Origin of the sequence: Dyadobacter sp. BE31, from assembly GCF_031457695.1 — a bacterium.
GTDB lineage: Bacteria > Bacteroidota > Bacteroidia > Cytophagales > Spirosomataceae > Dyadobacter.
The window spans coordinates 230687-346029 of the sequence record NZ_JAVDXA010000001.1 but is presented as its reverse complement, the minus strand read 5'-3'; the positions used below and the strand labels follow the sequence as shown (position 1 = coordinate 346029).

Below are 115343 nucleotides of genomic sequence, written 5' to 3'. Positions count from 1 at the left end.
CACGCCGAATTTATTCTCAAACGCTTCGGAGCACTTTATCCTCAAATACATCCGCATTTCGCGCAGGTGATCGATAACTATGCAGCCAATGCTGAAAATCTGATTCTGCAATTTAAGATCAAAGAAAAATATCCGCAGATTGCCATTTCGGTCGATATGCTGGACACCGGCATTGATGTCCCAGAAATAGTGAACCTTGTATTTTTCAAACCGGTATATTCTGCTGCCAAGTTTTGGCAGATGCTGGGTAGAGGCACCCGTCTGAGCGCCGACCTTTACGGACCATTGATGGACAAGGAGGACTTCTATGTATTCGACGTGTGCCGGGTTTTCGAATTTTTCGACCAAAATCCGCAGGGTATTATTCCGTCGAAAGCAAAGTCTCTTAGCGAAATAACGTTTAATGCACGCGCAGAACTAGTTCATATTTTACAAACGCAGGGCAGCGCACTCCCTGAAAGTGAAGATTTTCAGACGAGTAAATCGCTTTGTGAAATACTAAGCAAGCAGGTGGCTGACCTAAATCCGAATGCATTTGAGGTAGGCCTGCATTTGCGCCAGGTGGAACATTATGCTAGCCTGACATCATGGAATAGCATCCGCGATACCCATGTCAGAGAGCTGGCGGAGCATATTGCACCGCTTGTTGCAAACGAAGAAACGGACGAGCAAGTGAAGCGTTTTGACTTAATGATGGTGAAGTTGCAACTGGCCGTCATCAGAAGTGAGCGTTCGCTACCGAATTATGTGGAGAAGCTGCAAGGCGTTGCGAGAGAGCTGTTGAGAAAAGCGGATAACGTCCCAACGATCGCGAAGCGCAAAGAAACGCTAAGGCAGATTCTGCAACCAGAGTTTTGGGCTGCGGCGGGCGTTCTCGCTATCGAAAAACTTCGCCTGGAAATAAGACAGCTTGCGAAGTTATTAGACATTTCATCAGGTAAAGAAATCTTCTACACAAACTTCGAGGACCAACTAATAGCTCCCGTTCAGTTCGAAGACTACACGGGCAGTTTCGGTAACTACAATAATCATTACTCGAAGCTTAGAAAGATCATCCTGGACAATGTCAATCATATGACAATTAACCGGCTTCATAACAATCAGCCTATCACAGCCGCTGAGTTAAACGAACTCGATAGAATGCTTTTCGAACAATCGGGTTGTCAGACCCAGGATGCCTTTAAGAAGGCATTGGGGGATAAACCGATAGGTATTTTTGTAAGGTCAATTCTAGGGTTAGACAAAGTAGCAGTACAAGAGGCATTTTCAGAATTTCTTTCCAACGGGCCTCTCAATTCTACGCAAATAGAGTTCGTAAATGATATTATAAAGCTTTTAACAAAAAATGGTACAATTGACACTAATATGCTCTTTCAGCAGCCATTCACAAAATTTCATGAAAGTGGCGTGGCAGGAGTGTTTGATTTGAACGCTAGGAGAATTATTGAGATTGTTGAAGATACGAATCGGAAGGCGATAGCTGGGTAAGACCCTGCTACAATTATTTAAAATTAACTCATGCCAATACCAGATTATCAAACGATTATGTTACCTGTGCTAAAATTAGCCGGTGATCAAAAAGAACATTCCTTGAAGGATGCCGTTGAGATTTTATCCAACCAATTTCAGCTATCCGATGCAGAAAAGAGCGTGTTACTTCCAAGCGGTCAGGGGCTTTTGTTTTCCAATCGGGTTGGCTGGGCGAGGACATATTTGAAAAAGGCAGGCTTACTTACTTCACCAAAAAGGGGAAGCATTTTGATTACAACCCGCGGACTTGATTTATTGGACAAAAATCCGAGCAAGCTGGATAACAGTGTTTTAAAGCAGTATCCCGAGTTTCTTGAGTTCTATAGTAAGAAGGATGATGGAGGAATTATCAACAATAATATAGTTCAGGAAGTTGAAACTGACACACCGGAAGAAACCATTGAAATAGCATATCAAAAGATCCGTAAATCTCTGGCTCAGGAAATAATAGACACTGTAAGAAGTTTTTCTCCAACATTCTTTGAACGTCTTGTCGTCCAGCTCCTTGTAAAAATGGGATATGGAGGTTCCGAAAAAGATGCTGGTAACGCAGTTGGTAAAACAAATGATGAGGGAATCGATGGTACCATTAAAGAGGATAAGCTTGGCTTAGATATTATCTACATTCAGGCAAAGCGTTGGCAAGCAGGAAATACAGTTGGACGACCTGAGTTACACAAATTTGTCGGAGCACTCGCCGGCCAGGGTGCTAAGAAGGGAATTTTTATAACGACCTCTTCATTTACAAAAGATGCATTAAGCTACATGCCACGAAATGAGACGAAGATTGTGTTAATTGACGGAGAGCAACTTGCCCAATTAATGATTGATTATAATCTGGGTGTATCTCCTCAAAAAATCTACGAGATTAAAAGACTGGATAGTGACTATTTTGACGAGGGATAAAGAGATTTAAATCATCAACTAAACGATAAATTATGAATGCATTTATTTCATATAGCCACAATGATGCCGAGATGCTAACTTTATTGCATACGCATTTAGCACAACTTCAAAGAGATGGACTAATTAGTACTTGGACCGACCGAGAAATACTCGCCGGGGGAAATCTGAATGATTCGATCTCTAGGTCTCTTGATAATTCGAATATATTCATTGCGCTGCTTAGCCCAAGTTATATAGCTTCAACCTATTGCTATGAGAAAGAATTTGTAAGAGCAATACAGATCCAAGAAGAGGGTAAGTTGGTTATTGTTCCGACGATAGTTGAGCCTTGTGACTGGCTGAACACACCTTTCAGCAAATTTAAGGCATTACCCAAAGACGGTAAAGCTATCACCACTTGGGAGAATAAGAATACCGCTTTTGTTGACGTAATCCAGAATTTGAGAAAACTTATAGAAAATGGAGGGCTAACCGACGACATCCCAGGTCAACCTCCGCATTCTGAAATTCCGAAAACGGGTAGAAATTATAGAGTACAGAAAGACTTTGACTCTATTCAAAAAATGGAATTTATCGAACAAAGCTTTAAAGAAATAAAAGAACATATTAAACGATATTTGCAAGAAATTAACGAGCTTGAAAATATAAGATCTCGTATAATTAAAGAAGTCAGTGAGGAAATTGAGATTATTCTTGTCAACAGAAACAAGATTGCTACTGAGGCTAGGTTAAAAATCTCAATTGGAAAGGATCAGGCAAGAGTGCGTATGTTTTCTAACAGTGGAGATGGTCGAATCAACTATTCTGTATCAACGGAAAATAATAATCTGAGTGATCGCGGATACAATCTTCAATATGACGACTATGATTTGTTCTGGGTTAGTGAGGATTACTATTCTGCGAATAGGGCTGTGAGGATGACTGTTAGAGAAATAAGCGAACAGATTTGGCTTGAATGGTTAAAGAGCGTGGGCATCATGAGCTGAAAGCAATTCGTCAATCTATCGTCAGTGAGTCCCGCTGCTCTATTTTGCATCAGCCGCAATGCGCAGCATTTACTAAGTGCAAGTTCGGCGTATCCACCCGACCAATCCATCTATCCTCGCTTTCTGTGATTTTCCTAGCCCCGTATCATGAAAAGAGACAGAGAACAAATGCGGGATACTTACAATTTGATTTCGCATAATTCGCCAATTGAAAAAAATCACATCGGGTAAAAATTTTAGAGGAAAGGTCGAAATGAGCATATTGAGAACAGTTTTGGAGTTGTACCTATCTTGTACCAACAAAAAAGCAGTCACAAACCAAAGTTCATAACTGCTTTAAACCAGCACATGAAGGGAGAATCAAACCTTATGGCCGTTTCGGCTCTCAGGATTTTAAGTCCCACGAGCTGACATCTTATGCCTATTTCGACAATATTTGCCTCAACCTGGCCATATCATCACTGATCTTACGATCAACAATCTTGGCATACTGCTGAGTCGTCTTGATGTTCCGATGCCCTAACATCTTCGAGACACTCTCAATCGGCACACCATTAGTCAGAGTCACTGTAGTAGCGAAAGTATGCCGAGCCAAGTGAAAAGTAATGTTCTTCTGTATCCCGCACAAGTCGGCAATCTCCTTCAGATAGGAATTCATCTTCTGATTGGAAAGCACGGGCAATACCCGGTTCTCATTCTCGCATTGAGGATGATCTTCATACTTCTCCATAATCTCCATCGCCATCGGCAATATAGGTATCCGGGAGGGAGTATCAGTCTTCTGGCGCTTGGTCGTAATCCACTTTCCGCCATCAATCCCCTCAGCAATCTCAGTCCGCTTCAATTTATATATATCGGCATAGGCAAGTCCTGTGTAGCAACAAAACAGAAAGATGTCCTTGACCAGAGCAAGCCGACCGTCGCCCATATCTTTCTCCCATACTTTCTTCAACTCAACTTCGGTTAATGCCTGCCGATCAACCTCTCGCTTCGAAAATTTGAAAGCATAGAACGGATCACGTAGAAGCCATCCTCTCTTAACACACAGAAGGACGATCTTTTTAAAGTTCGCCAAATATTTCATCGTAGTGTTATGGCTGATCTTCTTAACTGCTTTAAGCCAGAACTCATATTGTGATATGAATTCGTAATCAAGCTTCCCAATTTCGAAATCGTCTGCCTGGTATTTCCATTTGATGAAATCGCGGGTGTGTTTAAGGCAAGTCTCGTACCGCTCCAAGGTGCCTGGCGCAAAATCGGCCCCGATTAATGCAGCAATCTGATCGTTGTGTTCTCGAAAAATAGGCAAGATAGTTTTTCCACCCTCAGTTCTTCCTAGAAGAATATTTTTGATGGCTTCTGAGGTGACCTCTTTGTTTGCCTCAATTAGTGATCGTTTTGCCTCGTAAATCTTGGAAGTCAGTGTATCGAGGTAGGCATTCAATGTTTTAGTGTCCTCTTTGTTTCCTGTCGCCCTACCAGCGCCGACACTCCACTTGGATGGATGCCAAATTCTTTTTGTAGAGATGTCCTTGGGGATGCCGTTGACGGTGACTCGGCAATAGACATAGCGCATTCCACCCGCTAATTCTGGTTTGGGCTTTTTCAAAAAGAAAATCAACCCGAAGCTTGTTTCCAACATAGTAAAAAATGTTTAAGATGAACAAAAATCGAATTGTTACAATTGAAAGTAAAGATGTTTAGTGCGTAAACATCTTTTGATCAGCCAGTTAGTAGATATGATATGGAAGTTTTTGTTCAGTTTTGTCACTTCCACGATACCCTACATTTTCATTGGGATTTCTTGCATTTTTTGGTAGGTCCCAAAAACGCAAAAACCCCGTTTAAAGCGTTTAAACGGGGTTTTTGAATGTTTTGACATCATGTCCTGCAGAGAGAGAGGGATTCGAACCCCCGGACCTGTTACAGTCAACGGTTTTCAAGACCGTCGCAATCGACCACTCTGCCATCTCTCTAAATGATTTGCCGAACGCGAATCATGGTGCAAAGGTACAGTTATTATCGATAAGCGCAAGAAATTTTTGAATATTTTATTGTGATAATTGTAAGTGGTTCATTCAGAATGGACAACAGGATGGGGTTGTAAAAAGAAGTCAGAAACTAAGATAGAACTATCTAGGAGATTAATTGAAAGCCCCAGGTATCGGAGTCGCACATCGTGCGTACGCGGAAAGCGTATTCATCTGCTGAAATGGTGGTTGCGGATGTGACACGGATGTCGGTGAAGCCGGGATAAGCACGTTCCGCATGCGCAATGGCGCCGGCTCCGTCGGGGGCAATGGACAGCTCGTAAAACATGGTACACCGGTAGGTTCGGCCATCCGGGCCTTTTCCGGTAAATTGGAATTGCAGGTATTTCATTGGTTCTGAGATCGTATGCCTGAAAATACCGAGTGTTTTGTGAAACGTTGGTTTTATTGATCCTTCGGTAGTAATGGGCTTTGGTACGGTTTTTGCGGGTTCGATGGCAATCCATCTATTAAACCACTTCAAATTCAAAAACCATGAGAAAAATCTCTTTGCTCGTTCTTCTGTCGGTGTTCAGCAGTGCGGCGTTTGCGCAGTCGTTTTCCATCGGCCCGAAAGCGGGGATCAACATCAGCAACTATACCGGAAGTGATATTGAGTCGGATGCCCTGGTCGGGTTCCATTTGGGCGGTATGATGAACTTCGGAATCGGGCAGGTGTTTTCGATTCAGCCGGAAGTGCTGTTTTCGACGCAAGGGGCCAAAATTGACAATGGCGGTAAAAGGGAATTTAAAACGTCGTACGTGACGGTCCCCGTGATGCTGAAATTCCGGGCCAAAGGCGGGTTCTATTTCGAATTCGGTCCGCAGGCGTCATTTAAAACGGGCGAGGATGTACCGGACCAGACGATCGACCATTTCGCCAAAAATCTGGATCTGGCGGGGGCCGTTGGATTGGGCTATCAAGCTAATTTCGGGCTCGGTATCGGCGCGCGCTACATAGCCGGTTTTTCCAAAGTAGGCGATTTTGACAAGAATGCGGCGATGAACCCCGATTTCAAAAACAGCGTAATCCAGTTGAGCTTATTCTTCGCGATTCCAGCTCATAAATAGCGAATTACTTATTTACAACAACGTTTAAAAGCAGGGGAGACCCTGCTTTTTTGCTGGACAAGCTCACGAAGAGAGCCCGATTTGCCTCAAAAACTGCTCGCGGTAATTGCTGCCGATCGGTATTTCGGTGTTTTGGATAAATACCCGGTTGCCCTCAATGTGATCTATTTTGGATTTATTGATGATAAACGACCGGTGAATGCGTAGGAATTTTGATTTGGGAACGAGCTCCTCAAAACCGGAAAAAGTCATCGCCGGAAGTAATGTGTGCTGGGTGGTCCGTACTTTGGTGTAATTACCGTTCGCTTCGGCGTACAGCAGGTCGTCATGCATGACTTTGTAAATTTTGCCATCGGCTTTCAGAAAAATGAAATCGTCATCCTTTGATTCACCGGCTTCAACAAATGCATTAGCGGCTGGTTGTAATTTTTCCATGGCCTTGTCCACAGCCACGATGAAGCGTTCGAGGGAAAAGGGTTTGAGAAGATAGTCACAGGCGGCGAGGTCGAATGCGTCGACGGCGTATTCCTTGTAGGCGGTCGTAAATATGATTTGCGGCGGTATTTTGAGTGTTTTGAGGAAAGAAATGCCGTCCATCACAGGCATATTGATGTCGAGGAAAACAATATCGACCTTTTGCTGCATCAATACTGCCCGGGCTTCGAGCGCGCTCCCGCACACGCTCGCCACGCGCAGGTAGGGAAGGTGCGCACAGTAGGTACGTATAATGTCGCGCGCAATGGGCTCGTCGTCGACGATGAGGCAGTCGATGGGCGTCATATTATCGAAGATTCAGGCGTAAGTTCACAGTGTATTGGGTTTCTTCATTTTCAATAGTGAGGTCGTGCTGGTTCGGATACAGTAATTGCAGCCGCTTCTTCACATTCGCAAGGCCGAAACCGCTGTGTTTTTCAACGGTTTGCCCATGGATATCGGACCGGTTATGCGAGTTCCTAAGGTAAAAAAGAATCGAGTTTCCCCACACTTTAAGCCGTATTTCGATGAATACCGCTGGCTCCGAGGTATTTTTGGAATGTTTGAATGCATTCTCAATGAACACGATGAGCAGCATCGGCGCAATCCGGATATCGTTGTTTGCCAGGCTTTCCATATCGGTTTTTAGTTCCAGCCGGTCGCCGATCCGGAGCTGTTCGAAATCGATGTAGTTGTGGATATAGGCCAATTCGTCTTTAAGCGGGACATAAGTTTCGTTCGCTTCGTACACCGAATACCTCAGCAAATCAGATAGTTTCAATATCAGCGGCGGGATTTTTTCGTGCTGCGTGATCGAGAGGCCATACATGTTGTTCAGGGTATTGAACAGGAAATGCGGGCTCAGCTGCGATTGTAGTAAATGCAGCTCACTCTGGCTTTGCGCGGCCTGTGTTTTGGCAGCTTCGAGTTCCTTTCGGGTGCTCATTCTGAATAATTTAATCAATGCACCGGTACAAAGCCCGATCATCAGAAACGGGATCCAGTACAACAGTAAATTAATGCCGCGAAATGTCTCAAACTGCAAATCGACGTGGACAAAAAGCCAAACGAAGCAGACTGCGATCGCAATGGCCAGCCCATTCAGGACGTTTTTGGGGATTTCGCGCTGTCTTGCCGACCATATCGTGGCCAGATGCCGGCCAATATATATGCACCCGAAAAGCACCAGCGTCGCGGCAGTGGCAACGGCTTCATCGTGGGCAGCACCAATGATGTTCAGATAGGCGTCGATACCGAAAAACGCGGGTGCGCAAGCCGCCGCAGTGAGCACCACATAAATGCCTATTTGAGTCGCCTCCTTATTGTCACTATTGAAAATACTGCTCATGGGATCATCCGGTTCATGCCTTGAAGTCGCTTACAAATATGCCTTTCCGAAGGCTGGAATCCGAAAGTAAGCGGTTATAATGGCCCGATTTCATGACGGAAAGCTGCTATGACAGGTCGAAATGGTTCGTCAGCCTTAAACCGGTTTCCGTCACGGTTCCGGGAAGTTACAACACATTTATTTCATGGGGTTACAAGGCCGGGTAATATTTGCCTCATCACTCGACCATGTAAAACAACAGCCATGAAAACGTTTTTCGCAATCCTAACAGCTATCCTGATCAATTTAAACGCCTTCGCACAAACAGCTAACACCATTTCCGGAACGGTTAAAGACTCGGGGAATGAAGGTTTGCCGGGGGCAACGGTTCGCTTACTCAAATCGTCGGATTCTACGCTGGTAAGCGGCGAGGTAACGGACGTGAACGGAAATTTCCGTTTTATCAATATTGAAAACAACACTTACGTACTGGCAATCAGTGCGATGGGGCAAAAGGAGTTCAAAAGCACTGCATTGACGATCGATGCCGGGCATTCCAGCATTGCGTTACCGGCGATTATCCTGCTTCCCGCCAAAAGTATCGAGCTCAGCGAAGTGGTCGTCAAAGCGCAAAAGCCACTGATCGAGCAGGAAATAGACCGCACTATTGTAAATGTGGGCTCGATGATCGGCAGTGCCACCAGCAATACGTTCGACGTGCTGAGCAAAACGCCGGGCGTGAGTGTGAATGCAAACGGGGAAATCAGTTTGAATGGAAAGGGCGGGGTAATGGTGCTGATCGACGGGCGCAGTACTTATATGTCGGGTGCCGACCTGGCCGCTTACCTGAAATCGCTGCCAGGTGGTGTGCTTGACAAGATTGAGTTGATGGATAATCCGCCGGCCCGATATGATGCAGCCGGTAATGCGGTGATCGACATCCGTTTGAAAAAGACCCGCTTGGGCGGGCTCACAGGGAGCGTCGCGGTAGGCGGGAGCCTGGGCAGGTACGTGCGAAGCAATGATGCCCTCAACCTGAATTACAATCATCGGAAGCTCAACCTGTTTGCCAATCTGGGTTATAGCTATGAAAAAAGTTACAGTGAAGACGATTTCAACCGCAGATATTACGACGGCTCCGGCACATTACAGTCACGCGTCGGACTACAAAATGACCAGATAACTGCCGCAAACGGCTACAATATCAACATGGGAATGGACCTGACCGCTACACCCAAAACGATTATCGGGGCGATTCTTAACCTTAACGGATCTTCGCGGAACGGCAATTTTAACTATCAGAGCACGCAACGGAGCGCACTAAACGGACTGATTAGCTCTGGAAGTGGTAGCACGGTTTCAAAGGATATTCGAAATAATACCAGTTTGAATATGAATATGCTGCATAAGCTGAACGACAAGGGCCGTGAATTGGCTGTCGACGCAAACTACCTGAATTATCATACCAATGGCCGGCAGGATCTTGAAAGCCGTCTGTTCAATGCGGACGGCGCCATGACGAGCCGGGAGCTGTTCCGCTACCGTACCCCTTCGGAAATCAATATCTACACTTTGAAAGCCGATTATGTGCACCCATTGAAAAACAAAGGACGTCTCGAAGCGGGGTTCAAGTCGAGCTACGTGGATAATGACTTTGTTTTCAATCATTACAATACCAATGACGGGAATGCGGTCATCGATAACCGCCGGTCCAACCACTTTCAATACCGCGAGAATATCAATTCTGCCTATACAAGTGGCGAAAAACGGTGGGCACGTTTTGGCATGCAGCTGGGTTTACGTCTGGAAAACACCATTGCGAAAGGCAATCAGCTGGGTAACGACTCTGTTTCGGCAACACGTTTCAACCAAAAATACACGAAGCTTTTTCCCAGTATTTTTCTCAACTATAAGCTGAACAATCAGAATGCATTTGTGCTGATGGCGGTTCGGAGGATCAACCGCCCGAACTATCAGATGCTGAACCCCTCCGTTTTTTACAAAGATCAATACACTTACAGCTCGGGAAACCCTCATTTGATCCCGCAATACCAGGACCGCGTAGAGCTGAAATATCAGCATAAAAATTTTCTGAACATGGGCCTGAGTTACAATCGCTTTACCAACGTTTCTTTTACAACCATCCAGGCGAAGGGTGATACTTTCATCAGCCGCCCCGATAATATCGCCCGAGGTTATATGGTGTTGCTGAACACGAGTGTATCCGGCCAGGTTACAAGCTGGTGGTACAACAGCACCACATTGCGGCTGTCGCGTATTGGCATGAAAGGTCCGTTATACAACGCAGCAATCAACTACGCGACCAATGTGGCGCGTCTTGAACTCAATAATTACTTCAACCTCGGCAATGGCTGGAATGCGGAGCTGGGAGGCTACTACGCCAGCCGCGACATCAATGCCCAGGCACAGATTTCCGGCATGTTCCGTGTCAATGGCGGCATCCAGAAAAAGATATGGAAAGGAAAAGGCACCATCGCCATGAATTTCGAAGACCTGTTCCATTCCTGGGTGTATCATAGCCAGTCATTCGGTATCGCCCGGTCGGATTATGATCAGGTCAACACCACTGATACACAGCGCATCAGCATTGCACTCAATTACAAATTCGGAAAGGAAACCTTCGCCCGTAAACGTCGCCATAACAACAATGCGTCCGACGACGAAAAGGGTAGGGTAGAGTGAGCAGCTTTTGGTCAGGATTTGTCAGGCGCAGTCAGGCAGGCGAGTAATACGAGGATAAATGAAAGAATTGACGCCCAGGTACGGATCGCGTTCAATTTGTTCCAGGGGACTTCAAAACGCAAACGATGCGCCGCCAGCTCCTGAGAGGAAGACCCGGTGAGATTAATTTTATCCAAAGCCTCATTTAAAGGAACATTGCCTGCTACCGTTACACCGAATGTGCCGATCGCATATAGCAATGTAGCAGCCAGCAGTATATAGAAGCGGCTACCCGTCCCGAAATGCAGATAGGTGCTCACCGGCAGGAGCAAAAGTGTTCCCATAAAGCTGAAAAAGAACACCGGATTAAGTATCGCGCGATTAATGGATTGCATTGCAGCAAGGTAATTCGAATCGGAAAGGGAGCCCAGGCCGGGATTCACCGAGCAGGAGTAGCTGTAAAACAAGCCCGCGACAAGGCCGCTGGCAAGAGCCGAGAAAAGCAGGAACAGGTTGATCGTCGTCATATCTTTTTTCTTTCAAAGGTCGGCGGCGCAACGGCAGAAAAATAGAACAAAACCGACAGCCTACAAGTAGCGCTCGCCTATTTCGCGAGCCAATTGCGCGAACTCGTCGAATGTGCTCGGCTTGGTCACAAAGCTCGTAACACCCGACAGGTAGGCGGTCCGGATCAGCGCGGGATTGGAGGAGGTAGAGAGCATCACGATTGGCATTGCGGCGAGGCGGCTGTCTGTACGGATAGCCGCCACCGTTTCCAGCCCATTCATTTTGGGCATATTCATGTCGATAATGATCACCGACGACTCCGGGTCGATGACTTCCTTCATTAATGTAAGGAGATCGAAGCCGTTTTCAACTTCGGTAATCCGAACGTTCATGCCCGAGTCCTGAATCGCCTCGCGGATAAAAAAACGGTCGTCCTGATCGTCGTCAACAAGGTAAATCATCTTGGAGTAGCTCATCAGGAAAATGATTAGTCCGCGCGGGCCCCGGCTATCGGGATTGGGTCGATGGAATAGCTTAGCTGTTGGTAAAGTTAACCGCTAAAACCGACAAGCCAAGGGCTAAATTCCGTTTTGAAGGGAATTTAATTACGTCCGAACCTCATCACCCACATCCAGTTCATAGGCCAATCGGAGTTGATGCCGTCATGGCTTAGCAATATATTATTGACCAATTCATAGCCGATCAGCGATCCTCCCTTTTGGGTAATATCGTGTTTGGCCCGATTGTACAATTGCACCCAAGTTTCATGCGAAATCAGGTCTTGTGAAGCATTTTTGATTCGTGTCCAGCTGGAATTTTCGGCATAGCTGCCATAACGTTCGATCAGGTAATGCTTGAAACTTTCGTCGTTCAGCGTGATTACCGTCTGTTTTTCATTTTCGCCTTCCATAGCTATCAGGTTTAACTTTGCGGATGAGTTGAAAATTGTAACCGACATTACTATTAAAACTATACCAACTTCTTGTGGTTAATTGTAGAAATATCTCACAAATTTGACTACAATTAGCAAGGGGCTAGTTTCATTTATTCTCAGGCAATCAAACCGATCATTTTTGCGCTTTGCAATGCCTCAATCGAATTATCAGCTTGCAATTTTTCTAGTATGCGCTGCCTGTGAGTGTTGACAGTGTGGACGCTGATATCCAACAATGCGGAAATTTCTTTACTCAATTTGCCGGTACCAATCATGCCGAGGATTTCTTTTTCGCGGGATGTTAGCTTTACGGTTGCTGGTAAGTCATTGTTTTCCAGTCTGATAAGTTCGCCGGTGTGGAAGTTGATCACCTGGCTCTTCACATCTGTAAGCGACTGATTGGGCGAAATGTCGATCACCCCCAGTGAAAGCCAGATATTCCCCGACGCATCTTGTTCCAGCACCTGATGCTGCTCCGTGACGCGGATCGTGGCCCGGTCATCCAGCACGATCCGGTATTCGGTAACCATTTTGAACTGCTTGCGCGTTTGCGCAGGCTGCGCCATCATAAACTTCATTGCTTCATAGCCGTTCCGCGCCAGCGCCTGGCGGTCGTCGGGGTGAATTTTCTTGTCGAACATTTCATTCGGAATGCAGGAATCCATGGTACCGAAATCGTAGCCGTACAGCTGGTAAAAATTGTGCGAAACGTAAACGTGCGCCTGCTTTTGCAGGTCATACACGGTCACCCCGCTGCTGCTGAGCTGGGCCATAGCGCGGATGAGCGCCAGCTGCTTATCGAGCCGATCGGGTTCAAAACCGTCGAAATCATAATATCTGTTGAGCAATTGCAGGTAATCGGGCGCTATCCGCACCGATTTTTCCCGTGTGTTTTGTAATGATAAATCAGTATTCTCTCTCATCGGTATCCGGCTTTTCTTTGCAGGTATGTAGCAAGGACAACTTTGGGCGCATTTCACCTAATGGAAGTTGCCATTATTTTGTCAAAATCATCAAAGCCATGAATTTTTCAGTTATCCGCGGGGCCGATACGTCCTGGGGGAAATCCTTCGCCAAAGCGCTGGCAGCCGACAACCGGCACCTGATCCTGATCGGTTCGAAAGAAGCACTATTGGAAGCGCTCGTACGCGAAATTGTCCAAAAACACCGGGTGCTGGTGCGTTACCTCGTCGCGGACGACGCCGATACAGGAAGCATTATAGCGGCCTGCGAAAAGATCAACGACAGGTTTGAGGTCGATCTTTTGATTAACTATGCCGAGACCGGGTTTCACCAGCGGCTGGAAGACTACGACATCCGCACGCTGGACAGAAAACTGAAAACTAATCACGCCAGCGGCATACTTTACCTGCACCAGTTATTGCCTAATCTGCTCTTGCACGCCCACGCGCAGGTGATCGACCTCTGGCATTGCCCGCACCCCGTACCCGTTTGGGAGCAGGCAATGCTGACATTCAATAAGCGTTTTGCCGAACATCTCAATTCTGAGCTGAACGAAGCTGGACTGGTGATCCATAGCATTGCATTGCCGACATATGCAGCCCCAGAATCGGCAGAGAGGGTAGCCGCTATCCTGGAAGATGTGATGCCAGGTACAGCGGAAAAGCGGCTATTGGCGCGGTAGTATCATTTATTTCTGCAAAACCCGACGTGCCTGCCCGTGAAATGGTAGATTTGCGAAATCACCACATCAACATTTTCATGGAAAACATTCTGATCAGGCAGGCACGGCTCGACGAGCTTCCCACACTTCTTCAATTCGAACAAAACCTGATTGCCGCCGAACGCCCGCTTGACGATACCTTCATTGCCGAGGAATTTCACTACTACGATTTGGAAAAAATGATCCGCAGCGACGAAGCGGAGGTACTTGTAGCTACGCTGAACGACCGGCTGATCGCCAGTGGGCATGCACGTATCCTTGAAGGGAAGCCGTATAACAGTTTCAAGCGGTACGCTTTCCTGGGTTTCATGTACACGGAGCCTGATATGCGCGGTCGCGGGATCAACAAGCTGATCATCGATGCGCTGGTGGAATGGGCACGGAAAAAAGGCCTGGACGAAGTTCGCTTGCAGGTTTATGCCGACAACACACCAGCCGTAGTTGCCTATGAAAAAGTAGGTTTCAAAAAAATGCTTACTGAAATGCGGCTGGCTACCCGGTAAGTAGCGACCGCCGGATACCGGCTGGTATGGTCGGCTATGGTCAGGTATGGTCATGTATGGTCAAGTATTGTCAAGCGAATGATTTACAACACCCGATCATACCTAACGCTTCCTGACTACACCTGACAATACCTGACAATTCCTGACTACACCTGACAATTCCTGACCACTCCTGACTACTTTTTGAGTTTGTCATAAAATGATAAGTCGTTGGCGCGTATGGGTAAGCCATGGGCGGAGGGGTTGCAATACCTTTGTTGCATCCAAAAACAACTAACCAATCGACATATGAAAATGCTCAAAAATGTAATGCTCATCAATGCAATCAGTTCAGGTGCAACGGGTTTGGGATTGGCTGTATTCCCGAAGGTAGTTGCCGGGCTGTTCGAAACTACGGCTACCATGCCTTTTATTGAAGTCGGTATTTTCCTCATCGCATTTGCGGCGCTGGTCTTTTCGGTAAGCCGCGGTAACCCGGTAAATGTGCGGGCCGTCAGGCTGGTGATTGTGTTGGATACGCTTTGGGTAGTCGGCAGCGCGGCCATCGTGTTGTTCCAGTTATTTCCGATTTCAATCCTGGGCTATATATTTATCGGCGCGGTGGCGGTTTGGGTTGCGGCTATGGCCTACCTGCAATCTGCGGGCCTCAGACAAATCTCCGTTTCCAGGTAAAAACGAGCTACTATGCTTCCCTGCCGCCATTCCGGACGGCAGGGTTTTCTTTTTTGTATATAAATCCTCATTTTAGGTGACTCAAACTTTGCCTGAAATCCATTATCCAGCCATGAATTTAGCCGACATCGCCGCACTGCGCCTTGCTAATCAACAGATTTTGAATACCCGTTTTACCGACCCTGCCGAATTGGTTGCCTGGATGGGCGCCGTGCAGGCCCAGGACTTTGCCATGGCGAAATGGGCGTTGGGAATGCGGCTCAAAAAAGCTACGGATACCAGTGTAGAGCAGGCAATCGACGCGGGAGGCATTATCCGGACGCATATTATGCGACCTACCTGGCATTTTGTGGCCAGCGAAGATGTGCGATGGATCATGGATCTGACGGCGCCCCACGTTTACAAGCTCGCGGGTACAATGTACCGCCAACTGAAACTGGACGATGCTGTTTTCAAGGTGACCAACGATTTGATCGGTAAATTGCTGGCCGATGGCGCCGAACTGACGCGCGAAGAAGTGATTGCGGAAGTAAATAAGGCAGGCATCGAAACCGACAACCTTCGGGCGACGCACATAATGTTCCAGGCGGAGCTGGACAAGATCATTTGCAATGGAGCTCGGCGCGGGAAGAAATTTACCTACGCATTGTTCGACAAAAAGGTGCCCGCTTCGGCGCCCTTGAAACGGGAGGAGGCGTTGGCTGCGCTGGCCAGGCGGTACTTTACAAGCCACGGCCCGGCCACTGTACAGGACTTCGCGTGGTGGAGCGGTCTGTCGCTGACCGATTCGAAGCTGGGTTACGAGGCCGTTCGCGCGGAATTCGAAATAGCCATTTTCGACGGCCGTGAATACCTTTTTGCGCCTATGGGAGAACTTCCGAAGGTACATGGAAAAGCAATACTTATTCCTGCCTTCGATGAGATCACGATCGGTTATGCCGACCGCAGTGCGGCCCTGGATGATGCGGTTGCGCAAAATCCCGAGTCGGGTGGGGGCATTTTTAAACCGGTGGTAATGGTGAAAGGTAAAGTCGTGGCAGCCTGGCGAAGGACCGAGAAAAAGGATGCTGTGCATATCGAGCTCTCCCGGTTATCTAAAATGCCCGCAACCGCGGAGAACTCCCTTGAAACGGCCGGTGCCGCTTATGCCCGGTTTATCGGGAAAAAGAATGTGGTACTTCAATAGAGGTTTGCGTCAAAGCATCCGCTCGATTTTGTAATACTCGATATGCTCTTTGAAAAAGGATTTGGAGAACTTTTTGAAACCAAAACGTTTATAAAATCCAAGCGCGTCGGCGCGGGCGTCGCACCACATACGTGTGTAGCCTTGTGTTTGCGCGTACGCGATGGCGTGTTGGAGGAGCCTGGAACCCAATCCTTTCCCCTGCAAGGCCGGCAACGTCGCAAATTTGCGGAACCGGATGTCTTGAGCGTCGGCAAACAATGAAATGACGGACACTAATGCTCCCTCAAAATACAAACCGAAATGGATGCCGCTTTCATCCTCAGGTACTTTTACAAATTCGCGCGGCTTGTCCGGCCAGAGTACCAGATGCCGGATTTCCATCAGATCATCAGCACTAACTTTTTGAATTTCAATTGAATCCATTCCTTTTATTTAATACAAAAAATAACTAACTACACGAGCCCTTCCTGCAAAAATACGCTTTATCCCACCCGTAACGACATGACGCAGCCGGCCGCATTGCAAAAAGAAGAACGATTGTTCTGGTCAACAGGCCTCGGATCCGATGTATGGCAAATGTTCTGCGCTGTCCGCGACGGCGACCTGGAAAAAGTTAAAAAGCTGCTTATCAAAGACGCTTCGCTTGTGCGCGGTGCCTACGACTACCGGACGCCGATGTCGTTCGCGGTAGCCAACGACAGGCTAGAAGTGGCAGAATATCTCTTGCAGCACGGCGCAAGCCCGGTTGACTCCGGCACAGGTGATCCGCTCATTCAAATGGCGCGTGATCGTGGTTTTGGAGCAATGGAGGAGTTACTCGAACGGGCATTGCACCGGCACAAAGGCTCCGAAGCTGGAAAGCAGATAGCGGCAGCCATCAGAAGCCGGGATTTTGATGCTTTTACTACATTATTAAACAGTTCGGAAGAGTACATCCACGCCACGGATGACGAGGGGAATCAGCCTATTCATTGGGCTACCATGTCGCGTCAGCCGGAGATGATCGACGCATTGCTGGACAAGGGAGCGGATATCAATGCCAGGCGGCCCGATGGTGCGCGACCGGTGCAGCTCACCATCGGAGATTATTCCTACCGCGGTTGGCGCGATGTTCCCGAAGACTGGCAATGGAAACCCAATGATATTTACTTGCATCTCGTGCGTAAAGGCGCGTATGTCGACATTTGCATGGCTGCGTTGAAAGGGGACGAGGCGAGGGTGAGGGCATTGCTCGACCTGGATCCGTCACTTGCCAATAAGCCTTCCGAGTATGTAACCTATTATGCAGGTTCCGGTACACCATTGAAAAACGCGGCCATGGCCGGCCGCATGGAGATCGTCAAACTGTTGCTCGAAAAAGGCGCGGACCCCAATCTTCCCGAGGAAGGTATAGCGCCAATGGGCCATGCGCTGCATTCGGCGGTGGTATACAACCATATCGACATCGTGAAACTACTTCTCGAACATGGTGCACATCCTAATGTGCCGGTCGAAAGTTCGGCGGATTCGCTCACTGCGGCTTTGGAACGCGGCGATAAAGCGATGATCAGTTTGCTCTGCTCTTACGGCGCGGCGCGGTCGCTCGATTTACTGGCACATTATGGCGATATCCACACGGCCGCAGCAGTATTGAAGGCAAATCCAGCGCTGGCGAACGATGCATCCGCGCTGGAAACGGCCGCCGGGCAGGGAAATGAAGATTTTGTTCGGCTGATGCTGCATTACCAGCCTGATCTGGCAAAACAGATTGCCGTGGGCGTGCGTAGCCAGGGGCCGCAGGATGCCGTCAAAAGTCGTGAACTTACTGAGTATCTTTTCCGGCGTGGCATGGACCCAAATGCCAGAAACTGGCTTGGAATTACGCCTTTGCACCGGTTTGCTGAGCGCGGCGATATTCCCAATGCCGGATTATTTCTCGAACACGGTGCCGATATCGACGCGGTCGACGAGCAGCATTGCACCACGCCACTCGGCTGGGCGGCGAAAGCAGGCAAAGCCGAAATGGTCCAGTTCTTGCTCGGAAAGGGCGCTAATCCCCATTTACCGACCGACAAGTCCTGGGCGCTGCCGCGCGCGTGGGCGGAGAGGCGTGGGCATGTGGCGGTACTTGCATTATTAAACTTATAACAGGCACTCCCATGCAAAACGAAAAGCCCGAGCCTTTCCTGTCCCATGCCGAACCGGTATTGTTGGTGAAGGACGTGGCCGAAACTGTTGCATACTGGCACGAAGTACTGGGTTTTCCGGGGCATTGGACCTGGGGAACGCCGCCCAATCATGGGGGTGTTTCATGGCATGGTGCATTCATTCAATTCTCAGGGGATATAGAGGCCGCCGACCGGATGCGCGGACAATGCGTCTGGATCAGGGTTAAAAATATCCGGGAACTCTACCAGTTGCATCGCGACCGAAATGCTGAGATTATCATGCATTTGGAGAAGCAGCCCTGGGGTTTTGAAGAATATGTGGTCGAGGATCTCAATGGCAACTACATTACCTTCGCTGCACCTGCTGCTTCCGGCGGAGAGAGCAAGTCGCAGCCGTTGCCCGCTCATGTAAGAACGCTGGGCCGTGCGCTCACAACCGGCGAATACCGCAAGCTTGCCGAATCGGTGGGGTGGTCGGGCACACAAACGGACGAGGTACTTCAACAAAAACTCGACGCCACGCTTTTTACGTCAGTTGCAGAAAACACAGAAACCGGCGAAGTAATCGGTTGTGCGTTGGTGTTAGGCGATGGTCTCAGCTTTTTCTATATCAAAGACGTCATGGTACATCGCGACTGGCAACGAAAGCAGGTCGGTTCGGCCATTATGAGGGAGATAAAGCGCTGGCTCGATGCGAATGCACCTCATGGAGCATTGGTAGGACTTTTCACAGGACATGTGCTGGCCCCATTTTACCAGCAAACCGGCTTCGGCGAAGCATTTGGTATGATTCGCATTATCGATCGATCGCAATTGGGGTAGGGCTGCTCATCGAAAACAACCCTACCGTACATATTCAATCCGTTTCAGATGATCACCATCCGAAACCATAATCTTCTCCATGGTTACTAGATCCGCCCCAGAAGCTCCCGTGCTGCCAATCAAAGTAAATGGCGTTGATCGGGCCGCTGGTGCGTGGCTGATAACTGAGTTTATAACCCATGCGGGAGAGCTCTTTGCGTGTCCAGTCGGGCATGGATTGGTTGAGTATCAGTCCGCCCGGGTCTTTTTCATGTTCTCCGAAACTCGCGTACATCTGTAAAGTCTTGAAACTGGGTGCCTCTGTCGCTTCCTGTACCGTCATACCAAATTCTACGACATTCAAAAAGAATTGCAGTAGCAGCTGATCCTGCTCATCGCCGGCCTGCTTGGCGAACGATAGGAATGGTTTGCCATCTTTCATTGCAAGGCTGGGTGTAAGGGTAACCCTCGGCCGTTTGCCAGGTTCCACTACATTAAACGGGTTCTCGCGCGCATCGAGTACGAATGACTGCATGCGTTGGCTCAGGCCTACACCCGTGTTACCCGCAATACATGCAGGCACCCAGCCGCCGCTTGGGGTAATGCTCACCACCCAGCCTTCTTCGTCGGCTGCTTCAACAGACGTCGTACCGGCCGTGAATTCCTCCATGAATTTTTCGTCCAGCCCGTTTGCATTGCGGTTCAGCGATGCCTGAAAATTACCCCAGTTTTTGATCTGTTCCGTGAAGGGATTCTTTTTGCCTTCAAAAGGATAGGGATCACCCGGTAGTGTTTTCGCGTCGTTGCGTTCCCAATTGATCTGCTTCAACCTCTCCTTCGCATATTCCTTTGAAAGCAAGCCCTTCATCGGCTCTTCCGGCGCAAATGCCGGGTCGCCGTAGTAAAAGTCCCGGTCGGCAAACGCCAGGTTCATGACCTGGTACAATGCATGCACGTAGCGGGATGAGTTGTATCCCATGCCTTTCAAATCGAGGTTTTCGAGCATATTCAGTGCTTGCAGCATCACTGGTCCCTGCGTCCATTGCTGCATTTTATAAACCTCGATCCCCTTGTAATTTGTCATCAGCGGCTCTTCGATCTTGACCTTGCAGCTGGCCATGTCCTGTTCGGTGATAAGGCCCCCTTGCTCCTGGCAACCGCGTGCAATTTCCTTGGCGATATCTCCTTTGTAGAACCGGTCATAGGCCGCATAAATTGCCTCCTTACGGTTTTTACCATTTTTGAGTGCCAATTGCTCGGTATCTACCAGCTTTTGCAAAGTTGCCCGTAAGTCCTTCTGGACGAATATCTCCCCGGCGTCCGGCGCTTCCCGTTTCTGGCCCAGGTGGGGAAGGAATACTTTGGTCGAATACGGCCACTTTTTGATCTGATCTTTACCTCTTTCAATCGAGTTGGCCGTTTGTGCCTCTATCGGGTAGCCTTCGGCCATTTGCATCGCGGGAGCCAGGACTTCTTTCAGGCTCATGGTACCGTATTCTGCAAGCATGGTCATCAGCCCCCCGGGTGTGCCGGGCGTTGTAGCAGCCAGCGGGCCATATTCAGGCGGGTATTTCATGCCTTTGTTCCTAAAGAAATCGGCCGTGGCACCCGTCGGGGCGACGCCCATCGCATTGATGGCGATCACCTTTTTAGTCTTGGGGTTATAAATCAATGCCTGTGTTTCACCGCCCCAGCTTAACACGTCCCACATTGTGCAGGTGGCTGCGAGCATCGCGCACGAGGCATCGACGGCGTTACCGCCTTTGCTGAAAATCATGGTCCCGGCCGTTGCCGCCAGCGGCTTGCCGGTAATGCCCATCCAGTGCTTGCCATGCAGCGGCGGTTTTTGGGTGGTGACGGGGAAATTGTTGAAAGACTGTGAAAATGCCGTGAAGCCGCCAAACAGCAGTCCGATCGTTGAGCGTAAAAGGAGTTTTGGTCTCATAAAACGTGGTTAGGAATTTTAGGCTGCCGATCCGCCGGAGACTACTGTCTCCTCCAAAATGCCGCAGCCCGATAGCCGAAGATACAAAATAAGCACGTCAGGCCGGTCTTAAAAGCAGCCCCTCATCATTTTGTTAGTCGCTTATCCCTATACGTTTCAACTCAATCAAAACAAACTACCTTGCACAAACGCTTCGCCGGGTAAGCCGAGCAGCGGCATCCGTGCGATTTCGCGGCATTTGGAACCGCTGACCAGCGATCGTTTCAGCAGGATCATTTCGGTAACGCGGAATGATGAACGGAACTTCTTGTACATCCATTCTTTCGCGGCACTGTTTACCTGCAAAGGAGTCATTTTGCGGGCGACGGTAACGTGGGGATCGGTGCAGAACCTGAATTCGCCGGAAGCCCATTTGGAAAGGTGGTCAACCGTCTCGCTTTTAAGCGTTTTTACCAGCCCATTGACTTGCTGTGATGAGCCTTCTTCGAGGTCTACATAAAAAGTCCCTCCTTCGTATTTGTTGAAACCATTCAACTCAATGCGGAATGGTGCAATGTGCCGCGCCACTTTTTCAAACCCATGGATAACCCGTTCGAGTTTGTATTCGTGGATAACGCAGTTGAAGAGCGTCAGATGAGGACGGAGATTGGCAGCCTGCTCACAGCCGTAGGCCTTTTGGAAATACTGCTTGACGCTCCCGATCGTGGCTTCGGTTACCGGATCACAGGAAAAAACCAGGAGGTACTCATAGAGATGCTCCCGGATGTTCCTGATCGTACTCAAATCGTTGTTGTTGAAGTGAATAGATTTCATGATGATGAAGTGTAATAAAATTTTCACGTTGAAAATTTCATTGGTAAAAATAGTAAAGATATTTTAAATACCAAACTATTGATTTTAAAAATATCAACATTTTTACTACAAATGCCGTTTCTTGAATTCTGACGGGTTTTCACCCACAATTTTTCTGAAAAGTTTATTGAAGTAGGATAGGCTTTCGAACCCGACGGCGAAGCATGTTTCTGAAACTGAGCGGTCTTGGAGTAAAAGGTTCTTGGCCTGATTGACCCGGTATTGGTTCACGAAATCGGTGAAAGTCATGCGTGCATTGGCTTTGAAAAAACGGCAGAATGCAGGAGTGGTCAGGTTGACGACCGACGCGACCTCGTTCACATCGGGTGTGCGATCGAAACGGGCTTCCACATAAGCGTAAACATGCTGCATGCGCAACTGCTCCTTATGGAAAGATTTGCTGCCGATCGGCTTGGGATTCAGTACGATGGCTTCGGTCGACTCCGCCATGGTTTTCAGGATCCCCAAAAGGGCCATTAACTGTTCGAAAGGGGCCAGCGCAGGCATTTGTTTCAGCGTTTGTCCCACCAAGCGTTTGGTTTCGCCTGAGAACGACAGGCCATGATGCGACTGTTCGAACAGTCTCCGAACGCTTTGCAACTCGGGTGCGAGCAGGAACTCTTTCCCCAGAAAATCCTCCCGCATTTGTATGATCACCTGTTCGCATTGGGTCCGCACGCCGTAGTCGAAATTAAGGTGAGGGATATTCGGACCGATGAAAACCAGGTCGCTGCCCTCATATACGGACGTATGCGTGCCCACGTGGCGCGTCCCGCCCGAGCCTTCGACGTACACGATTTCATACTCGGGATGAAGGTGCCAAAGAAAAGTGTCGTTCAAGCCGGGAGTAAGCAGGATCTTGAAAGAACTTCCCTGATCGGGCTGGATGTTTTCACGGATGATTTTCATGTTGATCGGTTCTTAGTTGTTCCTGGTTTGCAGGTGTTTGTATGGAATAGCGTGTATTATGTTAATGTAGAGCAAAAGTAAGTAATTGTAGCGGTAGTCGGAGGTATGGCAATGCATTAGTTTTGTTTTATTCAATCATGAAAAAATATTATTGATATGGAAACGAAAACAATGGCTACCATGGCACCTGCCAACGCGCACACCGATATTCCCGGAAACCCTTCGACCGCAAAGTCGAGTAATGTGAGGCTTAACGACAGGAGCAATGGCAAGCCGCTCCGGTTACTGAGTGAGGACGATTGGGATTTCTGGGTAACCAATGGCTATATCGTGATCAAGGATGCGGTTCCGAAAGAGCAGGTCAAAAGACTGGCGGATTTTCTATGGGAGTTCGAAGAAAAGGATCCGAACGATCCGGAAACCTGGTACGCTCCTCCACGGGCCGAGATGAAGATGAAAGAACTGACCAACACGGGCATGGTGGAAGTGTATAACCATCAATATCTGTGGGATAACCGGCAATTTCCGAAAGTGCATGAGGCATTTACCGACATCTGGGGCACCGAAAAGCTATGGGTGACCATCGACCGCGCCAATCTGAACCTGCCGCTCCGTCCCGGATTTGAATACAAAGGCTTCATCCACTGGGATTACGATCCGGAAACCAAACCGCAAAATGTACAGGGAGTACTCGCGCTTGCCGATCAGGACGATGAGAATATGGGTGGGTTCCAATGTGTGCCTGAGTTGTTCAGGACCTATGATACATGGAAACTAACCCAGCCCGAGGACCGGAACCACTTCCAGCCGGATGTAACGGGTTTTGAAATTGTGAAGGTAAAAATGAATGCCGGCGACCTGCTGATTTTCAATAGCTCGCAGCCGCATGGTATCCGCGCTAACCGCAGTAAGGACAAAGTACGCCTCGCGCAATACATTGCTATGATGCCGGCTCAGGAAGACGACGAGGCATTACGGCAATGGCGGATCCGCTCCTGGCAGGAAAGGGAGGCGCCGCAAGGATATGCGTTTCCCGGTGACCCCAGAAATTGGGAACAAACACGTTACCAAACGGCAGAATTAAGTGAATTGGGGCAAAAACTGCTGGGGCTGAAACGATGGGACCAGGACCCGGAATAATATTGGTAAACCGGGTAATAATCTAAAAAGGGGAGGCGTTTTGAGTTTGTAACCGCTAACAAACTTTCTTAACGTAAATCTGAACCCCTATGAAAGCGATTCTGCTCACGCTTGCATGCTTGTCGTGCGTCATGACGAATGGATTTACTCAAACAATCTACCGTGTTTCCGAAACAGCGGGCGAGTTCCTGATCAAAGCCCCGGACGCCCGGGCGGGTGGGATGGGCCATGTCGGAACGGCTACCAGTGGCGATGCAAATTCGGCATTCTGGAACGTGGGCAAGCTCACCGACGCGCCCGGGAATTTCGGTGCCTCCGCGACCTATTCGCCCTGGCTTCCTAATATTATCAACAACGCCTGGCTCGGTTACGCGACCGCGTACAAGAAGTTGGGGAAGGGGCAGGTAGTGGGGGCTTCCGTCCAGTATTTCAGCGACCCGGCGATTATTTCAGCGCCGACGCTGTCCGCGGGCGGTGATATTGCACTCAGCGCATCGTATGCCAAACAGCTGGGAAGCCATTTATCGGCGGGCATGACGCTCAAATATGTGTCATCGGATATAGGAAGCGCCGTCGTATCAGGGGTGGTGTTGAAACCCGCCCGGGCGGTGGCCGGCGACATTGGGTTTTATTACAAAAGCCATTCGTCGGATGTGGAAGGGCGTGAAAATGTGGTGTGGACGATTGGTGCTACGCTGGCCAATATCGGTCCGAAAATGAATTACGGAGCCGGATATGAGTACTTTCTACCTACCACGCTGCGCCTGGGAGGAGGCTTTTCGTATACTGTCAACGGGCAACACAAGCTGAATGTGACGGCGGAAGCAGGTAAATTGCTGGTACCAACTCCCACACCGGGTCGCAATGTAAACCAGAAGCCATATCTGGAAGGTATTTTAAAGTCCTTTTCCGACGCGCCGGGTGGCTTTAAAGAAGAAATGCAGGAAATAGTGCTGGCAATGGGCGCCGAATATTGGTACAAAAACCGGTTCGCACTCCGGGGCGGTTACTATACCGAAAATAAAGAGAAAGGCAACCGCAAGTTCTTCACGACCGGCGCCGGTGTCCGTTTTTTGAAGCATTACTCACTCGACTTCGCATACCTCATTCCCACCGACTCCGGTAATCCGATGAAGAATATGTACAAAGTGTCGGCTTCGGTTGATTTTTAGCGACGCTTTACACTCCTTTCAGCGCATACTCCCGGATCAACAATTCGGCGGGAATGCGCAGCAACTGGCTAAATTTCCGGATCATCGAGAGTGAAAGGGCCTGTTTGTAATTTAAAACTTTACTGACAGTCCCTTTATCACCATATACCTGGGCCAGGTCGGCTGGTTTATAGCCGAAATCTTCCATTCTTATCTTGATGACCTCAACCGGATCGACTTCAACGTCGATTCGGAAACCTTTCTCATATTCGCTGATCAAGTGAACGAGAAGCATTTTTTCTCTATGCTCCTCAGACCCTTTTGCCGAATATTTCACTTCATCATAGCGGCTCAGCGCCTTCTCGTATTCTTCTTCTGTTTCAATCAAATACCATTGTTTCTTTTCCATGTCAGATTGTTTCTGCGTTAATGTGGTCGTATTCAGCATGTGTACCTATAAAACGTACTTCAACTACTGATTCTTCATAATCAATCTCGATAACTAAGCGGTACTTGTTTCCCACAATTTTGAATCGGGCTCTTTTACCTTTGATCAATTTTGCTGTTGGAAAATCAAACAATACGTCCGAATTCTTTTTCCATTCAGCCGTTTCGACGGCCTGAATCCAGACGTTCACGCTTTTAAGTGAATCAGCATGTTTATGCACGAAGCGAGTCAATAATAATTCTCGGATAATCCTCATAGTGCAAGTTCCTGTACGAAGCTGCACCCTTCGTGTGATTAGTGTTACAAAATAAAATAAAAGTTGGCAAATTGCCAACTTTTTCGACAAGCATTTGCAGTATACCGCCGAATTCCACTTTCAATAGTATTTCTTGAAAGCCGATTCGCCGTAATCCAATGATCCAGCGGCGGCGGCAAACTTTCATCAGTTCAAACATGCATTCTGTCAGTTGAAACATGCTTTCCGGCGTCAGGGGTGGAATGAGTTTCATGGATGCCCTTTGAAATGAGAATTTTGTACCGTTATGAGGTACCTGATGCTCGTTTTAATGGTTCTTTTACTGGGTGTTACGAATACGTTCGCGCAGGCTGAATGGAAGCGCGTGGCCACACGTGACGGGATAAGCGTGTACGCCAGAACAGTACCCGATTCGAAGATCAAAGCTATGAAAGCGGAATGTGTGCTGGACGCGGGCGTCGACGAGGTGGTTGCATTGCTGCTTGACGTCAGTGCTGCGGAGCGATGGGTATGCCACACCAAATCGTGTCGGCTTATCAAAAGGGTTTCCGACACGGAGCTGTTTTACCACACGGAGGTAAGCTTGCCCTGGCCGCTCGATAACCGGGACTTTGTGACGCATTTAAAAGTAGTAAAGAGCGAAAGCAGTCCGATCGTGATCATCGAGGCGCCGGCGGTGCCGGGCGTTACGCCGATGCGCGAGGGCGTGGTGCGGATCAGTACTTCTACAAACCGTTGGGTACTGCACCCATTACCTAATGCCCGGATTCGGGTCGAATACACGCTGCAAGTCGATCCGGGCGGACACATTCCCGCTCATGTGGTCAATATGTTCGCCTGCCGCGCGCCGATCGAGACGTTTCAGAATATGCGGAAAGTGCTGGCGGAGCGGAGGCGGACATTGACGGCCGACCGCTGACCGCCGGTCAAGACGGCGCAAGCCGCCCTACAATGGCATGCATTTTTTGAGATTTTTTATGATTATTTTCTTAAATTGGCAAAAGGGAAATTCAGTGTGCTTTTCTGTACTGAAACTAAGGTTCTGAAATTCAAAACAAAACATACAATCATGGGAAAAGGAAAAGATCTTTTCGGACACTACAATGACCTCGCCAAGGAAAAAGGCCCCGGTAGCGAAGAAAGTAAATATGCCGGCGTTCTTTTCCAGTCGCTTCTGATGCTTGGCGAGCGCCGTACTTTCGAGCTGCTCGAAGAGGCGGATGAGAAAGGCAAGAAGCTGAAATTGGAGTACAATACCAATGCAAAAGCCAGTGCGGCATGCCCGTGCGGCGTTTCGTTGACGTAGATTTGATGAGAAAACATTCGGTACAGACCTGGCGGAACATCATGAGCCCGCCAGGTCTTGTTGTATAGCAGTACCGGCTGTTCATCAATTATTCCTGCTGTTTCGTCCAGCGGGCACCTGTTTCGCGTTTATTCCTGTAAATTGTAGGTTATATCGCCTGTTGCCCGCATGATCGCCCAACCTCATTCTGACCCGGATTTTGCTCCTTCGCCTGCCCGGGCGCATTGGTTTTTCAGGTACAAGCTCTATCATATTCCTTTCTGGATCGTCTACCACTATATATGGTGGGTGGTGGCGCTGGGAAACCCGGTGAAGGTGGTGGAAGCCTTGTTTACGACATCGGTGATCAAGTTCCTCTTTTATGTGGTATGGCAGGCGCTGGCTGTCTATTTCAATCTGTACTTCCTCGTTCCCCGCTATCTCGAAAAGGGCAGGTATGTGCCTTTTCTGGTATTCTTGTTGTTGACCATCCTTGCCACCGCCGCATTGATCGTCCCCGGGTATTACATGGTGGCATGGGCTTCGGGGAAAACGATGGAGGAATTCTTTGGGCCGGGTAATGACGCGTTTTTGCATATAATGCTCGGAGGGCCATTGTCGTCGACGGTGGCGGCGATGACCTTTGCAATGAGTATCAAGCTGGCCAAAAACTGGCTCCAAACCCAGCAGAGGCAACAAATGCTGGAAAAAGAGAAGCTGGAAACGGAGTTGAATTTTTTGAAATACCAATTCAATCCGCATTTCCTTTTTAACAGCATTAACTCCATTTTCTTCCTGATCCATAAAAACCCCGACAGGGCTTCGGCATCACTGGCGAAGTTTTCGGAGCTGTTGCGGCACCAGCTATATGAATGCAACGACCACCAGATCCCGCTAAGCAAGGAAATAGCCTATCTCGAAAATTTCATCGAGCTGGAAAAGCTGCGCCAGAACGACAGCTTGGAAGTGGTTTTTGAAGTGCAGGAACAGTTTGAAGAACAACCGGGCATCGTGCCGTTTATTCTTATGACATTTATGGAAAATGCATTTAAGCATGTTTCAAGGCATCAGGAGGCTCCGAACTGGATCCGTGGCGATTTGCAGTTCGATCGTGCGCGGCTGATATTTAACCTTAGCAACAGCATTTCGGAAGAGGGAAATATGGAGGTAGTCCATTATGGCGGCATTGGTTTGAAAAACGTGCGGCGGCGGCTGGACCTGATTTATCCCGGAAAATACAAGCTGGACACCTGGCGCGATACGGACCGGTTTGTCGTCCATTTTGAGGTCGAGCTCGACACGCTGGTCATGACTGAAATGTCTCAAATGTCTTTAAATCAGGTTGGATAGATGATCAACTGCGTGATAGTCGATGATGAGCCGCTGGCGCGGGAAGGGCTGGCGGACTATGTGAAGGAAGTGGATTTCCTGAAATTGACAGGTGTTTGCGAAAATCCGGTGGAGCTCCTGAGCCTGATGGATCGGGAGCCGGTCGATTTGATTTTCCTGGATATTCAAATGCCCAAAATGAGCGGTATCGACTTCCTGAAAAGTGTACAGAACCCGCCCATGGCCATCATTACGACGGCCTATCCAAGTTATGCGCTCGAAGGTTTTCAACTCAATGTGATGGATTATTTGCTTAAACCGATCACTTTTGAGCGATTTTTCAAATCGGCGGGGAAAGCCAGGGATTATCATAAGCTACTGACCAAATCCGCGGCGTCGAAGGCCGATGAAGATTACTTTTTTATCAAATGCGGGAGCAAGTATGAAAAGATTTTCTTCGACGATATCCTGTACATCGAAGGCCTGCAAAATTACGTCACGATCCACACGGGCAAAGGCAAGTACATTACCCTGCTCAACCTCAAACACCTCGAACAAAACCTCGATAGCCGGCATTTCATCCGCATTCACAAGTCCTATATCGTCTCCATTGGTAAAATTGAAGGGATCGACGGGAATGAAATCTTTATCCAAAACCACCGCATCCCGATCAGCCGTAACTATCGTGAACAGGTAATTGAGCAGGTGGTTAACCGAAGGCTAATGGACAAGAACCGGTAGGTCATACGGAGACGGCAGCACAAAACGTGCCGTTAAAGGGACAAAAAGCGCTTGATCCGCGTTACCTTTGAAGGGCGGAGCTCAATACTCCGGTTCGAGATAAGACAATGGAATTGAGTTCATATAAGGTTAAAAAATCCCAAAGGGTAGTAGCGGTAGTGCTCGCGGCGGCGGCAACCGGCATTTTTTCAGCATTGGTGGCCGATACCCTCAAAGTGATCACGGAGCATTACGAGGAAGCATTCCTGGAAAATTTGCGGCATAATCGTTACCTGATATTCATTATTCCGCTGATTGGCCTCACAACCATTCACTTGCTGCGCTATTTCCTTTTTCATAACAAAGCGAATAAGGGGATCAAGGAGGTGCTGGACACGATCAACAAAAACGCCCACACCTTGCCGGCCTACAAAATTCCCTCGCATTATTTCAATGGCCTGCTGACCGTGATTTTCGGTGGTTCTACGGGCATAGAAGTATCCACAGTGGTATCTACGGCTGCGATTGGCGCATTGTCGAGCCGGAAAGTGAGCTACCTGCGTAAATACCGTACGGATCTCGTATGCGCGGGCCTGGCCGCAGGCGTGACGGCCCTTTTTAATGCACCCGTTGCAGGTTTTCTATTTGCATTTGAGGTTTTTACAAGAAGAAAAAGCAAGCTTCATACCGCAGCCGTGATTACGGCGGTTCTCTCATCTTACCTCATTACCCGATTCTTCTTTTATAAGCAAGTATTCCATTTCAGCGTGACCAACTGGCGTACCGAAGCGTTGCCTTACATGGTCCTGCTGGGCGTGCTGGCCGGGCTCAATTCGGTGTACCTTACCAAATGCGTGCTGTTTTTCAAGAAATTCTTCGGTTCGCTGCAAAACGATTACGTCCGCATTATTGGCGGCTCACTGCTGATTTCCACGATGATTTTCTTTGTGCCCAACCTGTACGGAGAAGGATATGAGGGCATCAAAGACGTTTTCCGGTATGCCGATGCGCCAGCGCTGGCTGTGGTGCTGCCATTGCTCGCCGTGCTGCTATTGAAGCCTGTTGCGACATCGGTAACCCTTGGCGCAGGTGGCGACGGAGGTGTTTTTGCGCCGAGCCTGTTTATCGGGGCTTTTTTGGGACTGATCGTCTGCGTCGTACTCAACCATTTCTTCGGCCTCGGCCTGATCCCCGTCAATTTTGTGCTGATAGGCATGGCAGCGGTGCTCAGCGGCAGTATCCATGCGCCGTTTACCTCGATTTTCCTGGTGTGCGCGCTGGCCGATAACTACATTCTGTTCATCCCTATTGTGGTCGCCAGCCTCGTTTCTAAATGGGTGGCCGCGGCAATTTTCCCGTATTCGGTTTATACTTATCAGGTCAAACACGCGTCGGGCGCCGTTGCGTCGGCCGCGACTACTTTTCCTCGATCACGGCCATAACCAGCGTGGCTGCATTATGTGCGGCGACGCTGTAAAACTGGTCCATATCCGCCTTCGCTTTGCCGTCGGCTTTGTCGCTGAGGCTTCGGATGATCAGGAATGGCGTATTCTGCTGGTAGCAGGTTTGGGCGATGGCAGCTCCTTCCATTTCCGTAGCGGCCGCATTCAGGTCTTTTAGTAACCGCTGCGTAGTTTTTTGGGAGGAAACAAACTGGTCGCCTGTGACGATAATCCCTTTTTTAACAGCGGGAACAAAGCTGCCGTTGTCGCGTTCTACCTTTGCCAGTTTCAGGTTTTTGGAAACCGAAAGCGCTTTGGAAATCAATGCGGAGTCGCAGTGGAATTTCAGCGGGTTTTCTTTTTGAGTAAAGGGATTTTTGGTAGCCCAGTAATGCATTCCGGCGTCGTCGATCTGCCCGAAATCATGGTAGGCGATCTGCGTCCCGATCACCAGATCGCCCGGTGCCAGTACCGGGTCGACGCCTCCTGCAATTCCCGAAAACACGATCTCGCGCGGTTTGAAATGCTGGATCATCATTACTGTCGTAACGGCCGCGTTTACTTTCCCGACGCCTGTCTCCGCGAGTACCACGCGTCTGCCGCGCAATTCCCCGGTGATGAACCGGATCTGGCTGATAACGGTATCTTTTTTCTGCGTCATCTCGCTTTCCAGTAGTACCAGTTCAGGCGGGAATGCGCCGAGAATGCCGGTAATGCTTTGGGATTTTACTGAAAGAACGATGAGTAGGAAGAGGAATGTGAGTAGTGAATTTTTCTTCATGTTGAGTTTAAAAAATCAACGCCAGAATGGCGAAAATATCAATGATAATGAGAGCTAAACTAATGTCGCGGGCTCGTCCTGTGAGCAATTTCAGGGCAGTCCAGCTGAGGAATCCCCAGATGATGCCCTGGGTGATGGAATAGGTAAAGGGGATCAGCACCATGGCCAGGAATGCCGGAAATGCTTCCGAAAGGTCATTCCAGTTAATGCGGATCACGGGTTTCATCATAAAAACACCTACCAGTACCAATGCCGGCGCTGTGGCGATGGAAGGTACCGCGCTCAGCAGTGGTGAAAGAAATAAAAATGGTAGAAATAAAATGGCACCGGTAACCGCGGTAAGGCCCGTTTTGCCCCCTTGCTCGATCCCAACGGCGGATTCGATGTAGGCGGTGCCCGGGCTGCTGCCGGTGAGCCCGGCGATGGTCGTCGAAATGGCATCCACCATCAGCGAGCGACGAATGTTACGCGGCTCACCGTTGTCATCGAGCAGGTTGGAGGCTTCGGCCAGCCCCACGAACGTGGAAAGGCTGTCGAACATATCGGTAAATACGAATGCCAGGATGATCGGCGCCAGGCTCCATTTCAGCGAATTGACGAAATCGAGCTGGAATAGCAGGCTGAAATCGGGTTTCGAAACAATGTGATCGATGGTGATCACCGTTTCCGGCCCGCCCCACCACCGCCCGATGGGCCACGCAAGCAGGCTGGTGACGACAATGCCGATCAGAATGCTGCCCTTAATGTTGCGGATCAGCAGGATGACCGTCACAAGCAGTCCCGCAATGAATGTGAGCGCCGGCGCATTGAGATTCCCCAGACTGATCATCGTCGCAGGGTTAGGCACGATGAACTTGGCATTGGCGAAACCGATGAGCGTGATAAACAGCCCGATCCCCGCCGCGATGCCGAAACGCAACGGTTTTGGAATAGCCCTCACAATGTAGGAGCGGATATTGAATGCGGACAGAATCAAAAAGAATACCCCGGACCAGAATACCGTCCCGAGCGCTACTTGCCAGGAAAGCCCGTTGGTAAGCACGGCGGTGTAGGTAAAAAACGCGTTGAGGCCCATTCCGGGAGCGACGAGAATCGGGTTATTCGCGTAAAGCCCCATCATCAGGCTGCTGAAAAACGATACCAGTATCGTGGCCGTGAGCACCGCCGGGAATGGCATGCCGGTTTGGCTGAGGATCGACGGGTTGACGACGATGATATACGCCGTTGCCAGGAATGAGGAAATCCCGGCCAGGATTTCGGTGGAGATCTGCTCTTTGCGAAGCCCGGAGAATAAGGTCATATCGTTCAGGTTTATTTCAAATATATTGATTTAGTTTCAATGGGAAGGCTTTTTCATAAGGTGTAAGGGATACAATGCCGAAAATTGGTCATATGTAATCCAGTAAGTTGCTATTTTGCATTACTTTAAAAATTGTTCTTTTATCACCTGAACCATACATGCTTAACATTCCAAAGTACCAGGGTAAACGGTGGGGCATCGCTCTGCTGGGCGGTATTACCCTGGCGTCCGTCATGATGACGGGCTACACCTATACCCGCAATACGGCTTCCGATCGTCCCGATTCGCTACAACTGGCGTCGTTCGTAGAGCCCGGGTTTCCCTACATTTCAACGTCCGTTGACGCCCGCAAACTGGGCGGCGGTTTTCCGAAAGACAATCAGGCAGCGCGTACGCTCGCATTGCAGCTCGGCGATAGCGCCTATGCCTGCTTCGATACCGACCTGCTTCGCTGGTCGGTGGCCTGGACGGGTAAGTTTCTGCCGATGGTACTGATGGCGCAGGTTTCGTACAAAGACTTTTTCAACAAGAACAATAACATCGCCACCGTGCCCGGCTCACCCGTGCTTGCAACAGGCGCCTACGCGGGATGGTCGACAGGCAAGCCACAATACCGCACCGATCAGTCGCTGCCGCCTACCTGGAAACCGCTTCCGGCCGAAAAGGGACGTTACAATGGCGTGTATGTTTACGGAAAACAATCCATCCTCGATTATTCGGTAGGAAAGGCGCGTATTTATGAGCTACCGGGCAGCGCTAAATTCGATGGCGGCGTGGCATTTACCCGCACAATACAGGCCGGCGACGTTTCCACTGAATTATTTCTGACAGCCGCCGAAATCGATAATGCTACCGGCAGCGAAGTGAAAGGCCGCATTGCTTATGTGTATCAAGGCGCTGATAAGGATACTGTTACCGCTGTGGCAGTTGTAGGCAAAGGTAAGCCAGGCTGGCAGCCCGGTGTCGAGGAAGGAAAATACCTGACGGTAAATGTATCGGCGTCGGGCGAAGCGACAGTCGCCATTTGGAAAGGGCTTTCCAAGGATAAAAAGGCATTTGAAAAGTTTGCTAAAACCAAGCACACGCCATTACCGGATTTCAAAAAAGGCGGCCCTGCATTGTGGAAGGAAACTGTGGTAACGCAAGGAAAGCTTGGGCCGGATACGGCGGCATTCGTGACTGATCAACTCACATTGCCTTTAAATAACCCTTGGAAAAGAAATGTGCGTGTGGCTGATGTGGCTTTTTTTAAGGACGGGAGAGCGGCGGTCGTTACTTTTGAAGGCGATGTCTGGACCGTTGAGGGCATTGATAAGAACCTTCAAAACCTGAAATGGCGGCGCTTTGCCTCGGGTCTCCACGAACCGATGAGCATCGAGATTGTGAAGGAAAATATTTTCGTTTTTGACAGAAACGGCATTGTCCATTTCCATGATCTGAACGCCGACGGCGTGGCCGATTACTATGAGAACTTCTCGAATGTCATGGGGCAATCGGCCGAGTCGCGCGAGTGGGCGGGAGATTTGGTTACCGCGCCGGATGGCAGTTTTTACATTGCAAAAGGCGGGAGTTTGAGCAACGGGCCGGGCATGACCAAGGTTACCGGCAAGGGTTTCCGCGCAGGTTCGGACGAGAACGGTACTGTCATGAAGATTTCACTGGATGGGCGCAGTGCCGAGGTTGTAGCGACCGGCTTACGTGGCCCTTACCTGGGAATGCATCCTGCCAAAGGTATTCTCACGGCGTCTGATCAGCAGGGTAACTTTGTGCCTTCCACACCGATTTTCGTTATCCATCAGGGCGATTATTTCGGTGTAGAGCCCACATTGCACCGCAAAGATAATCCGGCAGTAACACCGCCATTGACCTGGATCCCTCACAGCGTCGACCGTTCGGCGATCAGCCAGGTTTGGGCTACCAGTTCCAAAATGGGGCCCTTGAATGATAACCTGATCCACTTTTCCTTCGGTCGGCCCGGCTTATTCCGCGTGCTGATCGACAGTACGACGAGCGTTGTCCAGGGCGGCGTTTCCGTCATTAATGCCAACTATCCCGCGCCTACTTCGAAAGGGGCAATGAACCCGGTGGATGAGCAATTGTATGTGGCTGGTTTTAATCTATGGGGATCGAGCTCGAATGGCATTAGTGCGTTGTTGAGGCTACGCTACACGGGCAAGCCGAGCTATTTACCGAATCATTTCCGCGCTGGCAAGCAAGGCATTGTGCTACGTTTCGATTCACCGCTGGATAAAGCTACTGCCAGCGATCCGAAAAGCTTCGAAGTAAAGCGATGGAACTACAAACGCACCGAGGAGTATGGTTCAGGCCATTTCAAACTCGATGGTTCGACAGGGCAGGAGACGATGCATGTGGCGGCGTCGTATTTGTCGGCAGACCGTAAAAGCGTGCTGCTGCTGGTGCCTGACATGACCGAGATCATGCAAATGGAGGTGACCTATCATTTGCAGGCGGCGGACGGTAAAAAGGTAAACGACCAGTTCTGGTTTACCGTAAATCAGTCGACAGATGTGGATTTGAAAGGCTTCGAAGGTGTTGATCTCGCATTGCTGACTGCAAAACGTCCTGAGGCCCCAGTCGTAGCGGTGGCAGAAACCGCGGCTTCGGCGGAGAAAGGTCGTGAAATATTCCAGAAAATGGCCTGCGCAGGTTGCCATTCCGAAGGTACCCGCACGAAAGGTATGTACGGCCCGCCGTTCCAGAACCTGTACAAATCCGAGCGTACTTTTGACGATGGTACCAAGGTAATCGCTGACGAGGCCTACCTGCGCGAATCGATCCTGACGCCTTCGAAACGCATTATTAAAGGGTATAATGAAGAAATGCCCTCGTTCGTGGGCGTGCTTTCGGACAATGATATCGAATCGGTGATTTTGTTTATCAAATCACTTTCGGGGAAATAGCGGGTGCTATGAAATTTCATCAAGACTGAACGGGAGCCGGCGGATGCGCCGGCCCGTGAGGTCGAAAATGGCATTGGCGAGGGCCGGGGCAAACGGAGGCAGCCCCGGCTCACCTACACCGCCGGGTTTCTCGTCGTTTTCCATGATGTGTACTTCTATCGGCGGGATGTCGGCAATGCGCGGCATGAGGTAGATGTCGAAATTCTGCTGAACAGCTTTCCCGTCCTCGAATGTTGTTGCATGGATGGTAGCAGCACCGAGCGCCATCACAATACTGCCTTCTACCTGCGCCCGGATAATGTCGGGATTGACGTACCACCCGCAGTCCATCAATGCAATCACTTTCTCAATCCTGACTTTCCCTTCCGCATTTCGCGTTACTTTCACCGCGTGGCCGCAGATGCCGGTGAAGCATTCCGTGAAAGCGACGCCCCAGCCCTGGTTTTTGCCGCGGGATTGCCAGGCGGTGAGTTCGGTCATCCGGTCGATTAGCGCCTGGTAGCGCGGGGCCGGTAAATGTGCCCGCCGGAATGCCATCGGATCCTTACCCGCCAAATGTGCCAGCTCATCGATAAAGCTCTCGCATGCGAACCCGTGCGTGGACGCGTACACCGAGCGCCACCACATTACGGGTATGGGCGTGTGAGTACCAGCGCCTCCGAAGCTGTAATGGGGGATTCCTTGCCGGTAAGGGTGTAGTAATCCCTCGAAATCACCCGTGTTGTAGCCGGCCGCTTCCGGCGCGCCAGGGGCAGTGGGCGACCATTCCTGACCAATCCATTGGGTTGCTGTATTAGCCTGAAAAGCGTGGATATTGCCTTGGGTATTGAGGCCACCTTTTAGCGTGTAGAATGCGCCTGGGCGGAACGGGCCGGCAGTCATGTCGTCTTCGCGCGTCCATATTACCTGCACGGGGGCTTGTATTTCTTTGGAAATGAATGCGGCCTCGTAAGGATAATCGGGGAAGGCCTTCCTGCCGAAGCCGCCTCCGAGGAATGTCATATGCACAGCCACTCGCTCGACGGGTATGTTAAATCGTTGGCTTAAATCGGCCTGAATCCAGTTGGCTTCCTGTATCGGGCCCCATATTTCGATGCTGTCGGGGCGGACGTCGGCAATGCAATTGAGGGGTTCCATACAGCTGTGCGATTGGTAGGGCGTTTCGTAGGATGCTTCCAGCTTCTGCGTGCAAGGCCCGTACTCGGCTTCGAATCGGGAATGGCTGCCGATCTTTTGAAGGTTTTCCCGCATTTGTTTTTCGAGCGATGCGGTGTTGGGGAGGTCAAAATCGGGATCATTCCAATGCACTTTCAATGCTTTTCGGCCCTGCATAGCTGCCCAAAGCGAATCGGCAACGACCGCAACACCTTCACAGTATTGGGAAAACACAGGTCTTTTTACCTTGAAAACGTGTGAAACGCCGGGCACTTTTCGGGTTTCGGAATCGTCGAAGCTCTTCACCGCTTCCCGGAACCGCTTGCTGCGCTCGATCACCGCATATTTCATTCCCGGCAGTTTTTTGTCCATGCCGAATAGGGCAGTCCCGTTGGTTTTCAATGGGATATCTTTTCGAGGTGCGGATTTGCCAATGATTTTGTATTCCGAACGCTTTTTCAGAATGACGTCGGTGGGCGGTTTGAGTTTGGCGGCTTTTTCTACTAATGTACCGTAAGCCAATTTAGCCTGGGTTTTGCGGTTAATCACCATCCCATTTTCGGCATAGCAATCATTTCTCGGGACGTTCCATTCCGCAGCGGCAGTTTCGATCAGCATTTCACGCGCGCAGGCGCCTGTGCGAAGTAGTCGCGGTGCCCATCCGCGGACGGAAAAACTGCCCTCTTGCGGTTGAGGGCCATATTTTTCAGGGTTAGCGGATGCAAAAACAATCTCCACGTCGTCTAAGGCTACTTCCAATTCTTCGGCGAGCATTTGCGGAAGCGCCTGAAAGGTTCCCTGTCCCATTTCGGAGCGGTTGCACATCAGCGTCACTTTGCCCGCCGGGCTTATCGAAATCCAGGACATCAGCTCGGTGCCCTGCAAGGCTCCGCCGGTAACCGGATTGACAATCACCGGGGTCGTTTGCCCGTTCACAGGCATGTATGCGGCAAGGGTGAGCGCCGCACCCGACCAGGCGGCCTGGCGGAGGAAATGACGGCGGGAAATATCCTGTGGCTTCATGGTGTCGATCAATGCGAATAGCTGGCGGCCGTTTTGATCGCCTTGCGGATGCGTGGATACGTCCCGCAGCGGCAAATGTTGCCGTTCATGGCTGCATTAATGGCCTCGTCATCAGGGTTGGCGTTGCCCGTAAGCAATGCTACCGCGGACATGATTTGTCCGCTCTGGCAATAGCCGCATTGCGGCACTTGTTCGGCGATCCAGGCCCGCTGCACCGGATGAGAATTGTCCTCGGAAAGTCCCTCGATGGTTGTTACCGGTTGCTCACCCACCGCTGATACGGGAAAAGAGCAGGACCGTACCGGCGCGCCGCTCAAATGCACTGTGCAGGCGCCGCACTGCGCAATTCCGCAGCCATATTTGGTGCCTGTAAGCCCGATCAGGTCCCGAATAACCCAAAGCAACGGCATTTGCTCGTCGGCTTCAACAGTATAGGCTTTACCGTTCACAGAAAGCTTGTAGGAAGGCATAAGGTTGCAGATTGAAGTTTTGTTTTGGATACTTCGAATGTAAATCAGGTGCCGCCCGGGCGCAAATCGAATTGATGAGGTGTGAGTTTGAAGGGATGAAATGCGGGTTTACGCTTGCTAATCCGTTTCGGCCGTAGGGGTATTGCATTTGAAATAGCAAGTTTGTGGTTGATAAATTGGGTTGTCAAGAATGGAGGATAAGTATGAGAACCAGCAAGGCGTTTGCTAATGCGTTGTAGCCACTCGAACATCGGATTGCAGGAAGGCCTATCGGTTATTACAAATTGGGAAGACATTAAAGACTCTTCTCATGAATACACCGTGGTACGATTACTTTTCGGATGGCTTTTGTAAAATCTTCTATTTCGCCGGTTCAGGGAATGGGAGGATCGATAAGATTGTGATTTTTACGCAAATGCAAGAACCCGATGCATATTCAATTACCTTGGGAAACTTACGGCTGGATGGCAGTATTGATGTCCATGGGACAGCCGGCGACGGAGATGCCGCAGAAATATTGTCGACCGTAGCGAAAGTCATCGCATTCTTTTTGGTTGATCATCCACAGGCAGCAATCTTTATTGAGGGGACAACGGCAGCCAGAGTCCGCCTTTATCAGATGGCAATTGTACGTGAATTAGATGATTTGGGCAAATATTTTGATATCCATGGCTTTGACGGCAGTGACATGGAGATTTTCCAGCCTGGCCGAAATTACCTTTCCTTTACCATATCCTTGAAAAGTTGATTTATAAACTCAAACTATTGATCGTATGGCGCTAAATGTCAACAATAACGCAGATTCGGATAGAATTCAATTTACCAGTGATGAATTGGAAAAGCTACGCATTGTTGCGGAAAAACTTGGTAAGGAAAAGCTCGCCCGCATTGTCGCTAACCATCCTCCCGAATACTGGGAGAATTACTGGAATGCCATGAAGCGGCATCGCCTGGGGATGACAATACCAGTTGAAAGTCGCTCTTGATAGCCAGTCGCTGCCATTGGGACATCGGATTGTTTTGTAAAGACTTGAATTTGGGGGGCTCGACTGACTTAGATAAGAGAAGACAATGGTGATACGGAGGACGTGTTGTCTACTGTTGCTAGGGCGTTGCTGTTTTTTCCGAGTGATCACCTGGAGGTCCAGGTATCGATTGAGGCGAGTAGTGATTCCCGGGGACGTCTTTATCAGATTGCAGTAAAAAAGGCGCTGGACGTCCTCGGTGATTATCTTCTAGCATATGGATTTGATGATGAAAATCCAGAAGTTTTACAGAGTGGCAAAAGCTACAAGAAGTTTGTCATTTCATTAAGAGAACAACGTTTAGAGTTTTAGCCAATATTCAGCCAAAATCTAATGGAAACGAAAACCAAAGACGAAAAGAAAGGAATGCCAAGCTGGTTTACCCCGGAAAAGTTGGAGGAGCTTCGCCCAATGATTGAAGCCTCGGCCCAGGAACACGTTGACAAGAAAATTGCAGCCTGGACCCCGGAATTCAGGGCGGCATTAAGAAAACTAAGGGAGCGGTAGAGGCCGCTCCCGATGATAAGTATAGAGCTGATATTCGATCAGGCGACCATGGTGAACAACCTGTTCAGGTCCCAGGAATTACGGGCGCCCGACTCAATGACCACTTCTTTAAGATTGTTGGCCAACGGAGACTTTTCGTCATTGACCATTTCGAGCAAATTGCCGAGGTAATCCGGTTTGCGACGGTTCAGAAAGGTGTTGGCTTCCGGTGAATTATGGTAGATGGCGGTGAAACCTTTGCCGTGGCGCTCGATGAGGCCCCAGGTGACGAGCGCATCAAGGAAGTCGAGGGAACTGTGGCTTTGAAGTCCCAGTTTCTGACGGATTTCGGATACAAACAACGGGCCGGCAGCAAGCTCTGTGAAGAGGCCGAGCCTGATGGCCGTTAGCAATGGTTTCGCAGACCAGAACCCTGTTCCGATCCGGATGATGTTCATTGGAGTGATTTCCTGCTCTTGTTCAATTTCAATTGTACTCATGGCTAAGTGAAGTTAATGTTCCGGAAGACGTGCTTCCAATGAATGAAACATGCTCTAAATTAGTGTTGAAGACTCAACATACAGAACGCCATTGTGATGAACTGCCCAAACCAGGGGTTAAACCGGCTCAAAACTGGTGTAGTCTGTTCCCTCGTTAACGTCTATTTCGCAGAAATCTGTCAATAAGTTGCAGGAAATTTGAATTAATCAGTGTTTAACTACAAGTTTGGTTTCGGTAGTTCCGTCTTTAAAGGACACCTTTATCAGGTACTGACCTGCCGGAAGCGCCCGCAGTTGGGCCGTTGTCGGTTCTGCGGCGGTTTCCAGCTCTATTTTTCCAGAAGAATTGAAGAATTTAAGTTTTTCAATAGCCTTGTTCCCGATTAACAGCGTAAGCGGACGTTCAGTATCAAATGGATTGGGAAATGCAACCACGTCGCCATTCTCAAAGCTAACTACACCAATGCGGCTGTATGCAAAAGTGCCGTCGTTATCTATCATTTTTAATCTATAATACACCTTACCGCTGAGGCTGGCGGGATCGTTGAAGGTATAATTTGCCATCGCCTCGTCTGCCTTTTTACAATCCACATCACCGATTTTAGTCCAGACCTTGGCGTCAAGACTCCTTTCTATTTCGAAACGGTCGCTATTGATTTCACTGGTCGTCGTCCAGCGTAGGCAAACGATATTGCCCTCACGCGCCGCCGTGAACGAAGCGAGAATAACCGGCAAGGGATCACGAGGGTCCTGTTCGGCAAACAGTTGGGCAAATTCGGGAAACATACCGGCCGCTTCCAGCTCACTGGCGGGTACGAAAGTCTCGTCGGCCTTGGTTGCGTAAAGTACCATAGGCAACGTGCCTTCAAAATGTGCGACGACTGCGGCAGAGTCTGGCTGAGGGGTGGTAAGAAGGAAATCATTTTCCCAAATGTCCAAAATGCTGATATCTGGGTCGACTTGCGGAGGTACCTGCGGATTTTCGGGTACATCAAGCGGGTCGCCGCAATTGGTTACCGTGAAGGTCACTTCATGCTTTGATTCCAAATCCCTGCGGTTGGGATACGTCCGTGTGCAGATCACCTGATATTGCCCCGGCCGCTCAGCTTGAAATGTGATCTGGTCGCCGGTCGTCGTGAAGGCCTGTTGCGTAGGAAGTACCAGCCAGTTATGAATGTACTGCCCACCCGATGGCGTTGCCAGGGACACTGAGATATTGGCCCGTATTGCCCTCCGTAGCACGGCTCTGGCTGAATGGATAGCAGACGTTGTAGACAGAGATAATGGGCTGTGGTGGGAGAGGTAATGCGGGGCAAGTCGTGCCGCCCGCTAGGAGGTTTTCGGATTGGCCGATTATTGTCCATTCGATAAGGCTGGCTCGAATGTGATCGGTATCATCGTTGGAACCATAGATATTGGCAAACGGCGTTTGTCTTCCAGGGCCGACCACAGCATTCACAGCATTTACATCTAATAGCTCTCGTTGTGCTTGCGTGTTTAAAGGGCCTTTGTAATCAATTGCACTAAACGTAGGAATAAAGCAAAAAGCGAAACTTTTGGTGTCAAAAAATAATTTGTTAGGAACTGCCTTAGGGCTAATGCCACCGGGCAAAAAGTCGTCATTAAATGGCGAATTATAATCAAGGCTAACTCCCAACTTTTTGGAAAATATCCCCCATGTTGCAAAACGAAGCACATTCGTGTTCTGGTTAAGTGAATTCGTATGGATGTCGATATTACTATTTTGCAATCCAAAAGGTGTAAAGCTTCGCAATATCCGATCTCCGTAATTGTATTGATCAAACAGATCGCGGTCTTGCGCATTCATACTGCCGTGCGTGATCGCGATATTGCGGCAATTCTGAGGGTATCCACCATTTCCAAGGCCATTCAAACTGGCCTGGAAAGCGTCAAACGCAGGCGACTTGGAGCCGACGCCGCCGGTGAGTTGACCGCCCCAGTGTAGCATCATTTGCGTTGCGGCTGGCGTGGTCATCGAGTAATAATAGTCACGCCAGGTTTTTGCAAAAAATTTGAGGATTACCTGTGTTAGCAATGTCGGGCTTGACTCCCAAAGCAACTGTGTCAGTCCAACCGGGACATTAGCGCCTTGATTAGGGGTATCATAGCAAATCATAAGCCTCACGTGGTGGTTGATTCCATCCACTTCCATTTTTCGCAATGCGTACCGGGCGACAAGACCGCTCATACAAACACCCAAAACAATGTTATCAGTGTTACCCTGCTTGATTGTATTGATTTGTTGTATTACTGCTTTCATTACCTGGGCATTATTTTCAATAGCAGCTGTACCATCATCGTAATCAATAAATACGAGGTCAAAACCTTCCCTGAGCCATTGGGCAAACCGCTCGCGAAACATTGCTTCCAACTCGTCCAGATTTACGTCGTTCGCGAAATCAAACCCTTCCGCGATGATCACCGCTTTATCGAGTATTCCATCGCAGCCATTTACAATGCGAATGTTAGCGCCGACGACTTGCGTGCGCGCATTGCGCAGGGAAGTGTCGTTAACGGCAGCCGGCGCGGATACGTGAAATTCCATCGCCGGCGGGACGCGTTCCAGTTGACGCACATCGACATACGTTTCAAAATCGTAATGCCCGTTTTTAGCAATAAGCCTGATTCTAACCGGATGTTTGCCTTCGGTTTCATATCGGTGTTTTATGAGTTGTTCTTGAAGCGGATAACTGGTGAAACCCTTGCCGTCGCCAAAATCGATCGCCATTCCGACTGGTTGTTGCACGTGGTTGGTAATAATTAATTGGGGGCCGATTTTGAACCATACCTCGTCCTGATAAACGTCCTGCCGCAAAGCGGCTGCATAAATGATCCTGAACGGCGCGTAAGTTGCAAAATCGACCGGCTTCCCTGCTCGTTTAGCATCTTCATTCAATCGGAGCTGTTTTTCAGTCAGATATACGGCTTCCATATCGATAATGCCAAGCGGAACAGTGTCGTTCCGGGTTAGTTTCGAAGGATTGGTTTCAACCAAATCTTTCAAGGATGGCATATGCACATTTTTGGCACGAAGGTCGGCGTCGTATATGCGCTCGTACAGGTTGTGCCATTCTTCTGCCGATACGGGTTCCGGTTTCGAAAGCTTGCCGGAGGAAATTTGCTTTAAATAGTCAACTTCACGGCGCGTAGTGACCGCCGCATTCATAAACAGCTTGCTACCAAGGCCGGACAAATCCAGTTTGTCGAGGGCATTTTGTCGTAACGTTTGATAGTCCTGCGCTAAAATCGTTTGAAAAGACAATAGGAGGGACGCCAGGAAAAGGCATAGCTTTCCTGTGTCACATTTTTTGAGATGTGTCATTGGTGTATGTATTTGAAGTGAAAAATTATTTAGGTTCTAACTGAAAATCGCATTGTGTTTTCTTCCCGATCATCGGCCTGCGCTGGCCCTTGATATCCGTAGCTTGACGGTATATTTTTTCAAACTTTGGATTGTCATCGCCGTACGGAATGCCAACATTTATATCGCCAAACTTTCTAGGGACTTCCAAAGCAATCTCATAGTCACCATTCTCATCAGTATAGGTAGATTTGAGATCGATCGAGCCCTTCAATCGTGAGCCGCTGAGCAAAACCAAAATGCTGTCCACAGGCACCTGATTTTCGTCAAACACTTTTCCATAAACTACCGTGGTACGGTCACCCAAGTGTCCGCAAGCGAGCATTGCCAATGCCATCATTGGTAGGAGGAGCCATCTTTTGAAGACCCCGCATTGAATTTTGAAGTGTGTTTTCATATTTGTTTGTTATGGTCAAATTCTGGTGCTGTTATTTAGCTAATAACTTAAAATCCCATTGCGTCTTCTTACCGATCATTGGTCTGTTTTGCCCTTTTATGCGGTCACCTCGAATGTATATTGTTTCAAGCTTTGGATTATTCAGACCGTACGGGATCGCGACATTAACCTGACCAAACTTTCTAGGAACTTCCAGTGCAATCTCATAGTCACCATTCTCATCAGTGTAAGTTGATTTGAGCTCGATCGAGCCTGTCATTTTCGCGCCGCGCAGTTGCACCAAAATGCTGTCCACAGGCACCTGGTTTTCGTCAAAGACCTTTCCATAAACGACGGTAGTGCGGTCGCCTAAATGTCCGCAAGCGAGTAGCGCCATCATCGGCAGAAAGCACGTAGCGCCCGTTGCCACCAGCAGTTTCTCCATAAATTTTTTTATGACCATTTCGATTGAATTTTCGCAAGTGAATACAGAGCTACTTAGCTCCTACGAGGCAAATATGTCATAAATCCAAACCAAAAAAGCTTGCTGGTGGGCAGCAATGAATGAACGGCAACTAGTTAATGATCAAAGGGTAGTGCAAAAAAAATCCCGGCTGCATAATCAACCGGGATCTGTAAGAATCCTTGTTAAATCAAGCCTCAGAAACTATACCGCAACCCAATCTGCACCTGGTAGGGGTTACCCGAAGGGGTTACCACACCGGCCGTATTTACCCGGTAAACAAACTGGTTGTTGGTTCTGTCGAATGCGGCAACGGCAGGCTTGCCATTCGCAGCTGGGATACCCAATGCGTAAAGTGCTTGTGTCCCCAGCGACTTGTTGCGGCCCCAATCCTTGTTGAGGAAGTTGGCGAAGTTGAATACATCGGCAGAAACTTCGATCGCATGCGTTCCGGCGATTCGGATGCGTTTCGATGCGCGAACATCGAACACGCCGTAGAAGCCGTTGATACCACCGTTTCTTTCCGCAATTTTACCCGAGTTCTTGATGATGTAATCCTTGATGCTCTGGCTGGCGTCCTTGTTGTCGAGGATCGCTTGAAGGCCATTACGCACGTTTTCGGGTACGCTTGGGTCATTCCGGTCGAAAACAAATGCCAGGTCGTTGGTACCTACGAAGTCGCCGTTGGTGTTACCGCCCGAGAGCAGGGTATAGCGGGTACCACCGATTCCCGAATAGCGCACGCCTACGTTGATTCCCCAGAAGCTGGGCAGCGAGCCATAGAATACGATTTTGTGGCGGAACTGGTTGTCGGAATAGGACATCAGGCTCAGGTTCCGCGGATCATCTCTTACCGGGAGTGACAGCGTGGCGCTGTTCGCTACGTTACCGTTGAAAGACGTATTGTCCTTGACGTCATTATAAGTGTAGCTCAAAGTGATCTCTCCGTCGCGGAAATATTGATATTTCACATCCGCGACGACAGAAAACGCGTTCACTTTTCCTTCGCTGTTCAATTCCAGCACGCGGCCGAATTGCGTGGATTTGCGTCCTTTCAGCCAGTCACCTGCGCCATTGGTAGGCATGTCAGTTCCGCCTGGAACGAATACACCACGGTTACCCTCGTTGGCAAGGCGGAAGAACGGTTCGTCAACCATGTTTCTGTCCACGTACATATAGTTGTTGCGGCCCAGGCTCATGTAACCCGCGATACCCACTTTTAGCTTGTCGGTCAGGTATTTGTTGTAGGATATGTTGGCCTTGTAAATGATAGGCACGCGTGCATCCTTGGCATTGGTATTGATCGTCGGCAACTGGAACTGCGACAAGGTCGGGATGCTGTTGTAGTTGGCGCGGTAAGCGGCGAAATCCGGGGTAGGGATGTTCGGGCTGCGTACATCGACGGTCGCTAGGTGCTTTCCGTCGAATGTGAGGTTGTTGATCACCACGTAGTTGTTGATGTCCGAAGCAAACACACCGGCACCGAAACGGAAAATATCGGTATGCTTGTCGTTCACATCCCAGGTGAACTGTACGCGCGGCTGCACGACAAACGATTTGATTTTGTTGTCGGTGCGGATTTTCAGGGCGTCGTACAAAGTCTGGTTTAAAGGCGAGCTTGGGTAGTGCGCGTAGTCGAGACGCAGACCTGCTACCACGTCGAGGCCGGTAGCGAGGCTTGTTTTCAACTGACCATAAACCCCCGCATTCCAGATGGTACCTTTCACCGACCAATCGTCCATCAAAGGTACCTCACGGTAGTAACGGTAAGGTTTCAGGTCGTTGAACTGGTCAAGAGAAGTTTTACCCGCAGCGGCGTCCACATTGTAGTGGAAACGGCCGTTTACTTCCGAGCCATAGGTTGAATGCGAACGGGTCATCATCATATCCACTCCCAAAGTATACTCCACTTTATCGGTGTTATAATACAGATTGTCCACCAATTGAACCACATGGTTGGTGAAACGCTCCTGTGCAAAACGGTGCCCACCCATCTGGATGTTGGTCGAGCGCGAATTTCCGTCGCTCAATACCGAGTTCACGTTCTCCACGATCGCTCTCGGAATATTGGCTGCCGGAAGCTGGTCGCCCGGGGCGCTTTTCTGTTTCACGAATAAATGCTGCACTTTCAGCTCATTGGTCACTTTGGAATTGAGTGTCGAGCGGAGGGACGCGAGCAAGCTGTTGTCCTGGTTGAAGTCGTTTCCGTAAGATTCGTAGGCGTTGATCGTCGTGTTATCCGCCAGGCCAAGCTTGTTGCGGTCGTTGGTGTAGTTGTTGCGGATCGTCAAAAGGTTTCTGTTGTTCAACTGCCAATCGAGGCGAAGGAATGCCGCGTCCGAACCACGTTTTTTATCAAATGTTCCGAACTGCGGGCTATCAGACATGCCGTATTTGCTGCGGGCGATGTTGACGAACTGGTCGAGCGTAGCGCGGGTTACATTGAAACGGTTTTCGTCTACCGGGCTAAGAATATCGGCGATGATCAATGGACGGCTGTCTTGCTGGTGGTCCCAGGCTACGAAGAAATGCAGCTTGTCTTTCAGGATCGGTCCACCTAACGAGAAACCGAACTGGTTGGTAGCGAATTTGTTATTGATTTTGTTTCCGCGGATATCATAAGGGCTCGACAACCAGTCGGCACGCGTGTAGTTGAATGCGCTACCGCTCAACTGGTTGGTTCCTGACTTTGTAACAGCACTGATAGTACCACCCCCGCTGCGTCCGTAAGTAACGTCGTACTGGTTGGTAACCACCTGGAACTCGCGTACCGCTTCAATTGAAATGGAGTAGGGGGCACCGCTTCGGCTGGTGGTAGCACCTGCGGAAGTCGGGTTTTTGGAACTCATACCATCAATGGTGTAGCCCGTAGATGAACCCAGCTGTCCGGAAATGTTACCGCCGCGGCTCAATGGGGACAGGTCCATCAGCGATGTGAAGTTCCGCCCATTTACCGGCAAACGCGTAATATCCCGTGCCGAGATAGCCGTAGAAGCGCCCAGGTTTTCAATTTTGTTTTTGATACCTGATGCCACCACACTCACCACTTCAAGTGTTTGGCCGGCTTCTTTCATACTCATTCTCACTTTCACGGCATCGCCCTGGTGCAGGAGATAGCCGGTCAGTTTTTGTTCCCCAAAACCGACATAAGTAGCTGTAACCGTGTAGGGGCCGCCCAATGGAAGTTCTTTAAAGGCATATTCACCTTTTGCGTTGGTAACGGTTCCAGTCGTAAAGCCTGTTGATTCGTTTTTCACCTGAACGGTAGCGCCCGCGAGTGATGCACTCTGGTCGTCGGTTACCGTACCGGAGATCGACGCCTGCGTTGTTTGAGCCCTCAACACCACGATGTTGCCGAAGCAGCAAAGTAATGTCAGGATAATAGGAAGTAAAAATCTCTTATGCATGAGCATGTTGTTGGTTAAACAAATTTTGCCGCAAAAGAAGAGGATCTACTTGTCCAGGGTATTATTGAAATGTTATGTAATTGTAAAGTCGTGGTAACATCAGATTCTACCGTAGCCACGCCGCCCAAAAAAAGCAGATTTTTTTATCGCATTGTCCAATCCAGAGAGGGACGTTCGTCTTTAACATGAGTTTTGACCGGGTCGTTGGTGCGATCAACGAATGATCAGGTTTTAGTCAGGTGTGGTCATTGGTAGTCAGGAGTGGTCATTGGCGTACCTGAAATCCCTACCAAGCAAAACAATATCTGACAAAACCTGACAATCTTGACAAAAAACCGACCATTCAATCATTCAGTCATTCAATCATTCAATCATTAAAATCAACATGGAACAACGAATCAATTTTCAGGAGAAAGGACAAAAAGCATTGAAGGCTATGTACGGAATAGGCGGCTATCTGGCTAAATCGCAGGTAGAGAGACGTCTTTTAAACCTGATCTACTTGCGCGTGTCGCAGATCAACGGCTGCGCATTCTGCCTGGATATGCATTCCAAAGACCTCCGTGTGGAAGGCGAAACCGAACAGCGGTTGTATCTGCTCAATGCCTGGCGGGAAGCACCTTTCTATTCTGCACGCGAGCGTGCCGCATTGGCCTATGCCGAAGCCGTGACCTTACTAAAAGACCGCGAAGTCACCGACGAAGTATTCGGGGCTGTCACCGAGCAATTTACCGACGAGGAGATCATCGACCTGACGCTCGCGATTACGACCATCAACTCCTACAATCGCTTCAACATCGCATTCCGCACCGAAGCCGGAAGCTACGAGCCGGGTCAGTTTGCAGTTCATTAAGCACTTCATCAGTAGAGCAGCCAGCGGGGCACACAGCCCGTCGACGGATATTCGACACGTACGGACGACGGGTTGCTGTTTTATGTCAAAGCCTATTCTCTAATCAATTTAAAATTGTTGTGCAACTGATCTGAATTGACTTTCAGGATGTAAAAGCCTGGATTGAGCTGCCGGACATCCACCTCGAATTTGCCGGATGCGGCCCTGCCGAAGGCAACTGTACTTCCGTTCGTGTCAAGGATTTGCCATGTAGTGGGCGTTTCCCAGGAAAGATCAACCTGTACATTTTTGTTGGCAGGATTCGGGTATACGCTCGCAGACAACCCCTTCAACGGCAACTGTACAACGCTCGAATAGGCGAAACTTTCATCCAGATCGATCATTTTCAGCCGATAGTAGGCGTTACTCCCGCGCTGCATCGACAAGTCTTTGTCCGTAAACCTGTATTTCCCGCCTGTACCTTTGGTCTCGCTTTTCACATTGCCGATCGTAACAAAGTTCTTGGCGTCGGTGCTGCGTTGAATTTCGAAGCGGGAGAAATTTACTTCTTCGACCGTTTTCCATGACAGGACCGCATTGCCTTCCTGTTCCTGTGCAGTAAAATCTGCAAGCCTTACGGGCAGCGCGCTGATGTTTTTGCTGGCGACATAAAAAGTGGAACGGTTTTCCGCGGTGAAAGTAAATACATATCCTCCCGGGTAAGGCTCGACGGTCGAGGGAATCGGGGAAGCCGTGGCTGTAATTCGCGGGGTACAATCGCCAACGTTGTTGCGGAATACGTTCAGGTCGTTTATGCCGGTAATGGGGATATTGTCCGGTTTTGCATTGTGCGCTTCGATAAGTGCGTCGACTTCCTCCTTTCTGACATAAAACCTTGCGGTGGTAGGCGCGCCAGGGATCGTGTTGGTTGCCGTCCAAACCAAGGTCATATTCCGGCCCAGGTAAAGCAGCCCGTTGCGATCTTGTAGTGGAGCTCCGCTTGTATTGTAGGAATAAACGTAGGCGAAGGCATACTGGATAGCATTTTCATTTCCATTCAATTCTGCTACGATATCTCCATTCTGATCGACGATTGGTCGCCAGGTGTGCGGAACATCGGTGCCGTCAGAAAGCGACTCGCTGGTAAGACATCCGGGTGTGCTCGACGAAATCCTGGCCGCCACCTTCACTACCGTAAGCGTTGTGTACATGGGTTTCTGGCCGATAGCTGGCGTAAAACTGCTGGAAGCTTGATAATAGTTACCGCTCTCTTCCCATTCCAATAAGGCGCCGCCCCCTCCAATCCCGCCGAATGAAGCAAGAGAATACAGCTTTCCGTAGTTCACAACCGGCGTGGAGAGCACCTGGCCGAGTGAAAACTCCATGTTCGCCTTTTTAGTAAAGACATTCGTAGCCGGGTCCCAGGAAAAAAACGTCCCGGTAGTGTTGCTACCCCCTCCGGAGGTAAATCCGTGGAAGCTATTTTTCCACCAGGCCAGTCCTCCCATCGGTTTGGTACCTCTACTAGCGTCAAAGTCTATTTTTTTGGTATACATGTTCGTGGATGGATCCCATTCGAAGATCACCCCTTCGTGACTGGCGCCTCCTGCGGACGTCATGCCATAAAATTTGCCGTTCTGCATTGTCAGTTCGCCGTGGGGAAGGCCGCCTTCGGGTTCGGACAGATCGATGCGTTTCGTGTAGCTGTCAAGTCCGGGGTCCCATTCGAAAATGACACCATAATTGTTGGCTCCTCCGTACTGTGTCATTCCGTAGAGTTTGCCATTTTCAAGTGTGAGGTTACCCGTAGGCATGGCTCCGTCGGCGCCCGAGAAGTCGTGTTTTTTGACAAACAGATTGTTGTCGGGATCCCATTCGAACAACGTGCCCATATTGTTGGCGCCTCCGTTTTTTGCCATGCCGTAGAACTTCCCGTCTTTCAGCGTAAGGCCGCCCTCGGGATTGCCGCCCTTAGCAAGATCGAGATCCTGCATACGCTTGTATGTTTTCGTATTGATATCGAATTCAAATATCAACCCCTGGCCTTCCGAACCACCTTTGGACGTCATTCCGTATAGCTTGTCCCCCTTAAGCGCAAGGCTACCCAGTGCCGAGGTGCCGTTGCTTTCGTTGAAGTCGAACTGCTTATCGAATGCGCCCGTTATCGGATCCCAGGCAAACATGATACCGCCCGAGAGCTTTCCGCCCGCGTAGGTCGAAGAGTAAAATTTGTTGTTCCATAATACAAGCCTCGTTTTGGGCTGACTACCGATTTGTGCATCGAAATTATACCGGATACTGAATGCGTTGCTGGCCGGGTCCCATTCATAAATATATCCTTCCCCGTTTGGCCCCGCGATACCCGTGGAGAAAAATTTGTCGTTGAACAACGTCATGCGCGGGCTATTCAGACCGTATTTGGGGCTGTCAGCGGGCAAATCTATCTTCTTGGTATAGATGTTTGTCGCCGGGTCCCACTCGAAAAGCACACCCGAATTGTTTGCCCCTCCCTTGTAGGTGCTGCCATAAAATTTGTTGGCTTTCAAAGCAAGTTCGTGAAAGGGGCCGGCGCCATCACTTCCAGATGCAAACTGCTTTTTGATCGTGTAAGTATTTGCAGCTACATCCCATTCGAAGATAACTCCGTTGGTATTCGTCAGGGATGTGCCAATGCCATACAGCTTGTTGTTGTAGGCGACCATTGCTCTGTAAGTCCCGGGCTTGGTACCATCGGGTATTTGAAGGGTTTTTGTAAAATTGTTTGTAACGGGGTCCCATTCAAAGAATATCGATTTCTCCGAGTTCGACACGACGTTCATGACGACGCCGTAAAACTTCCCATTCATAAAACTTAGCCCATGACTTGTCAGGAACGTTCCTTTAAGTAAGCTTCCTGTTTCTTTTTTCTTCGTGAATACGCCCGTCGCCAGATCCAGCTCATAGATTATTCCGGCGTCCTGATCACCGGAGTACATCGTAAGCCCGTAAAGTTTGCCGTTATGGAAATACAGGTTGCCCTCGGGGCCATAGCATGATTCGTCGAAATCGTGCAGCTTCGTAAAAACTTTTGTCGTGGGGTTCCATTTGATGATCGCTCCCCAGTTTCCCTGCCATGCCGTGGCATAGAACTCACCATTGTATTCGAACAGCTCATCACAACCGTTTTCACCCGGCCGTGCCAAGTCGAAGCCATATTCCTCGACGAGATTTCTGCCGTTGAAATTGGCACTGAAAACGGAACCTTTGTAAAAGCGACCAGATTCGGAAGTCATCCCGAAAAGGCGTTGGATGGTTTGGGCACAAGCAGATCCCGAAAGGAAGATGGCCAAAGTGGCAAGGAAAAGAGATTTCATAGCAGTGTATCATGTGAATTGATTAATAGATGTAAAAGTAACCAATTACATACACAAAGACGCCTGGTGCTATCTGATATTATTCGGCGGCGGGTTCCCACAATGAACGGTGCGAAATCAATCATGGTAAATTGAAGTATTGCAGGATAACTTACAAGGTGCGCAGCTATTCCACCACTTTCACCAATGCGGCAAGTTCCTGATCTGCCAGGCCGTCGGATTCCGCTTTTTGCAGCAGGTCGCTGATGGTTTTGACAAAAGCAGGCTGCATACCGGTATTCCGGAATGCATTGTGAATGCGCTGCGTGGCGGCCACACTGATCGATAGCGGGCTTTGACTGATCGTAAAATCGCCCTTCTCCACCACACCGATCTGATGCTTAAAAAACTCGGTAAATCCGGGCGTGATCTCACCCAGTATTTCGCTGAATGCACTGAGCGGTAGGCCGCTTTTCTGCGAAAGGATTATGCCGTGGATGAGGCCGGTATAAGACCCGTAAAGCCAGGTCAGCGTAGCAAGGTCCATCGCCGAAGCCAGCGCTGCACGGTCGCCGAGGTATTTGATATTTCCTCCGAAGACAGCCAAAGCATCGCGGCTGTTTTCGAAATGCTCCTGCTTACCGGAAACGATGATGGTGGTTTCGGGCAGGCCCATCTGGTCGGGCGCAACCTGAATAGCGCCATTGATATAGCCTGCATTCAGCCTGGTCAGCGTGGCTTCCAGTTGTTCGGCCTCCTGGGGATCGGCAGTGGTGAAGTTGATGAATGTTTTGCCGGTGAGGATAGATTTGTCCTTGATACCGTCGAAGATACGATGCACCGCTTGGTAGTCCAGAACGCATATCACGACCAGTGGGCTCTGGTGGACAGCTTCTTCAAGGTTTTCAGATACTTTTACCCCGGCAAGCGCCTCGGCTTTCGAACGGGTGCGGTTCCAGACGGAGACCGAATAATCTTGTGCAAGCAGCAACTCGGCAAGACGTGTACCCATCTGGCCCAGGCCTATAACAGCGATTTGTTTTGTGTCCATTTTCTGTTCGTTTTAAATTGATGGGTACAAAATTCGGAGGCTCGCGGGCGGCTATCAATTACCGAAAAAAGATTCGGTAACCGAAAAATTATTCGGTATTGAGTAACTTGGGCTGCATACGACGATAGCAGATCCACTCATTCATCCATACTATGTACCAGCGGAAAACACCGGAAGACCTCGAATGCGGCATTACCATTGCCATGAAAGTTTTCGGGGCCAAATGGAAGCCTTGCCTGCTCGACGCCATCCAGCGCGGGTTTCGCCGACCTAGCGAAATGCACCGGGAGATTAAAGGCGCAACCCCACGCGTGCTCGACATGCAGCTGCGCGAATTGGAAGTGAGCGGGATCGTCGGGAAATGCCAGTCGACCGGTTTTCCGCTCTATACCGAATATACGCTGACCGACCTGGGGCGCACAATCATGCCCATCATCGACCGGATCAACGAATGGGGATTACAGTACAAGGAGCTTATAGGCGATGAAAGTCCTCAATCCATATCCTTGTAATGGCTTACCTTCTGGAACATTTCGATGAGCGTGGTCACATGAAGCTTTTCGAAGAGCCGCGCCTTGTAAGTGCTGACGGAGCTTTCGGTCAGGTCCAGTCTCGACGCTATTTCCTTGATCCAGAATCCGTCTATCAGCATATCCATGATCGTTATTTCACGTGCTGAAAGGTCGAGGAGCGGATTATCGGCCCGGTAATTCTGTTTGTCGAGCTGGTTCAGCAGCTCCACTTTAATTCTCGGGCTTACATACCTGCCTGTGTCCGCGATGGACAGAATCGCCGTACGAATGTCTGCGGTCTCCGAATTTTTGGATACAAAGCCGTTGGCACCTGCCCGGAGATAGTGGATACCGTAAACCCTTTCCTCGATAGCCGAAAAAATAAGGATATTCACATGCTTTTGAACAGCACGCATTGCTCCGATCATTTCAAATCCCCGGCCCTCGGGAATCTGAACATCCAGGATAACGAGGTCCTGGGGATGCACGGCAAGTTCGGATAACGCTTCATTAAAAGTCGTTGCCTCACGTATCACCGCGGTCTTGTACAAATCCTGAACGAGTATTTTGGTTGCCAGTCTGATGATCTGATAATCTTCTACAATTAAAATGTTTTTCATCCGGACATTTTCTAATTCAAAAAATAAATTCCTTGCGGAAGGTCCAGAGAATGAATGAGGGGAGTATGAACATGGTCGATGCTCTTTTTCAAAAATCTTTGGATAGCTGAGGGGTAATTTTAGGCCGTTTTTCAACGGGTGTTTCAATATCAAAAGTAAAATCTGAAAATAAAAGTAAAATAACTTCTAATAAATTAATTTGACATGAATTGTACTTTCTTTCCCGATTTGTGAAGCTGGTGCGGCTGCTGCCAAGTAATTGAAAGGAAACTTGTTCGGTACTTTTGGCGATGCCCTTGCCTGACGCTCGCATATATACGGAGGCGAGAACGCCGGCCATCAGGAGCTGAAATACCGGACCACGTTGGCCGAGTCCAGTTCCAGTTCAAGATCGACGCTGAACTCGGATTCGGACTGCTGCACCGACAACCTGTGCCTGTCAGGATAAAGTAATTGGAGCCGTTTTGAAGTGTTACTGAGCCCGAATCCACCCACTTTCTCTTCCTTGTTCCTCGCTGGGCTTTGGCGTGCGTGCTGCGGTATATTGTTCTTTATTTTGAAGTACAGCGTATGTTGATCCAATACAATGGAAATGTTTACATAGGATGCATATTTGCTTTTAGCCGTACCATGTTTGAATGCATTTTCGACAAAGGAAACCAGCAGCAACGGAGCGATGAGATATTCTTCGGGGTTGCCGGTTAAATGGTAATCAATAGTCACTTTGTCGGAAAAACGGGCGCGTTCGAGGTCGAGGTAATTTTCTATGTAACTGATCTCCTTGGATAGTACTACATTTTCTTTGCTCGATTCGTAAAGGCTGTATCGCATCAGGTCCGACAATTTAAGAACCAGGTCGGCAGCCTGTTCATCCACATCCACTGTTTTAGTATAAATAGCATTGAGCGTATTAAACAAAAAATGAGGGTTGATTTGCGATTTAAGAAAACTCAGTTCGAGGTTAAGGTTATTTTTTTGTAATTGTAAACTTTGCGTTTGCAGGTTCAGATTTGCTTTTTCGAGTTGGAGCCTTTCCATTTCCAGCTGCATATTTTTTGTGCGGGAATTAATAATGTCGCGCATTACTTTGATGGCGAGCAGTGGCGTAATGTAATACAGGCTCCACGCATAGTCGGTATACGCAATGTCGAAATCGGTGAAGCAACTGGTCCATCGGCCGCGTGCCTGGAAGAAATCCCACAATTTGGTAACATAAAAAGAGTTTTCCTCCGAGCCGTTGGTAAGGGATGCCAGGTGCCTGAATTCATAGTAGTTGGTGACGTGCACGAGGAGGAACACAATAACCAGGCTTATAACCAGCGGCAGTATTTTTCGGGTATACAAAAAACGTGGGAATACGACGTATCCCAAGAGATAGAACACCGAAACCGATTGAAGGAACACTGCCGCGGAGGCATGCCACACAACCGAGAGGTTATCTTTGGTGAGTGCCGGAATGCTGTAATAATGTGCGACGCACCAGAGCGCAATCCATGCCAGTATGTGGCAAACAATCCTGGTTATTTTTGCGCTTTTTTCAGAAGAAATAGGATTGAAACGCATAACCTGTCAGATTCTGTTCCTTTGTAACGCGGCGAGCACATTGGCGCGATACGTTACGCCAATCGGGATCTTTCGGCCACTGTTTGTGGTGATTTCATTTCCTTCAATTTCCCGTATTACTTTTTTATTGACGATGTAAGAACGGTTTACCCTCAGGAATTGCGCCGAAGGCAATGCTTCTTCTATTTTGGCCATCGTCATATGAATAACCGCAACGCGGTCCGACCAATATAATTTCAGGTAATCGCGCATGCCTTCAATAAAGTGTATTTCACTGGGTGCTACCTTAATGAGTTTCTTATTCTCTTTTAATAAAAGAAAGTCATTTCGTGCACCGGAGAACTCGGCATCGGGCACCTTTTCCTGCGATTCTTTCGTCGGGGAAACCATTTTGTCCTGTGGCTCGGATGTGCCCGGTGAATGCTTCGGGAAACGCGCGCCGTCGACCTTGTTTACGGCCTTCAGGAACCTTTCGAAAGAGACCGGTTTGAGGAGGTAGTCTGTGAGCTCGTGCTCGTAGCCTTCCAGCGCATAAGAGGGGTCGGCCGTAATCATGATCATCGCCGGGCGGGTGGCGGGAAGGAGCTTTAATAGCTCAAATCCGGTCATTTCGGGCATTTCAATGTCCAGGAATACAATGTCCGGCTTCAAGTCCCTGATCAGAAAAAGGGCATCGGTAGCGCTCTCAGCAATGCCTGACAGTTCCAGAAAGGGAACTTTCTGCACATATTTTTCAATCAATCGGCGTGCATCAGCCTCATCGTCTACTATTATACACCGCAACCTGCCGGGAGACAACATACTCTGACCTTAACTACTGTACTAAATTTCATTCGTCTGCAATAATATAGGTATTGGTCGAAATAAATGCATAATTCGGCGAAATTATTTTAGTTCGACAGCTATTTAGGATTACTTTAAACTCGCTAAGGAATGAATGCTTTGTGAAAGAATAAAAGTAGCTATTAGTCATGATAAAAACACTTACTGGAATTGGATTTAAAGGAGGGTTAAATGGACACCCCGCCCTGTTTCATACAAAACACTATTACACTTCATTTGCAACGATTGCCGGTGCTCCGGCGCTACACGGTTTGATTTCGACAGAATTAAACAGGTGACTTCCTGCTTCCAGGTACTCCCGGTCATTGAATAGGTTGTTTAGTTTGGATTTAAACTGGAAAAAAGCAATTTTTATCTAAGAAAACAACGATCCGGGCTGGTACTGGAAAACGATAACTTTTATAAGTAAAATGGGTGCTTAAAAATTGAAAAGCTCCTGGCATTTTGCCAGGGGCTTTTTTGTTTGCAATTATCCCAAATCAAATCAATTAATTGGTTCATTTTTGGTGATTAAGTAGAACTGTTTTTGTAGCTGAATATTGACAAGCCGGTTTGTCGGGAGACCGGTTGCGTTGATTTAGGTCCTTAGTTTGCGTATATCAATACGCGTTCAAAAATGCGCTGTTAAAGAGCAGAGAAAGCGGGGGCCAGAAACGTCCGGATGTCGGTGCCCTGGCCTGGTATGTGCGCGTCCTGTTTTTGTTTCTTAACTTTCTGGTAACGATCCCATCAAACGGATTCGCTTAGTTTGCAGGCCTTTCCATACTCCTTTTATTGCTATGACTAAACCTTTGATCTTTTCGCTCTTTATGATACTCTCCCTCACCGGTTTTGCCCAAACCGGCCGCATCCCGAAACAGGACTATCAACTGATTACCGGCCATTCTTTTGTTCAATCCAAAAACTGGTATTTGTTGACCTTGTTCGAATCAATTCCTGATGTGAAGTCGTTGCTGGAAAAGGACAGCGAACTGGCCGTGATAGCAGGTATGAAGTCCCGAGGCCTGGAAACATCGGTGAGGGAATGCAAGAACGATTTCCTGTGCTATACCAGTAAAATGAAGTTCTCGGCGGACGAAATCGATGCGATAGGAGCGAGACTGGAAGCACTTTACAGCGAAAGCAACGCATTGGGTAAATTGGTAAAGCAGCACCTGATTCCATCCGGCACCTATATGCTGTTGAAGGAACCCAGCGAAAAGGCACTGCTGCGAAAAGCCTGGGAGCAGGATGCCCGGGGCGTTAATCACACGATAGAAGTGTATGCCGAGGGCAAGAAGCCCAACTACCCGGCCATCGATTCCATCGAATTTAAGACAACGGCAAAGAGCTATCCGGTACTGGTATACGATGCCACGGATATCGTCCGTCAGGAGAAAAAAGGCGCGAACTTGTTTTTTGGGCCATCGATGCATTATGCGCTCCAATTCCTGGAAGTCAACGAACGACACGAAGCAGCCGACTATGAGCCGATGGTTTCGACGGTCAACAAAGCGGCTGTTGATCGCGTGAAGAAAATCGATTGGAATAAATTCAAATACACGCTGATCCTCGTCCCCGGTGCGGGCCCGGATACCTACGACCGCGCATTGAGTGAGGGCGGGATGCTGCGTTGCCGCGTGGCCGCATTGCGGTATTTCGAAGGGCTGGCTCCGTACATTCTGGTTTCAGGCGGGCGTGTGCATCCTTTCAAAACGAAATACAGTGAGGCATTTGAAATGAAGAAGTTTCTGATGGAAACCTTGAAAGTGCCCGAAAATGCGATCATCATGGACCCGCATGCGCGGCACACGACCACCAATATGCGTAATGCTGTACGGTTACTGTTTCGTTATAGTATGCCGGTGGAGAAGCCATGCCTCGTTTCCACCATGCGGTCGCAAAGCTATTCTATTTCAAGTGATGCATTCGTGAACCGCTGTATGCGCGAAATGAATCATGTCCCTTACAAGCTGGGTAAGCGGCTCAGCGAAACGGATATCGAGTTCTATCCGGTGCTGGATGCGTTGCACATCGACGCCGACGAGCCGCTTGACCCCTAGTCATTAACCGCCTTGTTTTACGTTTTTCAGGTCGTCGTTACTGATTTTGCGGCCCGAGCCCTGCTTGAACAACCCGCCGAATTCCCAGTTGAGCGAAAGTTTGACGGAGCGCATCAGGTATTGGTTACGCGTGATCGAATAAAATTCGGGCGAGCTCACCACTTCTTTTTGCGGACGATAGGCTCCAAAAGGGCTTACTGTCGTGAGTGTGATCGAGAGCTTGCGTGCGGGAAGCTCTTTCTTGGCCGAAAAACTATAATACAGCCAGGCACCTTCGAAGCCTTGCAGTTCGATGCTGCGTGCATCGTAGTCTCCGTAGGCCTGTATGCTGTAATTTTCAGGTAGTTTCAGGCTGGTGTTGATATTAATTCCCCAGGCCATTCCCTTGTTATCGATCCCGAGCGCACCGCTTTTGAAGCGGGCCTGCCGAATGTTGGCGTTGCTGTTGATCTTCCAGTCGGGCAGGGGAGAAAATGAAGCCGAAAAGTTAATACCGAATTGTGCATTCGACGCTAGGTTTTGCTTGGTAGTCGTGGCTACACCTTCCGCGTCCATCGTGACAATGCTCTCAATGGAATTGTCGGTTCTTCTGCCAAACGCCGAGATATTCAGGAACAGATCCGAATTGGTTTGCAATGCATAAGTGAACTCCATTTGGTTCACTTCCTCCGGTTTCAGCGATGGGTTACCTACTACGATATTTTTAGGGTCCTGGCTATCACGGTTGGGATTGAGGTCCCAGATCGACGGCCGCGAAATACGTTTGGTATAGCTCAATGTGAGGTTGTTGTTGGCATTGAGCTTCTTGAAAATAGTCGCACTAGGCACAAAATTCCAGAAGTTGCGGGTGAAATGCACGCCGGCATCGCGCTGGTCGCCTTCGAGGAAAGTGCCTTCCATACGTGCTCCCGCATGTAAGGCCCATCCGCTGCTCCATTTGAATTTGATCTGGCTATAAGCCGCCAGCACGTCCTGCCGGTAGTCAAAGCGGTCGGTGCGGGATGGGACGATGCTGAGCTGATCGGGCGTACCGTTTTCGCTGGCTTGTACCTGGTAATCACTTCCCACATTGCGCAATATCGCTTTCACGCCGCTTTCCAAAGCATGCTTGCCCGACGGTGTGAGCGGCAATATGTAATCCCCCTGGAATGTCCATTCACGGTTGTGCGTGGTGTTGTCATTGATTTCACGGTAAACGGGGAACTGCTCATCGTCGCGCTGGGTAGCATTGTAGTTGAAATCGTCGATAGAGCGGTTATGCTGTGCCATGAGGTACAGTTCTTCGCCCGGTTTTCTGAATTTTTTGGTATAACCTAAATTCAGATCGATGCCTTTGTTGGGCGCTTTGGTTTTGACGGATTGGAAAAACCGATCGATAACCTGGCCGTCGGGCGATAGCCGGCTATTATGCTGCTCGCTGTTCTGTGGCCAGTTACCGAGCCAGCCATTCACGGAGAAGTTGAAAACATTGGTGCTGTCGGCGAGGTACTCTATCTGCAAATCACCCGAGCTGTGGGGCTTGGCATTGTCGCGCACGATCTCCTGCCGCACCTTGCCGGTCTCCGCACCATTTTCGTAGGTGGTACGGTCTACATTCGAAAGCTCTTTATTACGGAACCGGTGCAAATGCAGGGTTGAGCTTACGTTCCATTTATCGCGGTTTACTGCAATGCGCGGGTTAATGGCCTGTTCCAGGTTCCCGCCCACTACCTCGATCGTCCCGCTTGTACTCTGGTTCCCTTTTTTAGTAATGATATTGATGACCCCGGCCGCACCTTCCGCATCGTAGCGCGCCGAAGGGCTGGTGATCACTTCCACGGACTTGATCGATCCGGCAGGCATCATATTCAATGCGTCGGCTGCATTACGGGCCATTTGGCCGGAATATTTTCCATTGATGAGAATCCGCAAATTGGAATTTCCACGCATAGTCACATTTCCGGCCGCGTCCACGTTCAGGATTGGCGCTTTTCTGAGCACATCGGCGGCGGTTCCGCCGGTATTGCTGATATCCTTTTCGGCATTATAAATCAGCATTCCGGGCTGCTGCTCGACGAGCTGCTTCATGCCGGTAACCGTCACCGCGTCCAGCTGTTTCGCGTCCGCAATCAGTTTCACAGTTCCAAAATCATAAGGAGCCGTTGACGTGATCGTGAATGCGAGGCGTTTCTGGCGGTAGCCTACAAACGAAAGGTTGAGCAAGTAGGAACCCGTTTTAATATCTGTGGATTTGAAAAAACCATTTTCATCGGAATAAGTCAGTGCAACCACCTGCTGCTGGTCATCCAGAATGCTGATGGTGGCGAATTCAATGGCTTTGGAAGAGGCGGAATCAATGAGTATCCCTTTGATCAGGTAACCGGGTAATGTCTGGGAAAAGCTGGCCTGGACGGTCAGTAATGCAATCAGAACTGGCAGGAAGAAGCGGAAATTGTATGGATATTTCATAGCTGGGAAATGGCATTCCGGCGATACTGCCGGAAAATCAGGAGTTGATGAAATGTAACAGAATGTAAATGTCAGGCTTTGCCGGTAGAAACCGAAAGGCTTGAATGAGGTGACAATGCTTTGCTTCGCTTTTTGGTTTTGGCCTTTTTGCCCCACCAGATATAAAAACCGGTTATAGGTAAGCTCGTACAGACCAGACTGGCCAGGAAAAACAGGATTTTAGTCGGCAGCCCGCCGATTGCTCCTACATGCCAGGCGTAGTTTGTCCTGCGAAGCCACTGTGCCACATCCAGTTCGGCAATCTGTGGCTGACTTGCAGGCAGCTCTTCGAGCGTGTGCTGGTCGAGGTATACATATCGCCACGATCCGTTGTGCATATCAGTACAAAGATCGATCGGTTCGGAGGGTTTATCGGGAAACGATACGATGATAGCCTCCTTATTCAGCACGCCAATTTCCGTAACACCCTTGCGCCACGCCGCGTCGACATTGGCCATGCTTGCAAGCGGCAGGTTTTGGGTAGTGTCCGAAAACGCTCGCTCGTAGCGCGGAGGCTCCTGCCCGCCGGAAACCATCCAGTAAAAACTCTTATTAAACCATTGAAAACCCATGATCAGCCCGGTAACCGTCAATATCAACGCAATGGTGAGCGAGTAGAAGCCCAGCACATTGTGCAGATCGTAATTGATGCGTTTGAACTTCGCGCCCCATTTGATCGTCAGGGCTTTTTCCCTTTCGGATTTCGTCCACTTTTTGGGCCACCAAAGCACAATTCCGGTGATGAGTAATGTGAAAAATATCAAAGTCGCATAGCTGACAATCCCCGTGCCTATTTTTCCTTCGATCCAGAGGCTTGTGTGGCCGTCGAGAATAAAGTGGAAGAAATCTTCATGATCCACCATGGCTACTACTTCGGCAGTATAGGGATTCACGTACACCAGTGAGTCGGAGTTGAGACTGAAATGGGCCGTCTGGTTTTTACCGTGGTACCACACGCTGTGGATTTCCTTTTCGGGCAATGCCCGTTTCACCGATTTCCAAAGTACCGATGGCGGCAGCATAGCGCTGTTCTGAGGATTTGGCGCATGGAGGTGCTTCATTGTCAGCTGTTCCAGTTCGCTTTCAAAAACGAGAATGCAGCCAGTGAAACCTACTATTATCACCACAATTCCGGAAGCCAGTCCGAGCCAGAGGTGTAGCCAGGCGTTGATTTTTTTAACGATGTTCATTGAATACCAATTCTTATTTCGCCAATCTTTTGAAGTTCCAAAGAGGAGAGTGCCCTTTTGGAAATGAGTAGCACAATCGGTCACTTCCCGAAGGCCGTTTGGTAAAAAATGACTACTGTTTGATCATTGCGTTACGGCGACGGGTATGCTTTCCTTTAAATTGGAAGGCTAAATACCTCTATCAGGACACACTATGGAAATGTACGAAATGCCATGCGGCCGATTTATCGATCCGCTTTCAGACTTCGGTTTCAAACGGATTTTCGGCTCGGAAGCGAACAAGGACATCTTAATCGACTTTTTGAATGTGTTATTCGCCGGAGAAAGGTATGTGGCCGACTTGACTTTCAACCAAAATGAAAATAATGGACAGATATCCATGCTTCGTCGGGCAGTTTTTGATTTATGTTGTACAGGAGCTGATGGCGAGCAATTTATCATTGAAGTGCAGCGTGTGAGGCAGGAATATTTCAAAGACAGGTGCCTATACTATTCGGCCTCTCTCATTCGTGATCAGGTTGAGGCGGGGATTACCAATTGGAAATATGATTTGAAACCGGTGTATTTGATAGGTTTAATGGATTTTTGCTTTGAAGATTCCAGTCAGGATCACTACCTGCACGAAGTACGGTTGATGAAGAGAAGCAACGGCGAGTTGTTTTACGACAAATTTGGCTTGACATTCATCGAAATGCCACGTTTTCTGAAAGCAGAATCTGAGCTTTCCACAGGGCTGGACAAGTGGCTCTATTTGTTGAAAAATTTAAGTAAATTGGATAAGATTCCTGCGGTTCTGGAAGAGACGTTTTATGATAAAGTTTTCAGGATAGCGGAAGTTTGTAACCTAAATCAAGAAGAAAAAATGGCATGGGATGCATACTTAAAGGTTAAATGGGATAATGAAAATTCCATGGATTATGCGAAGAAGGAGGCAATGCGTGAAGGGAGAAAGGAAGGCAGAGAAGAAGGAGTGAAGGAGGGGATGAAGGAGGGAATGCAAACCGGCATTCAAGAGACCAGGCTCCAAGTTGCCCGCAATATGAAAACGAAGGGCTTTGATGCTGAAACTATCTCCGAAATAACCGGGTTGACTCTCGAGGAAGTCCGTAATGCCTGATTGCGTTATTGGTCATTCAGTCGCTCCAGTCGCAAAATGTATTCAGTATCGTCGCTGAACTTCAATCCCTTTTTTAGCGCCCCTGTCCCGGGGTTGAGCAGCCATACGTAACATCCTTCATTTCCTGAATTGACGGTAATGTACACCGTTCCGTTCTCCACCAGCACGCACTGGCGGGAAGTTCCCTTGTCAAGAGGGAGAGGGAGTCGGCTGGTGGTTTGCTTTTCGAGGTCGACGAGGTAAAAGTCGAAATGGGGAACTTTGTAATGATCCTTCATACCTGTGTAAAGGCCTTTCCGCTCCGTTCGCACGATGGCTTTGCCATTGCCAATATACCAAAAGCCGTAGCCATGGTTGTTAATCGCAGATGCTGAGATATTGAAGAAATATTCCGAGTCGATTTCTTCGCTCGACTTTCTGATGCGGAAGATCCCCGTCGGTTTTTCCGGGTAATTCCCCAACGCTATGCCGGGACAGGCTATGAAGTAGAAATCGCCGTTTTCTGTCACAAATGAATGGCTTTGCCGGGTATTCACACCGCCCGGATATACGGAGCGGGTATCTTTGAGTGTTTTCTGCGGTCTTAGCTGCGGATAATCCAAAATGGCGGTGTAAATGGTGTCGCCGGTAGTGTAGTTGTCGAGTGTGTAGGTGTGGTAGCAGTAGCCGATGTACAATTTGTTTTCGAGGAACTGTGAAAAGCCGATGGAGAGCCAGTTATAGTTACCGAACGGCGCGGGAACAGGTACGATACCCTGGCTAATGCTCAGATTTCGGACGTCGATTTTGACATAACGAACCTTACGCGCATCCTCGTCGTAGCCGAGAATCATTAGCGAATCCCGAGACAGCCAGTTGTAATTTTCCACGGACGAGAAGCCAGTAATCGCAATCGCCGTATCCCTTACAAACTCTCCGTTTGCAATTTTGTACCGCACAAATGCGCTTTTGCGGCGATCGATGCTGTAATACCGGCCGTCACGGACGATCAGTTCGTAATATAGCGGCGCCGGTACAACCCGCGCGCCCGATTTTTCCGGGTTAATCTCACCGGAAGCAAGCGAATCGGTTTGAAGGATATATTCTTTGCCATTTTTCATCATGGCATAAATGCTGTATTTCTTTTGGGCAATGTGCTCTTGTTCACCGGATTGCTCCCGACAGCCAGGTAGGAGAACAACGGAAAGCAACGCGAAAGCGACGAAGTGGATAAGACCCCGGTAACGATGTATCATGAGCGAGGTCAGATATTGAACTGATGCATGAGCTGCTTCAACACGAGCGGTGGAAGGCTTGCCATCGCTCCTTCTTCGACGACGATCACTTCGCCGGTCTGCGCATTGCCGCCGTAGTTGAGCGCGATGTAATTTTGGCCTTTTTTCAGAGAAACCTTTTCCCGGTTCTGGGCAGGGTTCGCGCAAGTCCCTTGAAAAGTGAGTTCAATATCTTCCTTGGGGTTGATCAGTACTGCCCCGCAGAAGTCCATAATGCCCGTTTTGCTGTTGATGGCCACATTGCTTTTCGGTGCAATGGAAAGGGTAAATTCCTTCTCGTGAAGCGCCTTGTTTTCGGTTCCGGAGCTATTATTGAGGGAAATGACTTTCTGAGGAGCGGGTTCTTGTTTCAAGCTGTATGCGACCGATCCCAACACGGCGAGCAGGCAGGCTGCTATGGCCGGTTTCCAGAGCGAACGCATGATCGTGCGCTCAGCCTTCGGCGCGGGCGTTTCGGCAGACGCGGGGAGGATAGCAGCGATTTCATTCCACATTTCGGATTGCAGGGCTGTTTTCTCCTCTGGCGAAGGCCATTCCATGGTTTCGTCGGTATCGTCGTTCAGCAGCCAGTCCTCTACCGCAGCCTTTTCTTTGTCGGTGCAGTGCCCATGGTGGTATTTTTCAATAAGTTCTTTACTGATCTTCATTCAAGTACTCCACAGTTCGGTTGGTGATGCTTCCTGAAAGTAAAAGTAGCATAAATTGAGTTTAGCCGTAAGCCGCGGCGGTGATTCTAATGCATATATTCGGTGAGGTTGGCGCGGAGTGTGGTAAGTGCCCTGGTAATGTGGTATTCGACGGCCCGTTCGGAGATCAGCAGCGCCGAGGCGATCTCCTTGTTGCTAAGCCCTTCCTCGCGGCTCATTTTGTACACACGCCGGCATTGGCAGGGAAGGGTGTCGACCAGACCGTCGATTTTGGTTTTGAGGCTATTGTAAAGAATGTCGTTTTCGGTGCAATGCGTGCGGTCGCAATAGTCTGCAAATGCGATCTCGTTATGCTCCCTGCGCGATTTTGTATTCCGGAGGTATTCAAAAACCTTGAATTTCGCCGAACGTAGCAGGTAGCGCTCCACAGAAGTGGTAATTTCCAATTCGTCTTTCCGCTCCCAAAGCGACTTGAAAATCTCCTGCACCATGCCTTTGGCCGGTTCAGGATCGCGGACCGTGTTGTAGCAAACAGCGTATACCTTCTCCCAATGAGCCAGATAAATCTGCTTGAAAGACGTTTCGTCTATCCGGAAAGGAGCGTTGTCGGTTGTATTGGCGGTCATGCAATCGTGGCACAAGCGGAATGGATGAATCAAATATAGGCCTTTGTTTATAATAAGTCCAAATAAGTTTGCTTGCCAATCGCCGGAATAGCACCACCGATTCCCGGAGCGCTGCTGCCGTTTCGCCCCCGGATCCCGACGTTTCGCCTCCCGTCGAATTTCAAACACAGCGTGTTATGCTGAATTTCGGCGTATCAATTCATAAAAATTAGCCAATGAAAGCATTACTATTAGCTATGACATTTCTTTTTGCTGCCAACCTATATGCGCAGGACGGCACGCAGACGATCCGCGGCACGATCCGCGACGAAGTTTCCAAATCGTCGGTGATTGGGGCCTCGGTATTGCTCATCCGGGAAGCTGGGGCTAGTCCGGTAGGGGCGGTTACCGACGTCCGGGGCGATTTCGTGATCGCGGGTGTGCCTATGGGCCGCCAGTCGTTTCAAATTACGATGGTCGGGTATGAACCACAGCGCTTGTCCAATATCGTGGTTACGGCCGGTAAAGAGGTAGTTTTGAATGTAACCCTGACCGAGGCGGTTCAGAACCTGGACGAGGTGATGGTAACCGCCGATCGTAAAAACGATAAGACCAAAACCAATAACGAGCTGTCGCTGGTGAGCGGCCGGTCGTTCAATGTGGATGATACCAAGCGTTATGCGGGTGCATTGGGCGACCCGTCGCGGATGGCCGCAAACTTTGCCGGGGTGGTGTCGGGCGATGATTCGCGCAACGATATTGTGGTGAGGGGGAACTCGCCGTCAGGCACATTATGGCAACTGGAAGGCCTTAATATTCCCAATCCCAACCATTTCGGTTCATTCGCAGCTACCGGCGGGCCGGTGAGTATGCTGAACAACAACGTGCTCGGCAAGTCCGACTTTCTTACCGGCGCCTTTCCCTCCCAGTATGGAAACGCCCTTGCGGCGGTGTTTGACCTGCAACTTCGCGAAGGCAATAATCAGAAACATGAACTGATGGGCCAGGTTGGTTTCAATGGTTTTGAACTGGGAGTCGAAGGCCCGTTCGCGAAAAGCTCCAAAGCATCTTTCCTCCTGAATTATCGCTATTCCACGCTGGGCCTGTTCAAAGCTCTTGGTTTGCAGTTTGGTACCGGAACAGCCATTCCCGATTACCAGGACCTGAACTTTAAAGTGGCCGTCCCGACCGGTAACAAAGGAAAGCTGACGCTTTTTGGAATAACAGGAAGCAGCGACGTGAATTTCCTGGGCAATGAAGTGGACACCACGCTTTCAAATATGTATGGTACCGAAAACACCAACACCCGCGTGAAATATGGCACCAACATTTTTGGATTGGGCTATGAGCACAATCTCACACCCAAAACTTTCGCCAAGCTGACGTTGGGGATGAGCACCACGCGCGAACGGTTTAGTGGTGATTCGATCAGTAACCCGGCGCGTGAAGCTTTCCTGAGCGGCGAGGCAAAATACAACACTTCCAAATATTCGGCAGTGCTGAATGTAAGGCATAAAATGAATGCGAAAAGCAGCTTTTATGGAGGTATCACTATTGATTTGCTGGATTTCGACCTGTACAGCCGCTCGATTTACCAGGGCGGAAAGATCGACACGGTACGCGCGAATGTGAGCGGGGAGAAAACGGTGCTCACACAGGCTTATGCACAATGGAAGCATAGGTTTTCACAGGGGTTAATCTTCACAACCGGACTCCGTTTCCAGCATTATAGCCTGAACAACAACGTGGTCGTCGAGCCGCGGGCCGGTTTGCAATATGCATTCGGAACAGGGCAGTCGGTGAGTGTGGGGTATGGTTTGAATAGCCAGGCGCAGAACATTTATACCTATTTTGTGCAAACTCCGGGAGAATCGGGGTCGGTGCGGACTAATAAGGACCTGGGTTTTACCAAAAGTCATCACTTTGTACTGAGCTATCAGAACCGGCTAACTGAGAATTTGTTGCTGAAAATCGAGCCGTACTACCAGCAGCTGTTTGATGTTCCGGTCGAGCGGCGGGCTTCCGCTTACTCGGCATTGAATATGGGAGCGGCTTTCGGTCCGTCGGATCGCGACAGTCTCGTGAATAGCGGCTCCGGCCGTAATATGGGGGTGGAACTTACTTTGGAAAGGTACTTCAACAAAGGTTATTATTTCCTGCTTACCACATCTTTGTTCGATTCGAAATACAAAGGCAGCGATAAAGTGGAGCGTAACACGGCATTTAACACCAAATATGTACTGAATGTGCTCGGTGGAAAAGAATTCCGGTTTGGAAGCAACAACATCGTGAGCGCGAATATTAAGACCTCATTCGTAGGCGGCAAGTACATTACACCGCTCAACCTGGCTGCGTCGCGGGCGAGAGGAGCGGCAGTTTACGATGAAAACCGCGCTTACTCACTCAGGCAAAGTGCCTATTTCAGAACGGACATCCGTTTCTCCTATCGCAGGGAAATGCGCCGGAGCACGATGGAATTTTCGATGGATTTGCAAAATGTGACGGCACGCAAAAACATTTTCCAGCAAACTTATAACCCACGGACGAACGAACTGGTGAACCAATACCAGCAACCGTTTTTCCCCGTGCCGTATTTCAGATACACATTTTAATTGAATATTGGCGGGTAAACGAGTAGTTTGTCCGCCAATATCGACCCACGATGAAGGAAAAGGCTTACACGCTCGACGACAGGAAATGGCGCATCATTGGCATCCCGCTCATGGGAACGGTCATTGCTGCGATGATCGCCTTTGATGAATTCCTGAAACTGAGCCAGCATTTCTTCCTCAGCGTGCTTTTTTCCACGTTGCTTACGCTTACATTCTGGGAGGGTAACCGGTATATTATCATTTGGATGCGCCGGATTTTTCCGGAATATGGCCAAACCGGCCGGCGGGTAGCCGCGGAGGCCGTGCTGGCGGTCGCCTATGTGTTCCTGGTATCGTTACTGCTCGATGAGCTTTACTACAAACCGGTGTATCATGTGAGCGCACTAGCGATCGGTTTTCGCATCAGTATCGTGCCTACGGTGATCGTGTATCTGGTTTATGAAGCCGTCTATTTTTTTGATGCCTGGAAAATGAATGTGCGGAAGACGGAGGCACTGATGCGCGAGAATGTGCAATCACAGCTGGAAGTGCTTAAAAATCAGCTGGACCCGCATTTTTTATTCAATAGTATGAACACACTGGCCGCGTTGATCGACGATGAGAACACAGCCGCACAGGATTACCTCGAAAGGTTATCGGATGTGTATCGCTATGTGCTTGTGAGCCGGAACAAGAACACGGTATTGTTGAGCGAGGAAATCGCGTTTGTAGATGCTTATGTGTATTTGAATAAAATCCGTTTCAGAGAAAATTTACAGGTTGAAAAGCGCCTGTCGACGGCTGCAATGGCGCAGCATATTACGCCGCTGAGCCTGCAAATGCTCATCGAGAATGCGATTAAACACAATGCCGCCTCGCGCGAGAACCCATTGTATATCGTGATCCGTGACGAGAGCGACGGGTACCTGGTGGTGGAGAACAATATTTCGGAGAAGACCATCCTCGAAAAATCAACCAGGGTCGGATTGCAGAATATTATCAATCGTTACAGCCTGCTGACCGACCGCGAGGTGGAAGTGAAACGCGAGGAAGCACGCTTTATCGTGAGGATACCGCTGCTGAGCCAACCGACAAAATAATAGATGACACCGGGGCGGTTACCGCCCGATTTGCTATGAAAATACTGATCATTGAAGACGAATATCCGGCAGCGGAAAGGCTGGAAAAGCTGATCAAAAAACTCGACCCGCGTGTGGAAGTATGCGCGGTGCTGGAAAGTGTGGAGGCCGGCCGGAAATGGTTCGCGAATGCAGAACCTGTCGATCTTATCTTTTCCGATATCCAGCTCTCCGACGGCCTCAGTTTCCAGATATTCGAGGAATTTCCCGCGCATAGCCCGATCATTTTCACGACTTCGTACGACGAGTACGCGATCAAGGCATTTCGCGTGAAAAGCATCGACTACCTGTTGAAACCCATCAAAACCCCCGAACTGGCGGAGGCTATCCGCAAATACGAAAATATCCGCGAGGACTTTTCACCCAAAGCTTATGCGAGAAAGGTGGAAACGCTCCTCGATAGCTTGGAAATGACCAAAAGGCCATTCAAAACGCGTTTTCTCGTTAAAAATGGAGAACAACTGATCCCGATCAATCAGGAGCATGTTGCCTATTTTTATACAGCTAATGAAATGGCCTGCCTGGTGGCCACCGACGGCCGGCAATATCTGGTGGATTATAAGCTGGAAGAGCTGGAATCGCTGGTCGATCCGCTCAATTTTTTCCGGGTCAACCGTCAGTTTATTGCCCGGATCGATGCCATTCAGAAAATCCACACCTATTTTAATGGTAAACTGAAAATAGAACTCCGCCCGCAAACTTCGCAGGAGGTGGTCGTCAGCCGGGAGAAGGCCCCGGCGTTCAAAGCATGGCTTGAAACGTAGGCTTTGCTATGATTGTGTAACTCATTCGAGAGGTTTTGTAGATTAAATAATAGGTGGTGAGGCATGACAGTGTTTTGTGTCCGCTTTTTTACCTTTGTCTTAATCAACCCTCAAATTATCGGTTTTCCAGGGAAGAAGGGAAGAATCGACAGACTTACACATGATGAAAATCCCTTTCCGCACCTTATCCAGGGCGTTTTTTGTCTGGACCATCCTGCTGGTCATTATACTGGGCTCATTCGTTTTTATGCTGCTGCTCACGCGCGGCAAATCACAAACTATCCGCGAGAACATTCAGGAGCTCCGCAAGGACATGAATGGCTATCAGAAGGTCGATACGTGCATTTCGCTCCTTTATGTGGCCGAGAACAACAGCAGGCTTTTTATCATTACGCAAGATTCCACTTATCTCAAGGCATTTACCGGCGAACTTCATACGGTATCCCGGATCCTCAATGAGTTCGAAAACGAACGTGCGCACCAGCCCTCGGCGCTGTCGAGGCTTATGGAAAGCAAACGGGAAAGCAACGAGGAGTTTATCCGGATGAAAATCATGGTCGACAGCCTTTTTGCGCTTTCGGTGCAACGCAGTGAGCAAATTCAGCAGGAACAAGCTCAACCCAAACCTGCACCCATTCGGGTAAAAAAGACTTCCAAAGTCGATTCCGTGATATTGACTGACACTCAAAAGAAGAAGCGGGGGCTTTTCAAAAGGCTGGCCGATGCCATTGCAAACAAGCGGGGCGATGAGGTTGTCCAGGAAAAAACGAAGGTAATCACCCAGCGCGATTCGCTGGTAATACCATACCTTATGGCGCGCGAGCTCGATCTGAGCCGTTATGACGAATACAATCGGGTAAAGAGGCAGTTGAATGAGGCGGAGCAAAAATTGTTGTTCCTGAATGGGGAGCTGTTTGCTAACCTGCAATTGACCCTTAAATCATTGAAAGCTGCCGAAGAAGAAAAAGCCAGGAAGTTCAGAGGGGTGCTGTTGAGCGAAACATCCGACAAGTTTGAAGAAGTGAACCACCTTTTTTGGGCCGGGGCCCTGGTCGTGTTGCTGATGACGATCATTATCATCCGTAACCTCGTCAAACTGTACCGCAACGACGTAACGATCGTCAAATATGCAGCGCTGGCTACCGAGGCGGCGAGAAACAAGGGCGAGTTTCTCGCGCAGGTTACGCATGAAATCAGGACGCCGCTTAATGCGATCATCGGATTTTCGCAGCTCATGGATTCCGACCGCCTCGAAGGTCAGATGAAGGAGAGTGTCGACGCCATTCAGAGTTCGTCACGGATTTTGCTGACACTTGTGAACGATCTGCTCGATTTTTCCAAGTTGGAACGGGGTAAACTCACGCTGCAATATCAGGTTTTTAATCCGGCGGAGCTCGTAAATGAGGTAGTGTCCCTGATGAGCGTCCTGGCGGGGGAGAAGGACATTGAGATTGAATCCAAAATCAACATAGGACAGCCGGTATGTCTGTCGGGCGATGAGTTCCGAATCAAACAGGTGCTCATTAATTTACTCGGCAATGCGATCAAGTTTACGCCAGCCCATGGCAAGGTGGTGGTGGAAGCCAGTCTGGAAAGTGCCGACGGACAGAAAAAGTATTTGAAAATCAGGGTTAAAGACTCGGGTATTGGCATTGCGCAAGAGCATTTGAAAGAGATCTTTGAAGATTTCAGCCAGATAGACGGCGTTTCGGCAGGCAAGCAGGGCACCGGACTCGGGCTGGCGATATGCAAGCGGATTGTAGAACTGCACGGAGGAAAAATTTCGGTCGAGAGTGTGTTAGGAAAAGGTTCGGAATTCAAGATCGCGATCCCTATGCAGGTGGCCGAAAAACAGAAATCCGCCCCAACCCGGTCGCAAGTGGTTACGCAGGTAGAGTTGCGCGGCAAAAAGGTGCTCGTTGCCGACGATACCAAACTGAACCTCGTGCTGATGAGTAGGTTGCTTGAAAAACACGGGCTTTCTTACGACCTCGTCGGCTCGGGTGACGACGCGCTCGAACTGTTCGAGAAACAACCTTACGACCTGGTGATTACCGACATTAATATGCCCGGCATGGATGGTTCGGAACTGACCCGCCAAATCCGTACCAACCCGGATCCGCTCAAAGCCGCCACGCCGGTAATAGGTTTTACCGGCGATTTGTCTGACCGCGACAAGGACTTTTATGCGAATCTGGGGATTAATGGTGTATTGGGTAAGCCATTTTCCGAGAAGGAATTCTTGTCGGTACTGGCGTCCGTTTTTGGTGCGGGCAGGCTGAGCAACTAAGCGTCACCGGATTTCGATGCGGTTCCAATAAGGGAGCGAATGTTGCTTGTTATCCAGTACCATTGTTGCTTGGTACCGCCCGGGCAGCAAATCGGCCGGTATGCGATAAGCGCCGTAGTAGATCCTTATCGAGTTATCCGCGTATTTAAGATCTTCTTTTACCGCTGCTTTCAGAACTGTAACCTTGCCGTTTAACTTCAATGCGAGGTCGGGGACCTTTTTCTTGTTGTCGAACGGCTGGGCCGCTGCATCTATGATCGCCGGAAAAGGATTTACGAAAAGTTCTTGTCCGCGCGAGATAACCATAGGTTGAGTTTTCCAGATTTCCTCCCATGGAATGCCGGGGCCTCCCGTCCACATTTGTCCGATTGCCTTGACAGTCGAATCCCTGGCGATTACGATTGCGGCTTGGGTGATCAACTGCGTGTTTTCGAAAAATGATACTTTGTACTGACCATCAGGAACCGAGGCCGGAAATTGTGTTCTAAGCGTAGAAAGGTCGGTAATAGTAGCGGGAAGAGTTATTTCGGATGAACTCGCGTCGTTGTGGAGTTTTAACGTATACTTTTGAGAATTCAGAAATATACCACCGTCAAAGTCAATAGTTTTGCCGGTTTGAAAAACTCTGAAAAGGCGATCGGGTTGAACGACAACCAAAGAAACTTTTGCTCTTTTCAATTTCAGCTTTTGTGGGAAGGAGAAAGTCTTTTCGCCATATTCAATACTTAAAGCTGTGCCTTCCGCTTCCATTAGACTAAAAACATCTTCAAAAAAGACAACGCCCATGCCGTTGTCGAAACTTCCCTTCACGTTGACATTTTTGGAGCTGTTTTTTAGGAATGGTACTATTTGTTCTTGCAGGTCGGGACGCTCTGGTACTGATCCCACTCCGGATTTTAGGCGGATCTTGGCCACAGCAGCGGCCGTATTCGCATCACCGGCTTGGAGATCTAAATCGGAAGTTAACTCGGCAGTCAGAGGCCCTTCCTGCTCCACAAAAACTTTGTACGATTTGGTGCGGCTACTGCTCTTGGCAACCATGGTGAAATTCTCAGGAGACGCGGCCCTGAAATGGTATTTTACATGGCCGGCACTGTAAAGCGTTTTCCATGGGTCTAAAACCAGCTCTGCTCCCGGCGCGGCATCGACTTGCAAGTCAACAATATCATCCGTGTATCCTTCGGGAAGAACAATCTGAATGTAGTTGCGGGCCGTGTCTATGGTTACCTCCCGTGCACCGGCGACTTTTATCGATCTCAGAAACAAGTCTTCCTTCAACGTTTTGTCCGGATCTAGTTCCTTTTCCTTTTTACAAGCTGCCAAACAGCAGATTACCAGGGCCAAGAGGTAAAAGCAGACTTTTTTCATAGTGTATTATAACTCGTTGATTGATCTTAGTAAGATCGTACTGATTAAATTCCGCGGCATGCACGCTTTTTATTAACGGAAACACTCATCAAAAAAACACAATCGGCATGGCAAAAACAGATTTTAAATCCATAGACGAATATCATGACACGTTCCAGGGAGAGAAGAAGGATCGGCTGGCGGCAATCCGCAAAGCCATTCGGGAAGTGGCGCCGGATGCTGAGGAAGTGATCAGTTACCAGATCCCGGCTTATAAGTATTTCGGGTTTCTGATCTACTATTCGGCTGCTACCAACCATATTTCGTTGTCGTATCCGTACAGCCAGGCACTGCTGGAAGAGTTCAAAACCGAGCTTTCTAAGTACAAAATGAGTAAGTCGGCTCTCCAACTACCTGATAAGGACCCATTACCCCTCGACCTCATCAAGCGTATTGTTGCATATAGAATGAAGGAAAATGAGCTGGCCGAGGCTTCCAAGCCGCAGAAGGCCAAAAAGAAATAGCCTGACCGGACGGTATGACGTTTCTCAGTATCAGAGCTAAGCGGCGTCAGTTTTCCGGTAGCGGCGGCCAGGTACTTTTGGATGAATTATCAAGACCTCATCCAGATATGATGCCGCATACTTTTCATATCCCGGTCCTCGGGCTGGGATACTCCATCGATACCCCCATTAAGGTCGCCAAATACGGCATTTCCTCAGTCGCATCCATTGTCGACGACGAGCTCATCGAGCGTATGCGCATACACTACGCCCGCCAGCGCGGCGAAGATGATACGCCCATTACCAAATCCGATCCGGACTACCGCAGCCGCCGGATCACCACTTATCTCGACTTGATGCACCGCATTGTGGAGGAAGAATTTGAAAACCTGAAAAGCCAGCCCTTCGGCACCGGTAGCGATATCGACCGCTATTTTGATTTGCTACCGGCCGATTCGAAACTGAAACTCCGGTATGAAGCGATGCTCACAATGCCCGACGGCGTGGAGAAGGACGCGGAAGCATCGGCGCTACGGGCCCAACTCGTGCCAGGGAGTATCGATGTAAACATCATGTCGAAGGTGGATAAAATGAACACCGATTCCGATGGGAACCTGCTCGACGATATTTATACGGACGCGCTGGCTGCACTACGCGGTTTCGCATTAAGCCGGTTGTCGTCATCGATCATCCTTTCCGCAGGCATGAACCCGCATTTGTACAGTTATCTGGAAGCTTTTGCCGATTTCCTCCCGAACGGGGAAGGGAATTTTCGCAAAAAGGTAATTCTGAAAGTAAGTGACTATCGCTCGGCGTTGATCCAGGCGAAGTTCCTGGCCAAGAAGGGTATCTGGGTTTCCGAATTTCGGATTGAGTCGGGACTGAATTGCGGCGGACACGCATTTGCCACGGAAGGTAATCTGCTCGGCCCGGTGCTGGAAGAATTCAAAAACCGGCGTGACGAAATGTTTACCGAGTTGTTCGCGTTGTACGGGGCTGCGTTGGAAGGTAAGGGGATCGCGCTCATACATGCGCCGCGTACGCGCATATCCGTGCAGGGTGGCATTGGGACCGCAGCCGAAAACGCCTTTTTGCTGGAACATTATGGCATAGAGGCCACGGGTTGGGGGAGTCCCTTCCTCTTGGTTCCCGAAGTTACCAACGTGGATAAGGTTACATTGAACGAGCTGGCCAATGCCGATAGCGATGCCTATTATGTAAGCGATTCATCACCTCTGGGCGTACTTTTTAATAATTTCAAAAACAGCACGGCTGAAAAACAGCGCCTCGAACGCATTACAAAAGGGCGCCCGGGGAGCCCGTGCAACAAGCGGTACCTTGTTTCAAACACCGAATTTACCACCGAGCCAATCTGTACTGCTTCGCGCGAGTATCAAAATCTGAAAATTAAACAGTTGCTCGCACTCGACCCCCAGCCTACCGACTTGCAAAAACAAATAAACGCAGTAACCGAGAAGCTATGCCTTTGCGAAGGGCTAAGTACCGCGGCACTCCTCAAAAACGACTTGATTAAGCCTCGCGAAAACAATGCAGTAGCCATTTGCCCGGGACCTAACCTCGCCTTCTTTTCGGGGATTTACACACTAGATGAGATGGTAGGGCATATTTATGGGAAAATAGACCTGCTTGCCAAGCACCTGCGGCCGAATATGTTCATCAACGAGCTGAACTTGTATGTGGATTATCTCAAAAAAGATGTAGAGCGGCATGCCGCTGCGCTGAATGATAAGAAGGCCAAATACTTCTCGAAATTCCGCGCTAACCTGCTGGAAGGCATTAATTATTACAAAAAACTGATTCCCGAAATAACGAACCAAACTGTGGCTTACCGGCAGGAGATGATGGCACAGTTGGAAGCGATTGAAGGCCGGCTTTTATAGCTTGCCCGTCTTATCCATATCGCCCGAATGGAAGAGACGGATTACGGCGTCATAATCCGGATGCGTCTTCCGAACCAGGATAGAGGCATACACGGTTAGTTCTGATCTGATTAAATGATCATTTTCGTCGATCCTCAAATCCGTTACAGTGAACTCCCCGTCTTGCTTTTCGATGGATGGGTCATTGATCACGTCAAACCATCTGTTGAATTTAAGGTATCGCTTGTACCCTTTGCCGTCAAATGGGTCGCAATAGTAGACAATTATAGCGTCGTTTCCCCTCAGGAAATTGGTCAGGATGTCCAGCACAGTGTTTCTGAGCCGGACATCCAAGCCGATAGATGGTTTGTCTGTTTTAATAAGGAAGCTGTGAACATTCCGGATTTCGGGATTGTTGGGGAACCATCTTCCATCCAAAGGTGCATGCACAGTAACGGCGACATTTTGTGCCGTGGTGAATTGGTATAATTCTCCAAATTGCTGGTATGGATAAATTTCAACCAAGCCTTACGCCCAATGCATGAAGTTCCTCCAATGTCATTTCGCCTCTTTCGTACGCTGCAATGTCCCGATGTGTCTGCATCATTCTGGCAAGCAGAATTTCCATGGTGAGCTTCTCAGGGTGTTTTTCGGGCGTAGATGCGTCAGAAGTATCCGGTGCGTTCGCAGGTGTTGATTGTTCCATAGTTTGAAAGATTTATATGAAGTTCTTGTCAAAACTAGGGAAAGAAAAAGGGTTATTATCGCATTAAGCCCATGGATGAATAAACGTCAGGTAAATGAGTTTGAATGGTAGTTTTCAATTATCCTAAGATTCTAATTTCGCATCCGCACCAACTTCTCATACTCCAAAACCGTAATCTGGCTGCCTTTCATATCCACCAGGCGTTCGTCCTTGAAATCCGAAAGCGTGCGGATGACGGTTTCGGTGGCGGTACCTACCATGGAGGCAATATCCTCCCGGGTAACGGCCATGGAGAATGGCTTCGAGCGGTCTTCCTGATACCGTTGTACAAGCATTACCAGCGCCTGCGCCACACGTTTCCGCACCGAGTTATAGGCAAGTTGTAAAAGCCGCTCTTCCCGCTCTTTGATCTCATTGGAGAGCATCCGGATGAATTTAGAAGCCACTTCGCGGTTACCTTGGAGCAGGTTAAAAAAATCGTCTTTCGGGATCATGGCCACCTCCGACTTCTCCAAAGCAATAGCAGTTTCTTCATAAGGCGCACCTTGCAGTAGATCGAGGTAGCCGAAAAACTCGCCTTCTTTCAGCAGATCAGTGATGTATTCCTTGCCATTTTCGTTGGACTTATAGGCCTTCACCTTCCCTTTTTGCAGGAAAAATACATGCGACGGGAAGCTGCCTTCGGTGTAAATCGTCTCTTTTTTTCGCAACACTTTCACCTTTTTGTCCTCCGCAAGTTTCACGATCGGGTCGAAGGCCTGTGCTTCCTTAATGAACTGGTCGAAGCCGTCGGCAGAGCGTTCGAACTGCTTTTTCAGCCGGTCGCTCTTTTTGAGGCGCATTTCGACGGCATTCAGCAGCTCTACGTCGTCGTAAGGTTTGGTAAGGTAATCGTCGGCACCCATGGTCATGCCTTTGCGGTAATCCTCCTTCTCGGCTTTGGCGGTCAGGAAAATGAATGGAATGGATGCCGTGCGCTCGTCCTTGCCGAGCATATGCAGCACGCCGTAGCCGTCGAGCTCGGGCATCATAATGTCGCAGATGATCAGGTCGGGATGGTGCTGGCCAGCCTGTTGCACGCCTTCCTTGCCGTTTTGAGCGGTGATTACCTCGAAGTTGGCCAGTTCCAGAATCTCGGCCGTATTTTCCCGCATTTCGGGATTGTCTTCTATTAAAAGTATTTTTCTCGCTTCCAAGTTGGATACTGTTTGTGTCAGGATTCGATTTTAACGGACGCCGGCTCGCGGTTAGGCAGTTCCACGAAAAATGTGGTGCCAATGCCGATTTCGCTTTCGAAGCGCACTGTGCCGCCCATGAGCTCGATATAGTTTTGTACAATGTTGAGACCCAGGCCCGTTCCTTGCGCGTTGCCGGCGTTATTGGCACGGAAAAACCGGTCGAAAATATGACCCTTGTCTTGCTCCGGAATACCAATGCCCTGATCCTGCACCTCGATACGGATCAGCCCGCTCCAATTTTTGACTCTCAAATGGATCGATTTGCCCGAATCCGAGTATTTGATCGCATTCGAAAGCAGGTTGAAAAGCACGTTGCGCAAAAGCTGCTTGTCGAGCCAGGCATGGGCTTCCCCGTCATAAGTCACAAACATTTCCTGGCCGTCCTTGCAAAGCCCCCTGATTTCCTCAATCAGGTTTTTGCAAAATGCGCTCAGATCGGTAAGTACCGGAATGCAGTGAATGCGACCTTCTTCGAGCTTGCCGATCGACAGGAAGTCATTCAGGATCTCGGTCAGGTTGGTAACGGTCGATTTGATACGCTGGACGTGTTTCTGGCGCTTATCTTCTTCCTCGGTGCGCGAATACCTGCCTATGAGCGATGCCGACGACAGAATGGTCGCGAGCGGCGTCCTGAACTCATGCGACGCGATGGTAACGAACTGGCTCTTCATATTGTTCAGCTCGCGTTCCTTCGTCAATGCGCGCACAACCTCTTCCTGCGACTGCTCAATGCGCCTGATCGCCGCTGCCAGTTCTTCGGTGCGTTGCTGCACGCGGATTTCCAGTTCGGCATTTAGTTTTTGTATTTCAAGGTTTGCCTCGATAATGCGGCTTTCCTGCTTTTTGCGCTCGGTAATGTCAATCACAAAACTCACGACAAACTCGCCATCGCTGGTTTTGAAAGGGCTTAGACTGACCTCCACGGGAAACTCGCTGCCATCCTTGCGCCGGGCGAAAAGATCCATCATATGCCCCATACCACGGGCACGGGGGGCTTCGAGGTACTCGTCGCGATAGCCCACATGGTTTCTGTTGAACCGTTGGGGAATCAGCGTCTCGACTTTCTTGCCGATCAGCTCGCGATCCGAGTAGCCAAAAAGCTCTTTGGCCTTGGGGTTAAGCATTACAATGTTCGCCTGCTTGTCCACCACTACGATCCCTTCGGTCGCGTGCTTGAACAGGGCATCCAGCATCTCGATGTGCCGTGTCATCACCTGTGTATGAATTAAAATATCCGTATCAAACATACCAAAGTACAGGACACAGGTGAACACCGCAAGAATTCATGATTAAACTGTTTGACTAAAAAGCGTTGTTTGAGGCAAATCGGACCAGAGGCGCGCATCGAAAGCCATGCACACATTGCGTACGAAAGCCTTGCCTTTCCCGGTGATTCTCAGTCGGAAAGGCTCTACTTCCACCAGCCCGTCGAACTCCATTTCGGAAAGCCTTTCCAGCGCCTGGTATAGTTCCATGCAAACTTCCGAAGTACTGCCCCAGGAAGTTTCGAAATTGGTCATCAGCCGTAGAATATGCTTTCTCAGAATCAGGTCTTCGCGGCTCAGCTCGTGGCCGCGGAATATAGGCAGCTCATTGGCAGCGAGCTTTTTGTAATAGTCTTCCACTTTCTTCTCGTTCTGGGCATATCCCCACCACGAGTCGGAAATAGACGATGCACCAAGGCCGATCAGCAGCTGGGTCCGGGTGTCGGTATATCCCATGAAGTTCCGGTGCAACCGCTCTTGTGTGGCAGCTTTGTAAAGTTCATCGGATCGGAGCGCAAAATGGTCCATGCCGATATCCTCATACCCGGCGAGTTCGAGCGCATTCCGCCCGGTTTCGTAAATCGCAATTTTATGGTCTGCATCGGGCAGGTCTTTTTCGGTATAGCTGCGCTGGCCGGGCTTAATCCACGGAACGTGGGCATAGCTGTAAAATGCGATCCGGTCGGGTTTCAGCCGGATTACACGCAGCATAGTCTCCATCATAGAGCAGTTTTTTTGCTGTGGCAGGCCGTATACAATGTCGTAATTGACGGACGTGTAGCCGATTTCGCGGGCTTTCAATGTGAGGTGTTTGACCTGCTCAAAAGTCTGGTGCCGGTTGATAATGGCCAATACTACCGGATTAAAATCCTGCACACCAATGCTGATACGGCGGAATCCGACGGAGTACAATGCTTCCAGGTGCGCATCGGTGGTATTTCCCGGATGCGCCTCGAAACCGAACCGGGCATCATCGTGTACAAGCGCGTCGGCAAGGAGGCCATTCACGAGTTTCACCAGGTTGGCAGGACTGAAAAATGTAGGTGTGCCCCCGCCCAGGTGCAACTCCCGGATTACCGGTTTCTCTTCTCCGAACAGTTCGCAATACATCTTCCATTCCTTCAAAACGGCCTGGATATATTTGCTTTCCACCGCATGGTTGATCGTGATGCGCGTGTTGCAGCCGCAATAGGTACAAAGGCTCTCGCAGAATGGCAGGTGAATGTACAGGCTGATACCTTCCTTCTGGTTCGAAACCGAAAATGCATCTTGTACCAGCTCTTTCCATTTGCTGACGGCGGGAGGTGTCTTCTGCCAGTAAGGAACGGTCGGGTAGCTGGTGTAGCGTGGCCCCGGAATGTTATATTTAAAGAGCAGGTCCTTGTCCATTGGTCAAAGTTTTGATGTAGATCATTGATCAAAACTACCGAGGACAGGAGGGGAAAAACATGACTTTGGTCATGCAAAAAACAGACTTCTAACCGGCTTTTACATAGCTCCAACCTTCCTGTTGCAATACTATGAGCTCGGCAATCCCGGAGGGAATCACTTCAATGCCCTCTATCAGTTCTGTTGCTTCCACACCGTTGGCGACGAGCATATTGCGGCACGCGGCGATGGTAACATGCTGATTGAGTAATGCTGTAATATCGCCGGCAAATGTATTTCCTGCGGTGCAAAACGGCATCGAAGAACCGTGGCAAACGATACGGACATCAACTGTTTCGCCCAAATGCGCAAGCAGGTTGCCGACTTGCCGGATCATACTGCGATGGACTTTGGAATCGTCCGAGGTGAGCTGGATAATGGCTTTGTAGGTTTTCATGCCGGCAAGGTAAGTCATCCGGCGCGCTGGTTCAAGCAGTTCAGCGGCAGATTGTGATTCCGGCAGCAGGTTTCGAATGGTCGGGGTAGGAGGTCATGACCCCGCGGGCTACCAGCCAGATGCCCGCAATGGCCACCAGCAGCGGTGTAAGTTTACGGATACGCGTTCTCAGCGCGGGTGTAAATTGTTGTTTTGCAATGCCCAATGCGAGCATGGCAGGCATGGTGCCCAGCCCGAATAGCGCCATAAACGCGCCGCCGCCCCAGCTACTGCCCGTGGCGACCGAGCTGACGAGCGCCATATACACCATTCCGCAGGGAATGGCGCCGTTGAGTGTGCCGAGTAACAACATACCCGGTAAATCGCCCCTTTTAAGGTAGAAGCCCATTTGTTGCTTCAACCGATTGATTGCTTTTTGCCAGAACAGCGGCATATGCAACCGCTGCTCCAACCCCGCGGGCCAGAGCGCATAAGCCAGCATGCCCGCCCCGACCGCGATGGAAGCATACCGGAGCACACCCAGCCAGGCCAGCGAGGCGCCCAGCGAACCTATGACGATACCGAACATCGCGTACGTAAGCGCGCGTCCCGCATTATACGCCAGCACGCCCGCGATCTGGCGCGTACGCGTGCCCTTATGCACGGGCAATGCAAGCGCGATAGGCCCGCACATGCCTACGCAATGGAAACTGCTGATGAGCCCCATCGAAATGGCAAGGTAGGGCAGGACGGTGATCATCGGTTAAAGATTGTTGTGGTCAACCACCACCACGCCCTCACTCCAGTAGGTTTCGTTTCCTCCCTTCCAGTCGAACTGGATTTTGTAGCGCCCTGCCGGGATCTGTGACAATGCGACGGTCTGTCCGTTGCCGTTCGAGTCGATCGCGAACTGGCGATCGTTGCGGTCGTCGGACGGGCAATACATGCGGATTTGCCCCGAAATGCTCGAATCGGCGAAGGTTGCCGGATACCGGATTTGTAAGGCGTTGTCCTTGATTTGCCACGATAATGGCTCGGTCAGTTCCGCGGCGCGTTGCAGTTTGTCTATCTTACCCTGGAATTTCAATTCTTCCTCGTAGTAATGGTCCGTTACAAGATCGATTTTTTGCCCCGCGCTCATCCCTACCAGCAGCAGTATCATCGATACAAAGCTGACATAAACCGAGGCGATAAGTGCTTTCCAATTGACTTTCATGGTGATTTATAAAATAGGTTAATAGGTTATTCTTCCGGCGCGATGAACGTGGTTTCGAAGGTTTCCAACTGCTGGTTACCCTGCAAAACCGAGAGTTTTAATACCGTTTTCCGGCTTTTCAACTCGGATTTTGGGATAATCACAAACACGGTTCCCTCGGACATCCCCGCAGCTTCCAGCGTCAGATCGGGTGATCCGGCGAAAAGAAGCTTGCCGTGCGGGGTGTCGAGGTGGAGGGAGGGTTTGATGATATGGTTCGTTTTGTTGAATATCTTGAAAGTGTACAGGTTGCTGATCGTGCCGTCGCTGTTTTCGATGTAACGGCTGCCCGGCGCGCGGAAAAGGGTGGTTTGCGTATCGGCACGGGTGGCCACTACAAATCCCAATGCCGACCAGAGCAGCAGCAGCACCGCCGCATAACCCCACGTGCGCGGGGTGATCACTTTGGCGGTTTTTTTCTCGATCACATTCTCTGACGTGTAGCGGATGAGTCCCCTGTCGAATCCCACTTTGTCCATAATCGCGTCGCAGGCGTCAATGCAAGCGGTACAGTTCACGCATTCCATTTGAGTGCCGTTCCGGATATCAATGCCGGTCGGGCACACGGCCACACATTGGAAGCAATTGATACAATCGCCTTCGGTTCGGCCGGTACCTTTGTGCAATTTTCCCCTCGGCTCACCACGTTTGTGGTCGTATGCGACATTGATGGAGTTCCGGTCGAGCAGCACGCTTTGCAGGCGGCCATATGGGCACACCACCGTGCAGGCCTGCTCGCGTAGCCATGCGAAGTTCCAGTAGAACACCGCCGTGAAAATGACGATGCCGGAAAAGAGGCCGATATGGTCGTCGATAGGTTCGGAAATGATCTTGTAGAGCTCGTCGGTACCCAGCACGTAGGCCAGTAGCAGGTTGGCAATGGCAAAGGAGATAATCAGGAAAATGGTGTATTTCAAACCCTTTTTCATGATTTTTTCGGAAGTCCATGGTGCTTTGTCCAGCAGCTTTTGCTTTCCGGCGTCGCCTTCAATGGCATATTCGATTTTGCGGAAAACCATTTCCATAAAAACGGTCTGCGGACAAGCCCAACCGCACCACAGCCGCCCGAAGACAGTGGTGAACAACACGATAAATACGAAAAACGAGAGCATCGTAAGCCCGAAAAGCCAATAATCCTGCGGCCCGATAAAGATGCCGAAGAGGATGATTTTCCTTTCAATCACATTCAATAGCACCAGCGGCTGCCCGCCGATACGGATGAACGGCGTAACGAACAGCAATGCGATGATCAAAATGCTGAACACCACCCGGCGGTTATGCCATTTGCCTTCCGGGCGTTGGGGATAAAGCGGGCGGCTGTCGGCTTTGATACTTCGGACTTCGGCTTTCGGCTGTCGGCCGTCGGCTTTCTGTTTTTGCAAGCCCTTATTTGAGTCGTTAGTAGTTGCGTTTTCCATTGGAAATGTAATTGTTAATGGCTCGTAACCACCGGAGTCCTATTCGGCAGCCGACCGCCGAAGTCCTATTCAGCAGCCGACAGCTGATTGCCGACAGCCGAAGTCACTTCCAATTCTCCTTGAGGCTCTTTTGGATTGGCTGGTTTGGTGCCTTTGAGGGACAGGACGAAGCTCGCTACCTTCTGAATGTCGGTAGGGGAGAGTTGTTTCTCCCAGGAAATCATCCCTTTTTCGGGCACGCCATATTTGATCACTTTGAACACATTGTGAATGCCGCCGCCGTGCAGCCAGTACTCGTCGGTGAGGTTGGGCCCCACGGCACCACCACCTTCCGTCCCGTGGCAGGCGGTACATTTTTCCTGGAAGATTTTCATCCCAGCATCTACACCGGCCTTGTCGGTAAGCAGCGTGACGGAGGTTTCGTCCATACTGGCGCCTACTTTTTCCATGTAAGCCTTTTTGTCGGCCTCGGCGGTAGCTATTTCCTTTTCCAGCTCGGCGATTTGAAGGTCGCCCAGTCCACTGAAATAATAGGCCGAATAAACCACAGCAATGAAAACGGTGGTGTAAAAAAGGAATTGAAGCCACGGAGGCATACGGTTATCGAGCTCCTGGATCCCGTCGTAATCGTGACCGTCGATCAGGATATCTTTTTCGTCCTTCAAGGCCACACTAATGCCTCTGAACTTCTTCCACCAATGCGCGCTGAAAACGTGGGTAGGCTCCTCGTTGGATGCGTGTGCAGTTTTATTAAGCAGCCGCATGGCCGATGCCAGCAGTACCGCCAATTGGATCATGATGAAAACCAACGCTGCAAGCACCACGCACAAGATCAGGTCGAGTCCCGTAATAGCGCGCACCGGCTCGGTGGTTTCCTGCGCGGAAGCAGGTAATGCAATGCACGCGAGCAAAAGCAGTGATAGCAAAGTTTTTTTCGCCACGCCATCGTTCAGCGGAATGCTGCGCATTTTGTCGAGCTTCCTTTTATCAAGCCCCCACACATAAATGAGCAGCCCAACGAAGAAAACAAAGAAGATCAGCAGGGATATGAGCGGGTAAATGCCTACCCCCGCTATGGTTTCGAGATAATTACGGAATTTCATATAGTCCGATGAGTTGAGTGAATGGTGGTCAGGTTTGGTCAGACGTTGTCATGTCTGGTCAGGTGTAGTCTTGTGAAGTCAGGTTTTGTCAAGAATTGTCATGGTTTGGTCAAAGACTGATTAACCATTCCTGTCCACACTTGACTATCAATGACAAAACCTGACTACACACGACCATTCCTGACTTACCGACTGTTGCCGGTTTGTTTAATATCCGTCCCAAGCCGTTGCATGTAAGCAATCAGCGCCACGATCTCTTTATTCGCTGCGGTTTTGATGCCGCTTTGTTTCAAGCGCTCCTGGATTTCCTGTTCTTGCTTCACGAGATCGGCATTGGCCTGGTGTTCGTACCCCTTTTCATAAGGCACACCGAGTGTCTGCATGGCTTTGATCTTCGCTCTGGTTGTGGTCGTATCCAGGTCGTTTTCGAGCAGCCAGCCGTAGCGCGGCATAATGGAGCCCGGCGACATCGATGTTGGATCTTCCATGTGATTGTAGTGCCAGGAATCGGGGTACTTGCCGCCTACGCGCTGCAAATCCGGGCCGGTGCGTTTGGAGCCCCATTGGTGCGGGTGGTCATAGACAAACTCCCCGGATTTGGAATACTCCCCGAACCGCTCGATCTCGGACCTGAACGGACGGATCATCTGCGTATGGCACACGTAGCAGCCCTCGCGGACGTAAATGTCGCGCCCCTGCAATTCCAGCGGCGTGTAAGGTTTTACACTCGCGATGGTAGGCACGTTGGATTCGACCAGGAACGTAGGGATCATCTCGATCATCCCGCCGATCGCGACGGCAATCAGAGAGAATATGGTTAATGCCAAAGGCTTGCGCTCCATTAAGCGGCGGTGCCAGTATTCGCTCTTCTCGGCATGCCAGATCGCACTCAATGGCATCGCTTTGGCGGTTTCAGTGGCTACGAGCTTGCCTTTCAGGGCCGTCATCCAGAGGTTGTAGATCATCACTACAAAACCCACGAGGTATAAAGAGCCGCCTACACCGCGGAGGAAATACAGCGGTTTGAGGGCCGTTACAGTTTCAAGGAAGTTGGGGTATTTCAAGAGGCCTTCCTGAGTAAACTCTTTCCACATCGAGCTCTGTACCCAGCCGGCCCAATACATGGGAATGGTATAGAAAATGATACCCAGCGTACCGATCCAGAAGTGGAAATTGGCGGCTTTGGTAGAATACAACGGGCGGTTATACAGGCGCGGGAAGAGCCAGTAGAGGATACCGAAAGTAAGGAAGCCATTCCACCCAAGGGCACCCACGTGCACGTGCGCTACAATCCAGTCGGTGTAGTGGGCAATGGCGTTTACGTTTTTCAACGACAGCATCGGGCCTTCGAAAGTGGCCATACCGTAAGCGGTAATTGCAACCACCATGAATTTCAGTACCACATCTTCACGAACCTTGTCCCAGGCACCGCGGAGGGTCATCAGCCCGTTCATCATACCACCCCACGACGGCGCGATAAGCATGACCGAGAACACCGTACCCAGCGTTTGCGCCCATTCGGGCAAGGCGGTGTAGAGCAAGTGGTGAGGGCCGGCCCAGATGTAAAGGAATATCAGGGCCCAGAAGTGTACAATCGAAAGGCGGTAGGAGTAAATAGGCCGGTTGGCCGCTTTGGGCAGAAAGTAGTACATCAAGCCCAGGTAAGGGGTTGTCAGGAAGAATGCGACCGCATTATGCCCGTACCACCATTGTACCAATGCATCCTGCACACCCGCATACACGGAGTAGCTTTTCATGAAAGAGATCGGGAGCTCTACGCTGTTCACAACGTGCAGCATCGCGACGGTCACAAAGGAGGCGATGTAGAACCAAACCGCGGCATAAATATGCTCCACGCGGCGGTTAATGGTGGTCATGATGATATTCACCAGCGCAGAAACCCACACCACGGCAATCGCGATGTCGAACGGCCATTCCAGCTCCGCATATTCTTTGGAAGTGGTAAAACCCATAGGCAGCGAAATGGCCGCGCCCAGGATGATAGCCTGCCACGCCCAGAAGTGGAAGCGACTCAGGGCAGGACTCCAGATGGGCGTCCGCAACACGCGTGGAACAGAATAGTAGAGCCCGGTAAAAAAGCCGTTTCCGACAAATGCGAAAATCACCGCATTGGTATGCAGTGGCCGAATGCGGCTGAATGTCAGGAACGGCAGATCAAAATTCAGGTTCGGGAAAACCAGCTGCAATGCGGCCAGCAAGCCTACGAGCATGCCTATCAGTCCGAACAGGATGGTAGCGATGGCGAAGTCCCGGACAATGCGGTTGTCGTATTGAAATTCATCCAACTCAACGGATGCGAGGCCGGGATGGGGAACGTTTGACATAACTTGGTGGTGATAAATGGTAAAAATCAGTTCAGGTTCTGGTGGTTACGGCTTTTCGGAATCGTCGAGCAGGATGCGTACGGAAGGCGTGTAGTCGTCGTCATAGTGGCCCTTCCGCACCGACCAGATGAATGCGCCCAGGAATCCCAGCGCCACCAGCAAACTGGCGATGATCAATAGATACAATGCGCTCATGATGAGGATTGGTTAGGTGTTTTTGATAGGTCAAAACTACCGGCAGCGAGGCTGGCAAAGGATGATGCTTGCTACGTCCGTTTTATGACATTGGTCAGTTTTTGGAGATATCGCCGCGCTGCCGCATTGCTGGCAAGTGTGGTAAACGCGACAATCGTAATGGAACTGACCGGCATCAGTATTGCCGCGATGACCGGCGAAAGGTGGCCTGTTACCGCAAATGAGAGCCCCAGAATGTTGTAGATCAGTGAAATAGCGAAACTCTGGCGGATAATGCGCTGACCGCTCCGGGCGAGCGCGATATACCCCGGCAGCAAGCTGAGCTGGTTGCCTTCCACGATCGCGTCGCAGGAAGGGGAGAAGTTGTTGATATCATCCGAAACGGCCAACCCCACATCGCTCTGGCGCAATGCACCGGCGTCGTTCAGCCCATCGCCCACCATGAGCACATGGCGGCCCTCGTGCTGCAATCCGCGCACGAAATCCAGTTTTTGCTCCGGTTTCTGGTTAAAGAGAAGCAATGCGTTCTCGCCGAAGAGCGGCGCGAGCAGATCGCGGTCGGTAGGGCGGTCGCCGGAAAGGAGATAGGTACGGATACCGGCCTGGCGCAATGCGGAAAGTGTTTCGGGCAGTTCGGGCCGGTATTTGCTGCGGATCGTGAAATAACCTTTTACGACCTCGTCGATAGCCACATACACCCGGCTCGACTGCCCGGCACTTTCCGCATTGCTGTTTGCTCCAACCCAGCGGGCAGAGCCTACTTTCACCATTCGTGCACCCCATTGCGCGGCCATTCCCTTGCCACTGGTTTCCGAAAAGCCCGTCAATACGCGCCGGCTGGCCGGCACATCGGCCAAATGCTTTGCTATGAGCCGGCTCAATGGGTGGGAGGATTGCCCCACCAGGGTTTTGATCATGACTAGCTCATCCCGGGTTGACGGTTCGCCTGTAAAGTCGATTTCAGCGTCGTCGGGAAGGGTAATGGTGCCTGTTTTATCAAAAACTACCGCGTCGGTCCGCGCCAGCCGTTCGATACTGTGGGCATTTTTAGGATAAAAGCGGTTTCGGCTGAAAACGCTCAGAAGGTTGCCGTTCGTGAATGTGGATGAAAGCAGCAATGCACAGGGGCAAGCCACCAGCAGCGTGGTGGTGAATGCGAGGAATGCAGTTTCCGGGTTTTGATTGATAAAAAACCAGAAGGCAAAAGTTACTGCCGCAATGCCCAGGACGATCAGCGAAAAGTAGCGGTTAATGCGTGCCGCCAGCGATTTGTTGGCGTCGTCTTTCTCGCGGGTAAATGCTTCATTATTCCAAAGTTGCGTGAGGTAGCTTTGGGATACTTCACGCAGTACTTCCAGCTCGATGGCCGCGCCTTTTTGCTTGCCGCCCGCATAAATAGTATCGCCTTTCCGTCTTTCGACCGGTTGCGATTCGCCGGAAACGAAGCTGTAATCGATCATCGCCACCGCGCTTTGCAACACCGCATCGGCCGGGATCAGTTCCTCATTCCTGACCAGCATCCGGTCGCCTTTTTGGAGATCGGTAATGGGTTTGCGTGCCTCGATTCCATCGTTCAGGACGGAAATGGCAATAGGGAAATAGGATTTATAGTCGCGGTCAAACGAAACGCCGGCGTAGGTTTTGTCCTGAAAATACCGGCCTACGAGCATGAAAAACACGGCTCCGGCAAATGAATCCAGGTACCCGGGCCCGGTTTGCGTGGCGAGTTGGTAAATGCTGATCAGGAAAACGCAGCTTAATGCGAGGGCAATCGGCGCGTCGATGTTCAGGTAACGCCCTTTCAGCGCCGACCAGGCCGATTTATAGAAATCCGCCGCGCAGTAAAACAGCACCGGTAAGCTCAGCGCGAGGTTAAGAATGCCAAAAAGCATGCGGAGATTCTGGTCCGAGGTATTTTGTCCCAAATGGAAATATTCCGGAAAGCTCAGCATCATAATATTCCCGAATGCAAATCCTGCAATGCCGATTTTGTAAAGCCGGGTACGGTTCCATTTGCTGGCCTTTTTGCCCGACAAATCGTCCATGCTCAGATAAGGCTCATACCCGATGCGCGTAAGCAGCGCGGCCAGTTCGCTCAGCCGCAATGCAGGTGCATCGAACGTAATTCTGACCTTTTTCTCGGGAAAGTTCACCACCGAGCTCCGCACCGCGGGGTTGAGGCGATACAGGTGTTCGAGCAGCCAGATACACGAGCTGCAATGCATTTTGGGAAGGTACCAGTACACGGTAGTCAGATGTCCGTCCGTGAATTCGATCATCTTGCCGTGCACTTCGGGCTGATCGAGGTGGTCGTACTTGCCTTTGTAAAAAGTTGGGTCTGGCGAAATGCCCTGCGCACCTTCGATTGCGTAATACTGACAAAGGTCACTTTCTTTCAAAACACTGTAAACGGTCAGGCAGCCGTCGCAGCAAAAATCGTGGTCGTCGGCGTGCAGGACGTCATCGCGGCATTCCTCGCCGCAATGGTAGCAAGCCTGCCGTGTGTCGGAAATGGCCTCCGGGGCCGTCAATATGCTCATGGTCATGGTCTGGATTAAACCTTATCCAAAATTGGAGCATACGACCAGCGGAACGGATGACGGAAAGACGTGGGAAAAACTGACTTTGGTCAGGAATTATAGCTAATGCCTTGATTGAGCTCAAAAGCGTAACGATAGTTGATCAGCGATTTCTGCTCCGAATTCTCATACCAGCCGGTTTCTTCGTGGCTAAGGTTCACAATGTCGTCCGTTGCGAGCTTGCCATATTGTTGGGCTACAAATTCCAGCACTTTCAATTCGGTGTCTGAAAACAGTGCCTTGTCAAACGACGTGCAGGCTTTGATTTCATCGCCATAAGCACCATTCCCAAAATATTGCTCTTCGATGCTGATCTGCCCTCGCTGTGAAAGATCCACATACATTTTCTGAAACTGCGCAGGTACCGGTCCGAACTGTATTGCTCTGTATTCCAGTCCTGTAATTGAGTATCCCGTTAGACGGTAAGCATTGAAATCGGCATAGAACAGCAACTTGTTCAATTTGGTTTTGAACAGCGTAATTTTCCATAATACCTGAAAAAATGTGATCATACCGGCGATTTTGGCAAAATCGGGTTGACGGTAACCATTAAGTCTTGATGGGAATACCTTTTCGGCAACAAATTCCATGTTTCGATTCTCAGCAGCCAACGTCAGCTTTTTAATTTCCTTATCAGTAAGGAAATGCACGCTCGCAGTAACCTGCTGGACAAATGTTGCCGGGTTACGGATCGACATAATAAGTCTCCCAATGGCTACGGACGGTACCTCGCCTGACTCATACAGGCGATATGAATTAGCGCCCAGCCCTAAAATTTCCGACATTTTGCTGGCCGAAATCCCATAGCCTTCCCTGATTCGCCTGATTTCTTCCGGAAACGGGATTCCATACTTTTCGCGATACTGGTTATGCACCTGTACGATACTCAACTCGTCGAGGCGGTCATCGGAAAAACGCTCGCCGGAATCTTCGCATTCGTAATAATGCGTAACGACTTCAAATTCTTCCTTCCTGAATGCCAGGCTCGTAACTTCGTTTCGTACCTGCATTTCCTTTCCTGTAATCGGACTTTTCATAATGTTTGTTTAAATGGATACCGCATCGGCTTTTCGGCAATGTGAAATGATATGCAAAGGGTATTCGCATTGGCCCGGCCCATAGAAATCTTGATATAAAGTTGATGTCCCTGAAAGTTTTTGCCGAAAACCCACATGTCGCTGATTTGATAAAGCGTATCTGTCAGCGGTCCTTCAACGTAGTCATCGACGATAATCTGTTCAATGATTTGCCGCCGTTTTGCAGGTGAAATTTCGAGGAGCAACATGGTCTGAGCGTTCTTTGGATTTTTCCTCTCCGTAAACAGGATGTCGAATATCCTGTATTTCACAAAGAAGTCGTCCAGGAAGCGTTGTACTTCGCGCTGGTCGGGCATAGTGGTGTATTGTGTGTTTAATTTTATAGTGTCAAAAATATCAATACAATATCATATTTTCAACTATAAAGTTTAATTATTTTCCAATGACCAGAAGGCTCGCTAAAATTCTCACCAATTCCCATCGGTTTTGACCGGCGGATCAGCGAACTTGCAGGCTCCAAACCCTTTCTGAAAATCATCGCTTCCGAAAACCCAAATAGCACCGACGATATTTTGCTCGCCCGTATGCAAACGGGCGATAGTGAAGCCTTTGCCGCCTTGTACCGAAAATACTGGCGCCGGCTCTTCGATGCCGCGTACCGGCGCATCCTGTTACGCGAGGAAAGTGAGGAAATTATCCAGGAAATTTTTGTCGACCTCTGGGCCAAACGTGAAACGCTGCTGATTTCGGTATCACTTGAAGCTTACCTGTTCGGTGCATTGCGATACAGCATCTATAACCTGATCCGTTCCCGTAAAATCAGGGAGGCTTACCTCGAACATTTACTGCAAGTGCCGGGCGACCAGAATAACTATATCGAGGATCGCCTGCATTACGAGGAGCTCGCCCGAGCGCTGGAAAGTAGCGTTCAAAACTTGCCTGAAAAATTGCGGAAAGTGTACCTGCTCAGCAGAAAGGAGCACCTTACTTATAAGGAGATTGCGGAGCAGGAACAAATTCCTGTGGACACGGTCGAAAAGCAGATGGGCCGTGCGCTGAAAATCCTGCGGGAAAACCTGAAAGAGTTTGCCTGGGCATGGATTGTGCTGGAAATGTGGAATTTATATCCATAGAAAAAAAACTGGGCCGGCCGTGGCGGTAACCACGCCGGAGTGTTACTATTTCAAAAGCGGAGAAGTATATCGACGAATGGACAAAGATCGCTTGCTGTATTTACTGGAAAATGACAAGAGCGGACAGAACTCGCGCGCGGAGGCCGAAGAACTGGAAGCCTGGTATCGATCGGCGGAATTGCGCCCGGCGTTCACGGATGGATTGTCTGCCGATGGTTTGTCGGCATTGGAAGATAGGCTCTTTGCCCGGATACAGACGGTCAATGCGGAATCTCAGGAATGGGTGGACGAGCTGCCTGCTGGCAAATCCGGCTGGTTTGGCTGGGGTAAGATCGCGGCGGCGGTACTTTTCCTGATGGTGGCCGGGATTGGCTTGTACATATTTCAACGGCAAAGCGGTCGCATTACCGAACGCACCGGCTTCGGCGAAACCCGTGTACTGACATTGCCCGATGGCTCCGAAGTGACCCTGAATGGCAACTCGGTGCTTTCATACGATGCCGAATGGTCGGAGTTGCGTGAAGTGCGGCTGGAAGGCGAGGGGTATTTCAAGGTGGTTCATACCAAGGATCACCGGAAGTTTCGCGTACGTACGGGAGCGGATTTCAGCCTCGACGTGCTGGGTACACAGTTCAATGTCAGCAAACGCGAGAGCGGCACGCGGATCGTCCTCGACGAAGGAAAGGTCCGGTGCAACCTGGGCGACTCGGAAAGCGATACGCTGGTCCTCAGACCGGGCGAAATGGTTCAGTTCCGCAAAAAGCCATCGGATTATCAGCACGAGCGCGTCGAAAAAGGTCTCTACTCTGCCTGGAAAGATCATAAACTCATTTTCAAAAACACTTCACTACGAGAGGTCGCTGGGATATTGCGGGATACCTACGGCCTGGAAACAGAAGCCAGCCGTCCCGAATTGCTCGATCGCCAGATTTCAGGCTCCGTCCCGACGGATAATGTCGACCTGCTTCTCCAAGGTGTCGCCGAGGCATCGAACGTGACGATCACGCGTGACGGCGAGCAGTTGGTCATTGCGTCCAGATCCGAATAAGGCGGGAAGTATGAAATCGCGAAGTCAGGGAAGTCATTAGGTCAGGTGTTGTATTAAGAAGTCAGGAAAGTAATTAGCCAGGAGCCATAAGTCGCGTACGGGCAGTTATAAAACTGCCACATTTTACATGCTTAATTTATAATTTAATTTATTAATTATCTTTAAAATCAAATTTTATATTTGAAATAAAGATAAAATGACTACTTCTTGACTCGCTGACTTTACACTGTTAAAAAATTTTAGAAAAAAGTTGCGTTCCGTGTGGCGGTATGCCGAATGAAACGGTACTCTATGTTCAGAATCGCGAAATAATGTGGTACGCGTTCGCATTTTGGCCATTTAAACAAACCCTGTAAAAGCGCTTTCGCCTATGAAACGACTGATCACTACTCTTAACCTGATCGCAATTTGCTGTTGTGCCGTATTTGCGGTGCACGCGCAGAACATCGCGCTGTCGAGGCTCGACGGGGAAGCCCCGCACCGGGTCAGCCCAGGCAGTGACTCACGCCCGCGCCAGGCAGTAACCCTGGAATCGAAACTTCGTGAGCTGGAAAAGCAGTTCAATGTATCCTTTCTCTACAACTCCGGCTATGTCAACGGGAAAACTGTGAAAGAATCCGGTAAGGCCGGCTCGCTGGAACATTCATTGCGCAAAATCCTGGAACCGAATAATCTGGCTTTCAAGAAGCTGCGTGACAATTTCTATGTGATCTACATTAAAGATGAATCCACGGAAAAAGCCGGTGACCGCCCTGACGCGGAGCGGAAAACGTCGTTGGAGTCGCAGCCAACGGGACAGTTGCAGGCTATGCAGCCGGTGAATACGCTCGCTTCCTTGTTGAAAGGGGCCGCGGAACGTAAGGTGGCGAATGTCGCACTGACGGTCTCCGGTGTGGTGGCCGACGCCGTTTCGGGCGAGCCGTTACCTGGTGCCAGTGTCATTGTAAAAGGTTCTGGGACAGGTACAACCACCAATGGGGAAGGGCGATATGAGCTTCCGAATGTCCCTGAGAATGCGACGTTGGTATTTTCATTCATCGGTTACCTGTCGGCCGAGGCGCCGGTGGACAACCGTTCGGTGATCGATATGAAACTCTCGACGGATTCGAAGTCGCTCTCGGAGGTCGTGGTTGTGGGTTATGGTACCGTTTCTAAAAAGGATGTGACGGGCTCGGTGGCCTCGATAGGAGGTGACGAGATCCGGAATATGCCGGTGCGCTCTGCCACGGATGCTTTGCAAGGCAAGGCGGCTGGCGTGATGGTAACGCAGTCGAGCGGGAGCCCGGGCTCAGCGGGTATCGTGCGTATACGCGGGATCGGTTCGATCAACAACTCCAATGAGCCGCTCTACATTGTCGACGGGCTGCCGCAGACGGGTATCGGTTGGTTGAACCCGAACGATATCGAGGCGATGGATATTCACAAGGATGCGTCCGCGGCTGCTATTTATGGTTCGCGCGCTTCGAATGGCTTGGTGATTATCACCACCAAAAAGGGCTCCAAATCGGAAGCAATAAGTGTTTCGTTCGATAGCTACTATGGCTTGCAGTCGCCGTGGAAGCGTCCGCATATGCTGAATGCTGAGGAGTTTATCAATTATAAAAACCGCGCAGCCGAAGCGGTGGGTGTTACTCCGCCGATCTCTCCGGACATGAAAACCCAGGCGCTCAACTTCGTACGTGCGAACACAGGGCCCAACGGTACCGACTGGTGGAAGCAGATTATCCATGAAAATGCGCCGGTACAGAGCTACAATATCAATGTTTCGGGTGGTAGCAAAAAGGTTGATTTTGCTTCGGCATTGGGCTATATGGACCAGAAAGGGATCGTTCGCGGCTCGGATTACCGCCGCATTTCGTGGCGGAATAATGTGAATGCAGATATCAATGAGCGGGTGCGCCTTGGCAGCAATATTGCAGTGGTTTACGAAAGCCGCCGCAATATCGATGAGAACAATCCGTATTCCGGGACGATTTTCAGCGCCATGACTGCCGACCCGATCACGCCCGTTTACCGCGATAATCTGCGGGATGTTCCTTCTTTTTACCAAACGATTATGCAGGGCTACGATGCCAGCAACCCGTTTTCGCGCTATGCGGGCGTGTTGTATTCCAATAAGCCGAACCCGGTTGGGCAGATCGAGCGGATGCGGCAGAGCATTTGGGAGGGTATCAGCATGAAAGGCGGTGCTAACCTGGAAGTGAAAATCCTTGAACCGCTCAAATTCCGCAGCAACTTTGGTCTCGATGTTCACCGGGGGCTTTCGAAGGGCTTTACCCCGCAATATTACCTCAATGGATATGATTACGCGACTTACAATACGATCAGTAACTATTCCTACTGGTCCAACTATTTCGTTTGGGAGAATACGCTGGCATTTGACCAGGTCTGGGGGCAGCACCGCCTGAATGTGCTCGCAGGTACCTCGGCGGAGCTCACGAAAGGACTGGAATATGGTGCTTCCAAGCAGGGAGCGGTTAATAATGAGGAGGATATGCGGATTATCAACGCCGCTACGATCAATCCGGGCGCATCGGGCTACACTTATTCCAATGCATTGAACTCCTATTTTGGAAGGGTAAGCTATTCATTTGGAGGTAAGTATGTGCTGACGGCCAACGTGCGTCGTGACGGGACGTCCCGGTTTGCGAAGGATTATCGCTGGGGTACGTTTCCTTCAGTATCTGCGGCCTGGAACTTTACCAATGAGGAGTTTTTCAAAGATGCAGGGCTGAAATGGCTCTCGGAAGGTAAGCTGCGCGCCAGCTACGGGCAAATCGGTAATCAGAATATCGCGAATGGCGCCTACCTATCGACCTACGGCAACAACAGCCGCTATCTTTTTGGGGATAACAAAACCTGGTACATGGGTGCTGGCCGCGGCAGTATCGGGAATCCAATGCTCCAATGGGAAACGTCCAATCAGACCGACATCGGTGTAGACCTTGCATTTTTAAATAACAAACTGACCCTCACTGCGGATTATTTCAAAAAGGCAGTCGATAATATGTTGCTCATCGTGCCACTGCCGACCACATTGGGGTATCCTAATTTCCCTTGGTCAAATGCCGGTAAAATGGTGAACAAGGGTTGGGATTTTGCGATCGGGTATGACGATGAAGTGGCTGGTTTCCAGTATGGTATCAAGGCTACACTCTCGACTTTTTCCAATAAGGTAACCACGCTTGGAGGCGGTGAGCCCATTTATTCGACCGCGCATTTGGGTGAAACCATCACCAAAACCGAAGAAGGAATGCCCGTGGGTTACTATTTCGGATGGCAGACCGACGGTATTTTCCAGACGCAGGACGAGGTTAATGCCAGTGCGCAGAAAGGCCTTTCGACAGCCGGCGATATTCGTTTCAAAAACGTCAATGGCGATCAGTTGATCAATGCTGACGACCGTACGAAAATCGGTAACCCATGGCCGGACTTCATTTACGGACTCACGGTGAATGCGGCTTACAAAGGATTTGATATCAGTGCATTCGTCCAGGGTTCGCAGGGGAACGATGTGATGAACATCCTTCGCTACGATACCGAATCGGGTACCGGCTGGTACAATGCGCCGAAAGGCTTCCTCGAGAAGGCGTGGAATGGCCCGGGTAGTACCAATCAATATTACAAAATCTCACAGAATGCCGGTTTGAACACCAACGTGTCCCAGTATTTCGTGGAGGACGGCTCGTACCTGCGCATGAAGAATGTCCAGCTCGGTTACAGCTTGCCGGGAAGTTTGCTGCAAAAGGCGAAAATCAAGCAGGTGAGGTTATATGTAGGTGCGCAAAACCTCTTCACGATCACTAAATACAGCGGCCTCGACCCTGAAATGGGTTCGGCTGATCCCAAATTGACAGGGATCGATCAGGGCTACTTCCCGCAGGCGCGCACATGGATGTTTGGTATCAATGCAAAATTCTAAAATATTCACTATGAAAAAGTTATCAATCATAATGCTTGCGTCGTGCCTGGTGCTGGGCGGGACGTCCTGTTCCGAAGAGTTCCTCGACCGCACGCCTCCGGGCAACCTTACCGACGAAACATTTTATAAATCGCCAGATGCGGGATTTAAATCGCTGGTGACCTGCTACCGGGGTTTTGTGAGTAACTTCTGGGGTTACGAAGCGGCCAGGGCTGAGCTGGGAAATATGGCTACCGACGATGCCGACAAGGGTGGTTCCGATGCGGGCGACCGTCCGTTCGTGACCGACCTTGGTTTTGGTCGGGCACTTTCGTCCAACGAAACGCTTGCGGGCTATTGGACAGCGCGTTACAGTGCGATCGGTAACTGCAATGTGGCATTGGAGCGGTTGCCGGAGGCGAGCCTCATTGACGCCAGCGGCGCTCCGCTGGATCCTGTTCAAAAGAGTCGCTACCTGGCTGAAATCCGGTTTCTGAGGGCGTTTTTCTACTTCGAACTCGCGGAGGTCTTTGGAGGTGTGCCGTTGGTGACCAAAACACTCACCGTGGATGACCGTACCAAACTGAACCGCGCGTCGGCCAAGGAGGTATTTCAATTTATTGAAGCAGAGCTCACGGCCGCTGCGAACGACCCGGCGATGCTTTCGGCTGCGAAGTTGCAGGCTTCCGAAGTGGGCCGGGCCACCAAAGAGGCTGCCTGGGCGTTGCTGGCGAGGGCTTACCTGTTTTTTGCCAAAGATGATCCTGCCCTGTTTGCCAAAGCGCGCGATGCCGCAAAGAAGGTGATCGACTCGGGTGCATTTGCCCTGCACCCTCAGTATCAGGAGATTTTCCTGGAAAACGGGTATAAGACGAAGGAGGCTGTGTTTTCCATTATCATGGGCGACGATCCGGCGATCCCGATTTACGGCAGCACCATTAATGTATACTGCTCGCCGCGTGGGGCAACCGGCGGCTGGGGTTTCGATTTGCCTACGCAAGACCTTGTGAATGAATTCGAAGAGGGCGATCCGCGGTTACTGTATACAATCCTGCAATCGGGTGACCAGTTTCCGAAGGTGAATGGAACCAAAGAGGTGCTGGATTTTTCGACCTATCCGAATACCGGTTACCACAGCCGGAAAGTGTATTTGCCTGAATCGCGCCGCGGGCAAGGGTGGGGCAACGACGCCTGGACTTACCACCCGATCCGGTATGCCGATGTGCTGCTGATGTATGCGGAGGCATTGATTGAGAGCGGTGGGGATAAGGGCGAAGCGGCCGGCTACATTAATCAAGTGCGTAAACGCGCCTCTGCATCGTCGCGGAAGGATATTGAAGCGGCATCGAGGGTTTTGAAAGTGGCTGAAAAACAATTGCCTGATGTGAAAGCGGGTGATGATTTGCGCAAAGCCGTGCGGCACGAACGCCGGGTGGAGCTGGCCATGGAATACCGCCGCCTGTACGACCTCATGCGCTGGAACACACTCGTGCCGACCATGAAGGCCTACGCAGCCAAACCGTTTTCGAATGGTAAAGGCGGCAATTTTACGGCAGGTAAAAACGAGGTATTCCCTATTCCGCAGGTTGAGATCGACCGTTCGGGAGGATCCATTGTGCAGAATCCGAACTATTAGGCTAATGATTGAATAGTCAAATATGGTCAGGTGTTGTCAGGTTTGGCCATGTGTTGTCAGATTTAGTCAGGTGTAGTTATGGGTGAGGAATGGTTAAGTAGTCCTTGGCGATTCCTGAACACTCTTTGACCATTCTTGACAAAACCTGACAATACTTAACCCTTCTTGACAACCCTTGATAATTCACTAATTCAAAATTAAAGTTTCATATGTCGCTATATTTCATAAATCATTTTATTAAGTTTATTGGGTGAAAAAATTGAAATCTTCCATAGGTCTTTTGTTTGCCGGGGCGCTGTGCCTGGCTTCGGTGAGCCGGAGTGACAAACCGGTATTCCGGAATGTAGAAAATGCTCACCCGGTTCGCATCGCCGGTGTTTCGGAAGGGCCGGATTCGAGCCGGTTTACCTATACCAAACTGGTATCGGGCCTTGACGAGCCGATGGAAATGGCAATCCTGCCGAACTACGACATGGTGGTGGCTGAACGGAAAGGGGCGGTGCGCTATTTCAACAACGCCACCAAGGAACTTTCGACGATCGCTCAATTCAATGTATTTAGCGGGATCGAGGACGGGCTGCTCGGCGTGGCAGTTGACCCGGATTTCAAGCAGAATAACTGGATTTACTTCTACTATGGCGTTGGCGGCGAGAAGAGCGTCAGTCACCTGGCGCGCTTCGAACTGAAAGGGCAGAACCTGATCCAGGATTCCAAAAAGGTACTTTTGGAAGTTCCTACCCAGCGTAAGTACTGCTGCCATTCGGCGGGTTACCTTACCTTTTCGGGCGGTTTGCTCTATCTCTCGATCGGCGATAATACCAATGCAGAGGAAATCGAGGGGCACACGCCCATCGACGAGCGTCCGGGGCGCGAGCTATCGGACGATCAGGCTGCTACGGCCAACAGCAACGACTACCGGGGGAAAATCCTGCGGATCAAGCCGGAAGCGGATGGGACTTACACCATTCCGGACGGGAATCTTTTCCCGAAAGACGGTTCGCAAGGCAAGCCCGAAATTTATGCAATGGGTGTGCGGAACCCGTTCCGCATTTCCGTAGACCCGAAGACCCGCTACCTCTATTGGGGCGACGTCGGCCCCGATACGGAGGTGCCTGGCAGCGAGGGAAAAATGAGTTATGATGAGATTAACCAGGCCCGCAAGCCGGGCTTCTTTGGGTATCCCTACTTTTTGGGGGATAACGAGGTGTTTCCCGATTATGATTTCGCGACCAAGAAGGAAGGTCCGGGAAAAGACCCGCAAAAACCGATCAACGATTCACCGCATAACACGGGAATCCGCGAGTTGCCACCCGCCCAGCCGGCATTCATCTGGTACGGGAAAGGCCCGTCGAAGAAATACCCGCTGGTAGGCAAAGGCGGTGCGAGTGCTATGGCTGGTCCGGTGTATTATAGTGATTTGTACCCGAATGCGCCTTATAAACTTCCCGAATACTACAATGGGAAGCTGTTCATTTTTGAATGGATACGGAAGTGGATCATGGCCGTGACCATGGATGCAAACGGTAACTACGTGAGCATGGAGCCTTTCCTTCCTCAATTGAAGGTCGTCGCGCCGATCGACATGCAGATTGCTCCCGACGGCGCCATTTACCTGCTCGCTTACGGTACCAATTGGTTTGCACGCAATACCGACTCGGGCATCATCCGGGTGGAGTATGCCGAGGGGAACCGCAATCCGATAGCCGCCGTTACGACAGGCAAAACCATCGGAGCGGCTCCATTTACGGCAACGCTTTCGGCCAAGGGTTCCAAAGACTACGATGCCGCCGACAAGCTGACTTATGAATGGAAAATCGGGGCGAAAAAGCTGGCGGGCGAGGAAATCAAATACACTTTCACCAAACCCGGCACTTACAATGTAGTACTGACCGTCTCCGACCAGAACGGCGGAAAGGGAACTGCTACCACCGAATTCAAGATCGGGAACACGCCGCCGGAGGTAAAGATCGAGACGAAGGCGAACCGCAGTTTTTATTGGGATAATGCGCCGTTTGATTATAGTATCAAGGTTACGGACAAGGAAGACGGCAATATCCAGCGCGCCAAAATTCACGCGGGCTTCAATTACCTGGCTTTCGGAAAGGACCTTGCAGGCGCATTGTCGGGTTCGGAAGGGGAGAATATCCGGTATGCGGCTACGGCGAAATTGTACGCCTCGCTGGATTGCAAGGCTTGCCACACATTGGAAACCAAGTCTATCGGCCCGGCTTTGAAGGATATTTCCAAAAAATACACGGGTAATGCAGGCGCTGCGGATATGCTTGCGCGAAAGATTATCACCGGTGGGAGCGGAAACTGGGGCTCTTACCCGATGCCACCTCATGCCGATTTGCCCGAAAAAGATGCGAAAGAAATAGCGGGTTATATTCTTTCATTGGGTAAAAATGCGCAGCAAATGCCGCTTTCAGCCCAGCTGAAACTAACGGAGCACATCGGAAAGGGCAATGAGGGCGCTTACGTCTTGCAGGCTTCCTACACCGATAAGGGCGCGAATGGTATCGGTCCGCAAAAGACGGCCAGCCATATTGTGCTGCGTAACCCACTGGTGCAAATGGAGGATTACCAGGAAGGGAATGTGGGCGTGGTGATCGCGACGCAAAACACCGGCTACGTTTCCTACATCGCGAACATTACCAATGGAAAATACACGCGGTTCAACCAGATTGACCTCACGCACATTAGAAATATCCGATTACGCATTCAGGAGCATGGCGCCGGCGGTACGATCGAGTTGCGCCAGGGAGGCCGTGAAGGTCAGTTATTGGGCAAAGTCGATGTTCCCGGCGGACGGCTGGACGACCTCAAAGCCGGTTGGAAAGAAGTATTGTTGCCGGTAAGCGGTAGCAAGGGCGTGCATGACCTTTACCTGGTTTTCAGAAATGAAAAGGCCAAAGGTCCGCTGTTCCATATCGACTGGATGTATTTCGAAAATGATTTTAATCCCTAACCTTTTAAAATGCAGGACTATTCCTGAACCTAAACCTACCTTTCATGCAACCCGAAAAGTATATTGACCAGTACCGACACGCACTGCTGAACGATGTGATCCCTTTCTGGATGAAGAATTCTCCCGATCACGAATCGGGAGGATTTTTTACTTGCCTCGACCGCGAGGGGAAGGTGTTCGACACCGACAAGTTTTTGTGGCTTCAATGCCGGCAGGTATGGTGCTTTGCCATGCTGTATAATCAGGTGGAAGCGCGGCAGGAGTGGCTGGACATGGCGCTTTCGGGGGCAGAATTTTTGCAGAAGCATGGGCGGGAGCACGGGCACGGCCGAGATGTCCGCGCCGGCGGCGCCAACTGGTACTTTTCGCTGGACCGCTATGGGAATCCGCTTATGCAACCGCACAGCATTTTTTCGGACTGCTTCGCCACCATGGCATTCGGGCAGTTGTACAAGGCTACGGGCAATGAGGAGTTCAAAACTATTGCCACGGAGACTTTCTACAACATTCTGAAAAGACAGGACAATCCGAAGGGTATTTACAGCAAAGCCGTGCCCGGTGCGCGGCCGTTGGAGAGTTTCGCCTTGCCGATGATCCTGTGTAACCTGGTACTGGAAATCGAGTCGCTGCTGGAACCGGCATTGGTGAATGAGGTGATCGAACGCGGTATCGACACGGTGATGAACAAGTTTTACAAGCCCGAGCTGGGTGTGATCCTTGAAAATGTCAGCCCCGACGGTTCTTTTTCGGATTCGTTCGAGGGCAGGCTGGTCAATCCGGGGCACGGGCTGGAATCGATGTGGTTTATGATGGACCTGGCCGAACGGACTTCGGACGGGCAGCTGGCGCAGCGGGCGGTCGACATTGCGATTCAGCTCGTTGAGTACGGCTGGGACCCTGTGCATGGCGGGATCTTCTATTTTATGGATGTAAAAGGCAATCCGCCTCAACAGCTCGAATGGGACCAGAAGCTCTGGTGGGTGCATATGGAAACGCTTATTACGCTCCTGAAAGGCTACCTGCACACGGGCGACGAGCGTTGTGCGCACTGGTTCGAGCGCGTGCATGCGTATACGTGGAGCCATTTCCCTGACCCCGAATACGGCGAATGGTTTGGGTACCTCAATCGCCAGGGCGAACCGCTGCTGACATTGAAAGGTGGTAAATGGAAGGGCTGTTTCCATGTACCGCGCGGGTTGTATCAATGCTGGAAAACGCTGGAAGCTATTCAATCGAAAGTGTCCTTAAACGTCTGACTATGGCCCAGGTACCAGTTGCTGCCGCCCGGCCTGCGGGCATTGCCGACGGGCAGAGTTACAGGCCCGCGTTGGTAACGCTCGCGGTATTGTATTTTATGATGGGGCTCATTACGTGCCTCAACGACACACTCGTGCCGTTTTTTAAAAACAGCTTCCAACTGAACTACACGCAATCGGCGCTCGTGCAGTTTTACTTCTTTGTTACCTATGGAATAATGTCCATTCCTGCCGGGATTATCGTCAGTAAATTTGGATTTAAACAGAGTATGGTGGCCGGTTTTGCGATCGCGGCGGTGGGGACATTCCTGTTTTACCCGGCATCGCTCATGCACCAGTACTACCTGTTTCTGGCAGCGCTTTTTATTCTCGCGATTGGCATTGTGCTATTGCAGGTAGCCGCAAACCCCTACATTACCTTACTAGGCCCGCCGGAAACCGCTTCTTCGCGGTTCAACCTCATTCAGGCGCTGGGCTCGCTGGGTACTACCGTGGCACCGTTGCTGGGGGCATCGTATATTCTTTCGGAGGTTCGCGATGGTATACAATCCAGCGAGGCCGTGCGGCTTCCCTATCTTTGCATTACCGCCTTGGTGATCGTGATCGCTTTCGTGATCAGCCAGTTGAAATTGCCGTCTCCGGTCTCGCAGGCAACTGATGGAGGAGAAGGACAATCAGGGATTTTCGGGTTTCGGAACTTGCGGTTCGGCCTGGTAGCATTGTTCTGTTATGTGGGGGCGGAGGTTTCCATTGGCTCGTTTCTGACCAACTATATTGCCGATACGGCGGGTATTGTGGAGAATGAGGCGGTTACCTACGTGGCATTGTACTGGGGAAGCATGCTGGTGGGCCGCTTTTTAGGAGCCGGTGTGTTGAAAATCGTTCGTGCGCCGCTGGTATTAAGCATTTGTGCCATTGCCGCCGTCGTGTTGATCGTCGTGTCAGTGACGAGCACCGGCATGTTGGCTGCCTGGACCATGGTAGCCGTTGGATTGTGCAATTCCATTATGTTTGCGACGATCTTTTCATTGTCGGTAGCCGGCCTCGAAGAGCATGCGACAAGAGCCTCCGGCTGGCTGTCCACCGCCATTGTCGGCGGGGCGGTTGTATCATTTTTGCAGGGCGTGCTGATTGACCATTTCAACTGGCAGGTTGCTTTTATGCTGCCGTTGCTGTGCTATGTCTTCATCCTCTTTTTTGGCCTGAACGGATATAAAACAAAGTAAATATGTCCTTAATTTAGCCGCCCCATTTGTTTTTACACCCTATGAGCAGACCACTTCGCGTTGCAGCCAACTATAAAACCAAAGACCCGGCCGGGATTATCCTCGGGTATCTGGCCAATCATGGCAGTATGACGCTGCCGGAGTTGGGCAAGCGATTGAATATCAGCGTTCCAAAGGTGACCGTGCTGGTGAGTGAGCTGCGGGCCGAGGGTTTGGTGAGCGATTACGGAAAGGTCGATTCTTCCGGCGGTCGCAAGCCCAGTTTATATGGTGTAGCAGCGGAGGCTGCCTATTTTATCGGGGTGGATGTAAAGCAAAGCCATATCACGATCGGTTTGCTGAATCTGGACAAAACATTGGTCGGGAATTCGGGTAAAATGGACTACGAACTGACTAATACCGTCGAATCGCGGGATACGTTGTGTGGCCATATCCTCGATTTTATCACCGGGCTGTCTGTTCCGAAAGACCGGATCAAAGGCGTGGGTATCAATCTCTCGGGAAGGGTTAATTACCGTACCGGGCACAGTTACAGCTACTTCCATTTCGACGACCGCCCGCTAAGCGAGATTGTCGAGGAGAAAATAGGCTTTCCCGTATTTCTCGAAAACGATTCCCGCGCGATGGCTTACGGCGAGTTCTGCCTGGGAGCTGTCGAAAACGAAAAAGATGTACTTTTCCTGAACCTGGATTACGGCATCGCGGTCGGTATACTGATGGGCGGCGAGCTGTATTATGGTAAATCGGGTTACGCCGGGGAATTTGGCCATATGCCGGTATTCCAAAATGAATATATCTGCCGGTGCGGCAAAAAAGGATGCCTGGAAACCGAGGCTGCCGGCTGGGCATTGGAAAGAATGTTCCGCGATAAGGTCAGGGAAGGTTCTTCTTCACTCATCACCACTAGAATAGCCGAGCCAGATCGCATTACGATGGACGATATCATCGAAGCCGCCATGGCCGACGATGTGCTTGCCATTGAGCTTATCGCACAATTGGGCGACAACATCGGCCGCGGTATCGCTTCCCTGATCAACGTCTTCAACCCTGAACTGGTAATCCTTGGAGGCGGCCTGCTTGCTACGGGCGATTACATTGGTCTGCCCATCAAAACAGCCATTAATAAATATTCCCTAAGCCTGGTTAATAATGATACACGGCTTGTGCATTCAAAATTGGGTGAAGACGCGGGCTTACTGGGAGCTTGTCTGCTCGTCAGGAATCGCTTTCTCGGCATTCACGATTAAGCCGGAAGAGTGGCTTTCTGTTTGAAGCAACGAAATGGCGCGCAGGTTTTCCTTCGTGACTGTTATTCGTAGGCCTCCGGCCGGTCGATACCGCAATGTCATTTTTGTTGTATGGACCGGCCGGAGGCCCGCGAATAGTGCGTGCAAATCCGGAGATTTGCACGAGCGAGCGCCTTTTAAAAGTTCACAATTGATCGCATTACGGCTGTTTCAACAACCATACATCCGAAATTTTCGACTGTTTGCGCCAGTTCAGCTGCGATTCTTCGGGGCCGTCGAAAGTGACCGAAATCTTGCCGTCCTGGGTGAGGCTCAGCGGCACAATCCATTCCTTGAATGTTTCGGATTCTTTATTGTAAACGATAGGGGAAAGTCTTTTCCCATCCACGCGCAGAAGCGCATCGCCTTCGCCTGCCACGCGTATGATGTAGCGCGCGCGAGGGTCAAGGTTGTCGTAATCGAGCTCCGGCTCGCGTTGGAAAAGCTGGGTCGATAGCCTTTTGCGGCTCATACCATTATCCCACCACGCCACGTCGGTTGCATCTTCCGAAATCGTTTTGACGCGGGGGCCTTTCGCTACACTCGAAATGTCGTCATAGTAACTTCCGGGCCCGGGGTTTTCCCAGGATGCGATGGTTTTTAATCTCGTTAACTGTTCGTCGGGACTGGTCATTTTTTTGATCTTCTCGAATTCATCGGCCAGCCACCAGCGGTTGTTGAGCGGATAATTCACAAAATCCATCACCACACCGCGTTCCGGGTTGCGGGGTTTGTGTTTTTCAGTGCTGGTTTGCAGTCCGATGGAGGTGTAGAGCGCATCGCTCAAATCGACAATATGCTTGTAAATGTCGCGCTCAATCGGTTCCTGATCGGCTTTGTTGACGATTGCCAACGCCGCATCCATGGACTCTGCAATGGTATTCCGATCAGCGGCAGCCAGGATTGCATTGGCTTGTTTTTCAAGTTCCTGTTCGCGGATAAGGCGCATGCGCGTGTATTGGTCGTAATATGCGCGCAGCAAAAGCATTTGCCACCGCCAGCTGCCCGCAAGGGACTCTTCCGTTTTTTCAAGAATCCGCCAGTTGACATAAGTCATTTCCACACCGCCATTTTCAGCCAGCGGCCCTTTCCAGTTTTGTTCGAGTCCTTCGATCGCACTAGCCGCTACCGCAGCCACTGTATGATTAAAGAAAAAGGCGGAATATTCCTCCATAATCCCGTGCACATCCGCCTGAGGATCCCAGGCGCGCATGCTCCACAAAACCTTGTTCACGTCGTCGTGGCTGCCGTCGGAGTAGGAAACAAATCCGTCCGTAAATGGCGCATATTTCGCGTGGATTTTGGCAAATGCAAAGGGTCGCGGATTGACTGACTCCCTGCCGAGCGTCAATGCAAATGCCTGATCAAACTTCTCGACCGGGAATTCGCAGCGGACGGAGTGCGTAATGTCGGGGTACTGGCGGTGCTGGTATTGCTTGGGCAGACGGTAACGGGTTTCGGCCATGGGCGGGCTACCCGGGCCCGATACCACACCTTGCAGCCAGGCAGGTTTTTCGGTTTCCAGGTATTTGTAAAAATAATCGATCTGCTCGGTGTCGAAACCTTGCAGGGAAATCCACATTTTGGCTTTCGGATGATACTTTACCAGTATGGTTTGCAGCTCTTTCAGGAAAGGCAGTACTTCCGACGGATGGTTATCGCCTGGGTCGCCGCCGGGGAAGAAGATATGGTCCAGGCGCGGGCATTCTTTATAAAACTGCTCGTGCATTTCCAGTTCGGCCTTGCGCTTGGCCTTGTCGGATAGTTCAAATGTAGCAGGTGTCCAAACCCAGTAATCCATGTCGTATTTCCGGCATATTTCGCTCATCTTGATGCGCATTTCCCTGGCAGGAATCTTGAAATGCGGGCTTGGCTTATCGTCTTCATGGAACGGAATACCTTCCACCGCATTACTGCCGAAAATAGCGAGGTCGCGGATGTACTGGTCGAATTGTGCGACAGTCCAGGCATCGTATGTATTGGCCGTGGATCTGTACCCGAGCTGGTGCCCGCGGATCGGGTAGGCCGGGGATGAGGCTATGTTTACGGGCCCGGCGAATTCCAGAAGCGGTTTGCCCATAAATGCCTTGCTCATTTTCAAATGCCGCAGCAAATACCCCGTGCCGAACAGCACACCCCGTGCATCGGCGCCAATGATCCAGACAGTCTTGTTTGCACCCGCTGTTTCGGTCACAATCCGGTAACCTTCCGGCTTGTATTCAGGGCCGTTTCCGTTGCTGGAAGGCACATTGTGCGATAGCAAAGTTTTGTCCGACGCCAGTGCAAATGCAATTACCGGGGCATTGCTTTTGGGCCATACTGATGCATTTTTAAGCGTTATGCCCGTCCGCTTCGCGATTTCCTCGGTCAGCACCGTCGGCGCTGTCTCTTTCATGGGCGATGCAATACTCGGGGAAACGACCCACGTCGCATTTTTCAGGTCAATGGACTGTGCAACGCCTTGGAAATAGGTTGCCAGGAAAAGCAGGGTTGTAACGGATGCCTTGAAGCGGGTTTGGGAACGCATGACAAATGGGAATCGATGTTGTTGTATTTGCATTACTGGCTTTTGCAGGTTTTGGGCTAATGAGTGCGTATGGTTTGAAGGTCTGTCTTCAAACTAACTATTTGCAGGCCTCTGGCCGGTCTCACGTATCTGACCGGCCAGAGGCCTGCAAATAGCGTGTCTGAACGTCGACGTTCGAACGATTAGTAACCATTGATCATATTCCGGTAAAGTAGAAAAAGCCCCCTTTCGCTATTTTTAAGATTTGAAACCATTACTACCCTTATGACGCTTTGTAAATCGTTGTTATTCTGCACTTTTTCGTTGCTTTGGCTCGCGCTGGAACCGGTGTTTCCGCAGACGCTCGTGCCCGCGAACACCTTTGATGTGAAGGAAGCCAAGCAGGCGGTGGCCGTCGATGCTCAGTATTTCTATGTGATCAATAACAGCACCATTACCAAGCATTCCAAAACAGACGGCAGGCTTATCGCGACGTGGGACGGCACAAAAGAAGGGATAGTCCATTTGAATAGCGGAGTCGTAATCAAAGGCAGGCTGTATTGCGCGAACTCCAACTATCCTGAGATCCCGATGACGAGCTCGGTCGAGATATTCGACGTGAAAACACTGACGCATGTCGATACCCACAGTTTCGGGATTGCGCAACACGGGTCGCTCACGTGGCTGGATCAGAAAGACGGACACTGGTATATCGGCTTCGCGCATTATGCGGGCAAGGAGTCGAGCGAGGGAAGGGATGTGCGATGGACGTCGCTGGTGAAATACGACCTGGAATGGCGACAGGTGGAGGCGTGGGTTTTTCCGAAAAACCTCGTCGATTTGTTCACCCCGAAAAGCAATTCCGGAGGGGCCTGGGGTGCCGGCGGCCTGCTGTACTGCACCGGCCACGACCGTGCAGAAGTATACGTGCTGAAACTGCCGAAATCGGGCTACACTTTACAGCATATCGGCACATTACCTGCGCCTATCGAAGGACAGGGCATCGCCATTGACCGTTCCGTGGCGGGGAAAACGTCGCTGTACGGCATTCAGCGCAGCAAACACACCGTTACCGTTTCCGAAATCCGATAACCCGATGCATTGATGAAGCTCTATTTCCGCTATCTGTTCTGCCTTTTTCTGATGATGTCCCTGCAACGGGTGTATGCACAGGGTACCAGCAGCCTTTTCCAGGTTAAAACCCTGATCGTGTTTTTCGACGGCTTGCGTCCGGACTACATTACGGAAGCGCAAATGCCTAACCTGTTTGCATTCAAACAGTTATCGGCGCTGGGTAAGCAGCATCACAGCGTGTTCCCGACCGTCACGAGGGTGAATTCGGCTTCGTATGCGACAGGTGCGTATCCGGGGTCGCACGGCTTACTGGGTAACTCCATTTACATTCCGGAAGTCGCTCCGGGCAAGGCCATCGGCACTACTTATGAGGATTTGATTAAAATTCCTGCGGCCACATCCGGGCCGCTGCTTACCGCGAAGTCGCTGGGCGAAGTATTGGCGGAGGCGGGCCAGAAAATGATGGTTTTCAGTTCGGGGACGACCGGACAGGCTTTTTTACAAAACCATACAGTGAACGGCGCGGTAGTGAATCCGGGGCTCATATTGCCGGAAACATTCAAGGCGCAGGTTTTAAATGACATCGGCGCATTGCCGGAGGCGGGGCATGAGGGAATGGGTCGCCACAAATGGATTACGGACGCATTGCTGAAATACGGCTTGGTCAAAAATGGCCCGCTGGTGAGCGCGATCTGGTTTTCAGACCCCGACGGTGCGGCTCATGAGCACGGTATCGGCTCGGAGCAGGCCGTGAAAGCGATTCGGTACGTCGACGGGCAGTTCGGGCGCATTATAGAAGCATTGCGGACGAAAGGCCCGGATGAGCGTTACAATATCATTATCTCAACCGATCACGGTTTTGTGACGCACGTAGCCAGGCAAGGGCTCGCCGACTTTCTGATTAAAGAAGGTTTTAAAAAAGACAAGGAATCGGACGACGTGGTGGTAGCCGAAGGGGCGATTTATGTTAAAAACCATGACGAAAAGACCATTAACGGCATTGTAGCTGCCTTGCATAAGCAGGAGTGGGCTGGGGCCGTTTTTACAAGGGGATTGAAAAAGGGCGATCCCAACGGTAAAGTGAAGGGGACACTTTCCTTCGATCTGATCCATTACGATCACCCGAAACGCTCAGGCGATATTCTGGTAGCTCCGAACTGGAACGACGCAAAAAATGACAAGGGTTACGCCGGTACCGACTTTGCGGGCGGTGTTGCAGGGCATGGCGGGGCTAGTCCTTATGAAATCAATATTGCATTACTCGCTTCGGGGCCGGATTTCAAACATGCCGCGATTACTGAGCTGCCGACTTCCAATGCCGATATAGTTCCCACTGTCCTTGCCATTTACAACTTGCCGAAGCCGGCCGGAATGGATGGACGGGCAGTAACCGAGCTGCTGCAAAATCCTCAAAAAGTGAACAGTACTTCCCAAAAGCGCCTCGTCAAAACGGAGGCCGCCTATCCGTGGGGTACCTACAAATTGTCGGCGGAAATGTCTGTTTTGGGGGATTATCAATATTTCAACTACGCCAAAACAGAAAGAATGCCGGCCCGCTGACCGGACAGGCGCTCGTCGCCGGTTTACTTGAAAGTCAGTTTTTGGCAAAAGCGATTTTAATGCTTCTTACCGCGCGGATCCAGCGCGCGGGCTTTCTGTCTTTCGGGGTAATAATGCGGAACGGACCTTCGCCGGCAGGCAGTGGCTGGCTGTCTTTTTCGGTGGCGAGCAAAATCACCTGATCCGTAAATTCCGGATCGATTTCGGCCAGGGTGTACAGCACTTCGTAGCCGTCGGCAGCAGTGATGAGTGCGTATTTGGCTAGGTTTTCACCTCTTAGTTGAGCGCCCGTTGTTACCCCGGCTTTTTCGAGGATCTCGATGAGCGCCACGCCTTTGAATTCATGCTCTTTGCCATCGCGGTCTTTCACCTTATGACTAACCTGCTTCATGGCTGCCAGGTCTTGCGCTTTGAGTTCGAGCGGGGTCGCCACTTCGCCGGAGACGGTTAGTGTAGCTGCGGTTTGCGCGTACGTATGTGTTGCGAGCGTGAGCGCTGCGCACAGGAAGAGCTTGTTGCCGAATGTCTCGATCCCTAATAGCAGTTTTCTCATATGAAAGCGATATGTACAAATGGATATATCGCAAATATAACGAGTCCCTGTCAACAGACGGAAAAAAATTGACGAGTTGCGTCAGATGAGTGACAAAAGCTCCTGTTCTTCGGCCAGTGCGGCGAGCAGCTTATCGTTGAGGCGTTTGTAGGCCGCCATTACTTCCCTGGCCGTGTCGGTGAGCACCGTGCCGCCGCCTTTGGTACCACCTTTCTGCGTGACTACGTAGGGGCCTTTGCCCAGCGTATTGAGCGCGTCGACCATCGCCCATGCTTTTTTATATGACAGCCCCATTTCCTTGGCGGCCTGTGCTATGGAGCCGGTTTCGGCGATATGTTCGAGCAATTCGTAGCGTCCGGGGCCAAAAAATTTAACCTCGTCCACAAACACCCAGTGCCGGAGGCGTATCTCGACATTTCTTTCCATATGATAATGTATTGAAGTGACTAATCTTCCGATTTAATGCCGCAAACTATGACTAAATAGAAACTTTGCGCCCCAAACAAGTTCTTTAATTTGTCCTCCAATAGGAAAGATTTCACATTCAGTGATTTAATAGGGGGAGTCGTTCAGGGTGCCGCTGCGGCGCATTGCACTTTGTGCCCTGGTATGAGAGCGCCTTCCGCCCGACTGCCTCACCAATCTTTTACCAAAAAAATAGTGTGGAAATATTTGTTATTTCTATTATAGAACTAATTTTACATCATGTAAGAGTGGCGCAGGTGCCAATTGTCTGACAGACAGTATAATGCGTGAATACGATTCCTGGCAGCACAGATTTTCCAGATTCAAGAAAGAATAATAAGCCGATAAACGAACATGTAGTGTAGAAGCGTGTGATGGAGCTGCCATAGCACGCTTTTTGTCTTTTTACACACGACAATCTGGGCCGTTCACTCAGTCCCTGCAAACCATTTTTGTGGTATTTACGACATAGTGTTTTCAACAACATTTGTCAGCCATGAAAATCATTTGCTTCATTATTAGTTTACTTTCATTTCAATATGCATTTGCACAGCCCGGTGTAACGTCGGGCGACCAAGCGGAATCCGGCCGTGTCGTCTGGCGGGTGGAGGGCCAGGTACCAATCGCAGATATCTACGCGGTTCGCAACCTTGGCGGGAAACTCTATGCGGCAGGCGCGGGCCAGGTGTATGTATCAGACCGGCGGGCTACTTCGTGGACGGCATCTGCGGAATTGAACCCGGCCCCCGCTGGAATCGACGACCTCATCAGTTTCAAAGGCAAGCTCTACGCCACAGGTTACGGCAAAGGCATTTATGAAAGTACCGACAATGGTCGAAACTGGCGTTTTGCTTCCCAGGGTTTTTCCGGCACGGCGCCCATGCGGTTTGCCGAAAGAAAAGGTACATTATATGTGGCTACCGACGACCAGGGCGTGCAGCAACTCAACGCCGCCGGTACTGGCTGGGTCGCATTCAACAAAGGCCTCGATTTCAGAAGCAGTTATAGTTTTAATGCGATTATCAACACCGACAGCTGCCTCATCGGCGGAATGGGCGCGAATGGTACGCTCGCCGTACTGGACGACCAAACAGCCCAGTGGGATATCCGTTATCATGGCGGCCGCATTCTTCCCGGTCTGACCACCTTCGATTTTGTGCAAACAGGCAAGCATACTTGGGCATTTACCAATTCCAGGGCTTATGCGAGCAGCAATCACGGCGCTACGTGGGTACACGTGCCCGCGGGTATGCGGCACGGGAGTGTGTCGCGGGCAACGGCCACTGCCACGCACATTTACGCAGCGGTGAATTTCGGGGATAATCATACCATCATTTACAACCGGCCCATTGCCGCGCCGCTTTCGGAAGCATGGACGACGGTGGATACCCTGGCCGGGTACTACACCTATGCCCTTGCATATGCCAACGGGCGCGTATATGTAGCCACACAGAAGGGGCTTATCAGCACTTCTACCGGGCCGTCTATACAAGTGCCGCGGCAGAAGATCCCGCAAAAAGGCTTCTTTGTATATCCTAATCCGTCAATCGGTCATGTGACGTTGGCGAACGGGCTGGTTGCCGGTGGTGACGAGTTCCGGCTGAGCGACGGCAGTGGAAAAGTCGCATTGTCGGGCAGGGTCACTTCCGACAGCCAGCCGCTGGATATTTCTAAACTGGCGCCTGGCACTTATTACTACTCACTCACAGGCAGCGGGACTGTGGAGCACACAGGCCGGTTGGTGGTGGAGATGCCATAGTTTCACACCCCGAATTTCCTGAGATTGTATACAAGGCTGATCAGGAAGTACCGCTTCAACACACGGCTGCGTACGTCTTCGATGTATGCATCGCCCGTGTTCCGGACAAGGCTGCGGTTTTGGTTGAGCAGATCGAACACCTGCAATCGAACCTCGGCCTGCCGGGTACGTAAAAACTGTTTGGAGACTGATGCATTCCAGAGCAGGAAACGCTGGTTATACCCCTCAGCGCGGCCGGTATTGCCCGTGTAGGTCAGATCCGAGGCAATGGCCAGGTTGCCGGGGAGTTGCCAATGCACATCTCCCGTGGCGTACTGCGACCAGTACTGCATATTTTGTTGGGATAAAAGCGAGTACCGAGCCTGCTGATAAGTAATGCGCGCGCTCAGGCCATAATCGATGCGGCCGTTGTAGTCGGATTGCAGCCGGATGCCCTGCCCGATGGACGTCGAAGTGGTTATGTTGTCGGACTCATTGATGACGTTCGTATTGCGGGCAATGCTTCCCTGCGTGCTGAGGTTGACCGACAGCCGTAGCGGTTCTACTTTTTTACTCAATGCCACAAATCCATTCCCAGACATAAACCCTCTCGTGTTGATCGGCGTGGTAACCTGCACACCCGAGCCGTTGGTAACAGTGGAGACGCCGATGCGGTTGTTGCTTTGGTTGAAACTGCTGAAAACAAAGAAATTGTCTGTACCGCCCCGGGACGATGCGCTGAATGTGAGCGTGAGGTTATGATAGTACTCCGGCCTTAACTCCGGGTTGCCGATACTGATGTTCAGCGGATTTGAATTATCGGCAATCGGGATCAGCTGGGTAATGCCCGGCGAGACGACGCGTGTCCGGTATTGCAGCCGCAGGTTTCTGTTTCCCCTGAATGTGTATGAAAAAAGGGCATTAGGCATCAGGTACCCGTAGCGCGTGCGGTAGCCGGCGTCGGTGGACCGGTCGACTGGCCGCAGGGATGCCAGCTGTGCGTCTGCGCCCAATGCGATCGTGTAGCGCAGGCGCCGGGTCTGAAAAGTGGCGCCGAGCCGGTTGGTTTCGAAGGTATTCACAAAGTTTCTGCTCAAAGATGCGTCGGGCTGGTCATACTGATCGGTCTCCCCGCTTTTGTTGGCCACATTCCGGGCCAGTTTACCAAAGTTGTTGCTGTACGCATACCTGAATTCCAGTTTTTTGGTAAAAG

100 protein-coding genes and 1 tRNA gene (2 of these 101 running past the window's edge) are annotated in these 115343 nt (G+C 50.2%); 44 read left to right on the top strand and 57 right to left on the bottom strand.

The window, feature by feature from the left end; all coding sequences use genetic code 11:
• The 3 genes in view from J2Y43_RS01450 to J2Y43_RS01440 are tightly spaced (at most 32 nt apart) and all read left to right on the top strand, a layout consistent with a single transcriptional unit that may run on beyond the window.
• Positions 1-1488, top strand: the final stretch of a protein-coding gene (locus J2Y43_RS01450; protein WP_309981572.1) for a DEAD/DEAH box helicase family protein. 1911 nt of this gene lie to the left of the window's left edge; 1488 of the gene's 3399 nt are visible here — the last part of the coding sequence; its start codon lies beyond the left edge, outside the window; the stop codon is at positions 1486-1488.
• A gap of 30 nt (positions 1489-1518) precedes the next feature.
• The gene (locus J2Y43_RS01445; protein ID WP_309981573.1) at positions 1519-2436 is read left to right on the top strand and encodes a restriction endonuclease; all 918 of its coding nucleotides are present in this window, start codon (positions 1519-1521) and stop codon (positions 2434-2436) included.
• 32 nt (positions 2437-2468) lie between these two features.
• Positions 2469-3422, top strand: a complete 954-nt coding sequence (locus tag J2Y43_RS01440; protein ID WP_090373361.1) for a toll/interleukin-1 receptor domain-containing protein — start codon at positions 2469-2471, stop codon at positions 3420-3422.
• Between the two features lie 421 nt (positions 3423-3843).
• Here the strand turns inward: J2Y43_RS01440 and J2Y43_RS01435 are convergent, their stop codons facing one another.
• The 3 genes from J2Y43_RS01435 to J2Y43_RS01425 all read right to left on the bottom strand — a co-directional run bounded on the left by J2Y43_RS01435 (position 3844) and on the right by J2Y43_RS01425 (position 5804).
• Complete coding sequence (locus J2Y43_RS01435) at positions 3844-5064, bottom strand: site-specific integrase (protein ID WP_090373360.1); 1221 nt, start codon at positions 5062-5064, stop codon at positions 3844-3846.
• A gap of 249 nt (positions 5065-5313) precedes the next feature.
• Positions 5314-5398, bottom strand: a tRNA-Ser gene (locus J2Y43_RS01430).
• A gap of 160 nt (positions 5399-5558) precedes the next feature.
• Complete coding sequence (locus J2Y43_RS01425) at positions 5559-5804, bottom strand: hypothetical protein (RefSeq protein ID WP_309981574.1); 246 nt, start codon at positions 5802-5804, stop codon at positions 5559-5561.
• A 143-nt stretch (positions 5805-5947) separates the two neighbouring features.
• Here J2Y43_RS01425 and J2Y43_RS01420 point away from each other — a divergent pair, with 143 nt between their 5' ends.
• Positions 5948-6523, top strand: a complete 576-nt coding sequence (locus J2Y43_RS01420; protein WP_223406498.1) for a porin family protein — start codon at positions 5948-5950, stop codon at positions 6521-6523.
• A 63-nt stretch (positions 6524-6586) separates the two neighbouring features.
• Here the strand turns inward: J2Y43_RS01420 and J2Y43_RS01415 are convergent, their stop codons facing one another.
• Together J2Y43_RS01415 and J2Y43_RS01410 are read right to left on the bottom strand one after the other, a co-directional pair.
• On the bottom strand, positions 6587-7303 hold the full coding sequence (locus tag J2Y43_RS01415; RefSeq protein WP_309981575.1) for a LytTR family DNA-binding domain-containing protein: 717 nt from the start codon (positions 7301-7303) through the stop codon (positions 6587-6589).
• 1 nt (position 7304) lies between these two features.
• Positions 7305-8345 (bottom strand): histidine kinase, encoded by a 1041-nt coding sequence (locus tag J2Y43_RS01410; protein ID WP_309981576.1) that lies wholly within the window; start codon positions 8343-8345, stop codon positions 7305-7307.
• A gap of 243 nt (positions 8346-8588) precedes the next feature.
• Between J2Y43_RS01410 and J2Y43_RS01405 the strand changes: the two genes are divergently transcribed.
• Positions 8589-11027, top strand: a complete 2439-nt coding sequence (locus J2Y43_RS01405; protein ID WP_309981577.1) for an outer membrane beta-barrel protein — start codon at positions 8589-8591, stop codon at positions 11025-11027.
• A gap of 11 nt (positions 11028-11038) precedes the next feature.
• On the opposite strand, the gene J2Y43_RS01400 is transcribed toward J2Y43_RS01405, so the two are convergent.
• The 4 genes from J2Y43_RS01400 to J2Y43_RS01385 form a co-directional block, all read right to left on the bottom strand.
• Complete coding sequence (locus J2Y43_RS01400) at positions 11039-11533, bottom strand: anthrone oxygenase family protein (protein ID WP_309981578.1); 495 nt, start codon at positions 11531-11533, stop codon at positions 11039-11041.
• A 60-nt stretch (positions 11534-11593) separates the two neighbouring features.
• Positions 11594-11989, bottom strand: coding sequence for a response regulator (locus J2Y43_RS01395; RefSeq protein ID WP_309981579.1), 396 nt, complete (start codon positions 11987-11989; stop codon positions 11594-11596).
• A gap of 125 nt (positions 11990-12114) precedes the next feature.
• Complete coding sequence (locus J2Y43_RS01390) at positions 12115-12423, bottom strand: hypothetical protein (RefSeq protein ID WP_309981580.1); 309 nt, start codon at positions 12421-12423, stop codon at positions 12115-12117.
• Positions 12424-12563: 140 nt separating this feature from the next.
• Positions 12564-13370, bottom strand: coding sequence for a LuxR C-terminal-related transcriptional regulator (locus J2Y43_RS01385; RefSeq protein ID WP_309981581.1), 807 nt, complete (start codon positions 13368-13370; stop codon positions 12564-12566).
• Positions 13371-13468: 98 nt separating this feature from the next.
• Here J2Y43_RS01385 and J2Y43_RS01380 point away from each other — a divergent pair, with 98 nt between their 5' ends.
• From J2Y43_RS01380 to J2Y43_RS01365, 4 genes are all read left to right on the top strand, one after another.
• Positions 13469-14092 (top strand): SDR family NAD(P)-dependent oxidoreductase, encoded by a 624-nt coding sequence (locus J2Y43_RS01380; protein ID WP_309981582.1) that lies wholly within the window; start codon positions 13469-13471, stop codon positions 14090-14092.
• Between the two features lie 77 nt (positions 14093-14169).
• Complete coding sequence (locus J2Y43_RS01375) at positions 14170-14634, top strand: GNAT family N-acetyltransferase (protein ID WP_309981583.1); 465 nt, start codon at positions 14170-14172, stop codon at positions 14632-14634.
• 288 nt (positions 14635-14922) lie between these two features.
• Positions 14923-15306 carry a hypothetical protein gene (locus J2Y43_RS01370; protein WP_309981584.1) on the top strand — a complete coding sequence of 128 codons (384 nt, stop codon included), beginning with the start codon at positions 14923-14925 and terminating at the stop codon, positions 15304-15306.
• 112 nt (positions 15307-15418) lie between these two features.
• Positions 15419-16492 carry a winged helix DNA-binding domain-containing protein gene (locus tag J2Y43_RS01365; RefSeq protein ID WP_309981585.1) on the top strand — a complete coding sequence of 358 codons (1074 nt, stop codon included), beginning with the start codon at positions 15419-15421 and terminating at the stop codon, positions 16490-16492.
• 9 nt (positions 16493-16501) lie between these two features.
• Here the strand turns inward: J2Y43_RS01365 and J2Y43_RS01360 are convergent, their stop codons facing one another.
• A complete protein-coding gene (locus J2Y43_RS01360) occupies positions 16502-16915 on the bottom strand; it encodes a GNAT family N-acetyltransferase (protein WP_309981586.1) in 414 nt (137 codons plus the stop codon).
• Positions 16916-16993: 78 nt separating this feature from the next.
• On the opposite strand from J2Y43_RS01360, the gene J2Y43_RS01355 reads away from it, so the two are divergent.
• The gene (locus J2Y43_RS01355; protein ID WP_309981587.1) at positions 16994-18619 is read left to right on the top strand and encodes an ankyrin repeat domain-containing protein; all 1626 of its coding nucleotides are present in this window, start codon (positions 16994-16996) and stop codon (positions 18617-18619) included.
• An 11-nt stretch (positions 18620-18630) separates the two neighbouring features.
• The gene (locus J2Y43_RS01350; RefSeq protein ID WP_309981588.1) at positions 18631-19461 is read left to right on the top strand and encodes a GNAT family N-acetyltransferase; all 831 of its coding nucleotides are present in this window, start codon (positions 18631-18633) and stop codon (positions 19459-19461) included.
• Between the two features lie 52 nt (positions 19462-19513).
• On the opposite strand, the gene J2Y43_RS01345 is transcribed toward J2Y43_RS01350, so the two are convergent.
• The 3 genes from J2Y43_RS01345 to J2Y43_RS01335 all read right to left on the bottom strand — a co-directional run bounded on the left by J2Y43_RS01345 (position 19514) and on the right by J2Y43_RS01335 (position 23146).
• On the bottom strand, positions 19514-21385 hold the full coding sequence (locus tag J2Y43_RS01345) for a gamma-glutamyltransferase (protein WP_309981589.1): 1872 nt from the start codon (positions 21383-21385) through the stop codon (positions 19514-19516).
• Between the two features lie 165 nt (positions 21386-21550).
• Positions 21551-22198, bottom strand: a complete 648-nt coding sequence (locus J2Y43_RS01340) for a 2'-5' RNA ligase family protein (protein WP_309981590.1) — start codon at positions 22196-22198, stop codon at positions 21551-21553.
• 105 nt (positions 22199-22303) lie between these two features.
• Entirely contained in the window at positions 22304-23146 is an 843-nt protein-coding gene (locus J2Y43_RS01335) for an AraC family transcriptional regulator (protein ID WP_309981591.1), read from the bottom strand.
• A gap of 156 nt (positions 23147-23302) precedes the next feature.
• On the opposite strand from J2Y43_RS01335, the gene J2Y43_RS01330 reads away from it, so the two are divergent.
• Positions 23303-24286, top strand: coding sequence for a phytanoyl-CoA dioxygenase family protein (locus J2Y43_RS01330; protein WP_309981592.1), 984 nt, complete (start codon positions 23303-23305; stop codon positions 24284-24286).
• A gap of 89 nt (positions 24287-24375) precedes the next feature.
• Positions 24376-25458: a type IX secretion system outer membrane channel protein PorV gene (gene porV, locus J2Y43_RS01325; RefSeq protein WP_309981593.1), complete on the top strand. Its 1083-nt coding sequence runs from the start codon at positions 24376-24378 to the stop codon at positions 25456-25458.
• A gap of 7 nt (positions 25459-25465) precedes the next feature.
• Here the strand turns inward: porV and J2Y43_RS01320 are convergent, their stop codons facing one another.
• From J2Y43_RS01320 to J2Y43_RS01310, 3 genes are read right to left on the bottom strand one after another with little or no spacing between them, the layout of a single operon-like run.
• Complete coding sequence (locus J2Y43_RS01320) at positions 25466-25846, bottom strand: XRE family transcriptional regulator (RefSeq protein ID WP_309981594.1); 381 nt, start codon at positions 25844-25846, stop codon at positions 25466-25468.
• Position 25847: 1 nt separating this feature from the next.
• The gene (locus J2Y43_RS01315; protein ID WP_309981853.1) at positions 25848-26141 is read right to left on the bottom strand and encodes a type II toxin-antitoxin system HigB family toxin; all 294 of its coding nucleotides are present in this window, start codon (positions 26139-26141) and stop codon (positions 25848-25850) included.
• The gene (locus J2Y43_RS01310; RefSeq protein ID WP_309981857.1) at positions 26098-26394 is read right to left on the bottom strand and encodes a hypothetical protein; all 297 of its coding nucleotides are present in this window, start codon (positions 26392-26394) and stop codon (positions 26098-26100) included. Before J2Y43_RS01310 ends, J2Y43_RS01315 begins: the two co-directional genes overlap by 44 nt.
• Positions 26395-26427: 33 nt before the next feature.
• Between J2Y43_RS01310 and J2Y43_RS01305 the strand changes: the two genes are divergently transcribed.
• The 5 genes from J2Y43_RS01305 to J2Y43_RS01285 all read left to right on the top strand — a co-directional run bounded on the left by J2Y43_RS01305 (position 26428) and on the right by J2Y43_RS01285 (position 30917).
• Positions 26428-27060 carry an START domain-containing protein gene (locus J2Y43_RS01305; RefSeq protein ID WP_309981595.1) on the top strand — a complete coding sequence of 211 codons (633 nt, stop codon included), beginning with the start codon at positions 26428-26430 and terminating at the stop codon, positions 27058-27060.
• Between the two features lie 150 nt (positions 27061-27210).
• Positions 27211-27447 carry a hypothetical protein gene (locus J2Y43_RS01300; RefSeq protein WP_223406542.1) on the top strand — a complete coding sequence of 79 codons (237 nt, stop codon included), beginning with the start codon at positions 27211-27213 and terminating at the stop codon, positions 27445-27447.
• A 168-nt stretch (positions 27448-27615) separates the two neighbouring features.
• A complete protein-coding gene (locus J2Y43_RS01295; protein ID WP_309981596.1) occupies positions 27616-28776 on the top strand; it encodes a histidine kinase in 1161 nt (386 codons plus the stop codon).
• On the top strand, positions 28777-29496 hold the full coding sequence (locus J2Y43_RS01290; RefSeq protein WP_309981597.1) for a LytTR family DNA-binding domain-containing protein: 720 nt from the start codon (positions 28777-28779) through the stop codon (positions 29494-29496). It abuts the gene before it with no gap.
• A gap of 107 nt (positions 29497-29603) precedes the next feature.
• Positions 29604-30917: a chloride channel protein gene (locus tag J2Y43_RS01285; protein ID WP_309981598.1), complete on the top strand. Its 1314-nt coding sequence runs from the start codon at positions 29604-29606 to the stop codon at positions 30915-30917.
• Here the strand turns inward: J2Y43_RS01285 and J2Y43_RS01280 are convergent.
• On the bottom strand, positions 30892-31698 hold the full coding sequence (locus tag J2Y43_RS01280; protein WP_309981599.1) for a 5'-methylthioadenosine/adenosylhomocysteine nucleosidase: 807 nt from the start codon (positions 31696-31698) through the stop codon (positions 30892-30894). The genes J2Y43_RS01285 and J2Y43_RS01280 overlap by 26 nt on opposite strands.
• A 7-nt stretch (positions 31699-31705) precedes the next feature.
• Positions 31706-32998, bottom strand: a complete 1293-nt coding sequence (locus J2Y43_RS01275; RefSeq protein WP_309981600.1) for an NCS2 family permease — start codon at positions 32996-32998, stop codon at positions 31706-31708.
• A gap of 158 nt (positions 32999-33156) precedes the next feature.
• On the opposite strand from J2Y43_RS01275, the gene J2Y43_RS01270 reads away from it, so the two are divergent.
• Positions 33157-35919, top strand: coding sequence for a DUF6797 domain-containing protein (locus J2Y43_RS01270; protein WP_309981601.1), 2763 nt, complete (start codon positions 33157-33159; stop codon positions 35917-35919).
• Between the two features lie 6 nt (positions 35920-35925).
• Here J2Y43_RS01270 and J2Y43_RS01265 read toward each other — a convergent pair whose 3' ends face one another.
• Entirely contained in the window at positions 35926-38172 is a 2247-nt protein-coding gene (locus J2Y43_RS01265) for a molybdopterin cofactor-binding domain-containing protein (protein WP_309981602.1), read from the bottom strand.
• Complete coding sequence (locus J2Y43_RS01260) at positions 38106-38567, bottom strand: 2Fe-2S iron-sulfur cluster-binding protein (RefSeq protein ID WP_309981603.1); 462 nt, start codon at positions 38565-38567, stop codon at positions 38106-38108. The genes J2Y43_RS01265 and J2Y43_RS01260 overlap by 67 nt, the downstream gene beginning before the upstream one ends.
• A 310-nt stretch (positions 38568-38877) precedes the next feature.
• Between J2Y43_RS01260 and J2Y43_RS01255 the strand changes: the two genes are divergently transcribed.
• The 4 genes from J2Y43_RS01255 (at position 38878) to J2Y43_RS01245 (ending at position 40099) form a co-directional block, all read left to right on the top strand.
• A complete protein-coding gene (locus J2Y43_RS01255) occupies positions 38878-39315 on the top strand; it encodes a DUF6934 family protein (protein ID WP_309981604.1) in 438 nt (145 codons plus the stop codon).
• Positions 39316-39340: 25 nt separating this feature from the next.
• Positions 39341-39553, top strand: coding sequence for a hypothetical protein (locus J2Y43_RS01250; RefSeq protein WP_309981605.1), 213 nt, complete (start codon positions 39341-39343; stop codon positions 39551-39553).
• 72 nt (positions 39554-39625) lie between these two features.
• Positions 39626-39904: a DUF6934 family protein gene (locus tag J2Y43_RS33505; protein WP_409014410.1), complete on the top strand. Its 279-nt coding sequence runs from the start codon at positions 39626-39628 to the stop codon at positions 39902-39904.
• Between the two features lie 21 nt (positions 39905-39925).
• On the top strand, positions 39926-40099 hold the full coding sequence (locus tag J2Y43_RS01245) for a hypothetical protein (protein WP_309981606.1): 174 nt from the start codon (positions 39926-39928) through the stop codon (positions 40097-40099).
• 38 nt (positions 40100-40137) lie between these two features.
• On the opposite strand, the gene J2Y43_RS01240 is transcribed toward J2Y43_RS01245, so the two are convergent.
• The 6 genes from J2Y43_RS01240 to J2Y43_RS01215 all read right to left on the bottom strand — a co-directional run bounded on the left by J2Y43_RS01240 (position 40138) and on the right by J2Y43_RS01215 (position 48212).
• The gene (locus J2Y43_RS01240; RefSeq protein WP_309981607.1) at positions 40138-40578 is read right to left on the bottom strand and encodes a methyltransferase dimerization domain-containing protein; all 441 of its coding nucleotides are present in this window, start codon (positions 40576-40578) and stop codon (positions 40138-40140) included.
• A 207-nt stretch (positions 40579-40785) separates the two neighbouring features.
• Complete coding sequence (locus J2Y43_RS01235) at positions 40786-41787, bottom strand: T9SS type A sorting domain-containing protein (RefSeq protein WP_309981608.1); 1002 nt, start codon at positions 41785-41787, stop codon at positions 40786-40788.
• Positions 41747-43921 (bottom strand): hypothetical protein, encoded by a 2175-nt coding sequence (locus J2Y43_RS01230; RefSeq protein WP_309981609.1) that lies wholly within the window; start codon positions 43919-43921, stop codon positions 41747-41749. Before J2Y43_RS01230 ends, J2Y43_RS01235 begins: the two co-directional genes overlap by 41 nt.
• Positions 43922-43946: 25 nt before the next feature.
• Positions 43947-44357 carry a hypothetical protein gene (locus J2Y43_RS01225; protein ID WP_309981610.1) on the bottom strand — a complete coding sequence of 137 codons (411 nt, stop codon included), beginning with the start codon at positions 44355-44357 and terminating at the stop codon, positions 43947-43949.
• 31 nt (positions 44358-44388) lie between these two features.
• Positions 44389-44781: a hypothetical protein gene (locus J2Y43_RS01220; protein WP_309981611.1), complete on the bottom strand. Its 393-nt coding sequence runs from the start codon at positions 44779-44781 to the stop codon at positions 44389-44391.
• A 215-nt stretch (positions 44782-44996) separates the two neighbouring features.
• Complete coding sequence (locus J2Y43_RS01215) at positions 44997-48212, bottom strand: carboxypeptidase regulatory-like domain-containing protein (RefSeq protein WP_309981612.1); 3216 nt, start codon at positions 48210-48212, stop codon at positions 44997-44999.
• A gap of 379 nt (positions 48213-48591) precedes the next feature.
• Here J2Y43_RS01215 and J2Y43_RS01210 point away from each other — a divergent pair, with 379 nt between their 5' ends.
• The gene (locus J2Y43_RS01210) at positions 48592-49059 is read left to right on the top strand and encodes a carboxymuconolactone decarboxylase family protein (RefSeq protein ID WP_309981613.1); all 468 of its coding nucleotides are present in this window, start codon (positions 48592-48594) and stop codon (positions 49057-49059) included.
• A gap of 92 nt (positions 49060-49151) precedes the next feature.
• On the opposite strand, the gene J2Y43_RS01205 is transcribed toward J2Y43_RS01210, so the two are convergent.
• Both J2Y43_RS01205 and J2Y43_RS01200 read right to left on the bottom strand, forming a co-directional pair.
• Positions 49152-52391, bottom strand: coding sequence for a choice-of-anchor tandem repeat GloVer-containing protein (locus tag J2Y43_RS01205; protein ID WP_309981614.1), 3240 nt, complete (start codon positions 52389-52391; stop codon positions 49152-49154).
• 166 nt (positions 52392-52557) lie between these two features.
• Positions 52558-53421 (bottom strand): NAD(P)-binding domain-containing protein, encoded by an 864-nt coding sequence (locus tag J2Y43_RS01200; protein ID WP_309981615.1) that lies wholly within the window; start codon positions 53419-53421, stop codon positions 52558-52560.
• A gap of 152 nt (positions 53422-53573) precedes the next feature.
• Between J2Y43_RS01200 and J2Y43_RS01195 the strand changes: the two genes are divergently transcribed.
• A complete protein-coding gene (locus J2Y43_RS01195; RefSeq protein ID WP_309981616.1) occupies positions 53574-53933 on the top strand; it encodes a helix-turn-helix domain-containing protein in 360 nt (119 codons plus the stop codon).
• Here J2Y43_RS01195 and J2Y43_RS01190 read toward each other — a convergent pair.
• From J2Y43_RS01190 to J2Y43_RS01175, 4 genes are all read right to left on the bottom strand, one after another.
• Positions 53915-54553, bottom strand: a complete 639-nt coding sequence (locus tag J2Y43_RS01190) for a response regulator transcription factor (RefSeq protein ID WP_309981617.1) — start codon at positions 54551-54553, stop codon at positions 53915-53917. The genes J2Y43_RS01195 and J2Y43_RS01190 overlap by 19 nt on opposite strands.
• Positions 54554-54641: 88 nt before the next feature.
• Positions 54642-54893 (bottom strand): hypothetical protein, encoded by a 252-nt coding sequence (locus tag J2Y43_RS01185; protein WP_309981618.1) that lies wholly within the window; start codon positions 54891-54893, stop codon positions 54642-54644.
• Positions 54893-56116, bottom strand: coding sequence for a histidine kinase (locus J2Y43_RS01180; RefSeq protein ID WP_309981619.1), 1224 nt, complete (start codon positions 56114-56116; stop codon positions 54893-54895). Before J2Y43_RS01180 ends, J2Y43_RS01185 begins: the two co-directional genes overlap by 1 nt.
• 6 nt (positions 56117-56122) lie before the next feature.
• The gene (locus J2Y43_RS01175) at positions 56123-56917 is read right to left on the bottom strand and encodes a LytTR family DNA-binding domain-containing protein (RefSeq protein WP_309981620.1); all 795 of its coding nucleotides are present in this window, start codon (positions 56915-56917) and stop codon (positions 56123-56125) included.
• An 821-nt stretch (positions 56918-57738) separates the two neighbouring features.
• Between J2Y43_RS01175 and J2Y43_RS01170 the strand changes: the two genes are divergently transcribed.
• Positions 57739-59001 carry a YdcF family protein gene (locus J2Y43_RS01170; RefSeq protein ID WP_309981621.1) on the top strand — a complete coding sequence of 421 codons (1263 nt, stop codon included), beginning with the start codon at positions 57739-57741 and terminating at the stop codon, positions 58999-59001.
• Between the two features lie 3 nt (positions 59002-59004).
• On the opposite strand, the gene J2Y43_RS01165 is transcribed toward J2Y43_RS01170, so the two are convergent.
• Both J2Y43_RS01165 and J2Y43_RS01160 read right to left on the bottom strand, forming a co-directional pair.
• Positions 59005-61449 (bottom strand): TonB-dependent receptor domain-containing protein, encoded by a 2445-nt coding sequence (locus tag J2Y43_RS01165; RefSeq protein ID WP_309981622.1) that lies wholly within the window; start codon positions 61447-61449, stop codon positions 59005-59007.
• Positions 61450-61520: 71 nt separating this feature from the next.
• Entirely contained in the window at positions 61521-62678 is a 1158-nt protein-coding gene (locus J2Y43_RS01160; protein ID WP_309981623.1) for a PepSY-associated TM helix domain-containing protein, read from the bottom strand.
• A 193-nt stretch (positions 62679-62871) separates the two neighbouring features.
• Here J2Y43_RS01160 and J2Y43_RS01155 point away from each other — a divergent pair, with 193 nt between their 5' ends.
• On the top strand, positions 62872-63795 hold the full coding sequence (locus J2Y43_RS01155; RefSeq protein ID WP_309981624.1) for an Rpn family recombination-promoting nuclease/putative transposase: 924 nt from the start codon (positions 62872-62874) through the stop codon (positions 63793-63795).
• Positions 63796-63800: 5 nt separating this feature from the next.
• On the opposite strand, the gene J2Y43_RS01150 is transcribed toward J2Y43_RS01155, so the two are convergent.
• The 3 genes from J2Y43_RS01150 to J2Y43_RS01140 all read right to left on the bottom strand — a co-directional run bounded on the left by J2Y43_RS01150 (position 63801) and on the right by J2Y43_RS01140 (position 66375).
• On the bottom strand, positions 63801-65030 hold the full coding sequence (locus J2Y43_RS01150) for a DUF4374 domain-containing protein (protein WP_309981625.1): 1230 nt from the start codon (positions 65028-65030) through the stop codon (positions 63801-63803).
• An 8-nt stretch (positions 65031-65038) separates the two neighbouring features.
• Positions 65039-65716, bottom strand: coding sequence for a hypothetical protein (locus J2Y43_RS01145; RefSeq protein WP_309981626.1), 678 nt, complete (start codon positions 65714-65716; stop codon positions 65039-65041).
• 86 nt (positions 65717-65802) lie between these two features.
• Positions 65803-66375: an RNA polymerase sigma-70 factor gene (locus tag J2Y43_RS01140; protein ID WP_309981627.1), complete on the bottom strand. Its 573-nt coding sequence runs from the start codon at positions 66373-66375 to the stop codon at positions 65803-65805.
• A 182-nt stretch (positions 66376-66557) separates the two neighbouring features.
• On the opposite strand from J2Y43_RS01140, the gene J2Y43_RS01135 reads away from it, so the two are divergent.
• The 4 genes from J2Y43_RS01135 (at position 66558) to J2Y43_RS01120 (ending at position 73105) form a co-directional block, all read left to right on the top strand.
• Positions 66558-68933, top strand: a complete 2376-nt coding sequence (locus J2Y43_RS01135; RefSeq protein WP_309981628.1) for a TonB-dependent receptor — start codon at positions 66558-66560, stop codon at positions 68931-68933.
• Between the two features lie 50 nt (positions 68934-68983).
• Entirely contained in the window at positions 68984-70012 is a 1029-nt protein-coding gene (locus J2Y43_RS01130; RefSeq protein ID WP_309981629.1) for a histidine kinase, read from the top strand.
• Between the two features lie 35 nt (positions 70013-70047).
• Positions 70048-70815, top strand: coding sequence for a LytTR family DNA-binding domain-containing protein (locus tag J2Y43_RS01125; protein WP_309981630.1), 768 nt, complete (start codon positions 70048-70050; stop codon positions 70813-70815).
• A gap of 160 nt (positions 70816-70975) precedes the next feature.
• The gene (locus tag J2Y43_RS01120) at positions 70976-73105 is read left to right on the top strand and encodes an ATP-binding protein (RefSeq protein ID WP_309981631.1); all 2130 of its coding nucleotides are present in this window, start codon (positions 70976-70978) and stop codon (positions 73103-73105) included.
• A 3-nt stretch (positions 73106-73108) separates the two neighbouring features.
• Here the strand turns inward: J2Y43_RS01120 and J2Y43_RS01115 are convergent, their stop codons facing one another.
• The gene (locus J2Y43_RS01115; RefSeq protein WP_309981632.1) at positions 73109-74473 is read right to left on the bottom strand and encodes a hypothetical protein; all 1365 of its coding nucleotides are present in this window, start codon (positions 74471-74473) and stop codon (positions 73109-73111) included.
• Between the two features lie 107 nt (positions 74474-74580).
• On the opposite strand from J2Y43_RS01115, the gene J2Y43_RS01110 reads away from it, so the two are divergent.
• Positions 74581-74976, top strand: a complete 396-nt coding sequence (locus J2Y43_RS01110; RefSeq protein WP_309981633.1) for a DUF1801 domain-containing protein — start codon at positions 74581-74583, stop codon at positions 74974-74976.
• A gap of 107 nt (positions 74977-75083) precedes the next feature.
• Positions 75084-76856, top strand: a complete 1773-nt coding sequence (locus tag J2Y43_RS01105) for a hypothetical protein (protein ID WP_309981634.1) — start codon at positions 75084-75086, stop codon at positions 76854-76856.
• Here J2Y43_RS01105 and J2Y43_RS01100 read toward each other — a convergent pair.
• The 15 genes from J2Y43_RS01100 to J2Y43_RS01030 all read right to left on the bottom strand — a co-directional run bounded on the left by J2Y43_RS01100 (position 76851) and on the right by J2Y43_RS01030 (position 92136).
• Positions 76851-77285 carry a DUF6169 family protein gene (locus J2Y43_RS01100; protein WP_309981635.1) on the bottom strand — a complete coding sequence of 145 codons (435 nt, stop codon included), beginning with the start codon at positions 77283-77285 and terminating at the stop codon, positions 76851-76853. The two genes, J2Y43_RS01105 and J2Y43_RS01100, sit on opposite strands and share 6 nt — an antisense overlap.
• Before the next feature lie 67 nt (positions 77286-77352).
• On the bottom strand, positions 77353-77541 hold the full coding sequence (locus tag J2Y43_RS01095; RefSeq protein WP_309981636.1) for a hypothetical protein: 189 nt from the start codon (positions 77539-77541) through the stop codon (positions 77353-77355).
• 131 nt (positions 77542-77672) lie between these two features.
• Entirely contained in the window at positions 77673-78737 is a 1065-nt protein-coding gene (locus J2Y43_RS01090) for a response regulator (protein WP_309981637.1), read from the bottom strand.
• A gap of 17 nt (positions 78738-78754) precedes the next feature.
• Complete coding sequence (locus J2Y43_RS01085) at positions 78755-79990, bottom strand: PAS domain-containing sensor histidine kinase (protein WP_309981638.1); 1236 nt, start codon at positions 79988-79990, stop codon at positions 78755-78757.
• Positions 79991-80068: 78 nt separating this feature from the next.
• Positions 80069-81433 (bottom strand): oxygen-independent coproporphyrinogen III oxidase, encoded by a 1365-nt coding sequence (hemN, locus tag J2Y43_RS01080; protein WP_309981639.1) that lies wholly within the window; start codon positions 81431-81433, stop codon positions 80069-80071.
• An 88-nt stretch (positions 81434-81521) separates the two neighbouring features.
• Complete coding sequence (locus J2Y43_RS01075; protein ID WP_310226373.1) at positions 81522-81869, bottom strand: DsrE family protein; 348 nt, start codon at positions 81867-81869, stop codon at positions 81522-81524.
• 40 nt (positions 81870-81909) lie between these two features.
• On the bottom strand, positions 81910-82608 hold the full coding sequence (locus J2Y43_RS01070; RefSeq protein ID WP_309981641.1) for a sulfite exporter TauE/SafE family protein: 699 nt from the start codon (positions 82606-82608) through the stop codon (positions 81910-81912).
• Between the two features lie 3 nt (positions 82609-82611).
• Positions 82612-83064 (bottom strand): FixH family protein, encoded by a 453-nt coding sequence (locus J2Y43_RS01065; RefSeq protein WP_309981642.1) that lies wholly within the window; start codon positions 83062-83064, stop codon positions 82612-82614.
• A 26-nt stretch (positions 83065-83090) separates the two neighbouring features.
• Positions 83091-84521, bottom strand: a complete 1431-nt coding sequence (gene ccoG / locus J2Y43_RS01060; RefSeq protein ID WP_309981643.1) for a cytochrome c oxidase accessory protein CcoG — start codon at positions 84519-84521, stop codon at positions 83091-83093.
• 65 nt (positions 84522-84586) lie between these two features.
• On the bottom strand, positions 84587-85624 hold the full coding sequence (locus J2Y43_RS01055; RefSeq protein ID WP_309981644.1) for a cbb3-type cytochrome c oxidase N-terminal domain-containing protein: 1038 nt from the start codon (positions 85622-85624) through the stop codon (positions 84587-84589).
• A 185-nt stretch (positions 85625-85809) separates the two neighbouring features.
• Positions 85810-87969 (bottom strand): cytochrome-c oxidase, cbb3-type subunit I, encoded by a 2160-nt coding sequence (gene ccoN / locus J2Y43_RS01050; RefSeq protein ID WP_309981645.1) that lies wholly within the window; start codon positions 87967-87969, stop codon positions 85810-85812.
• Positions 87970-88014: 45 nt separating this feature from the next.
• Positions 88015-88164 carry a cbb3-type cytochrome oxidase assembly protein CcoS gene (gene ccoS / locus J2Y43_RS01045; protein WP_106596734.1) on the bottom strand — a complete coding sequence of 50 codons (150 nt, stop codon included), beginning with the start codon at positions 88162-88164 and terminating at the stop codon, positions 88015-88017.
• A gap of 71 nt (positions 88165-88235) precedes the next feature.
• Positions 88236-90704, bottom strand: coding sequence for a heavy metal translocating P-type ATPase metal-binding domain-containing protein (locus J2Y43_RS01040; RefSeq protein ID WP_309981646.1), 2469 nt, complete (start codon positions 90702-90704; stop codon positions 88236-88238).
• Between the two features lie 89 nt (positions 90705-90793).
• Positions 90794-91780, bottom strand: a complete 987-nt coding sequence (locus J2Y43_RS01035; RefSeq protein WP_309981647.1) for a type II toxin-antitoxin system antitoxin SocA domain-containing protein — start codon at positions 91778-91780, stop codon at positions 90794-90796.
• A complete protein-coding gene (locus J2Y43_RS01030) occupies positions 91777-92136 on the bottom strand; it encodes a hypothetical protein (RefSeq protein WP_309981648.1) in 360 nt (119 codons plus the stop codon). Before J2Y43_RS01030 ends, J2Y43_RS01035 begins: the two co-directional genes overlap by 4 nt.
• Before the next feature lie 216 nt (positions 92137-92352).
• On the opposite strand from J2Y43_RS01030, the gene J2Y43_RS01025 reads away from it, so the two are divergent.
• From J2Y43_RS01025 to J2Y43_RS00990, 8 genes are all read left to right on the top strand, one after another.
• On the top strand, positions 92353-92913 hold the full coding sequence (locus J2Y43_RS01025) for an RNA polymerase sigma-70 factor (protein WP_309981649.1): 561 nt from the start codon (positions 92353-92355) through the stop codon (positions 92911-92913).
• A 76-nt stretch (positions 92914-92989) separates the two neighbouring features.
• Positions 92990-93961 (top strand): FecR domain-containing protein, encoded by a 972-nt coding sequence (locus J2Y43_RS01020; RefSeq protein ID WP_309981650.1) that lies wholly within the window; start codon positions 92990-92992, stop codon positions 93959-93961.
• Between the two features lie 370 nt (positions 93962-94331).
• Complete coding sequence (locus tag J2Y43_RS01015; RefSeq protein WP_309981651.1) at positions 94332-97883, top strand: TonB-dependent receptor; 3552 nt, start codon at positions 94332-94334, stop codon at positions 97881-97883.
• Positions 97884-97893: 10 nt separating this feature from the next.
• Positions 97894-99498, top strand: coding sequence for a RagB/SusD family nutrient uptake outer membrane protein (locus J2Y43_RS01010; protein WP_309981652.1), 1605 nt, complete (start codon positions 97894-97896; stop codon positions 99496-99498).
• 259 nt (positions 99499-99757) lie between these two features.
• Entirely contained in the window at positions 99758-102466 is a 2709-nt protein-coding gene (locus J2Y43_RS01005) for a PQQ-dependent sugar dehydrogenase (protein ID WP_309981653.1), read from the top strand.
• 44 nt (positions 102467-102510) lie between these two features.
• The gene (locus tag J2Y43_RS01000) at positions 102511-103722 is read left to right on the top strand and encodes an AGE family epimerase/isomerase (protein WP_309981654.1); all 1212 of its coding nucleotides are present in this window, start codon (positions 102511-102513) and stop codon (positions 103720-103722) included.
• A 2-nt stretch (positions 103723-103724) separates the two neighbouring features.
• Complete coding sequence (locus J2Y43_RS00995) at positions 103725-104948, top strand: sugar MFS transporter (protein ID WP_309981655.1); 1224 nt, start codon at positions 103725-103727, stop codon at positions 104946-104948.
• A 41-nt stretch (positions 104949-104989) separates the two neighbouring features.
• Positions 104990-106195: an ROK family transcriptional regulator gene (locus tag J2Y43_RS00990; protein ID WP_309981656.1), complete on the top strand. Its 1206-nt coding sequence runs from the start codon at positions 104990-104992 to the stop codon at positions 106193-106195.
• Positions 106196-106394: 199 nt separating this feature from the next.
• Here J2Y43_RS00990 and J2Y43_RS00985 read toward each other — a convergent pair whose 3' ends face one another.
• On the bottom strand, positions 106395-108629 hold the full coding sequence (locus J2Y43_RS00985; RefSeq protein ID WP_309981854.1) for a hypothetical protein: 2235 nt from the start codon (positions 108627-108629) through the stop codon (positions 106395-106397).
• A gap of 396 nt (positions 108630-109025) precedes the next feature.
• On the opposite strand from J2Y43_RS00985, the gene J2Y43_RS00980 reads away from it, so the two are divergent.
• On the top strand, positions 109026-109832 hold the full coding sequence (locus tag J2Y43_RS00980) for a hypothetical protein (RefSeq protein ID WP_309981657.1): 807 nt from the start codon (positions 109026-109028) through the stop codon (positions 109830-109832).
• A 12-nt stretch (positions 109833-109844) separates the two neighbouring features.
• Positions 109845-111374 (top strand): alkaline phosphatase family protein, encoded by a 1530-nt coding sequence (locus J2Y43_RS00975; RefSeq protein WP_309981658.1) that lies wholly within the window; start codon positions 109845-109847, stop codon positions 111372-111374.
• A gap of 34 nt (positions 111375-111408) precedes the next feature.
• Here the strand turns inward: J2Y43_RS00975 and J2Y43_RS00970 are convergent, their stop codons facing one another.
• Together J2Y43_RS00970 and J2Y43_RS00965 are read right to left on the bottom strand one after the other, a co-directional pair.
• A complete protein-coding gene (locus tag J2Y43_RS00970) occupies positions 111409-111927 on the bottom strand; it encodes a molybdopterin-dependent oxidoreductase (protein ID WP_309981659.1) in 519 nt (172 codons plus the stop codon).
• An 81-nt stretch (positions 111928-112008) separates the two neighbouring features.
• Positions 112009-112353 (bottom strand): LysR family transcriptional regulator, encoded by a 345-nt coding sequence (locus J2Y43_RS00965; protein WP_309981660.1) that lies wholly within the window; start codon positions 112351-112353, stop codon positions 112009-112011.
• A 535-nt stretch (positions 112354-112888) separates the two neighbouring features.
• On the opposite strand from J2Y43_RS00965, the gene J2Y43_RS00960 reads away from it, so the two are divergent.
• Positions 112889-114151 (top strand): T9SS type A sorting domain-containing protein, encoded by a 1263-nt coding sequence (locus J2Y43_RS00960; protein WP_309981661.1) that lies wholly within the window; start codon positions 112889-112891, stop codon positions 114149-114151.
• Between the two features lie 2 nt (positions 114152-114153).
• On the opposite strand, the gene J2Y43_RS00955 is transcribed toward J2Y43_RS00960, so the two are convergent.
• Positions 114154-115343, bottom strand: the end of a protein-coding gene (locus J2Y43_RS00955; protein WP_309981662.1) for a TonB-dependent receptor. 1582 nt of this gene lie beyond the right edge of the window; only the last 1190 of its 2772 coding nucleotides appear in the window; its start codon lies off the right edge, out of view; its stop codon occupies positions 114154-114156.

Bases quoted from the DNA above. Each gene is read 5' to 3' on its own strand.
- J2Y43_RS01445 (WP_309981573.1), top strand. From the start codon at position 1,519: ATGCCAATACCAGATTATCAAACGATTATGTTACCTGTGCTAAAATTA.
- J2Y43_RS01440 (WP_090373361.1), top strand. From the start codon at position 2,469: ATGAATGCATTTATTTCATATAGCCACAATGATGCCGAGATGCTAACT.
- J2Y43_RS01435 (WP_090373360.1), bottom strand. From the start codon at position 5,064: ATGTTGGAAACAAGCTTCGGGTTGATTTTCTTTTTGAAAAAGCCCAAA.
- J2Y43_RS01425 (WP_309981574.1), bottom strand. From the start codon at position 5,804: ATGAAATACCTGCAATTCCAATTTACCGGAAAAGGCCCGGATGGCCGA.
- J2Y43_RS01420 (WP_223406498.1), top strand. From the start codon at position 5,948: ATGAGAAAAATCTCTTTGCTCGTTCTTCTGTCGGTGTTCAGCAGTGCG.
- J2Y43_RS01415 (WP_309981575.1), bottom strand. From the start codon at position 7,303: ATGACGCCCATCGACTGCCTCATCGTCGACGACGAGCCCATTGCGCGC.
- J2Y43_RS01410 (WP_309981576.1), bottom strand. From the start codon at position 8,345: ATGAGCAGTATTTTCAATAGTGACAATAAGGAGGCGACTCAAATAGGC.
- J2Y43_RS01405 (WP_309981577.1), top strand. From the start codon at position 8,589: ATGAAAACGTTTTTCGCAATCCTAACAGCTATCCTGATCAATTTAAAC.
- J2Y43_RS01400 (WP_309981578.1), bottom strand. From the start codon at position 11,533: ATGACGACGATCAACCTGTTCCTGCTTTTCTCGGCTCTTGCCAGCGGC.
- J2Y43_RS01395 (WP_309981579.1), bottom strand. From the start codon at position 11,989: ATGAGCTACTCCAAGATGATTTACCTTGTTGACGACGATCAGGACGAC.
- J2Y43_RS01390 (WP_309981580.1), bottom strand. From the start codon at position 12,423: ATGGAAGGCGAAAATGAAAAACAGACGGTAATCACGCTGAACGACGAA.
- J2Y43_RS01385 (WP_309981581.1), bottom strand. From the start codon at position 13,370: ATGAGAGAGAATACTGATTTATCATTACAAAACACACGGGAAAAATCG.
- J2Y43_RS01380 (WP_309981582.1), top strand. From the start codon at position 13,469: ATGAATTTTTCAGTTATCCGCGGGGCCGATACGTCCTGGGGGAAATCC.
- J2Y43_RS01375 (WP_309981583.1), top strand. From the start codon at position 14,170: ATGGAAAACATTCTGATCAGGCAGGCACGGCTCGACGAGCTTCCCACA.
- J2Y43_RS01370 (WP_309981584.1), top strand. From the start codon at position 14,923: ATGAAAATGCTCAAAAATGTAATGCTCATCAATGCAATCAGTTCAGGT.
- J2Y43_RS01365 (WP_309981585.1), top strand. From the start codon at position 15,419: ATGAATTTAGCCGACATCGCCGCACTGCGCCTTGCTAATCAACAGATT.
- J2Y43_RS01360 (WP_309981586.1), bottom strand. From the start codon at position 16,915: ATGGATTCAATTGAAATTCAAAAAGTTAGTGCTGATGATCTGATGGAA.
- J2Y43_RS01355 (WP_309981587.1), top strand. From the start codon at position 16,994: ATGACGCAGCCGGCCGCATTGCAAAAAGAAGAACGATTGTTCTGGTCA.
- J2Y43_RS01350 (WP_309981588.1), top strand. From the start codon at position 18,631: ATGCAAAACGAAAAGCCCGAGCCTTTCCTGTCCCATGCCGAACCGGTA.
- J2Y43_RS01345 (WP_309981589.1), bottom strand. From the start codon at position 21,385: ATGAGACCAAAACTCCTTTTACGCTCAACGATCGGACTGCTGTTTGGC.
- J2Y43_RS01340 (WP_309981590.1), bottom strand. From the start codon at position 22,198: ATGAAATCTATTCACTTCAACAACAACGATTTGAGTACGATCAGGAAC.
- J2Y43_RS01335 (WP_309981591.1), bottom strand. From the start codon at position 23,146: ATGAAAATCATCCGTGAAAACATCCAGCCCGATCAGGGAAGTTCTTTC.
- J2Y43_RS01330 (WP_309981592.1), top strand. From the start codon at position 23,303: ATGGAAACGAAAACAATGGCTACCATGGCACCTGCCAACGCGCACACC.
- porV (WP_309981593.1), top strand. From the start codon at position 24,376: ATGAAAGCGATTCTGCTCACGCTTGCATGCTTGTCGTGCGTCATGACG.
- J2Y43_RS01320 (WP_309981594.1), bottom strand. From the start codon at position 25,846: ATGGAAAAGAAACAATGGTATTTGATTGAAACAGAAGAAGAATACGAG.
- J2Y43_RS01315 (WP_309981853.1), bottom strand. From the start codon at position 26,141: ATGAGGATTATCCGAGAATTATTATTGACTCGCTTCGTGCATAAACAT.
- J2Y43_RS01310 (WP_309981857.1), bottom strand. From the start codon at position 26,394: ATGAAACTCATTCCACCCCTGACGCCGGAAAGCATGTTTCAACTGACA.
- J2Y43_RS01305 (WP_309981595.1), top strand. From the start codon at position 26,428: ATGAGGTACCTGATGCTCGTTTTAATGGTTCTTTTACTGGGTGTTACG.
- J2Y43_RS01300 (WP_223406542.1), top strand. From the start codon at position 27,211: ATGGGAAAAGGAAAAGATCTTTTCGGACACTACAATGACCTCGCCAAG.
- J2Y43_RS01295 (WP_309981596.1), top strand. From the start codon at position 27,616: ATGATCGCCCAACCTCATTCTGACCCGGATTTTGCTCCTTCGCCTGCC.
- J2Y43_RS01290 (WP_309981597.1), top strand. From the start codon at position 28,777: ATGATCAACTGCGTGATAGTCGATGATGAGCCGCTGGCGCGGGAAGGG.
- J2Y43_RS01285 (WP_309981598.1), top strand. From the start codon at position 29,604: ATGGAATTGAGTTCATATAAGGTTAAAAAATCCCAAAGGGTAGTAGCG.
- J2Y43_RS01280 (WP_309981599.1), bottom strand. From the start codon at position 31,698: ATGAAGAAAAATTCACTACTCACATTCCTCTTCCTACTCATCGTTCTT.
- J2Y43_RS01275 (WP_309981600.1), bottom strand. From the start codon at position 32,998: ATGACCTTATTCTCCGGGCTTCGCAAAGAGCAGATCTCCACCGAAATC.
- J2Y43_RS01270 (WP_309981601.1), top strand. From the start codon at position 33,157: ATGCTTAACATTCCAAAGTACCAGGGTAAACGGTGGGGCATCGCTCTG.
- J2Y43_RS01260 (WP_309981603.1), bottom strand. From the start codon at position 38,567: ATGCCTTCCTACAAGCTTTCTGTGAACGGTAAAGCCTATACTGTTGAA.
- J2Y43_RS01255 (WP_309981604.1), top strand. From the start codon at position 38,878: ATGAATACACCGTGGTACGATTACTTTTCGGATGGCTTTTGTAAAATC.
- J2Y43_RS01250 (WP_309981605.1), top strand. From the start codon at position 39,341: ATGGCGCTAAATGTCAACAATAACGCAGATTCGGATAGAATTCAATTT.
- J2Y43_RS01245 (WP_309981606.1), top strand. From the start codon at position 39,926: ATGGAAACGAAAACCAAAGACGAAAAGAAAGGAATGCCAAGCTGGTTT.
- J2Y43_RS01240 (WP_309981607.1), bottom strand. From the start codon at position 40,578: ATGAGTACAATTGAAATTGAACAAGAGCAGGAAATCACTCCAATGAAC.
- J2Y43_RS01230 (WP_309981609.1), bottom strand. From the start codon at position 43,921: ATGACACATCTCAAAAAATGTGACACAGGAAAGCTATGCCTTTTCCTG.
- J2Y43_RS01225 (WP_309981610.1), bottom strand. From the start codon at position 44,357: ATGAAAACACACTTCAAAATTCAATGCGGGGTCTTCAAAAGATGGCTC.
- J2Y43_RS01220 (WP_309981611.1), bottom strand. From the start codon at position 44,781: ATGGAGAAACTGCTGGTGGCAACGGGCGCTACGTGCTTTCTGCCGATG.
- J2Y43_RS01215 (WP_309981612.1), bottom strand. From the start codon at position 48,212: ATGCTCATGCATAAGAGATTTTTACTTCCTATTATCCTGACATTACTT.
- J2Y43_RS01210 (WP_309981613.1), top strand. From the start codon at position 48,592: ATGGAACAACGAATCAATTTTCAGGAGAAAGGACAAAAAGCATTGAAG.
- J2Y43_RS01205 (WP_309981614.1), bottom strand. From the start codon at position 52,391: ATGAAATCTCTTTTCCTTGCCACTTTGGCCATCTTCCTTTCGGGATCT.
- J2Y43_RS01200 (WP_309981615.1), bottom strand. From the start codon at position 53,421: ATGGACACAAAACAAATCGCTGTTATAGGCCTGGGCCAGATGGGTACA.
- J2Y43_RS01195 (WP_309981616.1), top strand. From the start codon at position 53,574: ATGTACCAGCGGAAAACACCGGAAGACCTCGAATGCGGCATTACCATT.
- J2Y43_RS01190 (WP_309981617.1), bottom strand. From the start codon at position 54,553: ATGAAAAACATTTTAATTGTAGAAGATTATCAGATCATCAGACTGGCA.
- J2Y43_RS01185 (WP_309981618.1), bottom strand. From the start codon at position 54,893: ATGGCCGGCGTTCTCGCCTCCGTATATATGCGAGCGTCAGGCAAGGGC.
- J2Y43_RS01180 (WP_309981619.1), bottom strand. From the start codon at position 56,116: ATGCGTTTCAATCCTATTTCTTCTGAAAAAAGCGCAAAAATAACCAGG.
- J2Y43_RS01175 (WP_309981620.1), bottom strand. From the start codon at position 56,917: ATGTTGTCTCCCGGCAGGTTGCGGTGTATAATAGTAGACGATGAGGCT.
- J2Y43_RS01170 (WP_309981621.1), top strand. From the start codon at position 57,739: ATGACTAAACCTTTGATCTTTTCGCTCTTTATGATACTCTCCCTCACC.
- J2Y43_RS01165 (WP_309981622.1), bottom strand. From the start codon at position 61,449: ATGAAATATCCATACAATTTCCGCTTCTTCCTGCCAGTTCTGATTGCA.
- J2Y43_RS01160 (WP_309981623.1), bottom strand. From the start codon at position 62,678: ATGAACATCGTTAAAAAAATCAACGCCTGGCTACACCTCTGGCTCGGA.
- J2Y43_RS01155 (WP_309981624.1), top strand. From the start codon at position 62,872: ATGGAAATGTACGAAATGCCATGCGGCCGATTTATCGATCCGCTTTCA.
- J2Y43_RS01150 (WP_309981625.1), bottom strand. From the start codon at position 65,030: ATGATACATCGTTACCGGGGTCTTATCCACTTCGTCGCTTTCGCGTTG.
- J2Y43_RS01145 (WP_309981626.1), bottom strand. From the start codon at position 65,716: ATGAAGATCAGTAAAGAACTTATTGAAAAATACCACCATGGGCACTGC.
- J2Y43_RS01135 (WP_309981628.1), top strand. From the start codon at position 66,558: ATGAAAGCATTACTATTAGCTATGACATTTCTTTTTGCTGCCAACCTA.
- J2Y43_RS01130 (WP_309981629.1), top strand. From the start codon at position 68,984: ATGAAGGAAAAGGCTTACACGCTCGACGACAGGAAATGGCGCATCATT.
- J2Y43_RS01125 (WP_309981630.1), top strand. From the start codon at position 70,048: ATGAAAATACTGATCATTGAAGACGAATATCCGGCAGCGGAAAGGCTG.
- J2Y43_RS01120 (WP_309981631.1), top strand. From the start codon at position 70,976: ATGATGAAAATCCCTTTCCGCACCTTATCCAGGGCGTTTTTTGTCTGG.
- J2Y43_RS01115 (WP_309981632.1), bottom strand. From the start codon at position 74,473: ATGAAAAAAGTCTGCTTTTACCTCTTGGCCCTGGTAATCTGCTGTTTG.
- J2Y43_RS01110 (WP_309981633.1), top strand. From the start codon at position 74,581: ATGGCAAAAACAGATTTTAAATCCATAGACGAATATCATGACACGTTC.
- J2Y43_RS01105 (WP_309981634.1), top strand. From the start codon at position 75,084: ATGATGCCGCATACTTTTCATATCCCGGTCCTCGGGCTGGGATACTCC.
- J2Y43_RS01095 (WP_309981636.1), bottom strand. From the start codon at position 77,541: ATGGAACAATCAACACCTGCGAACGCACCGGATACTTCTGACGCATCT.
- J2Y43_RS01085 (WP_309981638.1), bottom strand. From the start codon at position 79,990: ATGACACGGCACATCGAGATGCTGGATGCCCTGTTCAAGCACGCGACC.
- hemN (WP_309981639.1), bottom strand. From the start codon at position 81,433: ATGGACAAGGACCTGCTCTTTAAATATAACATTCCGGGGCCACGCTAC.
- J2Y43_RS01075 (WP_310226373.1), bottom strand. From the start codon at position 81,869: ATGAAAACCTACAAAGCCATTATCCAGCTCACCTCGGACGATTCCAAA.
- J2Y43_RS01070 (WP_309981641.1), bottom strand. From the start codon at position 82,608: ATGATCACCGTCCTGCCCTACCTTGCCATTTCGATGGGGCTCATCAGC.
- J2Y43_RS01065 (WP_309981642.1), bottom strand. From the start codon at position 83,064: ATGAAAGTCAATTGGAAAGCACTTATCGCCTCGGTTTATGTCAGCTTT.
- ccoG (WP_309981643.1), bottom strand. From the start codon at position 84,521: ATGGAAAACGCAACTACTAACGACTCAAATAAGGGCTTGCAAAAACAG.
- J2Y43_RS01055 (WP_309981644.1), bottom strand. From the start codon at position 85,624: ATGAAATTCCGTAATTATCTCGAAACCATAGCGGGGGTAGGCATTTAC.
- ccoN (WP_309981645.1), bottom strand. From the start codon at position 87,969: ATGTCAAACGTTCCCCATCCCGGCCTCGCATCCGTTGAGTTGGATGAA.
- ccoS (WP_106596734.1), bottom strand. From the start codon at position 88,164: ATGAGCGCATTGTATCTATTGATCATCGCCAGTTTGCTGGTGGCGCTG.
- J2Y43_RS01040 (WP_309981646.1), bottom strand. From the start codon at position 90,704: ATGAGCATATTGACGGCCCCGGAGGCCATTTCCGACACACGGCAGGCT.
- J2Y43_RS01035 (WP_309981647.1), bottom strand. From the start codon at position 91,780: ATGAAAAGTCCGATTACAGGAAAGGAAATGCAGGTACGAAACGAAGTT.
- J2Y43_RS01030 (WP_309981648.1), bottom strand. From the start codon at position 92,136: ATGCCCGACCAGCGCGAAGTACAACGCTTCCTGGACGACTTCTTTGTG.
- J2Y43_RS01020 (WP_309981650.1), top strand. From the start codon at position 92,990: ATGGACAAAGATCGCTTGCTGTATTTACTGGAAAATGACAAGAGCGGA.
- J2Y43_RS01015 (WP_309981651.1), top strand. From the start codon at position 94,332: ATGAAACGACTGATCACTACTCTTAACCTGATCGCAATTTGCTGTTGT.
- J2Y43_RS01010 (WP_309981652.1), top strand. From the start codon at position 97,894: ATGAAAAAGTTATCAATCATAATGCTTGCGTCGTGCCTGGTGCTGGGC.
- J2Y43_RS01000 (WP_309981654.1), top strand. From the start codon at position 102,511: ATGCAACCCGAAAAGTATATTGACCAGTACCGACACGCACTGCTGAAC.
- J2Y43_RS00995 (WP_309981655.1), top strand. From the start codon at position 103,725: ATGGCCCAGGTACCAGTTGCTGCCGCCCGGCCTGCGGGCATTGCCGAC.
- J2Y43_RS00990 (WP_309981656.1), top strand. From the start codon at position 104,990: ATGAGCAGACCACTTCGCGTTGCAGCCAACTATAAAACCAAAGACCCG.
- J2Y43_RS00985 (WP_309981854.1), bottom strand. From the start codon at position 108,629: ATGAAAGAGACAGCGCCGACGGTGCTGACCGAGGAAATCGCGAAGCGG.
- J2Y43_RS00980 (WP_309981657.1), top strand. From the start codon at position 109,026: ATGACGCTTTGTAAATCGTTGTTATTCTGCACTTTTTCGTTGCTTTGG.
- J2Y43_RS00975 (WP_309981658.1), top strand. From the start codon at position 109,845: ATGAAGCTCTATTTCCGCTATCTGTTCTGCCTTTTTCTGATGATGTCC.
- J2Y43_RS00970 (WP_309981659.1), bottom strand. From the start codon at position 111,927: ATGAGAAAACTGCTATTAGGGATCGAGACATTCGGCAACAAGCTCTTC.
- J2Y43_RS00965 (WP_309981660.1), bottom strand. From the start codon at position 112,353: ATGGAAAGAAATGTCGAGATACGCCTCCGGCACTGGGTGTTTGTGGAC.
- J2Y43_RS00960 (WP_309981661.1), top strand. From the start codon at position 112,889: ATGAAAATCATTTGCTTCATTATTAGTTTACTTTCATTTCAATATGCA.